Annotated in this window: 102 protein-coding genes (2 of these 102 only partly in view); 51 read left to right on the top strand and 51 right to left on the bottom strand. The window is 46.9% G+C overall.

Going from position 1 to position 115,343, the window contains the following annotated elements; all coding sequences use genetic code 11:
- Positions 1-34 carry the 3' end of a glutathionylspermidine synthase family protein gene (locus tag ACJJIS_RS13245; RefSeq protein WP_475708312.1) on the top strand. It extends 1,133 nt beyond the left edge of the window, so the window shows 34 of its 1,167 coding nt (coding positions 1,134-1,167); its start codon lies off the left edge, out of view; its stop codon occupies positions 32-34.
- Between the two features lie 57 nt (positions 35-91).
- Here ACJJIS_RS13245 and ACJJIS_RS13240 read toward each other — a convergent pair whose 3' ends face one another.
- The gene (locus tag ACJJIS_RS13240) at positions 92-724 is read right to left on the bottom strand and encodes an acyloxyacyl hydrolase (RefSeq protein ID WP_444916116.1); all 633 of its coding nucleotides are present in this window, start codon (positions 722-724) and stop codon (positions 92-94) included.
- 777 nt (positions 725-1,501) lie between these two features.
- Here ACJJIS_RS13240 and ACJJIS_RS13235 point away from each other — a divergent pair.
- The 4 genes from ACJJIS_RS13235 to ACJJIS_RS13220 all read left to right on the top strand — a co-directional run bounded on the left by ACJJIS_RS13235 (position 1,502) and on the right by ACJJIS_RS13220 (position 7,090).
- Positions 1,502-2,977, top strand: a complete 1,476-nt coding sequence (locus ACJJIS_RS13235) for a lytic polysaccharide monooxygenase (RefSeq protein ID WP_444916117.1) — start codon at positions 1,502-1,504, stop codon at positions 2,975-2,977.
- 1,243 nt (positions 2,978-4,220) lie between these two features.
- On the top strand, positions 4,221-4,505 hold the full coding sequence (locus tag ACJJIS_RS13230) for a hypothetical protein (protein WP_475708311.1): 285 nt from the start codon (positions 4,221-4,223) through the stop codon (positions 4,503-4,505).
- 298 nt (positions 4,506-4,803) lie between these two features.
- The gene (locus ACJJIS_RS13225) at positions 4,804-6,426 is read left to right on the top strand and encodes a vanadium-dependent haloperoxidase (RefSeq protein ID WP_444905738.1); all 1,623 of its coding nucleotides are present in this window, start codon (positions 4,804-4,806) and stop codon (positions 6,424-6,426) included.
- Between the two features lie 85 nt (positions 6,427-6,511).
- Positions 6,512-7,090, top strand: a complete 579-nt coding sequence (locus ACJJIS_RS13220) for a hypothetical protein (protein ID WP_444905737.1) — start codon at positions 6,512-6,514, stop codon at positions 7,088-7,090.
- 284 nt (positions 7,091-7,374) lie between these two features.
- On the opposite strand, the gene ACJJIS_RS13215 is transcribed toward ACJJIS_RS13220, so the two are convergent.
- Positions 7,375-9,006 carry a hybrid sensor histidine kinase/response regulator gene (locus ACJJIS_RS13215; RefSeq protein ID WP_475708310.1) on the bottom strand — a complete coding sequence of 544 codons (1,632 nt, stop codon included), beginning with the start codon at positions 9,004-9,006 and terminating at the stop codon, positions 7,375-7,377.
- 312 nt (positions 9,007-9,318) lie between these two features.
- Here ACJJIS_RS13215 and ACJJIS_RS13210 point away from each other — a divergent pair, with 312 nt between their 5' ends.
- The 3 genes from ACJJIS_RS13210 (at position 9,319) to ACJJIS_RS13200 (ending at position 12,570) form a co-directional block, all read left to right on the top strand.
- Positions 9,319-10,731, top strand: a complete 1,413-nt coding sequence (locus ACJJIS_RS13210) for an amidohydrolase (protein WP_444905736.1) — start codon at positions 9,319-9,321, stop codon at positions 10,729-10,731.
- Positions 10,728-12,029: an amidohydrolase family protein gene (locus ACJJIS_RS13205; protein ID WP_444912667.1), complete on the top strand. Its 1,302-nt coding sequence runs from the start codon at positions 10,728-10,730 to the stop codon at positions 12,027-12,029. Before ACJJIS_RS13210 ends, ACJJIS_RS13205 begins: the two co-directional genes overlap by 4 nt.
- A gap of 145 nt (positions 12,030-12,174) precedes the next feature.
- Positions 12,175-12,570: an MAPEG family protein gene (locus tag ACJJIS_RS13200; RefSeq protein WP_444905734.1), complete on the top strand. Its 396-nt coding sequence runs from the start codon at positions 12,175-12,177 to the stop codon at positions 12,568-12,570.
- 84 nt (positions 12,571-12,654) lie between these two features.
- Here ACJJIS_RS13200 and ACJJIS_RS13195 read toward each other — a convergent pair whose 3' ends face one another.
- The 3 genes from ACJJIS_RS13195 to ACJJIS_RS13185 all read right to left on the bottom strand — a co-directional run bounded on the left by ACJJIS_RS13195 (position 12,655) and on the right by ACJJIS_RS13185 (position 14,481).
- The gene (locus tag ACJJIS_RS13195) at positions 12,655-12,954 is read right to left on the bottom strand and encodes a YebG family protein (RefSeq protein ID WP_444905732.1); all 300 of its coding nucleotides are present in this window, start codon (positions 12,952-12,954) and stop codon (positions 12,655-12,657) included.
- A gap of 301 nt (positions 12,955-13,255) precedes the next feature.
- Positions 13,256-13,873: a LysE family translocator gene (locus tag ACJJIS_RS13190; RefSeq protein ID WP_444905731.1), complete on the bottom strand. Its 618-nt coding sequence runs from the start codon at positions 13,871-13,873 to the stop codon at positions 13,256-13,258.
- The gene (locus tag ACJJIS_RS13185) at positions 13,873-14,481 is read right to left on the bottom strand and encodes a DUF924 family protein (protein WP_444905730.1); all 609 of its coding nucleotides are present in this window, start codon (positions 14,479-14,481) and stop codon (positions 13,873-13,875) included. Before ACJJIS_RS13185 ends, ACJJIS_RS13190 begins: the two co-directional genes overlap by 1 nt.
- A 170-nt stretch (positions 14,482-14,651) precedes the next feature.
- Here ACJJIS_RS13185 and ACJJIS_RS13180 point away from each other — a divergent pair, with 170 nt between their 5' ends.
- The 4 genes from ACJJIS_RS13180 to ACJJIS_RS13165 are packed head-to-tail and all read left to right on the top strand — an operon-like array spanning position 14,652 to position 16,729.
- Positions 14,652-14,942, top strand: coding sequence for a hypothetical protein (locus ACJJIS_RS13180; RefSeq protein WP_413665209.1), 291 nt, complete (start codon positions 14,652-14,654; stop codon positions 14,940-14,942).
- 59 nt (positions 14,943-15,001) lie between these two features.
- On the top strand, positions 15,002-15,796 hold the full coding sequence (locus ACJJIS_RS13175) for a DUF6249 domain-containing protein (RefSeq protein ID WP_444905729.1): 795 nt from the start codon (positions 15,002-15,004) through the stop codon (positions 15,794-15,796).
- Positions 15,797-15,807: 11 nt separating this feature from the next.
- Positions 15,808-16,362 carry an RNA polymerase sigma factor gene (locus ACJJIS_RS13170; protein WP_282933383.1) on the top strand — a complete coding sequence of 185 codons (555 nt, stop codon included), beginning with the start codon at positions 15,808-15,810 and terminating at the stop codon, positions 16,360-16,362.
- A complete protein-coding gene (locus ACJJIS_RS13165) occupies positions 16,355-16,729 on the top strand; it encodes a hypothetical protein (RefSeq protein ID WP_444932774.1) in 375 nt (124 codons plus the stop codon). Before ACJJIS_RS13170 ends, ACJJIS_RS13165 begins: the two co-directional genes overlap by 8 nt.
- A gap of 139 nt (positions 16,730-16,868) precedes the next feature.
- Here ACJJIS_RS13165 and ACJJIS_RS13160 read toward each other — a convergent pair whose 3' ends face one another.
- From ACJJIS_RS13160 to ACJJIS_RS13065, 20 genes are all read right to left on the bottom strand, one after another.
- Positions 16,869-17,924 carry an alpha/beta hydrolase gene (locus tag ACJJIS_RS13160; protein ID WP_444932775.1) on the bottom strand — a complete coding sequence of 352 codons (1,056 nt, stop codon included), beginning with the start codon at positions 17,922-17,924 and terminating at the stop codon, positions 16,869-16,871.
- Positions 17,925-18,262: 338 nt separating this feature from the next.
- A complete protein-coding gene (locus tag ACJJIS_RS13155) occupies positions 18,263-19,147 on the bottom strand; it encodes an alpha/beta fold hydrolase (protein ID WP_444905727.1) in 885 nt (294 codons plus the stop codon).
- Between the two features lie 205 nt (positions 19,148-19,352).
- Positions 19,353-20,759, bottom strand: a complete 1,407-nt coding sequence (locus ACJJIS_RS13150; RefSeq protein ID WP_475708309.1) for a hypothetical protein — start codon at positions 20,757-20,759, stop codon at positions 19,353-19,355.
- Positions 20,760-20,960: 201 nt separating this feature from the next.
- Positions 20,961-21,560 carry a glutathione S-transferase N-terminal domain-containing protein gene (locus ACJJIS_RS13145; RefSeq protein WP_475708308.1) on the bottom strand — a complete coding sequence of 200 codons (600 nt, stop codon included), beginning with the start codon at positions 21,558-21,560 and terminating at the stop codon, positions 20,961-20,963.
- A gap of 183 nt (positions 21,561-21,743) precedes the next feature.
- The gene (locus ACJJIS_RS13140) at positions 21,744-22,196 is read right to left on the bottom strand and encodes a hypothetical protein (protein WP_445359926.1); all 453 of its coding nucleotides are present in this window, start codon (positions 22,194-22,196) and stop codon (positions 21,744-21,746) included.
- Positions 22,197-22,738: 542 nt separating this feature from the next.
- Entirely contained in the window at positions 22,739-23,890 is a 1,152-nt protein-coding gene (locus tag ACJJIS_RS13135; RefSeq protein WP_445359925.1) for a serine hydrolase domain-containing protein, read from the bottom strand.
- 563 nt (positions 23,891-24,453) lie between these two features.
- A complete protein-coding gene (locus ACJJIS_RS13130; protein WP_444905723.1) occupies positions 24,454-25,179 on the bottom strand; it encodes a hypothetical protein in 726 nt (241 codons plus the stop codon).
- Positions 25,180-25,992: 813 nt separating this feature from the next.
- The gene (locus ACJJIS_RS13125; RefSeq protein ID WP_444905722.1) at positions 25,993-27,066 is read right to left on the bottom strand and encodes a hypothetical protein; all 1,074 of its coding nucleotides are present in this window, start codon (positions 27,064-27,066) and stop codon (positions 25,993-25,995) included.
- Entirely contained in the window at positions 27,063-27,764 is a 702-nt protein-coding gene (locus ACJJIS_RS13120; RefSeq protein ID WP_413665220.1) for an OmpA/MotB family protein, read from the bottom strand. Before ACJJIS_RS13120 ends, ACJJIS_RS13125 begins: the two co-directional genes overlap by 4 nt.
- A complete protein-coding gene (locus ACJJIS_RS13115) occupies positions 27,757-29,067 on the bottom strand; it encodes a MotA/TolQ/ExbB proton channel family protein (protein WP_444905720.1) in 1,311 nt (436 codons plus the stop codon). The genes ACJJIS_RS13120 and ACJJIS_RS13115 overlap by 8 nt, the downstream gene beginning before the upstream one ends.
- Positions 29,067-30,299 carry a class I SAM-dependent methyltransferase gene (locus tag ACJJIS_RS13110; protein WP_444916133.1) on the bottom strand — a complete coding sequence of 411 codons (1,233 nt, stop codon included), beginning with the start codon at positions 30,297-30,299 and terminating at the stop codon, positions 29,067-29,069. Before ACJJIS_RS13110 ends, ACJJIS_RS13115 begins: the two co-directional genes overlap by 1 nt.
- A 70-nt stretch (positions 30,300-30,369) precedes the next feature.
- Complete coding sequence (locus ACJJIS_RS13105; RefSeq protein WP_413665223.1) at positions 30,370-30,984, bottom strand: bactofilin family protein; 615 nt, start codon at positions 30,982-30,984, stop codon at positions 30,370-30,372.
- Positions 30,985-32,047: 1,063 nt separating this feature from the next.
- Positions 32,048-32,656, bottom strand: coding sequence for a hypothetical protein (locus tag ACJJIS_RS13100; protein WP_475708307.1), 609 nt, complete (start codon positions 32,654-32,656; stop codon positions 32,048-32,050).
- Positions 32,657-33,139: 483 nt separating this feature from the next.
- Positions 33,140-33,925 (bottom strand): PhzF family protein, encoded by a 786-nt coding sequence (locus ACJJIS_RS13095; protein WP_444905716.1) that lies wholly within the window; start codon positions 33,923-33,925, stop codon positions 33,140-33,142.
- 186 nt (positions 33,926-34,111) lie between these two features.
- Positions 34,112-34,729 carry a hypothetical protein gene (locus ACJJIS_RS13090; RefSeq protein WP_444905715.1) on the bottom strand — a complete coding sequence of 206 codons (618 nt, stop codon included), beginning with the start codon at positions 34,727-34,729 and terminating at the stop codon, positions 34,112-34,114.
- 645 nt (positions 34,730-35,374) lie between these two features.
- On the bottom strand, positions 35,375-35,791 hold the full coding sequence (locus ACJJIS_RS13085; protein WP_108732723.1) for a YbaN family protein: 417 nt from the start codon (positions 35,789-35,791) through the stop codon (positions 35,375-35,377).
- A 239-nt stretch (positions 35,792-36,030) separates the two neighbouring features.
- Positions 36,031-36,867 carry an energy transducer TonB gene (locus tag ACJJIS_RS13080; RefSeq protein WP_413665228.1) on the bottom strand — a complete coding sequence of 279 codons (837 nt, stop codon included), beginning with the start codon at positions 36,865-36,867 and terminating at the stop codon, positions 36,031-36,033.
- A complete protein-coding gene (locus ACJJIS_RS13075) occupies positions 36,864-37,298 on the bottom strand; it encodes a biopolymer transporter ExbD (RefSeq protein WP_444905714.1) in 435 nt (144 codons plus the stop codon). The genes ACJJIS_RS13080 and ACJJIS_RS13075 overlap by 4 nt, the downstream gene beginning before the upstream one ends.
- Positions 37,298-38,251 (bottom strand): tonB-system energizer ExbB, encoded by a 954-nt coding sequence (exbB, locus tag ACJJIS_RS13070; RefSeq protein WP_444905713.1) that lies wholly within the window; start codon positions 38,249-38,251, stop codon positions 37,298-37,300. The genes ACJJIS_RS13075 and exbB overlap by 1 nt, the downstream gene beginning before the upstream one ends.
- 31 nt (positions 38,252-38,282) lie before the next feature.
- The gene (locus ACJJIS_RS13065; RefSeq protein WP_444905712.1) at positions 38,283-38,915 is read right to left on the bottom strand and encodes a biliverdin-producing heme oxygenase; all 633 of its coding nucleotides are present in this window, start codon (positions 38,913-38,915) and stop codon (positions 38,283-38,285) included.
- Positions 38,916-39,142: 227 nt separating this feature from the next.
- Here ACJJIS_RS13065 and ACJJIS_RS13060 point away from each other — a divergent pair, with 227 nt between their 5' ends.
- The 4 genes from ACJJIS_RS13060 (at position 39,143) to ACJJIS_RS13045 (ending at position 46,053) form a co-directional block, all read left to right on the top strand.
- Complete coding sequence (locus ACJJIS_RS13060) at positions 39,143-39,658, top strand: sigma-70 family RNA polymerase sigma factor (protein ID WP_282933363.1); 516 nt, start codon at positions 39,143-39,145, stop codon at positions 39,656-39,658.
- Positions 39,659-39,687: 29 nt separating this feature from the next.
- Positions 39,688-40,674, top strand: coding sequence for a FecR domain-containing protein (locus ACJJIS_RS13055; protein ID WP_444905711.1), 987 nt, complete (start codon positions 39,688-39,690; stop codon positions 40,672-40,674).
- A 216-nt stretch (positions 40,675-40,890) separates the two neighbouring features.
- Entirely contained in the window at positions 40,891-43,608 is a 2,718-nt protein-coding gene (locus ACJJIS_RS13050; RefSeq protein ID WP_475708306.1) for a TonB-dependent receptor, read from the top strand.
- Positions 43,609-43,626: 18 nt separating this feature from the next.
- Positions 43,627-46,053: a PKD domain-containing protein gene (locus ACJJIS_RS13045; protein WP_413665234.1), complete on the top strand. Its 2,427-nt coding sequence runs from the start codon at positions 43,627-43,629 to the stop codon at positions 46,051-46,053.
- A 114-nt stretch (positions 46,054-46,167) separates the two neighbouring features.
- Here the strand turns inward: ACJJIS_RS13045 and ACJJIS_RS13040 are convergent, their stop codons facing one another.
- From ACJJIS_RS13040 to ACJJIS_RS13025, 4 genes are all read right to left on the bottom strand, one after another.
- Complete coding sequence (locus tag ACJJIS_RS13040) at positions 46,168-47,649, bottom strand: ricin-type beta-trefoil lectin domain protein (RefSeq protein ID WP_475708305.1); 1,482 nt, start codon at positions 47,647-47,649, stop codon at positions 46,168-46,170.
- Positions 47,650-47,944: 295 nt separating this feature from the next.
- The gene (locus tag ACJJIS_RS13035) at positions 47,945-48,226 is read right to left on the bottom strand and encodes a 2TM domain-containing protein (RefSeq protein ID WP_444957306.1); all 282 of its coding nucleotides are present in this window, start codon (positions 48,224-48,226) and stop codon (positions 47,945-47,947) included.
- A gap of 165 nt (positions 48,227-48,391) precedes the next feature.
- Positions 48,392-49,021, bottom strand: a complete 630-nt coding sequence (gene maiA, locus ACJJIS_RS13030; protein ID WP_444927426.1) for a maleylacetoacetate isomerase — start codon at positions 49,019-49,021, stop codon at positions 48,392-48,394.
- An 81-nt stretch (positions 49,022-49,102) separates the two neighbouring features.
- The gene (locus ACJJIS_RS13025; RefSeq protein ID WP_475708304.1) at positions 49,103-50,233 is read right to left on the bottom strand and encodes a homogentisate 1,2-dioxygenase; all 1,131 of its coding nucleotides are present in this window, start codon (positions 50,231-50,233) and stop codon (positions 49,103-49,105) included.
- Between the two features lie 273 nt (positions 50,234-50,506).
- Between ACJJIS_RS13025 and ACJJIS_RS13020 the strand changes: the two genes are divergently transcribed.
- From ACJJIS_RS13020 to ACJJIS_RS12985, 8 genes are all read left to right on the top strand, one after another.
- Positions 50,507-51,007 carry a MarR family winged helix-turn-helix transcriptional regulator gene (locus ACJJIS_RS13020; RefSeq protein ID WP_444894279.1) on the top strand — a complete coding sequence of 167 codons (501 nt, stop codon included), beginning with the start codon at positions 50,507-50,509 and terminating at the stop codon, positions 51,005-51,007.
- Between the two features lie 26 nt (positions 51,008-51,033).
- On the top strand, positions 51,034-52,224 hold the full coding sequence (locus ACJJIS_RS13015; RefSeq protein ID WP_413665239.1) for an amino acid aminotransferase: 1,191 nt from the start codon (positions 51,034-51,036) through the stop codon (positions 52,222-52,224).
- 69 nt (positions 52,225-52,293) lie between these two features.
- Positions 52,294-53,685, top strand: a complete 1,392-nt coding sequence (locus ACJJIS_RS13010; RefSeq protein WP_444896762.1) for a class II 3-deoxy-7-phosphoheptulonate synthase — start codon at positions 52,294-52,296, stop codon at positions 53,683-53,685.
- 221 nt (positions 53,686-53,906) lie between these two features.
- Positions 53,907-54,515: a hypothetical protein gene (locus ACJJIS_RS13005; RefSeq protein ID WP_475708303.1), complete on the top strand. Its 609-nt coding sequence runs from the start codon at positions 53,907-53,909 to the stop codon at positions 54,513-54,515.
- 87 nt (positions 54,516-54,602) lie between these two features.
- Entirely contained in the window at positions 54,603-54,827 is a 225-nt protein-coding gene (locus ACJJIS_RS13000; protein WP_475708302.1) for a hypothetical protein, read from the top strand.
- A gap of 39 nt (positions 54,828-54,866) precedes the next feature.
- Positions 54,867-55,109, top strand: a complete 243-nt coding sequence (locus ACJJIS_RS12995; RefSeq protein WP_475708301.1) for a hypothetical protein — start codon at positions 54,867-54,869, stop codon at positions 55,107-55,109.
- Between the two features lie 329 nt (positions 55,110-55,438).
- On the top strand, positions 55,439-56,146 hold the full coding sequence (locus ACJJIS_RS12990; protein ID WP_475708300.1) for a hypothetical protein: 708 nt from the start codon (positions 55,439-55,441) through the stop codon (positions 56,144-56,146).
- Between the two features lie 95 nt (positions 56,147-56,241).
- Positions 56,242-57,057 (top strand): DUF817 domain-containing protein, encoded by an 816-nt coding sequence (locus ACJJIS_RS12985; RefSeq protein ID WP_475708299.1) that lies wholly within the window; start codon positions 56,242-56,244, stop codon positions 57,055-57,057.
- Between the two features lie 28 nt (positions 57,058-57,085).
- Here ACJJIS_RS12985 and ACJJIS_RS12980 read toward each other — a convergent pair whose 3' ends face one another.
- Positions 57,086-58,156, bottom strand: a complete 1,071-nt coding sequence (locus ACJJIS_RS12980) for an alkene reductase (RefSeq protein ID WP_413665246.1) — start codon at positions 58,154-58,156, stop codon at positions 57,086-57,088.
- A gap of 95 nt (positions 58,157-58,251) precedes the next feature.
- On the opposite strand from ACJJIS_RS12980, the gene ACJJIS_RS12975 reads away from it, so the two are divergent.
- The 3 genes from ACJJIS_RS12975 to ACJJIS_RS12965 all read left to right on the top strand — a co-directional run bounded on the left by ACJJIS_RS12975 (position 58,252) and on the right by ACJJIS_RS12965 (position 60,136).
- Positions 58,252-59,223 (top strand): LysR family transcriptional regulator, encoded by a 972-nt coding sequence (locus ACJJIS_RS12975; protein WP_475708298.1) that lies wholly within the window; start codon positions 58,252-58,254, stop codon positions 59,221-59,223.
- Between the two features lie 147 nt (positions 59,224-59,370).
- A complete protein-coding gene (locus ACJJIS_RS12970; protein ID WP_475708297.1) occupies positions 59,371-59,721 on the top strand; it encodes a VOC family protein in 351 nt (116 codons plus the stop codon).
- Positions 59,708-60,136 carry a RidA family protein gene (locus ACJJIS_RS12965; RefSeq protein WP_475708296.1) on the top strand — a complete coding sequence of 143 codons (429 nt, stop codon included), beginning with the start codon at positions 59,708-59,710 and terminating at the stop codon, positions 60,134-60,136. Before ACJJIS_RS12970 ends, ACJJIS_RS12965 begins: the two co-directional genes overlap by 14 nt.
- 109 nt (positions 60,137-60,245) lie before the next feature.
- Here ACJJIS_RS12965 and ACJJIS_RS12960 read toward each other — a convergent pair whose 3' ends face one another.
- Both ACJJIS_RS12960 and ACJJIS_RS12955 read right to left on the bottom strand, forming a co-directional pair.
- Positions 60,246-61,202 carry a right-handed parallel beta-helix repeat-containing protein gene (locus ACJJIS_RS12960; RefSeq protein WP_444916151.1) on the bottom strand — a complete coding sequence of 319 codons (957 nt, stop codon included), beginning with the start codon at positions 61,200-61,202 and terminating at the stop codon, positions 60,246-60,248.
- Between the two features lie 626 nt (positions 61,203-61,828).
- Positions 61,829-62,779, bottom strand: coding sequence for a right-handed parallel beta-helix repeat-containing protein (locus ACJJIS_RS12955; RefSeq protein ID WP_444932796.1), 951 nt, complete (start codon positions 62,777-62,779; stop codon positions 61,829-61,831).
- Between the two features lie 892 nt (positions 62,780-63,671).
- Between ACJJIS_RS12955 and ACJJIS_RS12950 the strand changes: the two genes are divergently transcribed.
- The 3 genes from ACJJIS_RS12950 to ACJJIS_RS12940 all read left to right on the top strand — a co-directional run bounded on the left by ACJJIS_RS12950 (position 63,672) and on the right by ACJJIS_RS12940 (position 70,917).
- Positions 63,672-65,888 (top strand): M3 family metallopeptidase, encoded by a 2,217-nt coding sequence (locus tag ACJJIS_RS12950; protein WP_475708295.1) that lies wholly within the window; start codon positions 63,672-63,674, stop codon positions 65,886-65,888.
- A gap of 509 nt (positions 65,889-66,397) precedes the next feature.
- Positions 66,398-68,800, top strand: a complete 2,403-nt coding sequence (locus ACJJIS_RS12945) for a TonB-dependent receptor (RefSeq protein ID WP_475708294.1) — start codon at positions 66,398-66,400, stop codon at positions 68,798-68,800.
- Positions 68,801-68,907: 107 nt separating this feature from the next.
- Entirely contained in the window at positions 68,908-70,917 is a 2,010-nt protein-coding gene (locus ACJJIS_RS12940) for a tetratricopeptide repeat-containing sulfotransferase family protein (protein ID WP_475710359.1), read from the top strand.
- Between the two features lie 510 nt (positions 70,918-71,427).
- On the opposite strand, the gene ACJJIS_RS12935 is transcribed toward ACJJIS_RS12940, so the two are convergent.
- The 3 genes from ACJJIS_RS12935 to ACJJIS_RS12925 all read right to left on the bottom strand — a co-directional run bounded on the left by ACJJIS_RS12935 (position 71,428) and on the right by ACJJIS_RS12925 (position 74,994).
- Entirely contained in the window at positions 71,428-71,901 is a 474-nt protein-coding gene (locus tag ACJJIS_RS12935) for a GNAT family N-acetyltransferase (RefSeq protein ID WP_445364675.1), read from the bottom strand.
- Positions 71,902-72,107: 206 nt separating this feature from the next.
- Positions 72,108-73,760, bottom strand: a complete 1,653-nt coding sequence (locus ACJJIS_RS12930) for an amidohydrolase (protein WP_475708293.1) — start codon at positions 73,758-73,760, stop codon at positions 72,108-72,110.
- Between the two features lie 67 nt (positions 73,761-73,827).
- The gene (locus tag ACJJIS_RS12925) at positions 73,828-74,994 is read right to left on the bottom strand and encodes a PQQ-dependent sugar dehydrogenase (protein ID WP_475708292.1); all 1,167 of its coding nucleotides are present in this window, start codon (positions 74,992-74,994) and stop codon (positions 73,828-73,830) included.
- Positions 74,995-75,116: 122 nt separating this feature from the next.
- Between ACJJIS_RS12925 and ACJJIS_RS12920 the strand changes: the two genes are divergently transcribed.
- Positions 75,117-75,323, top strand: coding sequence for a DUF2905 domain-containing protein (locus ACJJIS_RS12920; protein WP_282933328.1), 207 nt, complete (start codon positions 75,117-75,119; stop codon positions 75,321-75,323).
- Positions 75,324-75,367: 44 nt separating this feature from the next.
- On the opposite strand, the gene ACJJIS_RS12915 is transcribed toward ACJJIS_RS12920, so the two are convergent.
- Both ACJJIS_RS12915 and ACJJIS_RS12910 read right to left on the bottom strand, forming a co-directional pair.
- Complete coding sequence (locus ACJJIS_RS12915; protein ID WP_475708291.1) at positions 75,368-76,474, bottom strand: L-dopachrome tautomerase-related protein; 1,107 nt, start codon at positions 76,472-76,474, stop codon at positions 75,368-75,370.
- A gap of 27 nt (positions 76,475-76,501) precedes the next feature.
- Positions 76,502-77,236, bottom strand: coding sequence for a glycine betaine ABC transporter substrate-binding protein (locus ACJJIS_RS12910; RefSeq protein ID WP_475708290.1), 735 nt, complete (start codon positions 77,234-77,236; stop codon positions 76,502-76,504).
- 123 nt (positions 77,237-77,359) lie between these two features.
- On the opposite strand from ACJJIS_RS12910, the gene ACJJIS_RS12905 reads away from it, so the two are divergent.
- Together ACJJIS_RS12905 and ACJJIS_RS12900 are read left to right on the top strand one after the other, a co-directional pair.
- Positions 77,360-78,271, top strand: a complete 912-nt coding sequence (locus tag ACJJIS_RS12905; protein ID WP_475708289.1) for a LysR family transcriptional regulator — start codon at positions 77,360-77,362, stop codon at positions 78,269-78,271.
- A gap of 152 nt (positions 78,272-78,423) precedes the next feature.
- Positions 78,424-79,011: an SRPBCC family protein gene (locus ACJJIS_RS12900; protein WP_475708288.1), complete on the top strand. Its 588-nt coding sequence runs from the start codon at positions 78,424-78,426 to the stop codon at positions 79,009-79,011.
- Between the two features lie 96 nt (positions 79,012-79,107).
- Here the strand turns inward: ACJJIS_RS12900 and ACJJIS_RS12895 are convergent, their stop codons facing one another.
- Entirely contained in the window at positions 79,108-81,279 is a 2,172-nt protein-coding gene (locus tag ACJJIS_RS12895; RefSeq protein ID WP_475708287.1) for a TonB-dependent hemoglobin/transferrin/lactoferrin family receptor, read from the bottom strand.
- A 229-nt stretch (positions 81,280-81,508) separates the two neighbouring features.
- Here ACJJIS_RS12895 and ACJJIS_RS12890 point away from each other — a divergent pair, with 229 nt between their 5' ends.
- The 6 genes from ACJJIS_RS12890 to ACJJIS_RS12865 all read left to right on the top strand — a co-directional run bounded on the left by ACJJIS_RS12890 (position 81,509) and on the right by ACJJIS_RS12865 (position 89,861).
- Positions 81,509-82,039 (top strand): MotA/TolQ/ExbB proton channel family protein, encoded by a 531-nt coding sequence (locus ACJJIS_RS12890; protein ID WP_108732764.1) that lies wholly within the window; start codon positions 81,509-81,511, stop codon positions 82,037-82,039.
- Positions 82,039-82,392 carry a DUF2149 domain-containing protein gene (locus tag ACJJIS_RS12885; protein WP_413665264.1) on the top strand — a complete coding sequence of 118 codons (354 nt, stop codon included), beginning with the start codon at positions 82,039-82,041 and terminating at the stop codon, positions 82,390-82,392. The genes ACJJIS_RS12890 and ACJJIS_RS12885 overlap by 1 nt, the downstream gene beginning before the upstream one ends.
- 2 nt (positions 82,393-82,394) lie before the next feature.
- Entirely contained in the window at positions 82,395-86,336 is a 3,942-nt protein-coding gene (gene cobN, locus ACJJIS_RS12880; RefSeq protein WP_475708286.1) for a cobaltochelatase subunit CobN, read from the top strand.
- 284 nt (positions 86,337-86,620) lie between these two features.
- Entirely contained in the window at positions 86,621-87,568 is a 948-nt protein-coding gene (locus ACJJIS_RS12875) for a hypothetical protein (RefSeq protein WP_475708285.1), read from the top strand.
- A 612-nt stretch (positions 87,569-88,180) separates the two neighbouring features.
- Positions 88,181-88,858 carry a protease inhibitor BamI-like protein gene (locus ACJJIS_RS12870; RefSeq protein ID WP_444905682.1) on the top strand — a complete coding sequence of 226 codons (678 nt, stop codon included), beginning with the start codon at positions 88,181-88,183 and terminating at the stop codon, positions 88,856-88,858.
- A 232-nt stretch (positions 88,859-89,090) separates the two neighbouring features.
- Positions 89,091-89,861 (top strand): zinc-dependent metalloprotease family protein, encoded by a 771-nt coding sequence (locus ACJJIS_RS12865; protein WP_444905681.1) that lies wholly within the window; start codon positions 89,091-89,093, stop codon positions 89,859-89,861.
- A gap of 105 nt (positions 89,862-89,966) precedes the next feature.
- On the opposite strand, the gene ACJJIS_RS12860 is transcribed toward ACJJIS_RS12865, so the two are convergent.
- The 3 genes from ACJJIS_RS12860 to ACJJIS_RS12850 form a co-directional block, all read right to left on the bottom strand.
- Positions 89,967-90,323 (bottom strand): DUF4870 domain-containing protein, encoded by a 357-nt coding sequence (locus ACJJIS_RS12860; RefSeq protein WP_444905680.1) that lies wholly within the window; start codon positions 90,321-90,323, stop codon positions 89,967-89,969.
- A gap of 46 nt (positions 90,324-90,369) precedes the next feature.
- Positions 90,370-91,116 carry a metallophosphoesterase family protein gene (locus ACJJIS_RS12855; RefSeq protein ID WP_445356129.1) on the bottom strand — a complete coding sequence of 249 codons (747 nt, stop codon included), beginning with the start codon at positions 91,114-91,116 and terminating at the stop codon, positions 90,370-90,372.
- Between the two features lie 87 nt (positions 91,117-91,203).
- Positions 91,204-91,836, bottom strand: coding sequence for a LysE family translocator (locus ACJJIS_RS12850; RefSeq protein WP_444916912.1), 633 nt, complete (start codon positions 91,834-91,836; stop codon positions 91,204-91,206).
- 126 nt (positions 91,837-91,962) lie between these two features.
- On the opposite strand from ACJJIS_RS12850, the gene ACJJIS_RS12845 reads away from it, so the two are divergent.
- A complete protein-coding gene (locus tag ACJJIS_RS12845; RefSeq protein WP_444905677.1) occupies positions 91,963-93,039 on the top strand; it encodes an FAD-dependent oxidoreductase in 1,077 nt (358 codons plus the stop codon).
- An 8-nt stretch (positions 93,040-93,047) separates the two neighbouring features.
- Here the strand turns inward: ACJJIS_RS12845 and ACJJIS_RS12840 are convergent, their stop codons facing one another.
- The 7 genes from ACJJIS_RS12840 to ACJJIS_RS12810 all read right to left on the bottom strand — a co-directional run bounded on the left by ACJJIS_RS12840 (position 93,048) and on the right by ACJJIS_RS12810 (position 100,392).
- The gene (locus ACJJIS_RS12840; RefSeq protein WP_444905676.1) at positions 93,048-94,265 is read right to left on the bottom strand and encodes a phytanoyl-CoA dioxygenase family protein; all 1,218 of its coding nucleotides are present in this window, start codon (positions 94,263-94,265) and stop codon (positions 93,048-93,050) included.
- Positions 94,266-94,535: 270 nt separating this feature from the next.
- On the bottom strand, positions 94,536-94,796 hold the full coding sequence (locus ACJJIS_RS12835) for a hypothetical protein (protein WP_444905675.1): 261 nt from the start codon (positions 94,794-94,796) through the stop codon (positions 94,536-94,538).
- A 178-nt stretch (positions 94,797-94,974) separates the two neighbouring features.
- On the bottom strand, positions 94,975-96,408 hold the full coding sequence (locus tag ACJJIS_RS12830; RefSeq protein WP_475708284.1) for a hypothetical protein: 1,434 nt from the start codon (positions 96,406-96,408) through the stop codon (positions 94,975-94,977).
- A gap of 286 nt (positions 96,409-96,694) precedes the next feature.
- On the bottom strand, positions 96,695-97,039 hold the full coding sequence (locus ACJJIS_RS12825) for an ArsR/SmtB family transcription factor (protein WP_444905674.1): 345 nt from the start codon (positions 97,037-97,039) through the stop codon (positions 96,695-96,697).
- A 268-nt stretch (positions 97,040-97,307) separates the two neighbouring features.
- Entirely contained in the window at positions 97,308-97,757 is a 450-nt protein-coding gene (locus tag ACJJIS_RS12820; protein WP_475710358.1) for a phytanoyl-CoA dioxygenase family protein, read from the bottom strand.
- Positions 97,758-98,428: 671 nt separating this feature from the next.
- Positions 98,429-99,127, bottom strand: coding sequence for a phytanoyl-CoA dioxygenase family protein (locus ACJJIS_RS12815; RefSeq protein ID WP_475710357.1), 699 nt, complete (start codon positions 99,125-99,127; stop codon positions 98,429-98,431).
- 908 nt (positions 99,128-100,035) lie between these two features.
- Entirely contained in the window at positions 100,036-100,392 is a 357-nt protein-coding gene (locus ACJJIS_RS12810) for a hypothetical protein (protein WP_444932811.1), read from the bottom strand.
- A 386-nt stretch (positions 100,393-100,778) separates the two neighbouring features.
- Between ACJJIS_RS12810 and ACJJIS_RS12805 the strand changes: the two genes are divergently transcribed.
- The 6 genes from ACJJIS_RS12805 (at position 100,779) to ACJJIS_RS12780 (ending at position 108,476) form a co-directional block, all read left to right on the top strand.
- The gene (locus tag ACJJIS_RS12805) at positions 100,779-103,061 is read left to right on the top strand and encodes a TonB-dependent receptor (protein WP_475708283.1); all 2,283 of its coding nucleotides are present in this window, start codon (positions 100,779-100,781) and stop codon (positions 103,059-103,061) included.
- 468 nt (positions 103,062-103,529) lie between these two features.
- Positions 103,530-104,141, top strand: coding sequence for a CHAP domain-containing protein (locus ACJJIS_RS12800; RefSeq protein ID WP_475708282.1), 612 nt, complete (start codon positions 103,530-103,532; stop codon positions 104,139-104,141).
- A 505-nt stretch (positions 104,142-104,646) separates the two neighbouring features.
- Positions 104,647-105,570, top strand: a complete 924-nt coding sequence (locus ACJJIS_RS12795; protein ID WP_475708281.1) for a haloalkane dehalogenase — start codon at positions 104,647-104,649, stop codon at positions 105,568-105,570.
- A gap of 187 nt (positions 105,571-105,757) precedes the next feature.
- Complete coding sequence (locus ACJJIS_RS12790) at positions 105,758-106,219, top strand: GFA family protein (protein ID WP_475708280.1); 462 nt, start codon at positions 105,758-105,760, stop codon at positions 106,217-106,219.
- Positions 106,220-106,277: 58 nt separating this feature from the next.
- Complete coding sequence (locus ACJJIS_RS12785) at positions 106,278-107,426, top strand: alpha/beta hydrolase (RefSeq protein ID WP_475708279.1); 1,149 nt, start codon at positions 106,278-106,280, stop codon at positions 107,424-107,426.
- 126 nt (positions 107,427-107,552) lie between these two features.
- On the top strand, positions 107,553-108,476 hold the full coding sequence (locus ACJJIS_RS12780) for a DMT family transporter (RefSeq protein WP_475708278.1): 924 nt from the start codon (positions 107,553-107,555) through the stop codon (positions 108,474-108,476).
- Between the two features lie 130 nt (positions 108,477-108,606).
- Here ACJJIS_RS12780 and ACJJIS_RS12775 read toward each other — a convergent pair whose 3' ends face one another.
- On the bottom strand, positions 108,607-109,530 hold the full coding sequence (locus tag ACJJIS_RS12775; RefSeq protein ID WP_444905667.1) for an alpha/beta fold hydrolase: 924 nt from the start codon (positions 109,528-109,530) through the stop codon (positions 108,607-108,609).
- 182 nt (positions 109,531-109,712) lie between these two features.
- On the opposite strand from ACJJIS_RS12775, the gene ACJJIS_RS12770 reads away from it, so the two are divergent.
- From ACJJIS_RS12770 to ACJJIS_RS12750, 5 genes are all read left to right on the top strand, one after another.
- On the top strand, positions 109,713-110,063 hold the full coding sequence (locus tag ACJJIS_RS12770; protein WP_444905666.1) for a winged helix-turn-helix transcriptional regulator: 351 nt from the start codon (positions 109,713-109,715) through the stop codon (positions 110,061-110,063).
- 271 nt (positions 110,064-110,334) lie between these two features.
- Positions 110,335-111,108, top strand: coding sequence for a class I SAM-dependent methyltransferase (locus ACJJIS_RS12765; RefSeq protein ID WP_475708277.1), 774 nt, complete (start codon positions 110,335-110,337; stop codon positions 111,106-111,108).
- Positions 111,109-111,423: 315 nt separating this feature from the next.
- Positions 111,424-112,230: a right-handed parallel beta-helix repeat-containing protein gene (locus ACJJIS_RS12760; protein ID WP_444905664.1), complete on the top strand. Its 807-nt coding sequence runs from the start codon at positions 111,424-111,426 to the stop codon at positions 112,228-112,230.
- Positions 112,231-112,398: 168 nt separating this feature from the next.
- The gene (locus ACJJIS_RS12755; protein WP_444905663.1) at positions 112,399-112,854 is read left to right on the top strand and encodes a cupin domain-containing protein; all 456 of its coding nucleotides are present in this window, start codon (positions 112,399-112,401) and stop codon (positions 112,852-112,854) included.
- Between the two features lie 513 nt (positions 112,855-113,367).
- Positions 113,368-114,243, top strand: coding sequence for a right-handed parallel beta-helix repeat-containing protein (locus ACJJIS_RS12750; RefSeq protein WP_445358618.1), 876 nt, complete (start codon positions 113,368-113,370; stop codon positions 114,241-114,243).
- 207 nt (positions 114,244-114,450) lie between these two features.
- Here the strand turns inward: ACJJIS_RS12750 and pgmB are convergent, their stop codons facing one another.
- Both pgmB and ACJJIS_RS12740 read right to left on the bottom strand, forming a co-directional pair.
- On the bottom strand, positions 114,451-115,164 hold the full coding sequence (pgmB, locus tag ACJJIS_RS12745) for a beta-phosphoglucomutase (protein WP_475708276.1): 714 nt from the start codon (positions 115,162-115,164) through the stop codon (positions 114,451-114,453).
- Positions 115,164-115,343, bottom strand: the final stretch of a protein-coding gene (locus ACJJIS_RS12740; RefSeq protein ID WP_445358616.1) for a glycoside hydrolase family 65 protein. 2,238 nt of this gene lie beyond the right edge of the window; only the last 180 of its 2,418 coding nucleotides appear in the window; its start codon lies beyond the right edge, outside the window; its stop codon occupies positions 115,164-115,166. Before ACJJIS_RS12740 ends, pgmB begins: the two co-directional genes overlap by 1 nt.

The raw sequence follows: 115,343 nt of genomic DNA, 5'->3' as shown, positions 1-115,343 counted from the left end.
TATGAGCCGTTATCTGCCACATATCATCCTCTAGGGCCCGCCAACGACTGCAGGCGCTGACATCAAGCCGGCGCCTGCTCAATCCTCTTGTTTAAAAGTTATAGTGCAGCCGCAGCTCAAAAAAATTCACTCCGGAATTTTCAGAACAGGTTCCTGCATTTGAGTAGTGCAGTGCGTAAGTTGTGACTCCCCAGCGGCGCTCACTCCCAAAGTCAGAGCCCAATCCAATTCGATCCTCAAATTGGAAATGACATCCCAGAGTTGTGTGATTTGTGTTTTTACTCACAATATTGGACTCAGTAATGTAACTGGCCCCCACGGAAAACTCGAAGTAGGGAAAGATAGGCTTGTCCCACTGGGGTAGGTACTCAAGCCTCCATACCGGACTCACTGACATACCGTGAACTAAATCCTCTCCCCGTTTGGAGACGTCTGGATCGCCATCGTCCAGGCTGGATCGCCATTCAAAGTAACTGGTCTCCAGTCGCGTTTTGAGCGTCCATTTCTCAGCAAGGGACCACTGCCAGGGCAGGTCCTTGGATATGGCAAGGCGATATTGGGTGAGCTCATTGCGACGATTGGAAAATCCCGGGCCGGCTCCTACAATTGCAGCCCACCGTTTATCCGGGTTTGTTGCCGTTTCAGCCAAAGACCAGGCTGGAAGCAAAAGAGAAGAACATAACAGACACAGGCCGAGCCTGCGGATAATCAAGTACAACATCATCCCTGATCCTACCTTTCCTACTACGAATGGTGACTACAAGAAAATGATTGGTTAGGGAAACTCAAAATCATCCGGGTTCTTTTCCAGTGTAGACAGAGGTGAGCGAATATAGGTCTTTTATCCCAGTGGTAATTTACTAATGGGAATAATTTACTAGGCTGCAGTTGTATTTGTTGCCAGGAAAACACTTGCAGTGACAGTTTAAAAAAAGCGGTGACAGTGATAGTTCTCTGATTTGAAAAGAGGTTTTTTTCTCAGGATGAAATACGTGTTCGTAGGTTGGGGTAGCTGCCAATTTCCGCCCTGCTGGCAACTTTTGAGGGTAGGTAATATCGAGAGATTTATGGTTTTAAGGCAGTCAGGCTTATCTATTTTGAATTGTAATAGGGGGTTGTTCGTGAGAGAGGGGTGTCATCTATTGATAATTAATGAGTGTGGGAACTTGTATTAAGTTAAAAATCGTCTGGAAATTTCTCATCCTGTTAAAGGTTTGCCTGTTCTCTATTTTAGGGGTCGTTGTAGTTTTTTCGTCCTATTTTTTAATTGATTATTTTTCCTTGAAAAAAAATACCCTTTAATATTATTTTTAAGGGAAAATGGTGCGCTGGTGATCTTCTGAGGTTTGTAAATTTATATCAATAATTGTCAGGAACCGTGCTGTTAAGTAGCGGTCCATAATTCTGTCGCCAACATTACACATCGAATATGTGTATTCAGGATAAGGACCTGGTTCAGCTGGGGAAGGAGGTTGGACGAAATTGAATAACAGGCATAGATATGATTTTACGAAAAACCAAACTAGCATCTGCAATTAAACTACCCGTATTAAATAGCGCCCTGATGGCAATAGCACTGGCCGGTATGAGTTCAAATGCACTTAGCCACGGCTATGTAGAGGCCGCTGATGGTGGTGTTGCATCCGCTCGTGGAACCTTGTGTAAATATGCTCTCGATACGGGAGAGATGAATGTTGACTGCGGTGCTGTTCAATGGGAACCGCAAAGTATAGAAGGGAATGAAGGTTTCCCTGAAAGTGGTCCTGCTGATGGGCAGATAGCCAGTGCAGGAGATAGCTCCTGGTCAGAATTAAATGAGCAATCCTCAGATCGCTGGGTTAAGAATTATATTAGCTCCGGTTGGCAAACTTTTAAATGGCGCTTCACAGCCAATCATGTAACCCGGGACTGGAAATATTACATTACCAAAGAAGGTTGGAATCCAAATGCGGTTTTGACCCGCGATCAATTTGATTTAGATCCATTCTGTGAGGTTGATGGCAACTATGAGCAGCCTGCGGTAAATACGACACATGAGTGTCAGGTGCCAGAACGTGAAGGCTACCACGTAATTCTTGCAGTTTGGGATGTGGGTGATACGGTTAATGCCTTCTATAATGTTATCGATGTCGAGTTTGATGGTGATAATGTTGTCAATACTGACTGGAGTGTTGCAGGCACTATTAATCCAACTCAAGATTTGAATGTGGGCGATAAAGTTTATACTCGTGTATTTGATAGCTCCGGTGAAAACTCCTCATATTCTACTGTCCTGGAAATTGCTTCAGATGAGCAGGGTATCGCTGAAAACTGGTCTCACGATCTGGCTGAGCTGATTAACCAGGAACAGAGCAGCATCCGCGCCGGTGATTACGATGGAAGCAGTAGTTTTGAGCCTCTATATGGCATCAACAGTATCTACTTGTTAGAAGGTAGCAGTTTAGAGAGTGTTGAAATTGGATACGAGCTTATCCAAGATCAGGATGATGACTCTACCGATGACGACAATAATTCCGGTGACGATAATTCGGATAATAGTGGAGACAATGGCGACTCTGGAAATTCCGGAAACTCTAGCTGTGAAGCGTTTGTGCAGCAGTATGGTGGTGATCCAGGCTACTCGATTGGCGACGTAGTTGTTTATGACAATGTTGCTTATGAATCTACACATGAGCCAAACTGGTGGTCGCCGAGTGCTGCACCGCAATTCTGGAATGAAACTACCTGCGATGGCTCCGATAGTGGTTCAGACGATAGCTCTGATAACGGCTCCGATGATAGCTCTGATAGCAATGGTGGAGATGATAGCTCTGCGGTTTCCTGTCCTGAGTTCCAGCAGCCCTACGCCGGTGATAGTGCTTACCAAGTTGGAGATCGGGTAACTTTCAGTGGTCAGGTCTACATTTCAACCTACGGGCCAAACTGGTGGTCCCCATCGGCCGCACCTCAGTATTGGGAAGAGAGTTCCTGCCAATGATGAGTACACTCTGCCTCCTATCTTTTGGTAGTTGATTGAGCTCAGTCCGACCAAAGGGCGCAGCTCCCTTAGGTCGGACGCATTTGTTAAGCTATCAGGTGTGTTGCTCTTTGTGATACACCAATCTTACTTCCCGTCAGTATTTATTCCTTTAACTTTCCTGTTGATACATTCAAATGTGAAGGGCTTCTGAATACAGCGCAAAGCGTCACCTGACAATGACTTCCTGAATCTTACTGTCAACTCTGTAACTCTAGAAGGGAATTGCTTTCCCCTCTGGGTCAATACTGTCCAGAACAGTGATCAATTCCTAGCTGCCTCTTTGCGGTATCATTCGATCCAGATACGCAAAGTCCACCCTATTGAACAACTTCCTATAGTCAGATATCGCGCTATTCGGCGCCTGTAATATTAACGGGGCCGTTATTTTTTATTTCAAATCGGGTCTAAGCGTGTGTGCAGATTTTATTAGTGAATTAATTTTTTGGCCTGATAAATTTATTTAATTATGAGGGGCGGAAATTGGCAGGTACAGTTAGAAGTAACTGTATCTTGTTTGCTGCTCAGGTAGGGCATAGTGCCTTTGTGTAAAGATATGATGCCATATAGCTCAGCGGGCTCTCGTGTAGTGTTGTATTCGTTTTACGGGTGGTAAAAATGAACCGTTGATTTTGAGGTTTGATTTATTTGAGATACCTTGGGCATTATGGTTGATGTAATCAAAAGGTGCTTATCCGGCAGGTCGTGAAGTTAACGATGTAAATCGACGTTTCAGTTTGATTACGGAGGCGCTGTTATTCTAGTGGTGTCTCTGGGCGAGCCTCACTAGGGTGGGGGAGTATTTTTCCGATCAAAATTGCCTGGGCTGGTGTCAAATTATTTTCCCAGGTCTGAGCATCATTAAAAGGATCTATTTATATGTTGAGCCAATAAGGCAGAATCCCTTTTCCTGTGAAGCTCAGGAATTCCTTATTTCTTTAGTGCCTGTTGGTGATTTGATTGTTTTAAGTGTTTAGAAATTTACCTTATTAGCTGTTTTTTTGTTCTATACATTTTTGGTTGCAGATTTCAGCGATTTTATTTTTTGGGGTTTAAGCTTTGAAGATAATTGTCAGGAACTGTGAAGCCAAGTGGTGGTCTACAACTTTACAATAAATATTATATTTGAGGTTGATCTCGACAGGATAATAACCTGATTAGTCTGGGGGAGGGAGTTGGACAAACTCGAATAATAGGCATAGGTATGATTTCACAAAAAACCAACCTAGTATTTGTATTTAATCAAGTCGCATTAAATCACACGATTATTGCTATTGTCTCAACTAGAGCCAGATCTAGTGCAACTGACCATGTTTACCTAGAGGCTGGTGATGGAGTTATCACATCTGCAAATGAAGCTCTATGTAAATCTGCTCTCGATCCTGGAGGAATCGATGTTGACTGCGATACAGATCATAGAGAGCCAAAAAGTACTGAGGGCTTCCTCGGAATTGAACTTGGGGATGGGAAAATAGCCAGCGCCCGATAAAAGTCTGACTGCTGGAAAAGAAAACCGTTTTAGCATCTACTCATTTTTTGCTATCGACACGAAATGCATTTGGAATTAAGTCGTTGAGGGATTGAAGTGCTAGGGATCACAAGTGTAATAGATGAAGAGACATTCTACTGAAGTCCAGTTTAAGGTCTAGCTGAATCGGTGTATCGACAGGTTGGTACGGCCTCCACAACCCAGTGCGGTCAACAACAGCCAATTTGAAAACAAACTTACGGCCCACTGATAGATTTACTGATTCAGCGCGCCCTTCAATATCAAAGGACGTAATACAATGAACCACATTCTGTTAAAAACATCGGCCTGCTTCCTGGCAGCAGGCTTAATATTGACATCGGGTGCTGTGCAGGCCCAGAAGACAAAGGGTAAGCAGCCCAAGGGACAAACCAGCGCGTATCTAGGAGAAACCAGCCGATCAACTCTCTCCAAAGGTGTACTTGATCGGCTTGAGCGGACTTCGGGGAAGTCTGGCGAGCTTAATAGACCTAGAGATCGGGTTGTATTTTGGTTCAACACGATGCTCGACTCATCGGCTATCGATCATACTCCCGACCCTGATACCGGCGAAGTGGATTTCTACCAAGGCGGCCCTACCCGGTCCAGTCGCGCATTCGCCATCGTACAAACTGCTGTGTTTGACGCTCTGAACGCCTTTGACGGTAAATACCAACCTTATAATGATCTCGGTGTACTCGACACCAGAGATGCATCCAAAGATGCAGCTATCGCTTACGCCGCTTACGATACCTTGCGCGCACTCTACCCCGATCAGTCAGAGCGTTTGCAGGAATTACTGCTATCAGATCTTGACCAGATAAGAGATAGCGCAGATAGAATTGCCAAGGGCCAAGTGATTGGCGAAGCCGCTGCTGCGGCAATGCTTGCAGTGCGCAGCAATGATAAGGCCGACCACTTGGAGCCCGCTTATGGTGAGGGCGGCGCTGTCGCGGATGGGGATGACACCTATCACTCGACATCGGTCAACACGGGTGCTACGGTACCGGGAGAATGGCAGCCTGATCCCGTGGATCCTGTTGGCCACGATTCCGTGGCTCTCGGAGCCTATTGGGGCAGTGTGACACCTTTTTCACTAAGTTCAGGTGATCAATTCCGCAGTCCGATTCCGCCTACAATTACGTCTGAGGAATATGCCGAAGCCTATGAGGAAGTGGCGGCCCTCGGCGGGTCCCCAGCCAATACTATTACCCCATCGACATCCACAGCAGAGACACGATTTATCGGGAATTACTGGGGATATGACGGTGTACCGTTATTGGGCATTCCCCCGAGACTATATAACCTTATCGCCCTGCAGGCAGCACTGGATAACAAAGTCGAGAATGAGCTGGATCTGGCCCGGTATTTTGCTTTGATCAATGTGGGGCTGGCGGATTCTGGTATCGCTGCGTGGGACAGTAAATACTATTACAATTACTGGAGACCGGTTACCGGTATTCGCATCGATGACGACAACCCATCGACCTTGCAGGATGAGCAATGGTTGCCGGTAGGGGTGTCAGTCATCAATACCACCATTGCGATTAGGCCAACACCGCCGTTCCCCTCCTACCCATCGGGTCATGCTACCTTCGGTGCTTCCACCTTCGAGATTATGCGCAGTATGTTTGGAGATCAGCCCTTTACTTTTGTATCGGAAGAATACAATGGGGAAGGCTTCGACCCTTTCACGCCGGACACACCGAGGCCTTTGGTACCTGTCCGTTTTGAATCCTATACCGCCGCTCAACAGGAAAATGGCCTCAGCCGCATTTATAACGGAGTGCACTGGGACTTTGACAATATTGCAGGCCAAGTCATGGGCGAGCAGATCGCGCAGAATTTAATGAACAACGTCGAAGCATTTAGCCTGATTAGTAGATCAAGGACTCGCAGGTAAACTATTTTTACGCTATGAGCTAAATTCTCGCTCTCTATCAGGTGCCGCTCCGCAAGGGGCGGCCAAACCAAAGGTAACTCACCGTATGAATAGCAAACGATATATTGCAGTGGCAGTGTTCGGAATAATCGCTTTTGGGTTTATAGCTACGCACACACTCAAAGAGCCAGTCGAAAACGAGAAGGTCTGGGTAAGTAAACAGGAGTCGGTACCGGATGTTGAAAGCGTTATCCACCCTGCAAAAACACCCGCTTCAGTGGCACTGGCTAGCAACGACATTAAGGCTGCATTCGAGCGGGATACAGTTATCAAGTTGAACAGTATTGTTCGCCGTTCCCTGGCTACTATTCGTAAGTACGATGCTGAGATAAAGGCCGTTCGAGCAGAGAGTCTTGCGGCGACTCAAGACGGAGTGAATGAACAGCAAGTGGCATCTGCCAGGGCAAGTCTCGCCAAGCTGAAGGAGTGGGACCTAGAAGCATCCCGGGCTCTCAAGGATATGAACGCAGCCGTTGAGGAGCTAGAGGCAAGTGAAGAGCACTATAACGCAGCGATTTTAGCGGGCATGGTGCGTTTCGTGGAGACCGTGTCCACAGAAATAGGAGACGAGAACATCAAGCTGACAACATTGGTGGGGAAGGGGGCCGTAGCAGCAAAATTGTGATGTACGACTAAGATAGTATCGGCTTGAAAATTATCGAGATTATACTGAACAGGAAAATGATGACATATCGATTGACTTTGGTTTGGGGGAGTCTGCAAGCACTAAAATAATGGGGAATTCCGCTTGAGCTGCTTTTGTATAGCCTTATCCTGGTTACTTTATCACTTCACTTTTTACAGCCGGTTATCATAGAGGTCATTCCATAAGCCAACCTGTTTGTAGCTGAACTCTGTGACGTAGCTGTCAGCTAGGCCGGCTGCGGCGATTTAGGTAGAATTATTTTGTTACCTGGGTAAAGTTATTTTTCCGCTGGCAATCATCTCTTCGATCTTTTTACTGAGATGCTCAAATGTAAATGGTTTCTGGATGCAATCCAGTACCCCGTCAGAAATTACTTCCTGAACTTTACTATCCACGCTGTAACCGGTGGAGAGAATAGCCTTCACTTCGGGGTTAATCCGTTTTAGAAAAGCGAATAATTCTTGCCCATCCATGCCGGGCATAATCATGTCCAGCAGGACCAAATCTACTTCATCACTATATTTTCGATAGTAAGTTATTGCTTGCTCTGCTGTCGCAAAGGTAACGACGCTATGGCCGTTCATTTCGAACAGGGCTTTAGAGTAGGTGCGGACAATTGCCTCATCGTCGACAACCATAATGCGCAATTTGCGCTCGCGAGCTAGTTTCTTGGCCTGGTAAGTTCTCTTTTTGATTGGGGGCTTAGAAATTGGCAGGTATAGCTTAAAGCTGCTGCCAATTCCCTCACGGCTCTGACACTGTATAGCGCCCTTATGTAAATGAATGGTGCCGTGCACTGCGGCAAGGCCCAGCCCAGCACCACGTCCACTTTCCTTGGTAGTGAAAAATGGTTCAAAAATACGGCGTCGCACTTCGTCAGACATGCCAGTGCCATTATCGGTAATCGTTATTAATAGGTACTGGCCTGGCTGGATCTCAAAATCGGCGATAGAAGCCGATTTTTCTATGGTGATATTAGCTGTGACAAAGCTCAGGGAGCCACCAGAGGGCATAGCATCCTTGGCATTGATTCCGATATTTAGCAAAGCGCTCTTGAGTTGAGCAGGGTCGCCCACAATATGTGGACGATTTGCATCTAATTGCTGATCAATCTCGATTCTTCGATCAATAGTGCGGGTTAGCATTGCACAAACATCGCGAATGATTTCGTGGGTATTGCAGCTCTTAAGTTGATAATTTCCCTTGCGGGCAAAAGTGAGTAGCTGTTTGGTCAGCTCTGCGGCATGGCGGGCAGTAGTCAGTATATGGTTGGTATACTCGTTGATTCTGGCATCGGTGGAAATTTGTCGAATAACTTCAGCATAGCCATTGATTCCATGAATCATATTGTTGAAGTCGTGGGCAATACCGCCGGCAAGCTCACCGATAGCTTGCATTTTTTGAGCTTGTCGAAGCTCTTCCTCCAGCAACCGCTGCTTAGTAATATCCGAACCAATACTGAGAATTCCCGCGGGATCTCCCTTCTCATCTGAGATAATTTTATTGGTCCAGGCGATCCATACTCGCTTCCCGCACTTTGTAATGTTTTCATTAATATTGTAACGGTGTTCCTCTGGGAACTGGCAAATACGGTCTATCAATTGCCGCAGGTCACGGCCGCTCGTTTCGCTGGCGGGAACAATCGTACCAATTAAGTGCCTGCCAATAATCTCGGCTTCGGTATAGCCAAATAATTGTTGAGCGTACTCGTTAAAGGATGTGATACGGCCGTGTTGATCGCATCGCATTATGATCGAGTTTGCATGCTCCACCAGCTCCCGGTAGCGCTCCTCACTTTTGCGTAAGGCCTCATAGACCTGGGTTGAGTCTCTATCCGAGGTGGTAGCTGTAGATGGTGAAAGGGGAAAAATGGGCATATTGCTTTTCTTGATCACCTATTTCTCCTCCTGAGTGCGGCTGCCTGTTTTTCCGCCAGAAATTCCACCATGAAGACGTACAAAAGTATATAGCTGGGGCGGCGTATTTTGACCGTGTAGACATTCTTTGCTGACTGGCTGTTATTTTTAGTTCGTATTGTTATCAAGTGTGCTTTGGTGGTACTGGGGGAACTCTCAGGCTCTGTTATGGCCCCTTGGATTGGGAGATGCATATCTCTAAACAGTCGTTTGTGACAATTTGGATAGTGGCGCTGTCAGCACAAACTGGTAGCATTCACCGCCATATTCAAAACGATTGGATGAATGACTATGCAGCTGCAACCCCGATTTCTCGGGCGCAGTATCGCGGCTCTGTTAAGTGCCTCGCTACTGCTGTCCGCATGCGGTGAGAAGCGTGTTGACAGTGAGCCGAGATCTCTCGACTTCGCTCGTGTGGACGCCTTCCCTTCCACTTATTCTGTAACCCAGTCCCGCCCTGTGTTGATTCAGGGAGCTACCCTGCTAACCGGTACAGGGGAGCAGCAAGAAAATGCGGACCTGTTGTTTGAAAATGGCAAGATCAAGGAGATCGGTAAGGGGTTACTGGCCCCTGAAGGTGCCTTGATTGTCGATGGCAAAGGTAAGTGGGTCACTCCTGGCATTATCGATGTGCATTCTCATCTGGGTGATTATCCAGCTCCGGGGATTGAATCTGCCCAGGATGGCAATGAGATGACCTCGCCAAACACTGCCCAGGTTTGGTCGGAGCACTCTGTCTGGACCCAAGATCCCCAGTTTCCCTTAGCTCTTGCCGGAGGTGTAACAACCCTGCAAATCCTGCCGGGTTCGGCCAACTTGTTTGGCGGCCGCAGTGTCACCCTGAAAAATGTACCCGGCCGCAGTGTTCAGGATATGAAATTCCCCGGTGCTCCCTACGGCTTGAAAATGGCCTGTGGTGAAAACCCCAAGCGGGTTTACGGTGGTAAAGGTAGCTCTCCCTCAACTCGAATGGGTAACGTCGCCGGTTATCGCGATGCTTGGATTAAGGCGAGTGCCTACAAGCAGGAGTGGGAGGATTACGTTGAGAACGGAGGGGATGAGCCCAAGCGCGACCTGCAGATGGAAACTCTGGCGGGCGTACTCAATGGAGATATTCTCGTTCATAACCATTGCTACCGCGGCGAGGAAATGGCGGTAATGATGGACGTTGCCAAGGAGTTTGATTTCAAAATTTCCACTTTCCACCACGCAGTGGAAGCTTACAAGGTTGCTGACCTGCTGGCTGAAAACAATGTTTGTGCGGCAATGTGGGCTGATTGGTGGGGCTTTAAGCATGAGGCCTACGATATGACCGAGGCCAATATCGCCATTGTGGATCAAGCCAAAGCCTGCGCAATGATTCACTCGGACTCCGGTGTTGGCGTACAGCATTTGCACGAGGAGACCGCGAAGGCAATGACTGCAGGACAGCGTGCGGGCTTCGATATTCAGCCAAAGGATGCAGTGGTTTGGATGACCTTGAACCCCGCCAAGGCTCTGGGTATTGCCGATCAAACTGGCAGCCTTGAGAGCGGCAAGATGGCGGATATCGTTGTTTGGTCCGGCAGCCCCTTCAGTGTTTACACCCATGTAGATCAAGTTTTCATCGATGGGGAATTGATGTTCGATCGTGCGGACAAGAAACGTCAGCCACGCACCGATTTCGAGTTGGGTATTCTCGATGCAGAGGGAGAGCGACTGTGAGAAAAGTAGCTGTTTATTGTGCGCTGGCCCTGGGGTTGATGTCAGCCGCTGGCCAGGCAGAGACCATCCTGATCAAGGGTGGCAAGGTACACACCTTGGCGGGACAGGGCAGCCTGGAGTCCGCAGATATTCTGGTTGTGGATGGCAAGGTCCAGCAGGTAGCCCCCTCACTGGAGGTGAATGCAGATCAGGTAATTGATGCGCGCAACAAGGTGGTGACGCCCGGTGTGATAGCGCCCATTTCTGAACTGGGGTTGGTCGAGATCAGTGCGGCCAGCGCCACCAATGATCACCAGGTGACCGGTGACAGTATCGGTAGTGCCTTCAATCCGGTACCTGCTTACAACCCTAAGTCCACCCTGATCCCATTCAACCGGGCGGGTGGAGTCACCAGTGCTGTTGTTTCACCGGGAATCAGCACTTGGGACAGCGGTGCTATCGATGCTCAGCGGATATTTGCAGGGCGCAGTTTTGCCATCAAGTTGAATGGTGAATTTGATAGCGTCGAAGCAAAGAATGTTGCGCAAAAAGCTTATCTGGGAGAGTCCGGTGGCGAGCTGGCCGGTGGTAGCCGTGCCAACGCTTATGCCAAGGTGGAGAGTGCTCTGCGTGAAGCTCAGGAGTATCGTGATAATCGTGCAGCGATCCACCGTGGAGAATGGCGAGAGCTGGATTACGATCTGGCAGATCTGCAAGCTCTGCAGCCGGTGATCGATGGTAAGGAGCCTTTGATGGTAACTGCCAACCGGGCCAGTGATATCCTCGCAGTATTAGAACTGGGTGAAACCTTTAAGGTGAAGCTCATTATAATCGGTGCAGCTGAGGGCTGGATGGTTGCCGATAAACTGGCGCAAGCACAAGTGCCTGTAGTGATCGATGCAATCAACAACATTCCAGCATCATTCTCAAGTTTGGGCGCACGCCTGGATAATGCTGCACTTCTGGCCAAGGCTGGGGTGACGGTAGCTATCAGTGGCCCAGATATGGTGGCTAGCCACAACGTTTACCTCTCGCGCCAATCGGCGGGCAACGCTGTAGCCCATGGTATGCCTTATGAGGAAGCGCTAAAGGCAATCAGTAGCAATGTTGCTGAGATTTTTAACCTTGAGGGCGGTACGTTGGAGAAGGGCGCGGTTGCGGATATTGTGATCTGGAGCGGTGATCCCCTGGAAGTTACCAGCTACGCTGAGCAGATCCTGATTGAGGGTGAGAATCAATCCCTGGTGAATCGCTCAACGCGCCTCAGAGATCGACACCTCAAGCCCGCAAAGGGCCATGAATTTGGTTACAAGCACTAGTATGCAAAGAGCGGGCTTCTAGCCCGCTTTTCTTTTTCTGCTTATTGGTCTGAAAGGTCCATCGGCTTGTGCAGAATTTGTGTGGCGGAATACTTGCTTTCGAGGATATATTCCCTGGCCAGATTGATAAGAACAAGGAAAAAACATGGCGAATATCACAGCACTCTACACCGGCCTTTGTGCGCTTCTGATTATTTACTTGGCATTCAGGGTAGTCGAGTTTCGTCGCACAAAGAAAGTGGGAATTGGAACCGGAGACGATCGTTTCAATGAGATTAGGGTGCGAGTTCACGCTAATGCGATTGAGTACACTCCGATAGCGTTGCTTCTGTTGCTGGCTGCAGAGTTGGGTGGTTTGCCTGCACTGTGGTTACACCTCTTTGGGGCGTTCTTTTTTATCTCACGGGTATTTCATGCCTATGGACTGACCAAGGGCAAAGGCGGGCTGCACTTTGGGCGCTTCTGGGGAACTTTAATCAGCTGGGTCGTTATCGTTGTGTTAGCGGTCATTAACATTGTTAATGCCGTAATTAATCTTTGAAGTTTATTGGTGAGGCTCAGTATGAGCCCCACGCAAAAAAGCCCGGTAGAACCGGGCAGAGTACAGGGATGAATCTATAAGCGTTTACTGATTGGCGGCGAGCGGAGTTACGCGATCATCTTCGCTCTCCTGCACCATGCTTTCGTCTTCTTCGAGTAGTACTTCAGGCTTCCCTTTACAGGCTTTAGCCAGGGCATCGCGGCGTTTGGCCAACAGCAGGCCGATCTCTTCGCCCACTTGCTCATCAATGCTGTCGATGTGGCGCTCAATCAGCGACGTGATATTAGCTGCGAGCTCCAGCATCTTATCGTGTTCTTCAGCGTCTTTTTTGTTGTCGAACATTGCTCCGTCTCTATCGCATTTCCAAACAGCTACTACGGCCATCGTGTGCCTCCCAATCGTCTATTAGACTGTCCACTTAGTTTGTATGTCGCTACCCTAACTGTATAAATATTCAGTGTCAACGATGCGGTGAAGAAAGGGCCCTATGCGGTCAAAAGACCAGCAGGTGCGATGATTGGTCCGCCATTAAGCGTGAACACTGTCATAATGTGCCTACAGCCAGACGCATTCCCCCCGGGGCGACTGGCTGTCTTCACATCATTTAACAGGCCCGCTTGCGGGCCTGTTTTTTATTTGGGTGAGGTGAAACTGAGGTAGTGAAGGTTTCTGCAGGCCTGTGGCTTTAGATGCTAAGGATCAGCCGGGCAGCCAGTCCTATCAGTAAGATCCCGAAAACCTGTTGGATGCGATGGCCAATATGCTTGCTGACCAGCTGGCGTTTACGGCTGGCATGAACCGCCAGGGCAACGATGCAGTACCAAACTGCATCCACTCCTGAAACCAGCGCCGCCATGCCCAGCTTGGTGCTCAGGGCCTGTTGTTCTGACACAAACTGGCTGAATAGGGCGGTGAAAAATACGGCGATCTTGGGGTTGAAGAAGGCAACACCAAAACCTTGAGCGATAGAGCGCTTCAGGCTCTGGTGTGGAGGTTGTGCGGTTGCAGTACTGGTACCCGGTGCGGGCGCACTGAGGGCTTTCCAGCCCAGGTAGACCAGCATTGCTGCACCGGCCCACTGCAGAATATTAAATAGAAGAGGAGAGCTAGTGATCAATACCGCCAAGCCAAATGCGGTAAGAATTGCGTATATAGCGACCCCGGCTCCGTGAGCAATAGCACTGGCCAGGCCTTGCTGTAAGCCTGAGGAGGCGCTGCGTAAGACGATAAGAAGACTTGGTCCCGGAGACATAGCGCCGAGGGCACAGATCCCCGCGAGAGATAACCAACTGAGTAAGTCCATTATTTAAAGCCGCCCCCTTGAGCCAGCCATTCTTTTTCTGCTTGAGTGGAAGTGCGACCCAAAGCCGCATTGCGGTGAGGGAAGCGCCCAAATCGCTCGATGACCTCTTGATGGGCAAGGGCGTATCGATAATGAGTGTCGAGATAGGGCGAGGCAATTTTGTCTTCTGCGAAGGTTTGCTGCAACTGTCGAAAGTAGTCTACCGAGTGTTGCTGGGTCACGAGGTCTTCGCTGTGCTCTAGCGGCATGCCCAAGAATACCTGCTGGTAGAGCCCAAGATTCGGGGCCTCTCCGCGCTGAATCAGTGACATCGTAATTGCCAGAGCCTGGGAGTCTGCAGCGAATGCCTGGCGGGTGCCCCGGTAAATGTTTCTGGATAATTGGTCACAAACCAGTAGCAAGGCGAGTTCGCCTTTCAAAGTTTGCTGCCAACGGTCCAGCTCTCCACGCTGCGCTGACTCGGCAATAGCTCCAAATCTTGCCTTGATGTCGGCGTCCACTTCCGGAGTAGCGGCAAACCATAAACCCTGCTTCTCCGCTGCAATAGAGTTGCCACGAATATCAGTGCTGCCAAACCAAAAAACCAGGACATCATTAGGGGTTGTCATATCGAAGTTCTCATTCCGTTTTGTGTTCCGAGTTTATCCGATCGTTCCAGCCCAGTGATGACCATTAGAAGGTGGTTCCAAGTGTTGGCGTAAAAAAAATTATACAGCTGCATCCAACTGGGCTACCCGAATCGTCATAGTGGCGTACAAGGGAAAATCGGGAGATCACAATGTTTACTGCGAGATCAACTAAAAAGGTACAATTTTGCGTCGCGCTATCTCTGGTAGTTGCGGCTCTGCAAGTGGGTCAGGTTAATGCCTCCGAGCTGACGCTTTCCCAGGATGGGATTCACCGAGAGCTCACCCAGAAAATTGATCAGCAAATACTTAAAAAGCTTGGTGAGTGCACTGATAAGAGTGAGGAAGTTAACCGGCTACCTCCAGTGCGTATTGCTGAGGAAAAAGAGCCCCGAGGAGGAATGGCTTACCCCTACTCCAAGGCTCGAATGATGGTGATGTAGGTCACCCCCCCCAATGACGGTTCACACCACTGATAACGAAAATGATTAGAGAGTAAGTAATGAGAGCGAGAAACAAACAATCATTCCAGGCAGTCATCTGCTGTTGGGTGGCCATTGCGGCATCCAGCATAAGCATGGGCAGCTGGGCCCAGGAGGAGGACTCATTTGTCCCTGAGCCCCCGCCGCCGCCAGGTGTGGAGGCCTCCGAATCTGAAACCCGCGTCCGTATATTGCGTGAAGATGGTGTTCTCACGATCAAATCCGAAGGCGAGAATGGTGAGAAAAGTGAAGTTCGGGTTGACTTGGGGCAGGACTTTGGCGGCCCCCTAAGCCAGGAAATTATCGAACGGCTGAAAAGCAAGGGCATTCTGGATGTAGACGGAAAGGTTACCGAAGATACCCTGAATAGCGTACCGGACAATGTCAGAATCAGGTTATCGGAAAGTCGTGACTACCGGGGTAGGCACTGGGATCACCATGACTCACACCACTCTGGAAGTGACGACTCATCTGTAATCCCAATAGTAGCGCTGCTCTGTGTATTTGGCATGCCAGTGTTTATTGTCTGGTTGGTAACGCGCAGCAGCTATCGCAAGAAACAACTGGTTATGAGTAATATCAACCAGATGGTTGCTGATGGTCGGGATGTGCCCCCGGAGCTAATTGATCTTTTGGATGAGAGAGAGCCAAATAGCTCCAGTGATCGCGGTATCACTCTGATCGCAATAGGCGCTGCAGTATTCATCTCACTCTCAGCCCTTGCGGGTATTGGAGTAGGCAGTCTCGGCTTGATCCCTCTGTTTATCGGTGTGGCTCGCTATGTGAACTGGAAGCTTGATAACAAGCAGGTGTAGGAAAGGCGAGTATGGACCTCAATGACGAGGAATTAATCAGGCGGGCCGTCAAAGACGGGGACCAGCGGGCATACGCCCAGCTGGTTCGTCGCTATCAATCTCAGCTGCGATACTCGCTCCGACAGCTGTGTGATGGTGACCAGGGTCTGGCAGACGATATGGCGCAGGAGGCCTTTATTAAGGCCTATAAGGCGTTGCCGGCGTTCAGGGGGGATGCCCGCTTCAGCACCTGGCTGTACCGTATCGCCTATAATCTCGTCATGAGCCACAAGCGTAAGAATATGCCCGATGTGGATCAAGAGGCAGTGGATAGGGCTCAGGCCGATGAGGCTATTGAAGAATCCCGGCAGTTAGGGATGGCTAGGGACCTCACTGCCGCGATGGATACACTGAGTGGCCCGCAACGGCAAGCAATCCATCTGTGTATGCACAGGGGCTTTTCTCATGAGGAGGCGGCAAGTATTATGAAATTGCCGCTTGGTACGGTAAAATCCCATGTCAACCGTGCTCGGGCCAAGCTGCGTAGCTTGCTACAGCCCTGGCGTGAGGAGGTGGTAAATGGTTAACTTTGAACAGCGCAACACGAAAGGTAACGCCTTGAGTGAAATGGCTTTAGAGGGCAACGACCGGGAGTTTGACGCCTGGCTAAGTGAACAGCTCCAGTTCAATGAGCCCCATTTGGATAACGATGGTTTTTGTGACCGCGTGATGGCCGCGCTCCCTGCGCAGCCTAATCGCTCAAAGCGTCGTTCCAGTTATTCTCAGTACATCGCGGTAGCAGCTGCCTTAGGGATCATTGCCTGGCAGTTCCCTTTCAGTGAGGTAGTTGCCGAGATGGCCAAGCAATCCATTAGCTTGTATAGCTTGGTAGGTGTTGGACTTTTATCTTCTTTAGCGGTAATGACCGCTGGCATTTTCGCCGCACGCCGCTAACGAGAGCCTGCCTTTATAGAAGCCCGCGCCTAAATCATGATAGGGCGGGCAGCTTCCTTTTTTACTTTGCAAGCTTTCCTTAAAGTTTTAGTGGGCTCGCTTCACATTAAGATTGTGTCTGGCCTTCGAGTAGATTTTGTCAGCCTTTGCAGCGAGCGTGCTCTTCAGCCTGGTTGCACATCTCTTTCAATATGGTTTTCCCCGCCTCTTCATAGCCATTGTTCAGCAGGTAGTCTGCTGTTTCGACTGTGGCATCGGCCCCGCCCGAAATTTCTTTAATGGTGTATGCGATATGGAGTTTTAATTCGCTAGCTGCGTTTTCAGAGTCGGAAATGGCATGGTGGGCCATCAAGCGCTGCAGGGTATTGGTGGGAATAACTACTTTGAAGCCAAATTTATCGGATAAATTACGGTAGTGATTAGTCAGTCCATCAAACCCACTTACTTTAAGTTCGTAAGTAGGTTCCCACCCTGTAAAGGTGTGTTGAAGGGAAAATTGCATAGAGTGATGTTTAGTCGTTCTGTGGGATTGCTCTGGGAATTTCTGGAAGGTAAAGGTTGCGCCCGGTACATTTGCGAGAGCTTGGCTCAATTCGTCAAATGGGACTTGCATATGATCCCCCTCGTTAGCGATGGTCACGGTCAGCGGGGAAAGCTCTTTGAGTTGTTTAGGTGCTAAATTGGAAACTCGCCCGGTTATATATTTATCCTCTAATGACGGGCTAAAAGCAAAGTACTGTGAAAATGGTGCTTTGTCGTTTAGCCAGTAGTCCAGTACGAAGCGGCCAGAGTTGGAGTGCCCAGACAAAATACTAAAATCTGCGGCTCGATAGTTTTTATTGACATAGGACACAACTTCGTTCGCTAGGAACTGAGAAAATGCTGTCGATTTACCTTGATCCGGGCGCAACTCCTTGCCCATTCCCTCTACACCAATCACGATAAAATTGGGCACTTGGCCTTCAAGTAAATCGACAGTAGACAAAGTAGAAAGCATGTCCCACTGAGCATGTAATACGTAGAGCACAGGATATTCTTTGTCATTATCCTTATATTGTTCGGGAAGTTTCACCAAGATGGTTCGGTTTTCACCAAGAAAATCTGATTTGATTTCCGTCTTTTGTGCGAGAATAAAATCTGAAGCATTTGCTATCAGCGAACAAACACTTATCAAGGCTAAAAATAGAACTCTCATTTTCCACTCTCCATGTAGGTATTATTTTAGGGTGTAGCACTAAAGTTCGGGTTAAATTAACCAGCTAAAACTGGCTGAAGAAAGCTGATTTTGCCTAATTATCAGGTATTTTCAGTAGAGGGTACTCGTGTCGACGTGCGCCGATGTTTGTGTCGGAAGAAGTTAACAATTTATTGTTATATGACTTAAATCTATTTATTGACCCTTTAGATGTCAAGTGCCTTGACTAGGAGATATGCCTTGTTGAGCGGGGGTAAGTCGAAGAAGTAGGGCCTGCAGACTTAAAGCTTAGGACAGGCTGAAGTCGGTCTGCCCTAAGTTTAACAAAATAGTAAAAGCTACTTAGTTTCTATATTCTCCAGAAATTGATCGACCACTGCATTGAATTCATCGGGTCTCTCCCAAAACATCATATGCTTTCCCATATAAGCGGTAGTGGCGGAAGGGGTATTAGCTTTGATCCATTTTTCAGCCACTTCCTTAACTTCATTTCGCACCACATATAGCATAGGGATCTTCCCTTCAAGGCCGATAAGGTCTTTGCTGTAGTCGAGGTAAAAACCAGTAGCGTTGGTAATTGCGGCGACGCTGCTAGAGGTTTGATTGGCGATATTAGATATCCAGGCAATATTTTCTGTAGTGGGATTCTCAAGCATCCATTTGGCGAACTCTGCAATCACATTTTCGCGGTCCTCAATAACCCCCTCAGTGAATGAGCGCGAGTATCCGTCTGAATCATCATTCAGATACCAGACCCACTCGTCCCGGCTGGCCCCAGAAATATCCGGGCCAGTGTCGATCATAATCATGGCTTTTATCTTGTCAGTGCCGAACTGGTTGAGATAGGCCAGTTGCTCGGTCACTCCGTAGGACCAACCCGCGAGAATCACGCTATTAAGCCCCAGCTTGTCAATCAGTGCAGCTAAGTCTCGAGCGTGTTGCTGATAAGTATGGCCCTCAACAGGCTTGGATGACATGCCCTGGCCGCGGGGATCATAAGCTAGTGCGCGATACTTGGTGGAGTCCTTGAAATGGGCAAGTTGATGCTCGAAAACCTTTGTAGACATCATCCAGCCGGGAATAAAGATGATTGTCGTATCGCCGTTACCCGCTTGTTCGTAGTGGATAGTGAGAGAGTTGTCGATCTTGATTCTCTCTGCTGCCACATAAGTAGAAAAAATAGACAGGATGCTAAATAAAATTACCAGATGAAGAGTCTTCATGACGCAAATTAACCCAATAAAATTTCTATAACGTTATCAGAGGAAGTTCGTAGGCGAAGTGGCTTCGGCTACCAATATTCGCTTAGGTCCACATTGTACCGTGGAATTACTGCTATTAGTTGCTGCTGCAATATTGCCGACCATATAAATTGCACAAACGTCCGTTTTATAGGATTGATTGCTTAAAGCCAAAGTAGGTGGGAGCTTAGGGTAGTTGGTTATGATTTTTCCCATTTGGATTGGTATAAAAATCTATATTGGGTGTGACTGCTCGGTATTTATCCAGAATTATCATAATGAAGAATAAAGGAATAAGTGACAGTACAGAGAAGTGTAGTGCAATGAATTTGGTCTCCTCTTGTATGGGCGCGCTGGAAAATATAATTATTTCGATAATAAGTAAGAAAATAAATAAAAAACACTTATTGAAATCTGACACTGAGTCAAATATTTTGGGACCCAATATCCAATGCTTCCAGGATTTGTGCGCAATAGCATCTAGTAAGTAATAGAGACCGCAGGTAAAGCTAACCAATGTCGTAAGCAGTAGTTCAAATACCCAGGCGGGAGGTTTGCCTGGAGCCGGAGGCCAAGCATTCGTAACTCCAAATTCTGTAAAAGAGAGAATGGCAAAGAGACCGGTCGTCAGCAGTACAACTGGAAATCGAAATACTAAAATCACCATACAAATTGCAGCAAAGGTCTCGAATATTCTCTGGATTGGCATAAAGATCTCGGCGTGGTCCGCTACCCAGGACAAGGCTCCCCGATACCAATACGGTGTATTCCCGTATTCGACATAGGAGTTAATGAGACCTCGGTACCCTTCTACAGTAAACCAATTTAATAGCCCATCCTCAAAAACCTGAAAGACTAACATTACCCCGATGGTGAGGGTAAATAGATCAATCCAGCGCCCTACTATCGGAGTTGAATCCTGCTTGGGGGGAGTATTTCGATACTTGTCTAAATACTTTGAAGCTATTGATAAAACGGCAATGGTAATACTGGATAGGGCGCTTACAGTGAATACGTAATCGCCACCATTGCGTGACATAGCAAAGACCCCAAATAAGAGAGCTGATGCTACAACAATCGAACAACTCCAGGTTAATAGGCTTACTCTCGGTGCTATCACCGCGCCTAAAAGCCGAGAACGAAAATTGTATTGAGATTCTTTATGGAGCTTGTAAATGCTAACTGCCAAGATTAAGGCAAATAGCGCAGGTGACAAAAACTCGAAGTACCAGCTGTTTTCTCCCATGTAAGTCAATCCCCACAGCAAGATAAAACCAAAAAACATGAGTGTCGCGCCCAAAACAATAAAAACACGCAATATCAAGAGGGTTCCAGCAAGCAATAGTGCCAGGTGGAGTGTATAGGTTACAAAAACTGAGTAGGGGATAAGGTAGCTGACCAGTGATTTGACAAGTGAAGGTGTGCCCTTAGTCTGTACAAGCTGATGTAACAAGCTTGCGAAGACATCCGGTGCCATTTGCCCATTAAAAAAGCGCGTGATAACTAACTGAATACAGGCTGCGCCTAAGAAGAGGCTGATAATGGCTAGCCAAGTAGTTTGAGATGTGGCGCTTCTTGCTTGCTCAGTACTCAAGTGCAGGCTGGATATAGGCATGTATCTTATCCGAGGCCCTTTAAGATTGATTTCCTTATTGGTGATTATGGCAAATTAGGTAAATAACTTACAAATTTTCGCCGTGTTGATGCTGTTGTAACTACAAGGCTGGCTACAGCCAACCTTGTAATCGATGAGTTGATAAGAAAGTTCCAAAGCGACATTTGGCGACAGCTTTAATTATGGGTTTCTCCACTCTGCAGCCAGGTCAATTGCTTGCTGTAAGATTGGCCATTCCAACAGACTTTGCTGGTATTTGGTAGCTTTCTCGCTTAATGAGATATTATAAACATATAGTCTATAAGCGAGTATTGCGTAAAATGCGTCTACAGCCCCAGCAGAGCCGAACATGAAGGGCAGTTTTGCTTTCGAGAAAATATCTTCAATCCTTTTTAACTCAGCCTGAATTCCAGGGTTCATATCCGGGGAGGAGTTGCTTTTATCTAGAGTGAAAGGGCAGTTGCTTCTTAAGGCGATGAAACCGGAGTGAAGTTCAGCACATAGGCTTCTTGATTGTGCTCGCTCAATATTTGATGAAGGGTACAAGATGCCTTTGGAGAGCTCATTAAAATACTCAGCGATTGCCAGTGAATCATGAATATAAGTATCTTCAAGCAACAACACAGGTACAAGTCCAGCTTGGGAATATTTAAGTACTTCGTTTTTGTAGTTAGGGCTGGAGAGGTCTATGGCTTTGATCTCAATGTCAAGGCCTGCGATTTGGGCGCATATCCAGACTCTTAAGGACCAGGTGGAATCAGTGCCTGTGATTAATTTCAAAATATGTACTCCTTTTTGGTGTTGCTGTAGAAAGTGGCAGGGTATTCAAGAGTATCTGAGAAGCTATATGTTGCCTCCCCTCGAGATATTTAGAAAAGAGTATACAGAATCTAGTGTTTAAACATTATGCTGAGACTTTCATGCTGACTGAAAATTTAAGGGTGAATTTAGAGGTAGCATTAGTTAGTCAGATAGCTTCTTCAGTAGTTCAATAATGTTAGGTTTTTCATCTGTTTTTCTCATAAAATACCGGGGGTATACCTTGTTTAAGTCTGGACCTCTCAGCAGAAAAACAAACTCTTCGCCTAATGATGACCCTTGGATATTACCGAGTTGATAGTGCCACATTTCCCAAAGTTCTACGTAAAATTCCGGGGGGACATGATCAAGGTTGCTTTTAATTACACCATTTGGCATTAATTTAACATGGAGCCTAATCTTATTCCCTGATAAAGGACTGGTTCTCCCATCTGGATTAAAGGTGATTTCTCCGCTTGAGGTGATCATATCTACCTTTTGAACCAGAACATGTAAAACGTGATCGGTGCTTTCTAGAAGCTGTTCCAGTGTTGCAGGCTCTATAGATGTTCCATTTGCACAGCTAGAAAATAGTAGAAAGAAAATCAGTTTTTTCATGAGTATTATCTATTTTTGTAGGTTATACCAGGCAAAACATTGATTGCCTAGGGTAGAGATTATTAATAGCTGTTTTCGTCAGTAATGATAGTATTTCTGTCTGATTTCGATGGTTTTTCTATTCTAGTCAGAATATGGAGGGTCAATTCACAGGCCGCTACTTACTTGTGCCTTATTACTCAGCGGTAGTTCAATAATGGCCAATCACACCATTGCTTACAAGGAGATATCTCTATATGTTGGTGTTAAATCCTTTTTGAATCGAATTTCGATGTTTGCTAAATTTTAGCTGGCCCACTAGTTGTTAATAGGGTCTTACTATGTGTCCGTATGGGTTGATAATTATTCTGGCTTATTCTATTTAAGGATCTGAGGTGTAGTTTTTTAAAATTAATTTTCAGAAATGTTTATTTTAACATATTTAAAGGTGGGCGATTTTCTTTAATGCGGCTGCTATTTTCCACAAAATGTGGGCGTCTATAGGAGGAGAGAGTGAGAAACTGCTGCGGACCTGAACAATCAAGCCCGCTTGCTCCAGTGAATCACTCAAATGGTTTCAAACGTTTTGTAAGGTGCTTGCGAATATCTTTCATCGACTTTTCTGCAGTCTTGTGCCCCGCATTTATCGCAATTAGAAAGATTATGTCACGCTTGGGCATGATACGCACATCAGTAAACCAATATCCATTACTGCCAGTATGTGCAAGAAGCGATAACTCAGAGTCGTACACTGCGCCCCACCCGAGAGCGTAATTGCCTGTCACCGGTGAATGTAACTTGCGATAGGTTTCAGTCTTTAGCAATTTACCGCGACCATGTACGCCATTGAGCTGATCTTCTACAAAAAGATTCCAATCCTGGAGTGATATATTGATAGTTCCTGCGGGACCCATTACTTGTGGATTATCACTATTTTTGTCGGCAGGGTCTAGCGGGATGAGCTTGCCCAGCCAGGATTTTTTGTGGCCACGAGGTTGATTTAATGTGGTCGAAGAGCCGGGAGCTGCAAAACCTGCATTCTTGATACCAAGTGGAGCAAAGATCTGCTCCTTTATGAGATCTTCCCAAGTCTTGTCTGTTCGAGCTTCGGCGATAGCCCCAGCAATGATAAAGCCGAGATTGGAATATTCAGCTGAGCCAGCCTCGGAGCTGGGAGGTATAGTGAGGTAATGGCGTGCGACTGCCATGCGTTGCGCTCGAATACTGTGTTCCGGCTCGATTACTTTCATTAATGTAGGAAGCTCATACCAGCTGGATAAAGGGGGTAGGCCGGCAGTATGACTGAGCAATTGTGTGATCGTAATATTACGGTAAGCGGGGTCTATATCTTTTGCAAAAGAGGGAAATGAGTCAGCTAGTGTATCCTCAAATTGTAATATGCCCTGCTCGACTAAGCGCGCTACCATTGTTGCTGTAATCGCTTTGGTGTTAGAACCTATGTGCCAGCGGTCATTGATAGTTACTATTTCATTATGGCTCTGTGCGCGAACTCCGTCTACCGCCATAGCAGCGATTTCGCCATCGATTTGAACTAGTACACCGATTGCTGGAAGGTTGTTGCTATCTCGGGCATTAGTAAGTATTTGTTCGAGAAACTCTTGTAACGAATCTTCGGCATGTGCGATAAAGGGTGACGTTAGAAGCGTGACTGCCAGGAGAATCCTTGGTAAAGTTTTATTATATCCTATATGCATTTTAATAAGCCCGAATGAATTTTAAAGGCAAGTGCTGGATCTGTGTTTATACAGATATTTTATGTCGATTGGTATACTCTGAGGCTTCGATGCAATGAAGGGTTTTGGTACATTGTTGCCAAATGATTGTTTTAAATATTGTTCGTAATTATTTTCAGGTAAGTGCTAGAGAAGGGTGTTTTTTGAGGTCTTTCTGCTCGAAGAATTATAGGTTATAACAGCTACCTGATAATCGTATTGATCTGAACATCCTTTGTTTAATTTCAAGTCGACTTTGATATCCCTTAGTAATGATCTTTCCTTACTTTAGGGTGTTGACTGGAATATATGCTAACAGTATTTTTTCGATAATCTTTCTTTTGGAAGTTGATTCTTTAATGTATGCGACCTAGGAAGATTATACTTATAATCTATTAGAAATGGTGTCATTGTGAGAGAAGCCCGTCAGCAATTCGTGTAGGTGGTGATTGCTGACGGAAAATGAAAATTTGGATTATGGCTGAGTTTATCATCTGGGATCAGATGCATGTTAAAAATTACAAAAGCAAGAGCTTTTGGGATTTCTAGATAGCAAGATTTCGAGCTCGAAAAATTCTGTCGCGAGGAACAAACTGAATGTGTAGGTCTCGAGAAACATTCGGTGCACTGATATGGGAATAATCTCCGGTAGCTGTAAATTTATACATTTGTAAGTTCCGTCCGGCAATATACCTTCCCAACCCCCAGTAACCCTGATAGTTAATGGCTTGATCATCGGGGATTTGGTTTGAAAGAGTGCTTATAGTACGAGCAACACGTCGGTCTCCAATCATGTTTCTTCCCATTCTTAACCCTGTGACATGCGCAGAACCTATAGGGATTATTCCTCCTGGACGTCCGCCTATATTAAAGTGGTGAATAATTCTTCTTGCTATTCCCTTTTGACGTTTTTCTGAAGATTTCCACTCTCCATTTCCTCTCCATGAATCCACACAGGCTATATCCCAACTTTTCCGAGAAGCTATATTGATTAGTAGCGCTGATGTTTCAGTGTCAGTTACGCCACCCGCGAAATAGTCTTTTATCCTATTGGGGTAAGCGGAGAGAGTTCCTGCAGCTTTTATTTCATGCGGTGCTTCGACGAACAATGAGTGAGGCTGATCGCTATTATCAGCTATCGCTTCAGCTGCAAAGGAGAAACCGTGAGGTACATCATTATGCGGCTCTTGGACAATCACTAGCCCTCCGGCTTGCAATGTGGCGCGAACACGAGCCTTTGCGTCTTGCAGGGTTATATTGTTTACTGGCATTTTATATCTCCATCTTACTATAGGACGACTGGTTTAGCGTCGAATGTGCTCGGTGTATTTCTCGTCGAGTAGAACCTTTTTATTTGGCTTGGACACAACTGCAAAAGCAGGAGTTATCATATTTCAGTTTTTGTAATGCATGTATTGCTAATCAAGTTACTCTTCATGAAAGTTGGGTTCAAGAAATAAATGCAACACCTTTCCAAATTTTGTCTTAGTTTGTGAGTTATTTCTTTCGGGGTGTTTATTGCTCTGGGGTTTGTATCCTTTGTGAGGTAGGTTCCCTTTTAATATCCTGTAGTGTGGTTTTTATTAATATTGGCAATTTTAGAGATGGTCGTATCGAGTATGATTTCTAGGGTAGATTTTTTGGTCTTTTAAATCGGTTCTTCTGTGATAGATATTTTTGGCTAATTGTGTTTTTTCTGGTTTTCTATTGGTTCTTTTTTATAGGGATAGCTTTTGTGGAAAAAAGTAATCTATAGTAGAAAATCTTCTACATGTGTAAAGAATGAAGGGGCAGTGTGACCAGATTACCTAATACTGCATCCCCTTACGGCACTCCGAGCTAAAAAGTTTAATTTTTTTTGTGACTTATTTGTAACCACACTTTTGGTCAAAAGTCTTGAGATTCTTGGAATGGTTTTGTTGGATCCATAAATTGAGGAGGTGCTAATTCTCGGTGGGGTAGAAGAGAATAGATTTTAATCTGGGTTGATCTAGTGATGTAGAGAGTTACAAGATGAAATAGAGTTGCCAGTTTGGCCGATAAGTAACAAAAATAAGCTGCCCGGAGGCAGCACATTAATATATCTAGTTGCAAAGTCCTAATTCCCGCTCAATCTGAGCCTTTCTCCAAACTGAGTAACTGGCTGGTATCTTTGCCTCTTTGGTGCCATCGGCAAGGATGGCGCGGCCGAGGTTTGGCCAGCATAGTACGGCCAATACCCTGGGCGCGATTACTTGGAAGACTTTGGGTGGCCCCATTAGGGATTTGAGTCTCTGTATTAATGGTAGCCAGGATGCGGGGACTACCTGTTCTGCGATCATCCATGAGGCCTGAGGATCACTACCCAGTTGCTTTGCCAGGGATTCGTAGCGCAATGTAGCGGCTCTTAGTGAGGCTTGGGGTGGTGCGAGTATAACGGCACGGGCCCTTCTCTCTGCACAGAGTAGGCAAATCTCTTTGGGGAGACCGCTACTTTCTGCAAGCTCTTGGTTGAGTGCCCATCCACCGGCTTTGATATCGCATTGGCAGATAGAGCAGTTATATTTCGGGTTTTCAGGGGTGAATACAGAACTAACTTTTTGGGGGCGTTCGCCATTTTTCCAGATGAGAGAGTGTCTTTTAAAAATATTGCTGGCAAAGTATCGGGTATAGGTCAGCCAGTCGATATTGGTTACATTGCCGAAACGGTCTTTGTGTACAACATCGGGAATATTGTGGCTGTAAAGGTGACGTAAGCAGTGAGGGCATGGCTTTAGTTGATCCTGGGGAAATGCCTTTCGCGCTTCGCTATAGTCACTGCTTATCCAAACCGGACCCTTATAGTTATTCACTATTGGGCACTTGGGGTAAATATGAACTTGACCAAAAGAGTCCGGGTTTTGTTCCAGGCCAAATAAAAAAACCGGTATACCCCGGTAGCGCCAAGCCACAGGTACGCTGTCCAGATCGCTTGAATCGAGTTGCATTCCAGTACGGATGGCTTTGGCTAAGCTGTTTCGATCAGGCATTTCAGATAAGCGCTGTGCTAACGGACGTTTGCCGGCTGAGAATGAATCCCCATCGTTAATGACATAAGGTACTGATAGTGCTCGTGTGGCGCTTGGGAATGCTGTGATAGCCTGACGGTTTTGAATGGGTTGAAATTTTGTGAGGTTCACAGAGCTTCCTCAAGGATTTGCAGGATATGGCTCTCAGAGTCTCTAACTACCCTGAATGCTACCCGGCGGGAACGATCTGGATCTTCTACCCCATTCTTATCCAAGACTGGGCGAGCTGAGGAGTAACCGACAGCTGCTACCTTGGCCCGTACCAGGACGGCTTGCTGCGAAGGCAGTAATGAATGGGCATATTGCATTACGGCTCGGGAGCGCTGTTGGGAAAGTCGCAGGTTGTGGAAATAACCAGCTTCCGGTGCGGATTGATCTCCCCATTCAGAACTTGTGTGCCCTTCGATTTGGATTGCGGCAATGGAATCCATATAGGGCGTGAGCGCTTCGATGTAGCGAGGTACAAAGGAGGACATAATCTCGCGGGCATTGTCGCTCAGGGTAAAATCACCGGTTTTAAATAAGGCATCACTGTTATTAAAGGAGATGGCCAGGGTTTGCTTATCCAGAGACGCTCCCCAACGAGTTAAGTCGTGGGCAAATTCCTGTTGCAGAGTTTGATAGATGGCCAACTGGGTGTCCCGGTAAGACTCTGCGAGTTCGCGGATCTTGGCGCGTTCGTCGATAAGAGAGCGCATTACAAAGACGGCAATACAGAGAAATACCATCATCAGGCCAGCCATCATGTCCGATAGGCTAATCCATTGACTATCGCTGGACTCACTACTGGCTTGCGTGCTTTCAAACATGCGCCTCTCCAGTGACTCTCTGAGCTTGCGCATCGACTCTCTTCATTTGCTGGATGAGCTGACGGAAGTCTCTGGAGAATTCACCGCTTAAAGTGCCAAGGGCATCGCCCATCGCTGCCATAACACTCTCTACCTCATCGCGCAGACGTTCATCCAGAAGTTCATATTGACGCTTGATACTGACATCGGCATTACTAAGATCGCGAGTAATCACTTGTGACAATTCGGTAATCATCTGGTTGTGAGTTTTGGCGATCAGCTGAGCTAGCTCGGCCATGGATTCCCGGTGACTGGTAGCCTGCTCGTGAATTGCTTTAGAGAAGTGGTTGGGGTCCATACTGGTAACCACATCGGCCAGGGCTACGACCTTACTGGTTCTTTGGTCGAATACTTCCGCCTGGGTCCTACTCAGGGAGATCAGGTTGGAAACCTGGGCCCCCAGTTGCTGTTGAGCTTGGTCAATTCCTCGGGTGAGCGCTTCAAACTTGGGCGCAATATCGGGGATCGATTGCTGTAGAACTTCAATAGAAGCTTGTTGCTCATTCAGCATGATTGATATCTGCTCTGCGTGATTGCGCTGCTGCTCTACCAGGGTCGGAATCACGTTGAAAATTTCTGGCAGCTCAGTAATACGCTGGTGTAACAGCAGAAGGTTTTCCTGAGCACCATTAATTTCATTGAGAAGAGTTGCAGTTTGGTCGCGGTAAATAGTTGCGAGTTCTGCGTGCTGCTGATGCTGATCTATTAGGGCCTGCAGGGCAGGGGATACGGCCTCTAATTGCTGGGTAAACTGCTGTAGGTTCTCACCCATCTGGGCATTCAGGCCGCTATTAAACTTTTCTACAACCGCAGTGAGTGACTGTAGGACTTCATCACTAATCTGTCGCTGGAATTTTGCCAGATCTTCGCGCTGACCGTTAATAGCCTGCAGTATGTCATCTGCTGTCGCTTTAGGGGCTTGTTCTTTAGTGAATATTTGAAAAATAGTTCGCAATATCAGGGATAGGAAGAGTCCCAAGATACTGGTCATAAAGGCGGTTTCCAGACCTTGCATCAGTTCTGAAATTGAGGTGTCAATATCGTTTAGATCAAATCCATAGATACCGATAATGATACCGATAAAAGTACCTAAAATACCGAGGGCAGTCAGTAGTGACGGCGTTTCCTTTACAAAGCGGGGAAACTTGCCTAAAGGGTAGAGGATTATGGCTATAGCACCAATGGCAAGCATGACCATAAGAAAGGTGTCGGTAACCTGTTCCGCAGACAACTTGGTTAACCAGTGATAGAAAAACTGGGTCATTATTTATCCTTTACAACTTTTTGCATTGTTATTTCGTGATAAAAAGGTCCGTTGGGTATTCGCCCGGTTCCCTGGCTGAGTACTTTCATCTCTGGTAGAGATTTCACAACATCGGTGATAGTGCGGAGCTGGGGCTGCTTACTACCCGAAGCGTGAATATAGGTTCCAACCTGGCCCGACTTTTGAATTTCAAATACACCACAGTTGACGGGAAGCTTGTTTTGTTTGAATAGCAAAAAGTGCATCACGCCACCATCACTGAGATATTGATGCAGGGCTTTAGTGATCAATTGTATTTGCTCGGTGGAAAAGAAATTGAGAAGGTCCCAGAGGAGGATGCAATTGAGATCCTTTGGTAGGGTTGCCTGTCGCAACGCGGCCTGAACGGCTTCTTCAAATGGCACTTTTCTGCTGATTTGCCAAGCGAGCGATGAGTAAAAATCAGAAATAAACAGTTCGCCCACCTCCCTTTGGAGGTGTTCCATATTTCTCCCAGCCTTTTGCCCAATATCCAGAACTTTGCTGACCGGTGAGCGCTTGACGTGAGTCAGGGCGGTGTCGAGAGCGGTTAGCGAAATATTAGTAAGGCGGTTTTTTTGGAAAGCGGATACCGCTGCTGATGATCCACTGGCCATCACTGAAGTTGGCGATTTTACATTGCCATACTCAAACATTAATTCGATAAGGTCTTTACGCATCCCCTCTCTTTGTAGCAGGGAAGAGCGCAGGGAGAAGTTGCCCATAGTCTTCATTAAATTCAGGGATGAGTACCTATAGGTGGGCAGTGGTTCTTCCAGGTGGAGCGGTTCTGTATTGAAGGTAAAGCCAGAAAGGCGTTTAAAATCCGCGGGCCCCTTGGGCATAGTGCCGGTGTACAGCATTGTATGGAAAATGGTACGCGGCTTTAAGTGGGGTCGGATTTCCTCAATGAGCTTGGTAATAAGCTCAGGCTCCATAAAGTTGAATAGATCCCAGCAGAGCACCACATCAAGCTTGATTCGTTGGGGCTTTTTGGTGAGATATTCAGAAAGCTTAACGGCCCTGACTTCTTTATCGAGGGCAGAAGTATCCAATAGCAGACTGCGTAAATCTTCGATAAATGTCTGGCAGGAGCGCTCCAATAAAGGCTGTGTGGTGCCAAACGAAAGGCATCCCAAATCTAAAACTTTACTACCTGGTTGAATGACTTCATCCACCAAAGCAGCAATACCAAATGAATGATGCTGCAACATATTTCCCACACCAAAACTAAAGCCCCGGCATTAGCCGGGGCCCATATTGAGGATTAACTAAGAAGGTTTCCTAGCTTTCCTCAGCTTCTTCTTCGGTCTCTTTAGTGCCGAAGAGGTAGTCGCTGGTGTCGGACAGGCGAGAGGAATCGCTCGTGCTTGTGGTGCTGGAGGAGTAGGTAGAGCTGCCGCGAGTACGGGCTGCGGGCTTCTCTTCTGCTGCGGGCAGGTCTGGGTGTACCAGACGATCAGAGAACTCCTTGTGGCGCTCTTTCATTTCGGAATCGGTATCAACCATATCCATGGAGCCACGGAATTTACCGCCGTCGTCCAGCTTGATTCTCGGTGCAATCAGATTGCCATTAACTTGTGCGGTGTTGCGGATTTCGATCAACTCATCGGCAAGGGCATCGCCATCCAAGGTGCCTTCTACAACAATATTTTTTGCGTGGATATTGGCAGTAACTGCACCGCCAGTTCCAACAGAAAGATTGTGACCAACCATGATCACGGTACCATCAACAGTACCTTCCACGTGCAGATCTTCGGTGCCGATCAGCTCGCCACGAAAGTTAATACCTTCACCCAGCACTGACTTGGAGCCTGAGCCCGAAAGAGATGATTGCTGCTCAACAGCGCTCATGCCTGCTAAAAATGGTGTGGAGTCATTGCTTTTGTCAGTGCTCATAGAAATAAGTCTCTCTGTTTAGAAAAGTCAGCTGTTGCGTCGATTGCACCGATAACCGTGGTTACAGGGTTGTCGATACGTTGGGTTTTTGTCAAATCGGAAAATCAAAATTTTCAAAAGTGATAAGGCACTTTTTAATGGCGGGTACGGATTATTTTGATACTGAATAAAACCTATCAAAACAAACGGCCCTACATTTATGTCAAATTTTTTTCTTTGCTGTGAGTGTTTTACTAAAAAAGAAAATTAGACTATCAGTGCTTTTGGTCACCTAAAATATCCCTGTCTCTGCCTTTTCCCTATTGTGCACATACCTTAAGAACGACTTCCTTTGTCCTTTTACAGTTTTCGTCTCTCTCGTAAAGTTGCAATGCCCGTTTTCTCGTGCTTGCATCAAGGTGAAGAAGAGGCTCTTCTGACCTTAAGCTACGATCGATTTTTGCGATTGCTGTTGATATCGCTATATTCTCGCTATTTACTTCAGGCTCGACCTGTAAGTAAATATTTACTTCCTTTTGTGGAGGGCATACTTCTAATTGTCTGCTGATGGGTATCGAGCCTATTGGCACAAAACAATATATGATTGGAATACTACCTACAGCGAGCTTACCAGCGTTTTCGGTCTGGCAATCAATCAAGCTGACCTCGACTTGAATGCGCTGAATTTAGCACGGATTGCATGCTAAAAGTGTGACTTGTAGCACCTTTTGGTCGTGATGATCGTCGTTTCCTGTTTTTTAATCCGCTAATGATTTGTGGATTAAAATATTGTTGCAATATGCGATGTATTCCTATGTAAAGAATTGTTTATGTTGGCATTTGGATTAATGTCTGAGCCTCGCATTCTTGCGCTTTCAAAATTCTATCCTAAATGTAAGTGTGCACTTATTTGCAATGACTATTGGGTGTCTTCAGGAAGGCTGTTTTCACAGGGTGGAGCTGCAGGCAGTTTTTGCTAGGATATATATCACTCACTGCATACCTCTCAGTCCCACCCACAAAAAGGTAGGCCCAAGAGATATTTTTGGTGGCGTTGGCAGGGGTGCCAGCCTTGCTGGGCTGGCTAAATTTCAGGGGTAATTTGGATTTTAAACGGAGTTCCGTTTGAAGTTTTAAACTCTACCTCTGCAGCTTGGTTGAACCCTGTCACCAGAATGGGACTTGCTATCTGCTTATAACCACTAGAAGCCCCAAATTCATATATTTTTGTCTGCAATCGAATTTGGTTTTCAGAAACTTGTTCGGCAGATACCTCGAACCTAAGTGTGTTTTCAATTTGGATTTCGCTTTCATCTCCTTCGTTATTGAGGAGGCGGACGGAGGTCAGGTTCTCGTTTCTGGTGCTGGCATCTACCTTAAGCATTATTGGAGAAGCTGACGATAAGGAGGTATACAAGAGCAAAGTCGTACCCAGGGCCAATATTGCGGTGAGATATTTTCTACCCTGCTTGGCTATTGATATTTTTGGGTTTTCCTGAAGGATTATATCTATGGGCTTCAGTGAAAATGCTGAAGATATTGCTTTTATTGAATCTTGAGAGGCATTTCCACTTTTTTCTATCCGTTGAATGGTTCTAAGGCTTAATGATGCAACATCGACTAGTTGTTGTTGACTCCAAGCCCTAGTTGTTCTCAGTTTAATAATTTTCTTTGAGTTAACTTTCACTTCCATACTTCTGTCCTCTGAAAATTGAGCTCCATTTTCAGGGGGGCAGTCCTTATTGGTTACGATATTCTTGCGACACCTGTCTGACAGCTATATGACTTTGTCCAAACAATAGGCTGTCTGTGCAAATTGCGGTCAATGGTGGGCGTGTTTGAAGGTTAGGTGATTCACTGATGTACTACAAGGGGCGCACAATCTTTAACTATTGCCCTGAATTCATATTCTGGGTCGGGAAGACATCTATAGGCTCTAAGTTCTCACTTTGAGATAAGTAAAAAGCTAGGGAGTTGAGTCAGGTTGTAACTGGAGGTTCGGATAGTAGCTTTTTGGGGGGGAAGGTTACCACTAAGCAAAGCCAAAGAGCTTTCAATGAGAATATGTAGCAAGATGACTTATGGAGCTTCTGAACAATTCCGTAATATCTCTGTGAGCCAGAAGCATCACGGATTTATTTAGAGGCTCCTTATATAAATTTAACGTTCCAAGCCATTAAATCTTAATACTACCGTGAAGATAATCTATAGCGCCTCCCTTGAGAGAGACTCTGTTACTATGCAGTTCGCAGTGAATTAGTCCAGTCCGCTTGGAGAGTTGCTTAGCTAAAAGTACATCCTTTTTAAATTGTTGGCTCCAATATGGTGCCAGTTGACAGTGCGCTGACCCTGTCACAGGGTCTTCGTTTACCCTTAATTTTGGATAGAAGCATCGGCTAACGAAATCAATATCGTTACTTGCCCCAGGAGCGGTAATGACAACTCCTCGTTTATCCAGCTGGGAGAGTTTTATAAAATTTGGATTTACAGATTTTAGATCGGTTTCGCTACCCAACACAGCTATATAATCATATGCACACAGAACTTCTTGCGGAGTGATGCCGAGGCCATCAATAAGAGCACCAGGTGCTTCTGTGGATACCGGAATGCTAGCCGGAAAGTCCATGCTATAGACAACTCCCGATCTCTGGACTAACAGTGGGCCGCTTTTTGTATCAAACTGGATGGTTTGGCCTGAGTATCTTAAATGAGTAAATAGAACGTGGGCAGCTGCGAGTGTGGCGTGGCCACATAAATCTACTTCTGCCTCAGGAGTAAACCATCTCAGAGAAAAGGAATCTTCATTTTTAACAAAGAATGCGGTTTCAGAGAGATTGTTTTCCTCAGCTATCTTTTGCAGCGTATCATCCGCAAGCCAGTTATCAAGAGGGCATACAGCAGCGGGATTACCTTCAAATACCTCGGAGGCAAAGGCATCTACTTGATAAATTGCTAGTTCCATTAGTTTTTTCCTTGAGTAATAGATGCTATTTTGGGGCAGTATAAAATTATTGTGATAGTTGGCTTGTTTGTGCCAGTTTGTTTTTTGGTATACAAACTATCTAACGGCTGAGGGAAGCCAGGATGCTCATACCATCAGTGCTCCATGGGGCGGGTCTTCAAAGTCTACAGAAATATAGCGAACTATTTACAGGCTCTCTAGCTGCGCAAAGCGACGTTCGTAATAAATCAAGCCGTTGGATATGCGCATAATCTCAAGAAGGTCTCCAGAAGAAAATCCAACAACAATCTTAATAGGTGCTTCGTCACTGTATTGGAGAAGTTGTTCGTTTTTGCAGAGTTCTCGCGCTAAGAGGGATGTATAGCATAAGCTGAAACCAATGTATCCGTCTCTATTTAGGTGTTTCGGCTTGTTAGCTCCTTTACACAAGGCTGCAATATTTCTCAAATATCTCGAGCCCAAATCAGATTTTGAATATATCCAATCCTGTCTGCTTTTAAATAGTTGAGGAAGTAGAGTTAAGCTGATATCTGGGAATTCCCGGCCAATACTATCTCTGAATTCACGTAGCTCGAAATATAGGATTGAAGGAGGAAGCGAGCCCCCAGCAGCTACCAGTTCTGTATCGAACCATGTTTGGGCTAGGTCAAGTTCATCCGTTCCTAGCATAGTGGGCAGCTTTAGCCATGCCAAATTGGGAGTTCGGCCATCAGCCCAAAAAGAAAGGTTTTCAAGGCCGTCTTGGATGGATTCATTTTTTTCTAGTGTATCGAAAATCACTTCATAGTATTCAGCTATAGACAAACCCCGAACTCCTGTCATATCTCATTTTTGCTTAGTATATCGATCAAGCAAGTCAGTGGGGATGTTTTTGGCTTTTCCTTCTGATTCAGCAGTATGTGCGCTGGGGCGCAATCTAAAACAACCATCCCGTTCGAAATGAAATTCCAACAAAAGCAAAGAGAACGGACAGTACTGTAACTGGGATAATATGGTATGCCAGTGCAGTGAGATTTTTTTCAGAAAGATTTGGAATGATTCGCAGCCTTGCGTCAATTGCCAGTAAGAAAGTGCATGCCAAAAGAATCAGTTTGAAGGATACCAGGCGAGAAATTGGATTGGAGAAGTTGAACCACTGCGATAAGTCAGGCAGTAGGGTATATGAGAGATATAGCCCGGAGAGTATTTGAATGAGCAGGGCGGGGATGCCAATCTTTTCGTAGCTGCTTTCAAACCGGGAAAGAAAAGCTACATCCTTATCCCGTAAAACTTTGGGTAGTATTGTGCAGGCAAGTATCAGATGCCCACCGGTCCAAATTGTTGCACCTAGAAGGTGAAAAAAAAGTACTACGTTGTACATCCTGTCCCCCAGACAAATCCTTGTTGGGGGACTATAGCGCTAAAATCTACGGGTGTCTGCTGCCAAATAGGGGTAGAAAGTAGCGCTGTCTACTCCCTGGGTTCCGGCCGGGACCAAATCCAGTAGGCGCCGCAGCTGATGCCGCCAATGGTAAAGCAAAGAAGGTAAATATTACTGATATGAAGGATGGCAAAAGCTAGGGATATAGCCATTGTCAGGCTGGCCAGTAACTTGGTTCTGCGGCTTACATAACCACTGCGCCAAGTCCGCAATAGATGCCCAAAGAGATGGTGTTCTTCGATCCATTGGTGCAGGCGCTGGGAGCTGCGTGATGCGGCCCAGGCACCGAGGACAATAAATACAGCCGACGGCAGGCCGGGAAGAATGGCTCCGATAATGCCAAGGGCGATAAAAAAGCAAGCAGCGGCGCCCCACAGCCAGCGCATCCAGCCCTTTGCCAACGGCGGGGTGTAGGACATTACGCTGTCTTCAGTGGATTCTTTCATTCGGTACCTCTACCTTCTAGCTTATTGCAGTAGTTGTGCATCAAAAGTAACAATATTTGTCCGCTTGGTCTGCTTGCTCATAAGCAGTTTGCCCAGCACCTAGTCAATAGAGTCAGCAGGCCGATAGGTCGCTAGTGCAGGGTAACGGATTATGTGGATGATTTCCTCTGTCCAGGGAGGTGACTTTCTGGTTTATGTGAAGCCAGGCCTCCCAGTTCTGAGAAAGCAATTTATTTTGGTTAACGAATAAAAAATTCGACCGGAACGGCCATTGTCAGAGGATCACCGGGTACCTCTTCTGGTGGTCTAGGCAGTGGTTCTGCCCTGCGCACCAAGGCCACGACTTCTCGGTCGAGAGACGATATGCCACTGGCTCGGTGCAGCTCAACCTTTAGTACTTTGCCTTTTCTGTCCATCGTGAATTGTACCCAGGGAATACCTTGTTGACGCCGTATTTGGGCGCTACGGGGGTAGCGTTTTCTTCGCTCAAGGTGAGCCTGTAATTGGTTCTGCCAGGTTAATCTGGCTTGTGATTCCCTCTGGTTCAAGGCGCCCACTTCCGGTGCCGCAGCTTGCTCTGCTTCTGCTACATCTGCCGCGAGAGGGGCTGATGTTTCTTCAACAACAGTTTCTCCAGTAGCCTCTCCACTGGAGTCTTGTTGCTGTGCGATTTCCTTCTCTTCCACTGGCTCAGGGGTCTCTTCCTTTTCCTCCGTGGGGGGCTCCTCTTCGGGCTTCTCAATGGCAATTTCCGAGGGGGCTTCTGGCAAAATAACAGGCTCTGACTGCGCAGAGGTTTTTTGTGGCTCGTTGCTCTGCTGGTTTGCGGGAGAGGATTCCTGTTGTTGAGGACCTACCGGTAGCGACGTGGGTGGTGCCACTGGAGCGGCTACCATACTGACTTCAAATACCTGTGGTGCTGCAGCAGGCGGAAGTGCCAGTTCGGATTTGGGTTGCCATAAAAAATAGACGGCAATAAGTCCGTGAAGGGCTAGGGCACAGCAAAAGGCGCAGAGCGATAGAAAAAATCGCGGACGCTTCGCAGATTTTACCTTCGGGCCGGCCAAGAGGCTCATTGGTTTACGGTCGCCGGTTTATCCAGACCTACCAGAGCGATTTTCTGGTATCCGGCACTGGCAAGGCGGTTCATCAGGTCCATCAAATCCCCATATTCCACTTTGCTGTCGGCACGCAGCAGGATTTGCTGTTCTGTGCCAATTTCATTTGCCCGGAGTTCAGCAGCTAAGTTCTCCCGCACAATAACTTTGTCCTCACCGAGAGTCAGGGTGAGGTCCTTTTGCAGGGTGAGATATTTCGGATCTTCTGCCTGGGGTTGTTGTGGAGCTGTCGCCGAGGGTAGATTGACGGGCACGCTTACAGTGGCCAACGGAGCCGCAACCATAAAAATAATTAGCAATACCAGCATTACATCGATAAAAGGTGTGACATTGATATCGTGCTGTTCTGGCAGTTCTTCGCTATTGCTGCTGTTGAGATTGAATGCCATTAGTTGACGCCCTGAACCTGCGGTACTGCGCGCTTTTTGTTCGCGCTAACCAGTTCGGCGAGCGGGCGCGCATTTGGATGATGGCGATCCAGGTCCCGACTAATCAGTACCATTAAGGCGGTGACATTATCGGCCAATACCGCACGATAATTGCCGATAGCCCGGGAAAAGTAGTTGTAGATCACTACCGCCGGAATTGCAGCAACCAGGCCGATCGCAGTTGCCAGCAGGGCTTCGGCAATACCTGGAGCCACTACGGCCAGGTTTGTGGTTTGGGTTTTTGCGATACCGATGAAACTGTTCATGATGCCCCAAACAGTTCCAAATAAACCGACAAAGGGGGCGACGGAACCGATGGTTGCCAGAATTCCGGTGCCACGGTTCATGTCGGTAGCGAGAGAAGCTTGGACTCTTTCCAGGCGAGCCAGAACACGTTCTTTTAAGCCGTCATCTGACACTGGGCCACCTGAAGATAAGTCGAGTTCGTGGCGACTCGCTTCTACCAATAACAGGGCACCGCCGGTTTGGCCTGAAAGCTTTGATTCAGCATTGGCGAACGTCTTGCTTTGGATCAGGGTTGCCAATAATTGTTTGGCCTTGCGACGTGTTATTACCAGCTGCAAGGTTTTAAAAAGCCAAATCGCCCAGGTTAAAACCGAGGCCAACAGTAGGCCGATCATTACGCTTTTAACGACGATATCCGCGGCGTGATACATTCCCATGGGAGATAAATCGTGTGCGCTGAAAGCGGTATCTCCAATGTTGGAGGTTGCAGTCGAGGTAGAGTTGTCTTGATTTTCTTGCAACCCCACGGAGGTTTCCACATCTCCCTCGAGAACTATTTCTGTATTGCTTTGTTCGCTTGAGTTGGAATTATTTTCCTGCGCTAAAGCCGGCAATGGGCCCAATGTGCTGCCTAGCAGGCACAATAAAATTACAGTCCAGATTTTCATTACCGACTCCTGGCTTCAGGTGAAAAATAAATTAGGGTGTAGCGGGCGCTAATAATTGTTCGACATTTTGTCGTGCAAAAGCAAAGGCTTGTTTGGCCCCATTGAGGGCTACTTCTTTTTGCTCTTGGTTGAGTTCAAGAGCATCTAACGCAGTTTTGAATTGGCGCCAGTGTAACCCGCGACCGTCTTCATGTCCTGCCAAGTGGCGTGCGCCGAACTCTTCTGATAAATCCAGATGTTTGCGCGCGTACTTGAGAAGGAATGCCGCTCCTAAGTTGGAGCCTTCAACTACGTAGAGCCAGCCCAGTGCAGAGTGGAAATCAGTAATTGTGACTTCTGCTGCGGCTTGTTGATCAGCTTTTAAATCGCTCTCGGGCATTTCGAAATCAGCACAGTCCTGGAGGACTGCTTCAGAGCGGTCTCTCTCTTTCAGGCCGGGCAAAAAATTATTTAATTCGTCACTTTGAAACCAATCAGATACCGCTTGATGCAATCGCGACTGCGTGCGAACAAACAGTGCATATCGCTCGCGATTGGAAAATGGTGACAGGGACATAATGCGTTGATCTAGACTCTCGTGGGTCGTATTAGTGCCTTCTTTCAGCCAAGCGGAAAAGGTGGGCTCTGTTGGTTCAACGGATTGGCATTCTGCTGGGTTGCTCACGGGATTTTTCCAAAACAAATTAAACAATAACCGCCCGGTTATTCCGGTGGCTTTGTAATGGGTGACGGACCAAATTCAAATTAACCCATCCCGTTGATCAATATTTTTTGAAAAATTCACCGGGTTATTCCAAATTGATATAACATTCTCAGCTCAGCTACTTTAAATGAGAATAGATATCATTTACAGTCCCCGCCCTCAAAAGATTACAGCGCAAGGTCTGAGTTTTGGCCCCGGAAACCCCTTCAACCCCAGGATTTGATGAGCTTTACCAAGAGCACCACGAGTGGCTTGTCCGTTGGATTGCGCGCCGAACTTCCGGTGTTGATAATGCCCAGGATTTAGCTCAGGACACTTTTATTCGTCTGCTGGATAGGCCGAGCCTGCCTGCGGGGATTCGAAGCCCGAGGGCCTGGTTAACCAAAGTGGCCGGGAACCTGCTGATCGACCAAGCCCGTCGCCAAGTGCTGGAGAAAAATTATTTAGCGCTGCTGGAAAATTTGCCGGAACCGGAATGTCCCTCCCCGGAAGATAAGTGGGAGCTATTGGGGCTTTTGGAGCAAATTGATCAATTGCTCAGTGGTCTGCGCCCGATAGAGAAAACGGTATTTCTAATGGCGAGACTAGACGGCTTAACATACCGCCAGGTGGCTGAGCAGCAGGGGCTAAGCCTTTCCTCAGTAGAGAAATATATCGCAAAAGCCATGCTCAAGTGCTATGCCGCTGCGTACGATAACGAATAATTTTCTATGGACTTGGAACTTGCTTGCTGATGTCAAACGCCCCAGAAAAAAATAGAGAAAAAATTCCTGAAGCAGTACTGTTGCAAGCCGTTAGCTGGCGCGTTCGCCTGGGTTCCGGCGAGGCGCTTGACTCAGAGCGCGATGCTTGCAGTCAATGGCGTTCGGCGGACCCTCTGCATGAACTGGCGTGGCAGCGTTTTGAGCGGATGGAGTCACCTCTAGATACGGTGGCTCGCCGAGCGCCGCGTTTGGCCCATTCCACCCTCAATCAAACCGATGCAGAAATTCGCCGTTTAAATCGCAGGGCTGCTCTTAAAACCATGGGCGGTGGTGTCCTTGGGGCTTTTGCCGTTGGCCTGGTGGGATATGACACCGGTTTGCTGAAGTATATGTCTGCCGATTATTCCTCTGGTTCTAAGCCGGCCCAATATACTCTGGATGATAAGAGCCAAGTCTGGCTAAACACCGGTAGTGCCATTGAATGGGAATCGGGCACAGCAATCCGTTCCCTTGTTCTGACTAAAGGTGAAATGCACTTGACCAGTGCCGCTGACCCGAGGCCAATGCAGGTATCGGTGCCTCAGGGGCAGCTGATTTCCCGTGACTCGCGCTTTTTTGTCCGCAATGGCGATGACCACACGATTTTGCAGGTTGTGGAAGGTGGGGTGCAGGTTCAGCCGAGTGCGGATATAGAGCCCTTTGCAGTTAAAGCGGGTGAGGCTTATCGTCTTACTGGAGCCGGTTCACTCGCTCTGGACAGCAAGATGTTTGATTACAGCGGATGGATTGACGGGGTGCTTTCAGCTCGGAGCATGCCATTAGGGGCACTGCTTGAAGAGTTGTCTCGCTATCGTGTTGGTTTTTTACGCTGTGATCCGGCATTAAGAGATCATCAGGTTTCCGGGGTTTTCCAGCTTCACGATATCGACACCATCCTAAAAATATTGGCGCGTTCGGCGGGAGCTGAACTGAGCTATACCACGCGCTGGTGGGCAACGATTCAATTGCAGGGCTGACGGTTTTTTCGGAACGGGCAACCTTTAATTCCTGCTCTTATTGCCAGATGACCACAAAAAGTTATCAGAAGGTGTCATTTTTTATTTTTGATGACGCTTTTGATTGCTAGTTTTCCCTCCGAAGCAAAAAAAACAAAATAATTCTCATTTAGATTACGGGTTTTTGATTTTCGTTCGGCTTCCTAGTTATACACCTGAGAATAGGAAGCCGCTTAAATGCAGTCCCGCGCCCCAAAACATATTTTGCCCACCTTGTTGGCACTGTTGTTGGCCGTAGTTCCCGTATCGAGTTTTGCGCAAGCCCAGCAGGGCAATACAGCGTTGATCGAATTCAGTTTGCCTGCGGGTAATCTGGGAGATGTGCTCAACCTCTACTCGCGTCAGGCTGGGGTAACGCTCTCTTTCGACGAGAACCTGGTGGAAACTATTTCTGTTCCAGCACTATTTGGTAGCTACCGTGCAGAAGAAGCTCTGTTGAGCTTGCTGCGGGGCACCAACCTGCAAGCGGTTCCCGTTGGTAGCGGAGCCTGGTTGATCCAGTCCGCTGGCGAGCAGGATCTGATGGTGCTGGACAGCATTCAGGTTGAGACCCGTGATGGCGGTGAAAAAGACCAGGTATTTCGCGAGTCCGGTTCAGTAAATATTCTCACCCAGGAAAATATTGAGCGCTTTCGCGGTACCAGTGTTGGCGATATTTTTCAGGGCACCCCCGGTGTACTTATCAGTGAAAACCGCAATTCCGGTGGTCTGGATGTCAATATTCGCGGTATGCAAGGGCAGGGCAGGGTTCCTGTCTTAATCGATGGCAGTCGCCAGGAAACAACGATTTATCGTGGTTATGCCGGGGTTTCCAGTCGCAGTTATATTGACCCAGATCTGATTGGGTCCTTGCGTATTGATAAGGGGCCGGTAATGGGTGCCGAGGGCACTGGCGCTACCGGTGGCGTTGTCAGTGTAAATACCCTGAGAGCGGAAGATGTCGTAAAACCCGGCGAATTGTCGGGTTTCCGTGTTCGTGTCAGTGGTATTGGAAACAATAGCGAGGCTCCAGAGGCTGGTACTTACGCTGGTTACCACTTGCCGCGCCCTGTTTATCGCTCCGATTGCCGCTTTGCAAGTGATTGCACCGCTGACTATACAATGCCGGACAGCTTTGCGCCGGACCATGGAATGGATAGGCCCAGCCTGTTGGATTTTGAGGGTTACGCGGCGAGCTTTGCGGGCGCCCAGCGTTTTGAGTGGGGTGATCTGGTATTGGCTCACGCCCAGCGCGAACAGGGAAATTACTATGCGGGTACTGATGGCCCCGCGCCGGAAGTGGTTATTGGTGAGCCTCAAGAAATGGCTTGGTATACCGAGACTAAGGTTGAGCTGGAGAGTGAACTGGGAGAAAGCATCCCTTACCGCGCCGGGGAGCGGATTCCGAATACTAGTTTTTCTAGCGATTCCTGGTTGTTAAAAAGCAGTCTCCATTTGCCAAAAGACCAAAGTCTTGAGCTGGGCTATATCCGCTATAACAGTATCTTTGGTGAGATGATGCCCTCGCAAGTTCTTTCAAATTTCGGTCAGGCGCGCGAGTGGCTCGATAGTGAAGTGCTTAACCAAACCTACACTGCACGCTATCGTTGGCAGCCGGTGGAATATGATTGGGCCGACTTGCGTGTCAATTTTTGGCACACCGATGCGGTCACTGATCTGAACACACCGAATATATTCTCTATCGAGGTGGAGGATAATATTGCGCGAAATGACGATTATCAGCGCTTTGGCCTTGATATCACCAATAGTATGCGCTTCTACCCCATGGGTGAATTGCGCTGGGATTATGGTGTTTCTGCACAGTGGGAAGACTTGGATAGCGATACCCAGACCGCTGAAGGTATTTATGCGGGTTCCCGCAGTGGTGGGCGCGATGAGTACAGCTTGTTCACCGGTATTGAATGGCAACCGTGGCCGGAGTGGACGCTGGAGTCTGGAGTTCGTTATACCCATTTCTCTTCAAAAGACAATAATCCCCTCCCGTTGAGCATTGATTCCGATTTTTGTGTAGATAATGGGGAAGGGGGCTGTGAGGACGTTTACTACAGCAATAGTCGCTCCGGTACTGCACCTATTGTGGTTTTGACATGGGAGCCGATCAAGGGTTTGCAATTCTATGCCCGCCATGCGCAGGCTTTGCGTATGCCGAGCCTGTTTGAAGGTACCACTGGTTTCTCATCGAGCCCCGCACTGGATATCACCCTTAAGCCTGAGCATGCAAAAAATAATGAGGTTGGGATTAATTATCTTAACGGCCAGTTATTTGAAACTCATCATCAACTCCGAGCGAAAGTTGCTTACTTCGAAAACCATGTTGACGATTATTTGACTCGCACCGGGGTCAACGCCGATGAAGAAAAGCAAGGTAGCGGTATCTCCGATTTATTCCGTATGCGAAATATCGATAGCCTCGACCTTGAAGGTTTTGAGTTCAACCTTGGATACGATGCCCTCTGGTGGTTAGTTGAGCTGAGTGCTACCAAATACAGCCACATTGAAGTCTGTGATGTTGCCAGCTATGTGCGTACTTACTGCACGGATTGGGGTATAGAAAACAGTTATTTCAATAATATGGTCCCACCTAACTGGCATGCCAGTGCGCATATTGGCTTGCGTTTATTCCAGGAAAAATTGGAATTCGGGCTGCGCGGTACTTTTATGGGGGAGCGAAACCCTGTTCCTTATTACGGCGATCAAGCTGGATTTACTGAGCCGGTGCTGTGGCAGAGCTACGAACTGTTAGATTTTTATACCAGCTTCCAATTTAACGATAGTTTTTCGGTGGATTTCACCGTCGACAACGTAACCGATCAATATTACATCGATGCTTTGAGTCTTGGCTTGGTGCCTGCACCGGGACGTACGGCAAGACTCAGTCTCACTTATCAATATTAAACATTTGGAGTTCCACAGATGAAAAGAGCAGCAGCCCTTATCGGCATGCTATGTTTGTCTCTCGTGCTGGCCGCCTGTGGTGGCGGTGGTTCGGGCGACGGCTCAAATAATAAACCTACCGCCAGTATCAGTTTGTTGTCCCCTGTAGACACAACTTTCTCCTTGGCTGGCGGTGATGTCACTGTTCAATTGAGCGGTACTGACAGTAGCAGCTCGCGAGATGCAAGCCTGACTTATCGTTGGGAGCTGATTGAGTGGCCTGAGCTTAGCCTGGTAGAGTTGGCCAGTGCTGAGGATGCCTACACAGAGTTTACAGCTGATCTTCCAGGCGACTATGTTGTGAGCCTGATCGTGGATGACGGTACTGAAACCAGTGAAGCATCCCGTATAACGTTGACTGCAACCAGCCCGAATCCAGTGGCAATTACTGAGCCGGTGCACAGTGTTATCCTGGGTACTCAGACCCTGGGCCTTGATGGCAGCTTGAGTACTCCGCCAACGGGTGAGACTGGAGATCTGGAATATTTATGGGCCCTGGTTGAAAAGCCTCTCGACAGTGCTGCGTACCTGACTAACAGTGACTCTAGCCAAGCTACATTGCACTTGGATATCGAAGGTGACTACAAGCTTGAATTAGTTGTTACTTATAATGGAGTTGCCAGTGAACCTGCGGAAGTTCTGGTAACAGTTTCCGCCGGTGATGCTCCACCTGTTGCCGTAACAGAAGACCAGACGATTACTCTTGGAGAAGAAGTTGTACTGGATGCGAGCGAGAGTTATGACCCTGAAGGTAACTCTCTGCAATACCGCTGGAAGTGGGCTTATAGTCCAGTGGAAACTGATGGTGTTCCGGTTCCCGAGTTAGAGGGAGAGACAACCTCTACCGTTAAATTTACTCCCATTGCGGCAGATACTTACAATTTAATTTTGTTTGTTTTTGATGGCGCAAGAAAGAGTGAGGAGCGTGAAGTTACTATCGTAGTTGAAGCCGATTCCGAAGCGGAAGTCAATGATGCTCCAATTGGTGAAATCGAAGCGACTGGTTACTACCCGTCCTACAGTATTGGTGAGCAAGAGCTGGGGCTTCGCGCTGAATTTAATTTTGTTGGCTATGACCCTGAGGGTGATGCTCTGCAAATTATTGAAGCGGAGCTAATTGAAAAACCTGAAGGTAGTGTTGCCGAACTGGTTGATATTGGTTCTTGGAAACCGCTGGGTAAGAAAATCCAAGAGCTGGATGTGGTAGGTACCTATCGCGTAAGTATGACCGTATCTGACGGAACCAACCAGATAGACCTAGAAGCCACTATGGAAGCCAAGATTGGCAAGGTAAATGGTTATCCTTCTACCCGTAGTGTCGAAGCTCAGTCCAAGTCTGTGCTCGTTGGCGATGCTTTGGTGTTTGATGCCTCCAGCAGCGACCCTAATAATGATGAAATGACCTTCCACTGGGAGCTGGTTGACCGGCCCGATGGGAGTGATGCAGTGATTGAACCGGTTACCGAACCGGAGAGTGGGGAGCTTCGCCGTGCTCAGGTAGTTACCGATGTACCGGGTTCCTATACCGCTCGCCTGATCGTCAGTGATGATCGTGGTCTATATGCCAAAACCTACTCTGAAGACGATGGTCTTGCCAAAGTTTCCAACACGGCACCAGAAATCCGTTCTGTAGTTTGGGCGCGCAACTGGGGTAGCTTATCCACTGGTGAAGATTATTACCAAATCCTGCCCTGTATGTCCCTGCTGCATCGCCCTGTGGTGGTAGATGCCGACGGTGATGAAGTATTCACTTATGAAGAGCTGATCAGCGCGCCGGAAGGTGGTGAATTTACCAGCTATCCAGATAGTGAAGATTGTGAAAATACAACTGGTACCGTATTTTCGAAAGCGGGCACCTACGTATTCCGCTACTACGCTACAGATTTGATTGATGATGCGCCGGAATACGATTTTGTTGTAGAAGTTGAGCCCATGAGCGAAGCCAAGGGTGTGCGTCTGCGTAATATCAACTCCTGGGAAGAGAGCCTTTGGCTGCCCATGCCGTACGAAAATATTCCAAGCTACGGTACCCCGTCAGATTTACGGTGGGATACATCCCCTACCGAAGATGAATACCTACAATGGTCTCTGACTGCAGTTGATGCCGATTACACCATTGAGAATGTACAGGTGAAGCATATCAATGGCGATTTGGCTAGCCTTACACCATGGTTCGAGGGTGTTGCAGAGGGACAGGTTATTAGCGAGGGAGAGTCTCTGGACTTCAAGACATGGGTACCCTCTGTTCCCTGTATGCGCACAGATGAAAAAATAGAAGGCTTCCATTTCTCATTTAATATTAAAGAAATCCCGGAGTTGACCTTCACCTACGAAACCTGGGTAGCCATAGATGATGGTATCTTTAGCGAGGGCTGGAGACAGTGTGAAGCAGGGGAGTTAAATTAATCTTTCAGAGCTTACTTCTGCAATAACACATATTATTGCTGAGGTTCTATAACATTGTGACCTCTTTGAGAAAGGGCGCCTAATAGGGCGCCCTTTTTTAATCGTAATCAAACCTTAAAAGCTATTTTGTGCCCAATCATTGACTGCTTCTAAAACGAACTGTTGGCTTTTGTCATTCTTATCACACTTGTAAACCTGAAGACGCTCACCCTCTTCGGTTGAGCTACCCGGTGCGTCTATACAGTAGGTCCAGTTCTTATCGCGATTTTGGATGACCCCACTTTCCTGGATTTGCCATTTCTCCGAATTGCCGCCGTCACAATCCCACAGGTGCATTTTATCGCCGTTATCAGCAGAGCCAGTGTTGAAGTCAACACAGTATTTATTATTACCCTTAGGGCGGAGTTGGCCTTCAGCAGTATAAACAAACTGCTGTTCATTGCTGGAGCCACAGTTATTCATATTTAGGTTTGAGCCATTGCTATAGCCCTGGGAGACGGTCATGCACAAGTCAGCATTTGAGGCAGAACGGATTCTCAAATAGCCAGGAAGACTTCTCCTTACTCCGACAAAAGGAATTGCCGTGCCAGTATAATTGGGGGTGGTTGCGACTGTATCAGGATCCATCCCGATTGCAGTGGCACCATGTGCGATTGCTGTAAATATGTAGCCATAGTCGGTATTGCTAAAATCGCCAGAACTATCCCATAGGTGCATCAGCTGTTTGGTTTCAGCGGCTGCGTTGGCTGTTATCTGGTAATGATCGCCAGCCTGGACATTGCCGCAAAATATTCTTTGCGAACTACTGCTGTCTATTGAATCAATGGAGCCGGTAAATTCTTCTGGATCTGCGGTATCTATATCAGGACATAAAAATGCGCTCATCTCGTAGGAGTCTAATGCGGATTCCATTCGATTATTGACGTTGCCTGACTGTCCTCCGGTAAAAATAACGATTACTTTTTTGTCGTTATTTAATAAGTTGCCAACGCTAGGCCATCCCGTACTTGTAAGCGTGGTACGGTAATTTTCTGAGGAAGAAATTTGTTGTAAATATGCAAGCATATCCTGGTAGCTGTATTGGAGGTCGCCAAGCTCTTGTTGGATATACTGGTCAAGCAAATAAATTTCATCTGCATACCAGGCATTAAACCAATCTAAATTGGTTTTCATATCGATATACAGCATTATTGGCGCTTCAATAGTGTTAACGGAGAGCCAGGATTTTATATCGTCCAGACAGTGTTCCAGACGATCATCGTCTCCGTTGCTATTGCACATGTGATTACCGATGTCGTTTTGTCCATGAGCAACATGGGGTCCATGGCTGCTACCTTGCCAGGAACCGTGATCTACGACATCGATTTCCAGTGATCGAAAGCCTTTGTCGAGCCAGTCAGTCAGTGTTTCACCGTCTTCTAGCCGCTCATAGCTGTTATGGGGCTGTAAGTAATAAAGCTCATCAATACGATGCTCACTGGTGGCCGCTTCTGCTTGGTAATCGGGCCAGTGAAAAGTGTCAGCTTTACTGATGCTGGGTATAGATACCCAAAGTGATAGACATAGAGCGCCTGTAGAGACTTTGAGGAAGGACATTGGGGTTCCTGTTATCATTTTAATAGTATATTTATTATTTGTTATATAAAAAGTGTGTTAATACTTTGTTACCAGAACTGGATAATTTAAGCCTGTTAATTAACTGTTTTTTTTCAAACGGCATTGAGATGCGTAGATTTTTATTTAGATTACAGGTAATTGTTCGTAAGTAGGCAAGTGTTTGGAATTTTTGAGTTGACAGTGAGAGGCTAGGAGAAGAGTACTTTGGGAAAGTACTCTAACATCTAAAGCATATGCTTGTATTTGGCGATGGTCCATCGTGCACGTTTTATTGCTATTTACGTCCCATTCTCTTATCTACCTGCTTTCTCTCCCAATCTTCACCAAAGAAATTAAATAAATTGAAGGTGCTAATTGCATGGGAGGCGAGCCCTATACCCCATCCAAATGCCGCCCAGAGTGACCATAAGTATCCGGGAGCGAGTATTAAGTTGGCAATTACTAGCCCCGAGATAACTAATAAGTAGGTGATTAGGTGTTGGTAAAAGCTCTTCAGCTTCTTGACATGCTCAATGACTTTTCTTTCTTTGGCGGAGATCTGGTCTCGGGAGTTCATATTGATGACCTTGGCTGATTAGCTACAGCAGTGGGGAATATTATTATTCGAGTTATTTTCAAGTTTGGATAGAGATATTAACCACAGCCAATGAAATGTGGCAAGTAGTGAAATTTTCAAGTGTATGAAGGATGCCTGATGAGACCAAGCATCCATAAAAGAGTACTACACAATACAGTCTGGTTGTTCTGAAGGGTGGGCTTTAATAAAGGCCGGTAGTTCATTGCATGCGTCTGTGATTTTCTGGATTTTGGGATATTGGGTCATATCCAGGCCAAAGCGCTCCGCACTGTATACTTGCGGGAGTAAGCAACACTCGAACAACCCTGGATTGTCTCCAGCGGCGAAAGGCGAGGGTCTTAATTGCTTCTCCAGTGCGGAGAAGCCCAGGTGTATCCAGTGCTGAATCCATTGAATTTTTTGCTCATCACTGACTTTGAGTTCAGCCTGGAGGTACTGCAGAACCCTGAGGTTCTGTATAGGTTGAATATCGCTGGCAATACTTTGCGCGAGCGCGCGGATATGTGCGCGGGCTTCAGGAGCCTTTGGAAGTAGCGCTGGTTCTGGATGGGTTTCATCCAGCCATTCCAAAATGGCGAGGGATTGGGTGAGACTGGTTTCGCCATCATTCAGGGTTGGCAGTAGCCCGTGTGGATTCAGCGTGCGGTAGTCGTCTCCGTGCTGATCTCCCTTGAGCAGGTTTACCGGGTGATACTCGTATTCCAGGCCTTTCAAGTTGAGCCCGATACGCACTCGGTAGCTGGCGGATGAGCGAAAGTATCCGTAAAGGTCCATTCTCTTTCCTTTCCTTTTCTTTGTTTTGGCGTTTGGCTGTTTGAATGTCAGCCTTCTTGGTGTTGTCTGGATGCGCTGTATTCACTTTGGCTTCCAGGAGTTTACATAATCTGTTAGCTCCACGGCATGGGCATCCGGGAGAATATCCCAGGGGGTGCGGCTGTCGATCATTACAGCAACTTCATCGGTTTCCTTGCGTGCATGCCGGGCTCCGGTAGCAAATGCCTTGGGGTGGGGGCCGTGGGTAAATCCCATGGGGTGGAGGGTAAGCATCCCCGGATGAATATTGTCGCGGCTAAAGAAGTTACCGCGGTGATAGAAGATGAGTTCATCAAAGTCATCATTGTTGTGGAAGAAGGGGACTTTGAGTGCGCCAGGGTCACTCTCAATCGGGCGAGGTACAAAAGTCGCTACAACAAAACCTTGTGCGATAAAGGTGGTATGAGCCGAAGGGGGTAGGTGGTAGCGGTGGCTCATCAGCGGGCGTATATCGCGCCAGTTGATGCGAACGGCCAGGTTGTCCCCAGTCCAACCACAGGTGTCCAGTGGGTTGAAGGGGTAGGTAATGGTCGACAGCTGTTGCCGGGCTTTAACCACAACCCGCCACTCATCATCGCCCTGTTGATCGAGAAAGGCTTTATCTATACGAGGCACATCCAGCATCGCCTGGTCAAAAATTGCATTGGGGCCAAGGAAGCCTTTTTCGGGGAGCTGAAAATGGCTACCTATCGCCTCTACCATCAATAGTTCCAGCGGCTCATCCGCCGTCGGCGTCAGGCGCCATAAGGTGCCGCGGGGCAGCAGGATATAGTCGCCATCTCGAATAGAGAGGTGGCCAAAATCGCAGAACAAGTCGCCGCTCCCATTGTGTATAAACAGGAGTTGGTCGCCGTCAGCGTTTCGCACCAGATGATCCATAGGCTCCCGGCAGGTCCAGAGGGCGACCTGGCTATCCTGGTTTCGCAGGATCGGCTTTTGATCCCAGGGGCTTGTTCCCTTGTGCTTCATTTGCGTGGCATCAAAAGCGTGGGGACGCAGTGGACCTTCGAACTGACTCCAGCCGGTGGGGGGATGACGATGGTAGAAGTGGGTGCAGGGCCCAAAAAAACCCTCTTTGCCCATTTCCCTTTCAAAGCTGTTGGGAGGGAAATCTGCATGGGCTTGGCGGCTTGTATTTCCTTCCGTTCGCGGAAAGCTGATCCACTGTTTCATGGCGTGGCCTCGCTTCTGTGCGGATGGTTCGAAGGTGTGGCGAAAAATTGAGCATCTCAGCGCCACTTACACGCAAATTTCTTGCGCCATAGATCCAATTAGTTCGCAAATATGGCGCAAAAAAACCTATACTGTCCGGCCATTTTTTCGTATGGCCCGGTAACTTTTCCAGAAAGTATTTGTGCCGATAGTGGTTACAATTGAAACCAATGTTAGTTAAATTGAGTATCAGGTACAACCGGGACACCCGAGTAGGCAGGTTTGAGGGCAGCTATGACAATCGAACAAAACACGCGACCCACCGTTGTTGAGAACGACGAGCTGCGCCTCGAAAAGTTCTTACCCTACCGCCTCTCGGTACTTTCCAACCGAGTGAGTAATGCTATTGCGCAAGCTTATGGTGCGCGCTTCCACCTCACCATTCCCGCTTGGCGGGTTATGGCAATTCTGGGTCGTTTTCCCGATTTATCCGCCGCCGAGCTGGTTGAGCAGACGGCGATGGACAAGGTCGCAATCAGTCGGGCCGTCTCTTCCCTGTTAAAGAATGACTACATTACACGCAGTGAAGATCCCGGTGACCGGCGCCGGCAAGTGCTGAACCTGTCGGAGCTGGGGCGTGATATTTATGCTCGCATAGTGCCGCTGGCCCATCAGTACGAGAATGACTTGATGGCATCCCTATCCACTGAGGAGCGGGAACAACTGGATTGCATTATTGATAAGTTAATGGTGCGCGCGAAGGAATGGTCTGAGCGCGGCCTCGTTGATGAATAAATGAGATAACTAAGAGGAGTTTTCAGATGTTTGAGCATTTAAACAGCCTTCCGCCAGATCCGATTTTGGGCCTTTTGGCCAGCTACCGCGCGGATGAAAACCCCAGCAAAATTGATCTCGGTGTGGGCGTCTACAAAGATGAGGCAGGCCATACCGCTGTCTTGCAAGCCGTCAAGGAAGCCGAAACCCGCTTATTACAGGGTGAGGAAACCAAGGCCTATATCGGCCCGGCCGGAACTCCGGGTTTCAACACCGCCATGCAGGAGCTGGTACTGGGTGCCGGGCACCCCGCGTTGGTGGGCGGTCGCGTTCGCTCAGCTCAAACTCCCGGTGGTTGTGGTGCTTTAAGAGTTCTGGCGGAATTGATTAATCGCGCCAAAGCTGGGGCAACCGTGTGGGTGAGTGACCCCACTTGGGCTAACCATGTGCCGCTTCTGGGTAATGCGGGCTTGCAAATCAAGAGCTACCCCTACTACGACCGAGCTACCAGCAGTTTGCAGTTCGACAAAATGGTCGAGACCCTGAAAGATGTGGGTGAGGGCGACGTTGTTCTTTTCCACGCCTGCTGTCATAACCCCTGTGGTGCGGATCTGTCCCGTGAGCAGTGGAAAGTGTTGGCGGAAATGGCGCAAAAGCAGGGCTTCACGCCGTTTATCGATATGGCCTATCAGGGCTTTGGCGAAAGCCTGGAAGATGATGCCTACGGCCTGCGCTTGATGGCTGAATCTGTTCCAGAAATGCTGGTTGCGGCTTCCTGCTCGAAAAATTTTGGCCTCTATCGCGAACGTGTCGGCCTGGCTATGGTGATTTATGCGAATGGTGAAGCCGCCGATAAAGGCCATAGCCAGTTGCTGAGCGCTATTCGTGGCAACTATTCCATGCCACCTTCCCACGGTGCTGCCATTGTAGAATCTATTCTTACTGATGCGGGACTGAAAGCGAACTGGGAAGCTGAGCTGACCGAAATGCGCGAGCGTATTAACGGTTTGCGTGCTGGATTGGTAGAAGGGCTCGCCGCAGCGGGTGCTGCTGGTGAGTTTGGCTTTATCCGCCAGCAGAAAGGGATGTTCTCATTCCTGGGTATCAATCCCGAACAGGTACAACAGCTGCAAAAGGACTATTCCATTTATATGGTGGACTCGAGTCGCATCAGTATTGCCGGCCTGAGTTCCAATAATATGGAATACTTCTGTAAGGCTGTTGCCAGCGTGCTGTAAATTCGGCACATTTGGGGGTGAGCAATATGCTCACCCTTAAGATTTATCCTTTAGAAGTAAGAGTGAAAGATGGAAGTTGAGCTAGGAGTCCCAGTGCCCGAATCCCCCACCCAAATTTGGACCCCCCAGAGCTGGCGAAACTTCACCGCACATCAACAGCCCCAATACACGTCTGCCGAAGATGTTGCCCAGGTGGCTAAACAGCTCTCTGGTCATCCGCCCCTGGTTTTTGCGGCAGAGGCTCGCGAGCTGCGCCGTCAGCTGGCTCAGGTTGCCGAGGGGAAAGCCTTCCTTTTGCAGGGCGGTGATTGTGCTGAATCTTTTGCCGATTTTAATGCAAACCGCATTCGCGATACTTTCAAGGTATTGTTGCAGATGGCTGTCGTGCTCACCTTTGCCGGTAACCTGCCGGTGGTGAAAGTTGCGAGAATGGCCGGCCAATATGCCAAACCCCGTTCAGCAAATACCGAGACGGTGAACGGAGTAGAACTGCCCAGCTACCGTGGCGATATTATCAACGGCATTGATTTTACCGCTGAAGCGCGCATACCTGACCCTCAGCGGATGGTAACTGCTTATAACCAATCGGCAGCCACCCTGAACCTACTGCGAGCTTTCGCCCAGGGGGGATTGGCCGATCTGCATCAGGTGCACAAATGGAATCTCAGCTTCCTGAAAAATAACCCTCAGCGGGAAAAGTATGCCCAGCTGGCGGAACGCCTTCAGGAAGCTTTAGAGTTTATGGCGGTATGTGGTGTTACCTCAGAGAACTCTCCCGCAATTCGTGAGACTTCACTCTATACCTCTCATGAGGCGCTATTACTTGAATACGAGCAAGCGCTGACAAGAACCGATAGCCTTACTGGCAAATGGTATGACTGCTCCGCACATATGCTGTGGATTGGTGAACGCACTCGGCAACTGGATGGCGCTCATGTGGAGTTTCTCTCCGGTGTTTGTAACCCGATTGGGGTGAAAGTTGGTCCAAAGATGCAACCGGATGAGCTGCTGCGTTTGATCGATAAGCTCAACCCCGAGAACGATGCAGGTCGCCTTACACTGATTACCCGTATGGGCGCCGATACTTTGGGAGAAAAATTGCCTGCATTGGTGCGCGCCATTCAAGCGGAGGGGCGCTCGGTGGTATGGAGCACTGATCCCATGCATGGCAATACCGTTAAAGCGGGTAACGGCTATAAAACTCGCGATTTTGAAAAAATCCTGCGGGAAATTCGCGACTTTTTCTCGGTACACTGGGCCGAGGGAAGCCATCCCGGCGGTATCCATCTGGAAATGACCGGGCAGCATGTCACTGAGTGCACCGGTGGAGCTTGGAAAATTTCTGAAGCAGACCTGGCCAGTTGCTACCGCACCCAATGCGATCCGCGACTGAATGCCGATCAGGTGTTAGAGCTGGCGTTTTGTGTTTCTGAATGGTTGCGCGCTGGTCGAATTGCTTAATTGACTGTTCTCTTTAATTAAGAAATTCTGAATGTAAAACCTCTTATCTTGAGCCTTTGGTTCGAATAAGGGGTTTTGCATTTTTCCTATGTTAAATTCCCGCTAAATCTGCCTTTCTTGTATGTCTTCTTTATTGTAAAGAGTCGCACAGTTTGCATTTCAAAGGTTAATGCTGATAATTCCACAGGTTAACTAAGAACGGCAACCTTTGGAGATAATATATGAAGAAGATCAATACATTTATGTTATTAAAAGCGGATAGTATTGTAAGGCAACTACTCTTACCATTCATTATGCTGATGATTGGATGCGCCTCGATAATTTTTGTTGGCGGCTACTTTGAAGTACCTTATTGGGGAGTGTTATTGTGTGTAGTTGGTTTTTGCTTTGCAACTAAACCTCTAGAAAAAACAATTCGACCTTTATTTATCCGTTTAAATCGACTGCCACAAGTTGCAGCTATTGAAGCTGTTGTCAGATATAAGGGAGGGAATATTAAGGGAGCTTTAGTTTCTGCAAGTATAGAGAGTGATAATTTGCTAATGGTGACTGAAGGACATAAAAAATCAGGGAAAATCAATCTGCCAATTAATGAGATTGGAGATAAGTTAGCTTCTTTTCTTGTTGATACTGTTAATGATTTGGAGAAAATAACTTCTCAAAACTTCGATGCTCGGATTAAAGAGGCGGGTGTGGATGTTCATAAGAAAGTTAGTCTTGAAAATGTAAGCCTTCTTCGGGTCGGTAATATGCCTCACTTTTTGACAGTTAAGCTAATTCTGATTCTTGTGGGTATTTCCTTGAATGTATGGATGTTGAGTTTTGTTTAATGCTTTCTAGTATTTAACTAAGTTAGAAAGATTGATAGCTTCACGTAAAATGTTCAATTATTGAGTTGCTAGCTAATTGGGGGGGGAATGATACGAACTATAGAGTTTTTGTTGGGTTTATGTCTTGTTGGCCTTGGTATTTATCGGGGGATCACGGTAGAAATCGATGTTTACGCGATAATGCTAGTCGTATTTGGTATAGGTTTGATGGCACGATGGTTCGGTTCCTCCAGTAGCGATGAGGATAATGGTTGGTACGATAGTGATTCTGGCAGTAGTTCGAGTGGCAGTTCTTGCAGCAGCGATGACTAGTTTTTCTGTCTGACAAACTGTTATTGGAGATTGCTTACATTGGCTAGTTTACTGACTTTGATTCCTTATGCTGGATTAATTGTTGCTATTTACCTGGGAATTAAGGGGCGCGAACTCGCCTGGAAAAATAAGCAATGGGAAAGCCTTGAGCATTTTAATTCTGTCCAGAAAAAGTGGTCTGTTTGGGGTGTTTGTTTGTTGATAATTCCTATTTTGGGTATTCTTGCTGCAGTCGCACTACCTGCATATATGGACTACCAGAGTGCGGTAGGGGCTCAGTAGATCGAGTTCTTTATTGACAAAGGGTTTGGCTTCCCGCCATTCCCTTTCTGGTGAATTCCCTGACTTTTCTCCTCACTATAACTAGTATGACTATATTTTCAATATAATTGAGTCATGTTCAAATTCCGAGAAGGGCGCTACAAGCTTGTTGAAGAGTGTGGTGTTTAAGTTTTGATTGATTATGCCAGGATAGGTTTAGAAATAAGGTGTAATCGATTTCGGTCTTTAAATCTGTATCATGTACCATTTTGCGCTGGCTTGAAGCTTAAGTGACTTGTCAGCAGTGCTAGCTAACCAGCTTGACGCTGGTTGTATAGGGATAAAGCAAAATGACAGATATGGTAAAGGGACATTACTCAGTTAGTCGCAGGAAGTTTTTTGCTGCAAAAATATTGAGCGTATTGTCGGCACTAGTAGCAGTGTTATGGGCACTTACCCAGTATCTATTTCCTGAGCCCATGATTTACCTATACGGCATATGGCGCCCTGAGTATTATGTAGCCTTTATGGCTATTGTGATTGTGTGCACTTCTCTATCTCTTTGTATTTGGAGCTACTTAAAAAATCGCTACCTATTTGGTGTGGTTTTGGTTTTGGCTTATTCGATCTCTTGTTTTTCATTTTTTATTCTGGGGAAGGAGTATCACAGTCCGGATTTTGTTGCGGGTCTTCCAAAAACGACTTCTGAAGGTGGTGCTGTTTACCTGCAAGGGGTCGAGATTCATCACAATAATTGTGTAAGGCAGGGCGGTACAGTGCAGTGCCGTATGACCGTGACTAATCGGAGAAGTCGGCAAAAAGTAAGGCTTTCCTCCTGGCGCCTGATTATGAAAGATGGCGCTGTTTTCAAGGAGTATGAGGCATTTAGGGGTGGGCAGGAAGTGAGGGGAATGGTATATCTGGAGCTTCCCCGCGGTTCTGAGGCCGAGCTGGAAATCGTGTTTTTTGAAGTCCCTGAGAACTATACTGAAATCTTGAATCTCGGCTTTAAGGCCGGGAGTAAAGAGTTTGGATTTAAAAACATAAATGTCAGATAGTTTTTTCTAAAGATAGAAAGGTATTGGAATCGGTAGGCTTGAAGCCACAGAAATTTTCCACTTAGGTGTTGTTTGCAGTGTTATCAAGTGTGGATTTGAAACGATATATTCGTGAGTTCTGGTTGTTTGGCTTGAGGCAGGCTTATGCCTGTATTTTCGGTGGCTTCTTGCTGGGAGTTATGATTGTCACCAACTATTGGTATCCACTGGAATCGATTCACCGGTATGACTTTATCTTTCTGGCTGCTATAGCCTTTCAGGTCTTTCTTCTAGCTACAAAACTGGAAACATTCAGGGAGTCAATAGTTATTGTCGTATTTCATGTCGTTGCGACCGTCATGGAGATATTTAAGACCTCCGATGCTATTGGCTCATGGAGTTACCCGGAAGAGTATTTCTTTGGGATTGGTAATGTGCCACTGTGTACAGGGTTCATGTATAGCGCAGTGGGCAGTTATATTGCTCGAGTGTGGCGAATTTTTGAATTTGAATATTCTCACTATCCATCGAAATTGCTGACAGTTGTTCTGGTTGTGTTTATCTATGTCAACTTCTTTACACATCACTATATCTGGGATTTCCGCTGGGCGTTACTAGCGGGAACAGTGTTATTGTTTTATCGAACCAATATTTACTTTAAGGTCGTTGAAAAGCATCGCTCTATGCCGCTTCTTTTGGGGTGGTTGCTGGTAGCACTGTTTATTTGGTTTGCTGAAAATATTGCTACTTTTGCAAATATATGGATTTACCCTAATCAATCCCATGAATGGCAAATGGTATCTCTGGCGAAGCTCAGTTCATGGTATCTACTGATGCTGCTGAGTTTTGTACTGGTCTCACTGATTAATAACGTGAAGATCCGCTCCGAGACTGCTGGTGCTCCGAGTACGGAAAGCAGGTCGCCCGCTTAAGGCGACCTAGCTGCTTGCTCCTTAAAGGTTAGGGCATTGTGGGGTAATCGGTATATCCGTTTGCGCCACCGGTATAGAAGGTGTTTGGGTCTGCTTCATTTAAGCTCGCATCGGCTTTAAAACGCTTTAGCAGGTCCGGGTTCGCCAGGAATGGAACGCCGAAGGCAACCGCATCTACTTGCTGCTGCCCAATGGCTGTATTGGCCTCATCTCGCCCGTACCCCATATTGCCAATCAGATTGCCCTGATACAGTTCCCTTGCTGGAGTCAATACATCTCCGAGTTGCTCGCCGAGGAAGTCGGCTCGCATCAAGTGCCAGTAGGCCAAATTATATTCATTCAATTTTGATGCAAACCAGCGAGTGTGTCCCTCAGGATCGCTATCGCGCATGCTGTTGAATCCGTTTAGGGGAGAAGTTCGCAATCCAACTTTGCCGGAGCCCCAAACTTCGATAACGGCTTCCAGAACTTCAAACAGCAAGCGTGCACGATTCTCTAAAGACCCACCGTACTCGTCTGTTCTAAGGTTTGAGCCATCCCGCAAAAAACTGTCCAAGAGATAGCCGTTTGCACCATGAACCTCAACTCCATCGAAGCCAGCATCTCTAGCATTGATTGCTCCCTGTTTAAAAGCCGCGATAATTCCTGGGATCTCCACAGTTTCAAGGGGTCTTGGGGTGGTGTAAGGTTTTTTTCCGTCCGGTGTGTGAACCGTATCGTCAATGGCGATTGGGCTGGCTGCAACCGGCGTTGTGCCATTATTCAAATCGGGGTGACTGGCTCGCCCACCGTGCCAAAGTTGCAGGAATATCTTGCCGCCTCTCTCGTGAACGGCGTCAGTCACTTGTCTCCAGCCTTCGATCTGTTCCTGGGAGTAGATACCTGGCTCAGAAATAAAGGCTGAAGTTCCCTCTGCCACCATAGTTGCCTCGGCAATAATCAGGCCGGCGCCAGCCCTCTGTGCATAGTACTCAGCCATTAAAGGGGTAGGTACGTGGTTTTCAGCTCTTGCGCGGGTCAGGGGGGCCATCACCGCACGGTTGGCAAGCTTCACATCACCTAATTGAATACCTGTAAACAGATCCTGTGTCGCAGTCATCTTGTGTGCCTCAATGTTGTCACGAAAAGCAGTTGTCTATCGATGGCGCACAGACTAAGCTCACAGCTTATTGGAAACAATAAGGTGTTTGGAAATTGATTGTTCGCGATTTGGAAACTATAGACTTTCGAACTTTATCGATCTTTGTGACCACTTGCAGACTGCTGAGTCTCACCCAGTGTGCCGAGGAGCTGGGGCTGCCCAAATCTACAGTGAGCAAAGCCATTTCGAAGCTGGAAGAGCAACTGCAAGCCAAGCTGCTGGAGCGCTCTACACGGAAAATTGAGATCACTGATGCGGGTAGGGTTACCCTTCGCCGGGCCTCTTTACTGGTGGAGGAGTTTAAATCCTTGCGCGAGGATGTGCGGGAGATAGAGCAGCAAGTACAGGGGTTGCTGCGTGTATCGGCCCCCCCGGCCATGGGGAGCTACCTGGCCCAGTATATTTTCCCTCCATTTCTCCAGCAGTGGCCGAAAGCCCAAATCTCGCTGGAGCTATCCAACACTTTTGATGACCTGTTTATTCAGGGTATAGACCTGGCAATTCGTGTCGGGCAGATCGCCGATGACCGTTTGGTGGCGAAAGAAATCGGGTATACGACTCAGGTTCTGGTAGCCAGTCCGGACTATTTAAGGGAATACGGAATACCTGAGTCACCCCAGGAGCTCAGGCAGCACAATTGTATTACAGCCGGGACTGCCCCTGAGTCTGCTTTTTGGACTCTGGTATCCGAAAACAAAACGGAATCTATCGAAGTGCGAAGTAACTTCTATTGTGGCAATCCAGAAACGGCAAAAAGGGCTGCTGCTGGCGGGGTGGGAATAGCTCAAATTCCGGTTAACAGCATGATCTGCGAGTTGGAGAAGCAGGAGTTAATACGAATATTTCCCGAATGGCACGCGATATTTATGCCAATTTATGTAGTCTATCGGCCCGGAGTCAATAAGCCCAAGAGAGTCTCGGCACTGTTGGAGTATTTAAATGAAATTAAAGGCCGGTTTGAGTTCGGTCCTGATCACCAGTTGTGCCAATATGAGACTTGCCCGTTGACTACTGGGAATTTGTAGATTTTAGGTAGGGGCAATTATCTGTAGGTGTCGTTCTCACTAAATAGAGACCTGATCACAGATTGAAAACTTTGAAATACAGTAGTTGCTTTAGCAGGTAGACCATAAAATCTTAGATTTTACTTTCCCAATAGGGTGCTTTACGACATGATTTCTCATATAACATTAGGTACAAATAACTTGCCCAGGGCGGGGCTGTTTTATTGCAAGATTTTTGCCCCTATTGCTGCAGAGGAAGTTTATCACTCTGATACAGTTATTTTCTGGCAGTTTAAAGGCTCCTCCACAAAACTTGCTGTTACTGCTCCCTATGATGAAAAGCCGGCGAGTATTGGAAACGGTACAATGTTAGCCCTTAATGTTGGCAGTATTGATAAAGTCGATAAGATTTTTTCTATAGCGCTTGGACTTGGAGGGACATCTGAAGGTGATCCAGGCTATAGGAATTCGGAATCTTTTTATGAGGCCTATTTTAGGGATTTGGATGGAAATAAATAGCCGTATTTACTCGTTAGAAGGAGTTAAAGTGAGAAAATTGATAAGCTCCGGTTCATACCTTGAGAATCCCATAGGGTTTTCAAGAGCCTGTAGGATCGGGGGGCAAATCGCTATATCGGGGACCGCTCCTATATCGGAGGGCAAAACTGCCTTTATCGGTGATGTTTATGGCCAGACCAAACTCTGCTTGGATATTGCTGTCGCTGCTCTTAAGGAGGCTGGTGGACATCTGCCTGACGTTATAAGAACCCGGATTATGTTAGTTGATATAAAGCGCTGGGAAGATGCGGCCAGGGCACATGGGGAACTATTTTCAGATATTCGCCCTGCCTGTACTTTTGTGGAGGTTAAGGGGTTTATTGACTCTAATTGGTTAGTGGAGATTGAGATGGATGCCGTTGTCTCTGAAAGTTAATTTGAAAAGGGGGTAATGCCGACCTGAAATAGTAGCATTGGCAGTAAGGGGGGGCGGGGTTATTGCCTTAGTTTAAAGGCTAATAACCCCGGCAGACGTAACTTAGGGTTTATTCAAGGCAGCTCGGCTCAGCTGATGAGAAGGTGTTGCCTGACCAAAGGTTATTGTTAACGCTACAATCCTCACTCTCAAAAAGATCTTCAAGGTCGAATAAGCCGTTTCCTGTGGCAGTGTTAAAGACAATGTTATTGCCAATGGCGTTAACACCGGTAACTAATATACCGTAAGCTCCATTGTCACTACTGGTATTTTGACTGATGCCATTGTTGGATGCGGAAAATTCTAATGAAATTCCAGAAGATCCATTTTCTGTTGTTGTGTTATTTGAAACGGTGCATGAGCTTCCTTCAATTTCAATACCTGTATTGTCATTGTCTTGTACAATGTTTGAAACAAAGACAGAAAAATCTCCATCTAATTCGACCCCATCACTGTCGGACCCAGTAATAGTATTGCCGATTATTGTATTGGAAGTACCGTCAACTTCCATACCCTCGTCACCGGATAACTCAATAATGTTTTGGGAAATAAAATTAAGGTTACCATTGATATCGATTCCATCATCTGAGTCATTCCCGTCACCAAGTGCATAATTGCCTGTGACGATATTGCTATCACTGCTTACAACAATGGCATCGTCCAGTGGAAGCAATGCATTTATGCCATATACAGTGTGCCCACCCGCCTCTAAGAGTAAAACTGCATCATTGCAACCATTTACTGTTCCGGTGGATAACTCAGCTGATGTGCCTATAAGCACGATTCCATTGCCTGCATCTGATCCTAAGCAAGTCAAGGAATGTCCATTCATATACAGACTTCCAGTTGGCCCCTGAATTGTTAAGGCAGGAGCATCCGTAAACTCACAAACTAGATCCTCGGTTAGGGTGGCGGGTTCGGTAATTACATCTCCGCAATCTACGGCATTGACCGTTAATGATAGGGAGACTCCTAAAGTAAATAGAGTTGTGGAAAGGGTTTTAGGGTATTGGATAGGGTAGAACATGGGTAACTCCTTTTAACAGCTATAAGAAGTGTAGATATTAATACGGTGATGTACTTTAATGGGGTAGTATTAGCTGTCTATATCTTTTATAGCGCTACGGAGTTTTTGGTGGTTTTTGCGTGCATCTGGGGCCTGTGTGTAATTATCAGAAAATTATATAAAGCTCCTCATTTTTCTGGTTTACATAATCAAGACAGTAGGAGTTAGATATTGTGAATATATTGTTTTCTATGATTTGTTTGAAGTGAAAACTGGATTATCTACACTGAAATATAATCCGTTAATACTGCCATTGGTTAGTTGAGCGCCCCTATTATCTCTATTTCTATACCGAGTTCGCTAGTGTTGTACATGGGGTTGTAGACATTAATATATAAATCTTATGCCAGAATAAGATCTGCGGACTCACTATGCTAGAACCTGATCGAAAGTGGTAGGTAGGGTTATCCGTTGTTGTCTGAGTTAATTAACATGTAGAGGATTGCGGTATATTTTCCTAGTTGATATTGTCGTGTGTTTAAGGGTGACCCTCTTTTTGAAATTAAAAGAGGGTCGTTTGTACATTTAAATTCTCAATTAATGATTTTTTTGCTGGCCATATGCTTATATGGTCTTAAATTATCAATTCAATCGAGGCAGCCCGGGTCAGAAGTGGTGAATGTATTGTTTATCCAGGTATTGCTGCTTATGCAAGCAAAGTTTTCTGGATCATATAAGTCGTAGGTATGGCCCTTGGAGAAGTTGCCAGAAATCGTATTGTCGGTGGGCATACTGTCCGCAATATATATCCCATAAGTGCCATTATAAATAACGTTATTATTGGCAATATTATTGAATTCGCCCTGTAGTAGCTGGATTCCCGCAAAATCATTATCTGCAATCTTATTTTGCGCGATAGTGCCGTAGCTACCAGCAACTGAAATACCTTGGTAACCATTGAAGTTGGATGTGTTGTGGGTTACACGTGAAAAAATACCGCCAGCTACAATTCCATCGGTTGCACAAAAATAGACCTCGTTAAAATAAACATGATTGTAGGCTCCTGTAATTTCGATGCCAGGATTGTCAGTATTTCCAACAAAATTGTTGTTGACGAGATTGTTGTTACCCTGGATTAGGATACCTTCATCCACAACCCCACTACCTCCAGTGATTGTCATGTTGCTGACTACATTGAAATTGCTTTTGACATAAACAGCATTATTACCAGAATCAGTGATAGTGACACCTGTAACATAATGGCCACCATCACCTCCAACAGTCACAGCGTCGCCGCAACCGATTACGCTACCCCCGCTAAGCCGCGCACCACTTTCCAGTAAAATAATACCTGTGCCAAATTTATTGGTGGAACAGGTCAAACTGTAATCTCCCATTGAAAGGCTGCCAGATGGCCCTTCAATTGCTATTGCGACAGAAAATTCATCAGCAATAGTGCACACTAAATCACTATCGAGGGTGGTTGGAGTGGTTATTACGTCACCGCAGCTAACCGCCTGAGCTTGTGAGCCTGTGGCGACACCCATTGATAAAACCGCAACAGCTGCACCAAGTGGTAAAATGGATTTCTTTTGCATGAGTCTTTCCCTACTTTTAATCAGTTAAGCGAAAGTATGAATAAAATAAAAAGCTAGGTTTTCTGGGTTGATATTTGTGCCTAAAAAAGAGCGCCTGCTTTTTGTTTAAATATTGCCCAATTTGTCTTGAGTAGATAAATATTGTTTTGAAGTTTTAATAGTGTTTTTTAATGGAGATAATTATGAAAAGTCGCATAAGTTAAGCGCGGTTGCTTGGCGTCTATAGCTTTATTTTCGAAGTGCATTGATACGTATGGCAAATATTCTGATATTTTTACCGGTTGTCGCTCATTACACTTCTCTGCAGGGGAATATTTCCGGTAGTCAAGGGTTTTATATTGAGGTGACTATTTTCAATAGAGAAAAATTTATCTAATTATAAATGGGAGCAGGTTTCCCTAAATATATTTAAATGTGTTTGTTTGTGTTTAGTTTGGGGGCGGTTTTATTGGTCGCTAATTGTCTTAAATGAAACTTGGTTTCCTGCTGGGGGCTCCTCTGATTTAAAGCATCAGTTTTAGGTGCGAGGTAATACTCTTTAGTTTTTAAAAAGGCAAACAAGGATGTGGAGCTGCAATAGCTTGTTGCCGAAGGCTTTGTTTGTGTTGGGGTTTAAGTGAGCTGCTGATGGTGATGGAAGTAAACTGACTATGACCGAGTAGGCGATATGGGCCGAATTTTTTGATTTGGTTCCTTCAGAAGGGACCATTGAATAGGAGAGGTGTGGGCAGCCTAGACCGTATGGTCAAAGTCGAAGGAGGTCGTCGTGTATTTCTTTCACTCTGCCGCAGCCTTGGCTGAGAATGGCGGTAGTATTGGCGGGCAGAGGCCAACTGGGGTTAAACTCCCGCTCTTAAAACTATTACAAAGCTCTATCCTAGAGGAGATACCGATGCGTCAAACAATGATCGCACTATCCGTGGCCGCAGCTCTTGCGGTAGTGGGCGGTTGTGGTGAAAAGACACAACAGGCTGAGGTGGTCAAAGATACCGTGAATGCCGAGAAGTCCATGGCTGTAAGTCCTGAGCACGCCAGCAACATGCTATTGGCGGAGTGGACAGGTCCTTTTGGTGGTGTTCCTGCGTTTGACAAGATGAATCTTGAAGATCTCAAGCCCGCAATTGAGAAGGGTATTGAGATGAATTTGGCGGAGCTGGACGCCATCGCCGCCGATCCTGCCAAGCCTACCTTCGCCAATACTTTTGTTCCGATGGAGCGCAGTGGTGCGGAGTTGGGGCGTGCATCTTCTTATTATGGAATCTGGGCCGGCAATATGTCCTCCCCGGAATTCCGTAAGGTCCAGCGTGAACTGGCACCTCTGTGGGCTGACTACGAGTCCAAAATTTACCAGAACAAGGCCCTCTTTAAGCGCATCAAGTCTATCTATGATCAGCGTGAATCGATGGATCTGGACGCTGAGCAGAAGCGCGTAGTTGAGTTGGTATACACCCAGTTTGCAACCAATGGCGCCACCCTGGAAGGGGAAAAGAAAGAGCGCTATGCAGAAATCAACAAGCGCTTGGCGGAGCTCTATACAAAGTTCTCCAACAATGTACTGGCTGATGAGGAAGGTTACGATATCTTCCTGACAAAAGATCAGCTGGGCGGCCTACCGGATTCCTTTGTCGCCGCAGCGGCAGCAATGGCGGAAGAGAAGGGCGAAAAAGGTAAGTACGCGATTACCAATACCCGTTCCTCCATGGATCCCTTCCTGACTTACTCTGACAATCGCGAGTTGCGTAAACAGATTTGGACCAATTACTACAGCCGTGGTGATAATGGTGATGAGCGCGATAACAACGCCATTATCGCTGAAATCCTGAAGCTGCGCGATGAGCGTGTCGGCCTGCAAGGCTTTGACAACTACGCTCAGTGGCGCTTGCGTGATCGTATGGCCAAATCACCTGAGCGTGCCATGGAGCTGATGGAAGCGGTATGGCCGGCTGCAGTTGGTCGCGTGAAAGAAGAAGTGGCTGATATGCAGGCTGTGGCTGATGCCGAGAAAGCCAATATCACTATTGAGCCCTGGGACTACCGCTACTACGCAGAAAAAGTTCGCAAGGCCAAGTACGACCTGAACTCCGATGAAGTTAAACAGTACTTGCAGCTGGATAACCTGCGTGAAGCTATGTTCTATGTGGCTGGAGAGCTGTTCAATTTTGAGTTCACTCCAGTGAAGGAAGGCTCAGTACCGGTATTCCATGAAGATGTTAAGGTCTGGGAAGTTACCGATAAGACGAGCGGCGACCATATCGGCCTCTGGTACCTGGACCCATTTGCTCGCGCGGGTAAGCGTTCTGGAGCCTGGGCAACCATGTACCGCGACCACTCCACTTTCGATGGTAAGAAGAACGTTCTCTCTTCCAACAACTCCAACTTTATCAAGGGCGCTCCCGGTGAGCCTGTACTGGTAAGCTGGGATGATGCAGAGACTTTCTTCCACGAGTTTGGCCATGCGCTGCACTTCCTTGCGTCCAACGTCACTTACCCGACCTTAAATGGCGGTGTGCGTGACTACACTGAGTTCCAGTCTCAGCTGCTGGAGCGCTGGTTGTCTACCGATGCGGTAATCGATAACTATCTGGTGCACTACAAAACTGGTGAGCCGATCCCTGCGGATCTGGTGAAAAAGATCAAGAAAGCAGCCAAGTTCAACTCAGGCTTTAGCACTACTGAGTACCTGGCATCTGCATTGGTGGATATGAAGTTCCACACTGCTGACCCTGAAGGTATCGATCCAGACAAGTTTGAGCGTGAAACTTTGAAGAAGCTGGGTATGCCGGATGAACTGGTGATGCGTCACCGCTCTCCTCATTTTGGTCATATCTTCTCCGGTGAAGGCTACGCGGCCAGCTACTACGGCTACATGTGGGCCGACGTACTGACCTCCGATGCCTCTGAGGCTTTCGCCGAGTCCAAAGGCGGCTTCTACGATAAGGAAGTGGCGGCGAGACTGGTTAAATACTTGTTCGCTCCTCGCAATGCGTTGGACCCGGCAGACGCTTACCGCTCTTTCCGCGGTCGCGATGCCAATATCGAAGCGTTAATGCGCGATCGTGGCTTCCCGATCCCTGAAAAGAAAAAGACTACTGTTGCTGTTAAAGACTAACAGGGAGTCCTTAACAGTAGCCCCAAAAAGGCCGCATCAATTGATGCGGCCTTTTTTGTTTCTCTCCCCGGCAACCTCTCCAGTATTTGCATTGATCCCCTTCGCCTATGCGGTTATGCCTGCTTAGCTCGCCATCCAGGCAACAGGTTTATTAATTCTTTGTAGCCTAATTTTTTGATCTCAAAATATTACATCCCTAAAAAATACCAAAAAGTCACCAATTTCTCACAGAAAAATAACCATATTTCCGGGTGAAAATTGTACAAACTTTCACTTTTGAAGAATTTTGTATAGAATTCCGCCCAAAATTTGTACCGGCGGCCTTATTTTTCTGCATTTTTGCCTTTCTACATTAGTTAGATCAGTTCATTTTGGCGCTGAATCAGCGCTGTATCTTCTGGCAAATTATTACAGTACTAAGCAAATGTACGGCTGGAGCAGGGGCATCGAGCCCCTGGCCTTGGGGTATTGGGCGGAACAAAAATCAAAATGAACGCAAGGAGAAGTCTGTGTTTGAGAAAAGCAAATTGCACTGCGCCATACTGGCGACAGGCGCAGCAGTATTGAGCAGCCAGTCGACACTCGCTGAGCCGAGACAAATCGAGGAGGTGACGGTTACTGCGACCAAGCGAGCCGAAAGCGCACAGGATATTCCGGTGACGGTTCAAGCTTTGGGGGAGGAGAGCCTGGACAATCTGAACGTCTCCAACTTTGATGATTACATCCGTTTTATGCCCAATGTCACTGCCGGTGGTCGTGGTCCCGGGCAGTCTTCCATTTACATTCGTGGTATGGCCACTGAGACCATCGCCACCCAGCTGTCCCAAGCTAATGGCACCGCGCCCAATGTCGCTCTCTATCTGGATGAGTCACCGGTGAGTATTGGTGGCAGAAACCTGGATGTTTACGTGACCGATATTGAACGGGTCGAAGTCTTGAAAGGTCCCCAGGGCACTCTATTTGGCGCCAGTTCCCAGGCCGGCACTGTACGCTTGATTACCAATAAGCCGCAGCTGGATGAATTCGATCTCAGCATCGAAGCAGGATTGGCAACCACCAAAGGTGGCGAGTTGTCCGATAGCTTGGAAACCATGATCAACCTGCCCTTGATTGAGGACAGGCTGGCCCTGCGCATGGCAGCCTATCAGTCCAATGAGGGGGGGTATATTGATAATGTGGCCGGCACCTACACCCCGGATGCCTCTATAAATCCGGCCTGGGAGGGACTGCCGGTTGCCAGTGCCAACAACGAAGATTTGGTAGAGGAAGATTTTAACGATTCCAGCTACAAAGGTGTTCGCGTTGGCGTAAATTATGTGATCAACGATGATTGGTCACTACTGGTGCAGCACACGCACCAGGACCTGGAAGCCGACGGTGTTTTCGATCACGATCCGGAAGAGGTAGGTGATCTGGAAGTGCGCCGTTATTTCGAAGATTCCCTGGAAGACAGCTTCGACCTGACAAGCTGGACGCTGGAAGGCCGCATTGCCGCTTTGGATGTGGTTTATACCGGTGCCTACCTCGATCGCGAGGTGGAGCAGTCTATGGACTACACCGGTTACAACGATGTGGGCAACTACGTGGCCTACTACACCTGTAACTACGTGGATACTTGCTATGACCCCACCAAAGGCTACGTTGGCACTGTGGAAAATACACGCAGCAGCCACGAGCTGCGTTTCTCCACACCGCAGGATAATCCGCTGCGCCTGACCATTGGTGCCTTCTACGAGGATATTGAAATCCTTGATCAGGGTAACTTTGTCTACTCCTCAATCATCGATCTCGGCTTCCCAGAAAACTATCCGCGTGGCTGGTCGCCTGATACTACCGACCCGGTGCAGTCCACCGCGATCGATACTAGTGCGCGGCCGGCGGGCGTGGCGTTTTTCAATGATATTACCCGTCAGGAAGAGCAGTTGGCCTTTTTTGGTGAGCTGACATATGACATCAATGATCAGCTCAGCGCTACAGTTGGCCTGCGCCACTACGATATTGATGTGAAGCTGCTGGGCTCCGCCAATTCCTCATTTGGCAATGCCGGTGGGGTCGACGTGGATATGTATGGCGATAACCTCGATTCCAAGTGGGATGAGATGGGGATTGATGTGCCAATGAATGAGAGCGGTGTTATCAGTAAATTCACCCTCAGTTACACACCTACTGACGACATGCTGCTGTATGCCACTTATTCAGAAGGCTTCCGTCCTCCCGCTTACAATCGTGGTGGAGGTAATGGCAACGAAACCACAACCGTTCCCTACACCATTACTACCGATACCGTCGACAACTACGAAGCGGGCTGGAAAACGACACTGCTGGATCACAGCTTGCAGTTTAATGGCAGTATCTACTATGTAGAGTGGAGTGATATCCAGACAGCGGTATTTGATCCAGATGTCTATTTCCTGTTCTATCTGGATAATGCCCTGGATGCAGAGATTCGCGGTATCGAGGCAGATGTAACCTGGTTGCCCACGGATAACCTGCAACTTATCGGTGCTGTTTCTTACAACGATACCGAGATTACCCATGTGCCGGAAAGCGCAGCTAATGTGGCCCCAGAAGGTAGTGAACTGGCTCTTTCACCTCCTCTGCAATTTAATCTGCGGGCTCGCTACGAGTGGGAGCTTGCCGGGTTTGATGCCTACTGGCAGGCCGGAGTTGCCTATAGCGATGAAGCCTGGAGTTCTATAGTGATCGACCCGAATGATCGCTATAAGCAGGACGCCTACACAACTGCGGATGCATCCTTCGGTCTACGTGAATCCCACTGGGGTACGGAGCTCTATGTCGAGAATCTCACTGATGAGCGCGCAGAGTTGTTTATTAATACTCTGGATAATTCCAAGCGAATTACCACCAACCGCCCTCGTACAGTGGGCTTGCGTGTATCTTACGATTTCTAACTGGCAGCCCCTCTGGTAATTCAATGTTGAGGGGCGTAGTTTGAGTGGGGTGTGCCCAGTGCGCGCCCCCTATGTAATTACAAACTAATGAGATATTGCCCTTGTCAGTGCAGTCCCACAACTCCCAATCTGATGCCCTCCAGGCTGAACTCACCCAAAAAATCCGAGTCGCGCTGAAGGGGCGGAGTTTTTCCAGCGCTGCTGAACAGGCTCAACAGCTGGTGGACAAGTTTCCGGGTGACCCGGAAAGCTATTATTTATTGGCGGTGAGCCTGAGATATTTGGGGAGTACTGATCGGGCCCAGGCGGTAATTGACATGTTGCTGAAACTGGATAGCTCACATGCCCGTGCCTATCAGGAACAGGGGCATAACTTTGCCAAGTTGGGCGGGCTTTCGGAGCAGGTGGAGGCGTATCGGCAGGCGCTGGAATTGAATCCGGCCCTACATGCCAGTTGGAAGGGGCTCGCTGTGGGGTTGCGGGCACAAGGCAAAGAGCCCGATGCCCTAAAGGCCCTGCGCCAATTCCAGCATCTGCAAAGCCTGCCTCCAGCACTACTGAGTGCCACCAGCCTATTGTATGAGAAGAAACTATATAAGGCGGAGCAACTTTGCCGCAGTTTTCTGCAAAAGAATAAGCATCATCCAGAAGCAATGCGCTTGCTGGCATTAATTGGCGCCGAGCTGGGGGTGCTCGATGATGCAGCTTTCCTGCTGGAAAGCTGTCTCGAAATGAACCCCCACTTCCATCAGGCGCGTTTCGATTATATCGGTGTATTGCGCAAGAGGCAGAAGTTTGCCGCCGCCTTGGCGCAGGCCCGCATGTTGCGGGATGGCCAGGGTGGGCAGCAGAGTGACATTCTTTTCGCCACGCAGTGCGCCATGGTTGGAGATTATCAGACTGCATTGCAGATCTATGATCAGGTCCTGGCTGAATCTCCCCGATTGCATGGCGTCCTACTGCAGCGGGGGCACGCTCTTAAAACGATAGGCGAAGCTGACCAGGCCATTAATGCCTATCGGGCTTCTTACGAGTCCAGGCCGGATTTTGGTGATGCCTATTGGAGCCTGGCGAATATGAAAACTTACCGCTTTGATGATGCTGAAATTGAGCAGATGCAAGAGTTACAAGGGGGGCCAGCCACTGAGCGGGAAGATCGTTACCACCTTTGCTTCTCTTTGGGTAAGGCTCTGGAGGATCGCGGACAATATACAGAATCTTTTTCCTGGTATGAGCTGGGGAATGGGCTAAAGCAGCAAGAGTGCCAGTACAGCATTGAACAAAACCGCAGGGATACAGATTTACAAATTGCTCACTGCACGCCGGAACTGTTTAGCAAAAACCTGAATTCCGGCTTTAATTCGCCAGACCCGATTTTTATAGTGGGATTGCCTCGCGCCGGTTCTACCCTGCTGGAGCAGATTCTCGCTTCCCACCCGCAAGTGGATGGTACTTTTGAGTTGCACAATATTCTGGCTTCCGCCCGCCGCTTGGATGGCCGTCGACGGACCAGTGACGAACCCCGTTATCCGGGGGTGCTGCAAGCGCTGAGTGCCGACCAGCTCGCACAGATCGGCCAGCGCTATATCGAAGAAACTGCAATACATCGTGGTAAGGCTGCCTTCTTTATCGATAAGATGCCGAATAATTTTCGCCATATCGGTTTAATTCAATTGGCGCTCCCCAATGCAAAAATTATCGATGCCCGCCGCCATCCTATGGCTTGTTGCTTTAGTGGATTTAAGCAGTTGTTTGCGGAGGGGCAGGAGTTTACCTATGGTCTGGAGCAGATTGGTGAATATTATCACGACTATGTTCGTTTGATGGATCACTGGGACCAAGTGCTACCGGGTAAAGTCCTGCGAGTGCATTATGAAAACGTGGTGAATGACCTGGAAGGGCAGGTGCGTCGTTTACTGGACTACTGCGGCCTGCCATTTGCTGAAGAATGCCTGGAGTTCCACCGTACCGAACGCGCCGTGCGTACACCTAGTGCAGAGCAGGTTCGCCAGCCCATATACCGAAGCGGTACGGATCAGTGGAAGCATTTTGAATCTGAGCTGGAGCCTTTAAAGGAAATATTGTCTGAGGAGTTAGAGGCATATCTGGCGTCCTGACTGGAATGTGACCTAGCGGCAGTTAGTTCTTTAGTTCCATTCAGGAAGATGATGCATTGGGTCGATAAGGCAAAGATTGATGCCTACTCGCCTTCAAATTTCAGCTTAGCCTCCTCAACAAGTCTTTCATGCTAAGGCCGAGTCATGTCTGAGCGCGATTTGCGTACTTTAGTTGTATTCAATTTCATCCAATAGTCACACTCAATGGCGGCTAAAATGTATCCAGGCTTTCCTTCTATAAACAAACCCTGGTGAATTTTTTTGAGCGAATTTTTTCTGTGAATTTTCATTTGGTCGGAGCGGATTTACAAGGTGTTGGCAAGTTAGCAGTTTTACACTGCTATAAATTAACTTCTTAATTATTTACTGACATCTATGATGATATTAGCTTATCTGGGGGTTTCAATATGAGAAGGTCAATCTTGTTCGGGGTGTGCCGAAAATATCTTGTGGCAAGTAAGGCTGTACAAATTTGTTTGATAAATCTAATCTGAAAGAAATGTTAGTTTTTTAGCTTGGTTGTTTGCTAATATTTTTGGTTAGTTCTAATAGTAATCTTAAGGCATCTTTATGCCGGACTCCATCCTCAACAATGGGTTGATCATAGTTGTGTAAGAAATAATCTTTAACAACAGATTCAACCCTGAATCCATGGCGTTGATAAAAGGTCAGCTGGTAACCAAATGTACCGGTGTTCAATTCAACTCTATGAACTCTCCTGGTGATGAGCTCTGATATGGAGAACTTTAACAGCTTTGATCCAATCCCTTGCTGTCGCATTTCAGGAGAAACTGAGATATTGAAAATCTCAGCGATTGCGGTATCAATTTCTTTTACTACGCATATACCCTCCACAGCGCCAGCATCAATTGCTGCGAAACACCAGGATTCAGGTAAATAGCTGTCTATTTTCTTCTTAGAGGGATCTGCTTCGAGCAGAAGATACAAAGGTGCATCGCTTACGGGTATTTGGATGTATTTCATAGCGCGGTCTATTTGGTTTCTATTTGAGGCGTTAACCTATATGCGCTTTATCAATAAAGTTTTCTCGTATCCACAAAAAGTAGTATAGCAATAGCGCAATACAAGGCTCTTAGTGAATTATGGGGCAGTCGTTGTTTCTGCGAATACCGACTTTCGCCGGTATTCGCAGATTTGAAGTGCGGGAAAAAATGAAGGTCAGTGATTGGCTACAGGGGTTTACGGTATACCTGTTCTCCTTCAACCCAGGTCTCCAGAACTTGTACTTTCCAGATCTCCTGGGGAGCTATGGTAAAAATATCCTTATCCAGCAAAATAAAATCGGCGAACTTCCCGGTTTCAAGGTTGCCGATGACTTTCTCTTGATGGCTGGCATAGGCTGCATCCAGGGTAAAGGCGCGCAGGGCTTGCTCCAGAGTCATAGCTTCTTCAGTGCGCCAGCCTTTACTGGGGTCTCCCTGGCGGTCGCGGCGGGTAACTGCGGCGTGTAGACCGAAAAGCGGGTTTGCAGGTTCTACAGGGAAGTCGGAACCTGCGGCGATGGGAGTGCCTTGCTCCAGCAGTGTCTGCCATGCGTAGGCGCCGATCAGACGCTCATTCCCCAGGCGGTCGCCGGCCATGTTCTTATCGCTGGTAGCGTGAGTGGGCTGCATAGAGGCAATCAGGTTGAGCCGGGCGAAGCGCGGAATATCTTCCACCTCAATAACCTGGGCGTGCTCCACGCGATGACGATAGCTAGCTTGGCTCTCTGCCTTGTTTAGGGTTTCCAAATGGTTCAGTACGATATGGTTAGCCCTGTCGCCGATCGCATGTACGTTAACCTGGAAGTTATTGTCGGTAGCCAGCTTGAGCAAAGCCAACATTTTGTCTTCCGGGTAGAGCAGTAGCCCCTTTTCCTGAGGACGGTCGTGGTAGGGCTCCAGCAGGGCAGCGCCTCGGCTTCCCAAGGCGCCATCGGCGGAAAGTTTGATGCTGCGCATATACAGCCGGTCCGATGGCTCTCCAATATGCCCCGCTTGAAGTAACTGGGTATAGTTGTGGCTATCTACTGAAAGCATGGGGTAAATACGCAACGGGATGGCTTTCTTATTTGCCAGGTCTTGGTAGGCGTTCAGGGTCTGTTCGCTGATACCCGCATCATGCACACTGGTTAATCCCAGGGAGAGAGCGGTGGTAAATGCATTTTGTAGATTCTTTTTCTCCTGGGCTAAAGTAGGTGCGGGTATCGCCGTGTACATCAGGCTCATAGCGTTATCGATCAGGATGCCTGTCGGGTTGCCGTTTTCATCCCGTAGAATCTCACCGCCATCGGGTGATTGGGTTTCCTTGTCGATCCCCGCTAACTCCAGGGCCCTGGAATTGGCCCAACCTGCGTGGCCATCGACCCGGCGCAACCAAATTGGCTGCTTGATTTCCAATTTATCCAGTTGTTTACGGGTTGGAAAAGCTTTGTTGGGCCAGGTAACCTGGTTCCAGCCACGGCCCGATAGCCATTCGTCGGGCCCCAGATCCCGGGCGTACTTCTTGATGGCTGAGAGTGCTTGTGCAAGGGAGTGATCGCGTAAGTCCAATTCCCCGGTGAGTTCCCCCAGGCCCAGCATATGGCCGTGGGCATCAATTAGGCCTGGGAGTAGGGTTTTACCTTGCGCGTCAATTCTGTCGGCTGTAGGGAACTGCTTTTCCAGCTGTTGATAGCTTCCAGTTGCCAGTACCTTACCTTGATCAAAGGCTAAAGCATCGAACGTGAGTAGTTGATCATCAGTAGTTTGGTAGCCGGAAACATTGTGAATCAGCGTGGCGGACTGAACACACAGTGAGGTGGCCATAAGTAGAGTGGCGGTAAGGGGGCGGAAAAAACGCATAGATAGCTTGCCTTATAGGGCGACTTTTGAACCTCGCCCCAACTAGTCGAATATCTTAAAATTCGAGTTATTGTTTTGCTGGATCTATGCGCAGTAAACGGCCTTTGGGGCCATCGGTCAATATGTAAAGACTGCCATCCTGGCCAACTTCTGCGTCGCGTACGCGCTCCCCAATAGGTATCCTTAGCTCGCCAATGGCAGCGCCATCTTTTATCTGAATGATCCTTAAATCTTCGCTAACTAATCCGGCGGAAATAAGCCGTCCTTTCCATTCGGGGAAGGCATTGCCGGTGTAGAAGGCCAGTCCTCCAGGGGCATGGGTATCGAGCCAGGCCAGTGCGGGCGAGGTAAATTCTGGATCCTCGATTTTAAAGGCTATATTGGAACCATCCCGGTAGTCCCGACCAAAAGTGACCCTTGGCCAGCCATAGTTACTGCCAGCTTTGAGGCGGTTCAATTCATCGCCTCCAGCGGGGCCGTGTTCGGAGGACCAGATCTCTCCACTTTGTTGATCGATCACCAATCCTTGGGGGTTGCGGTGGCCAAAGCTCCAGGTTTGCGGCAGGGCATCTGCTTGGTTTTTGAAAGGGTTGTCGTCGGGAATAGAACCGTCCCCATTAATACGAATAATAGAGCCGAAGTGGGTTTGTAGGTTTTGCGCCTGTTCCCTGGCAAAAATATCGAGGAATTCTTGTGGGGGATTACCGCCATCGCCAATGGTAGCCAGCAACGTTTTATCGGGTAGGAAGGCGAGCCGGGAACCGAAGTGTGCGCCGTTATTTTTACCCTGCGCGGACTTGAATATCTCTTCAAAGTTTTCCAACTTGCCGTTATTCCATTTAGCCCGACCAATGGCAAGTCGGTTGTTGTCCATATTGCCAATGGCATAGCTGAAGTAGAGCATCTGGTCTTGAGGGAAGGTGGGGCTCACAGCGATATCCAGTAGGCCCCCTTGGCCAAGAAACAAGATTTCTGCTGGAAACCCGATAGGTTCTGCCAATAATTTTCCATCTTTTACAATTCTGAGTTGTCCGCTGCGCTGGGTGATAAGAAAGCTTCCATCGGGCAGGTTGGTTATACCCCAAGGGTATTCAAGTGGGCCGGCGACTGAAGTAAGGGTAACCTCTTCGGCGAGCGGGATAGTGCCTCGGGAAATCAAAGGATTACCCTGGCTATTGGCAGCAGTGCTAAAAAAGATGCAGGTTGTGACAACTACACTAAGGAGGTATTTCACCACATGGCCTCTATCGATTTGTCTCGGGATTGAGCATAGATAGAGTAGTCACTGGGGAATGTCCAGGCAGTACGCCAGGGTAATTGTCAGGGTGTTAAATCATTCTGTAGGGAGGTGAATAGATGTCCCGCTGGTTGATTATCGCAGGAATAATTTTAGTGTTGGTTGGGGTGCTATTGCACTTTTCCCCAGGGTTATTCAGCTGGTTCGGGCGCTTGCCGGGAGATATTCGTGTGGAGTCGGGGCGCACCCGTTTTTACTTTCCAATTGTATCGATGATTATCGTTAGTTTGGTATTGAGTTTACTGGTGAATTTATTTCGACGTTAATAAAAAACCGCCAGGGTAACTATCTCCTGGCGGTGAGAGGGAGTTTATGGAGTGTAGCGGAAGCGCATCAGCTTGTAGGGTGGCTTGGCATTACCAAGGCCAGAACTGAAAGCAGGATGCTGGTGAAGCTGATCCTGGGTGATATATACCCAGCCATTGCTAATAGCGAGGCTGTCAGGCCAAGAGAGTTGTTTGTCCTGTAGCAGGATTTGGTAATTGCCCTGGGTGGTCAGTCCAATGGCGTTATTCTGCAGGTCGGTAACCAGCACGCCACCTTCCGGTGCCATTGCAATGCCATCACTGGGGTTTTTGGGGCCAAACTCTTCAATTTGTGCGGTTAGTTTACTCTCGGAAATATCGGCGTCCGCCAACTGCGCAGCAGGAAGGCGGAAGATTTTATCGCCGCTGAGGCTGCCAAAGTAGAGCCATTCAGACTTGTCGTCCAGGGCAATGGGATTGAGACCAAAGTGCAGGCTTTTATTCGTATCACCTTCAGTTTTAGCCGCTAGCAAAACTCCACCGATGATGAGATCCTGCTTTGGCGGCATAAATTCATTAGCGCTTTCCAGTACACGCCGAGAGCGTCCGGTTTTCAGGTCGACGACAATAATTGCCGGTTTGGTCGCGCCGTTAAAATTACCGAAGGACATATCGGCGATGTAGATTTTTTGGCGCTTTTCATCCAGGGCAAAATCCTGCGGAAATGAATTTTCTACTAATGCTGACTTGGAAATTTCAATCTGTTGGTGCAGTTTATTATTGACGCTGTCCCAGGCGACAAGTTGGACGGGTGTATTTTCAGCGCCCATATCCAAGATCCAGACGATGCCTTTGCTGTCAGAGTGAATGCCAATTACTGATCCAAAGCCCACTTCACCCTGTTCAGGCCCATCCGCCCAATCTCGATTGGGAAAGGGTTGCTTGGAGCCGTTGGCCATTACCTCGAGTACTTTTAGTTTTGGCGCATCCAGTGGGTGCATGCTGACCAGTACCCGGCCATTGGGGGTGATAGTGACACCGGCAGCGCGGGATTCGCTGAATTCAGTGACTGTTTGCAGGGACTCCGCTTCAGCTGCGTGAGTGACACTGGTGGCTAAGCTGCCAACACCTGCAAGAGCCAGAGCGGCAAATAGTATTTTTGGGGACTTCATTGCGACTTCCTTAAATTTTACTGTGTCTCAGTTTTTGGCTTGTTTGCGCAGCGCATCTTCCAAGGCGCTGAGCTTTTTGTTGCCGATATAAAGCTGGGACAGGGCAGCCAGGGCGGCGCTGCCAATTTTCTGTTTGGCATCTTTGCGCACGATGAGCGTTGCTTCATCTTGAGTGCCGAGAAGCCCTTTGGGCTCTTTTAGTGCGCGGATGGTGTAGCGGTTGTGGAGAAATTGCGGGTGCCACGAGGGAATCACTACCCAGCGCTCCTGCGCTACGGCGTCTTCAAAACGGTTGAAGCAGTCTGCTTCTGTTCCCGGTCGGAATTCGTAACCTGCCTTATCAAGACCATAGGCATGAATCATTTCAGTGGAAAAGCGGCTAATACCGGCACCGGGATTAATTCCCTGGATCAGGCGATCCATACGGGTGAGAGCAGGTTCGCTGAGTAGGTCATCAACACTGGCAATTGCTTTTTCGGGCACATAATCCGGCACACCCCAGATACAGTAGGGCTCATACAGCACGGTCACTTTTTCGACCTGGTCCAGCAGGGGATTCAGGTAGACCTCGTGGCTGGAGGGCAGCCAGGCCGAAGTTAAAAGGTCGATTTCCCCGTTTTTTAACAGCTCGAAGGCCGCCTCATGGGGGGCGGACTTGAAGCTGGTTTGGTGGCCGTGAGCCTCAAGAACCTTGGCGACTTCCCGGGCGCTGGCCTCGTGGAAAGAGAGCGCAATGTGTCCGATGCGAATACTGTTATCCATACCGAAACTCCCTGGTGTAAGTTTGTGACTGTGCAGTAGTGGCTGCGATAGGGGTATTGTGGTTGCTTTGATTTACCGGATAAACTGCAATTAATAGAAGTTAATATTCGATATTTCCGATCAATGCTGATAGATAATCTCAAGTTGTTCCTGCAAATTGTTGATAAAGGTAGTCTGGTCGCCGCAGCGCGGGACTCGGGCCTATCTTCCAGCAGGGTTTCCGAGCGCCTTGCGGCATTGGAGTCGCACTTCGGTGTGGTGTTATTGAATCGAACAACCCGGGCAATTAGCCTGACAGAGGAAGGGCGTACCCTGATTGAGGGTGCTAAACAGATTCTGGGTGAAGTGGATGACCTTGAAAGCCGTATTCGATTAGGAGCACAGACCCTGTCCGGTGGTATTCGCGTAAGTGCCCCCTGCGACTTGGGGCGTGCGATTGTGGCCCCGGAAATTGACCGCTTCTTACTGGATCACCCGACTATTTCTATTGAATTGCTGTTATCGGATGGTTATGTGGACATTGTCGGTCAGGGTATTGATATTGCCTTGCGTTTCGGCGCAATCACCGACAGTTCACTTCGGGTCAGGACCTTGAGCCAAAAGCAGCGCATCCTCTGCGCTTCTCCCAGATATTTACAAGAGCGAGGTACTCCACAAAAGCCCGGGGACCTGAAGGGTCACAACTGTCTGGTAATGCGTTTCGGTGAAAATCTGGATAACCACTGGCGCTTTCTCGGCGGCTGCGATGGATCGGGAAGTGAGCAAACTGTGGTGGTGCGCGGTGACCGGGTGACCAATGACGGGGAACTGGCTCGTCAGTGGTGCCTGAAGGGAAGTGGCATTATTTTAAAATCGGAACTGGATGTAGGGCCGGATATTCAGGCGGGCAGGCTGGTTCGCCTGTTAGAAAAGTACACTCCACCGCCAGTACCACTTCAAATGTTGTTCCCCCCAAGCCGGGCCCAGCCGCGCCGGGTGACGGTATTTGCAGACCGATTGGCCATGAAGTTTATGTCCAATTCTGCGAGGATTTAATCGCCCCTCTCAAGTTGATTGTTATCTTTATTTATTTTGAATTCAGGCCGTAAAGCTATGGCATTTTTTTATTCTTCTATAATTAGGCTTGTGACTTTCTAGTTCATTTATATCAGTGCCGGTATTAAGTTTTTTAGTGGTGGAGGCAGTTGATGATACTAGACATCATGTATGCGGTAATTATTCTGTATGTGTTGATTTGCCTGGTGCTGTATTTTAAAGACAAGTCCTACTTCTACAAAAATGCGGCCATTATACAATCTCCACCCGAAGCCTTGTTTGATTATGTGGTAGACCTGCGAAATTGGGAAAGCAAATATCCGAACACTTTATTTGCGGAATACAATCTGGGGGGCGATAAGTCCACTTTAGGTAGCGTGGCGATCGAAAAATATTGGGGGATTACTGGCTACCACGTAATGAAACATCAATTAATAAATTATGAGCGGCCCAATAAAATTTCCTGGGAGGGGAAGACGATTTACGGTGGTGCGCTGGTTCTATTATTTTTACCAATTACTAAACACATCACGGGCCATTTCAGTTACACCATTACCGAAATGAAGGGTGGGGCAAGTCACTGGGAGAGACAGTGTTATTTCAAAATGCACTCTGCGAACCCAATTTATCAGCTAGTGTACTTGCTTTATATGCCGCTGTTCAGGCTTGAGCTGTTAAAGGCGTTGCGGCTATACCAGGCGGAAGTGAAAGAAATGATGGAGAAGATTTACACGGATTAATTGTATTTTTTGATGCTGCAAAATAAAAAAAGGCCGCATGGGAGTACGGCCATCAAGGGACTTATTTGCGAGATAGGAGAGTGTAAAACTCGTTAATTAAAAATCGTATCTGATTGACGCAGAGAAAGTACGCCCCGGCGCCGCATTGACAGAAAGATCGCTATCTTCATCCCAGCCTGCAACATTCAGGTAGGGAACGTAGTATTTATCCATCAGGTTGTTAATCGCCAAGTTCACAGACATGGAGTCCATTAACTGATAACCCAGGGTCCAGTCTACAGTGCCATAACCGGCAGTTTCAGTAGCGCCGTCGTTCACTTTTTCCATACGGTCTGCCCAGCGAACCAGTACCTGGCTGGAGAGTTTGGCTCCGCTGTAGCTTGCACCGACCACGCCAGAAAGTGGGCTGATGCTGGTAAGGTATTCACCGGTGGTGTCGTTTTCGCCGCGCTGGTAGCTGGCATTTGCAAACAACTCGATTGTTGGAGATAGGTACCAGCTGGCGCTCGCCTCTATACCTTTGATGGTGACAGATTCGATGTTCTGGTACTGGTACTGTTCAAATACATGGGAGAAACTGCCGTCATCACCATTTACAAATTCTTGGTGAATTAAAGTGGTTTCCAGGAAATCATCGTATTCGGTATAAAACGCTGCAGTACTGAAAGCTACCGGGCCCAGGTGCCCGCGCAGGCCGAGTTCGAAGGTGTCACTGGTTTCTGGTGACAGATCGTCGGCGGGCAGAACCTCGTAGATGTAACTGGAGGTCGGCTGCAGGTAGTGCTCGATATAGGCTAAATCGTAGGCCGGCACTTTAAAGCCCTGTCCGTATTGGGCAAAGGCGGACAGTTTCGGATTGATTCGGTACAGCGCGCCCAGGTTGAAGGAAACATTGCTTTCTTCAATGGTGGCAAATGGAGTGTCATCAGACTTCAATGCACCGTTGGGGTCCATTTCGTACCAGTCGTAGCGCAGGCCCGGGGTAACGGTCAGCTGGCCATTGGCGAATGACATTTCGTCATTGATAAACAGGCCGGCGCGAGCCACTTCATTTTCTGGGAATTTCTCGGTGGTGGAGTCCAGGGTGGAGCTACCTGCAACTTCACGGTATTGGTGAACGGTACGCTCGCTCTCAGTTTGCTCCAGGTCCAGACCGTAACCCAGGGTGTGGGTCTCATTCAGGGTTTTGCTGGCGTTGGACAGCAGGCCGATAGTGTCCTGGCGGTAGAGGCCGGTTTCCCACATATCGCGGATTTCGATCACACCGAACATGGGGGCGTTGATGTCCAGTTGGCCGTATTGCTCGTCTTCCTGTTCAGACTTGTTGTTGTACAAGCTGATATTTACCTGATCGTAAATCGCAGTTGGGGTCTCGCTGTGGTAGCGGAGTTGGTATGCAGTGGTCTCTTTGTCGGAAACAGATTGTTCAGCGACGATGTTGTAGCCGTAGTCGGCCAGTCCGCGGAAGTAATACAGCAGGCCATCGGCACTGTCACCGACAGTTTCCTGGTTCCAGTGGTCGATGCTGAAGCTGATGAAGTCTTCGCCACCCAGGTTGTATTTACCTTTGTACAGGATGCTCTTCGATTCAATCTCGAAGGGGTCCTGGGTTTCGTCGTAGTTCTGTTGTTCTTCACCATCGCGGAAGGTGGTGTGCAGCAGTTGCTCAAAATTGCCGGTGCGCAGGGCAAGGGTAGGGGAAACATTGTGCTGGCTGGTGATGCCGTTGTAGCCTGTCTTGATAGATCCGCCAAACTGCTCGCCATCTTCCAGGTAGTCGGAAGCATCTTTGGTGGTGAATACTACGATACCGGCAAGGGCGTCTGAACCGTACAGGGAGGAGGCTGCGCCTTTGGCAACTTCAACCTGCTTTAGGGTGTCCACTTCAATAAAGCCGCGACCAATAATGTCGTTTTGGCCATTGGCGCCATAACCCTCGTTCACCCGCATACCGTCTTTGATAATCAGTACACGGTCACCGCCCATGCCGCGCACCAGAATATTCTGCGCGCCGCCAGCCTCACCGGTTACTTCAACACCGGGCTCGTATTGGAACAACTGGTTCATGTCATTGAGCTGAAGCTGCTCAATTTCTTCATTGGTCACCACGGAAACGCTGCCCGCAACGTCTTTCAGGGGTTTTTCTGCGCGCCCGCTGACGACGATCAGCTCGAGTTCATTACTGGACGGAGAGGTCGGGGTCTCTGCGTACAGGTTTGAGGCGGAGGCTAAGCCCAAAATGGCCGCTGCTAGTGGGCGACGTTTCATGGTGAATTCCTTGATGTCGTTGATTCGGTCTGCTCGTAAGGGTCTCTGTGGTGCCCTTTCGCTTGGTCTTGTCGACCAGTTCGGAGCGAGATTATATGGATACTTATAAAAATGTAAAGCTAAATGCGAATCAATATCAATTAGATTAAATTTGACCTTAAAAGTTTCTTTGGGTACTTTCCGCTCAAATTTGTGAACGGCATCAATAGCGGGGCTTGGGAGGATTACAGTGAATATTCAATCAGTTGAGACCTTAATGGCGGATGTGGCCGACCTGTTTATGGCCCCAGTATTACTGGCGATCCTGGTACTTTTTATCTACTCGCTTTATGCCGCAGGGCGCTTTATTTCACTGTGGATGCTTCGCCGCAAAAATGCCGGAGCCTATCGGTTGGCATTGAAGCAAGGTCGGGTTGAGCGCCTGCCGGGCTACCAAGTACACAACTTTTACGTGAACAACCCTTTGGCATGTGACGACGAATTGGAAGTTTTTGCGTTGAGAAAACTGGAACTGTTGCGCATGGCTACCCGGATCGCGCCCATGTTGGGTTTGATTGCCACCATGATTCCCATGGGGCCGGCACTTCGCGCCCTGGCCGATGGCAATATCCAGGGAATCAGTGAAAACCTGATTATTGCTTTCGCCGCTGTGATCTGGGGCTTGGTGATCTCCACGATTACCTTCTGGCCTGCCTCAGTGAAAAAACGCTGGTTCGCCTCTGAGCTGATCAATATCCGCAAGCTGAAGGAGGCCGACTGATGCGCTTCCTCGACGAAGATGAAGAACTGAATCCTATTCTGAGCGCGGTGAACCTGATCGATGTGTTTCTGGTCATTATCGCCGCGCTGCTGATTGCCATTGCGCAAAATCCGTTGAACGTTTTTTCCAATGAAAAGGTCACGGTGATTAAAAATGCCGGCGAACCCAATATGGAAGTGATCGTCAAGGACGGTAAGGAAATCAAACAATACAAATCCACCGGGGAAATTGGCTCAGGGGAGGGCACCCGTGCGGGAGTGGCTTACCAGATGGCCGATGGCAGCCTGGTTTATGTACCGGAAGGGGAAGGTAAAGATGCTCCCGCCGGTGAAAAAGCTTCGGGGGGGAATTAGTGGTGCGTAATAAACTATGGACACGTTTTGTGTGTCTGTTGATGAGCTTGGCTTTTGCAACCTTTGCCCAGGCCAGCGATAAACCCAAAGTACTCTTGATGATGTCGAGCCACACGGCCAAGGCAAAAGGTACATTGCTGACTGATCTCTCTGCAGACCAACCCTTTGAGCTGGAGATCTTTAACAGCAAAGGTAAGAGCGATGAGGAAATCGATCTAGCTTGGTCTTCCGCTGAACTGATAATGCTGGATGGCATCAATCCAGCGCTTTCTGCCTTTATGTTTGGCAAGTTCCAGCCAATGCTGGCCAAGCATCCGCAAGTTCCGGTGATTTCCCTGGGGGATGCAGATAATAAGTCCATGAACCAGGGGTTGGCAGAGTCCGAGCATCGGGCGATAGCCGCTTATTTTAATAATGCGGGCCGCAATAACTACCGGCATATGATGCAGTTTTTGTCGGCAGAGGTATTTGACCTTTCCAGTGGCTCAGTACCGGCACCGATAATCGTACCCAAGGTGGGTTTTTATCATCCCCGCCTGGAGCAGCTTGTCACCGACAAAGAGGAATTTTTCTTTGACTGGTTAAAGCCCGCTGAGCAGCAGCCAGTGATTGCCGTGGCTATCCATCGCTCCGTGGTGGATTACGAGCAGCAGCAGGTTGTCGACACCCTGTTGAATGGTCTTGAGGCTAAAGGTGCCAAGGCTTTCGCCTTCTTCTTTGAAGGCGAAGACTTGCCGCTTTCCTATCCAGACTTATTGCAAACCGAAAGCGGCAATACCCGTGTTGATTTGATGATTAATTACCGCTCCCTGCACTATGTCAGCAAGCGCCGCGCTGAATTTGAGAAGTTGGGAGTGCCGGTTATTCACGCGCTCAATTACACCGAGGGCAGTGAAGAAGAATATTTTGCTGATAATAGCGGTGTATCTCCATCCCTGACTCCATTCTTCCTGGTAATGCCTGAAGATACTGGCAGCATCGATCCGGTGATTATCGCTGCTAATAAAGACGGCAATAAAGTAGTGCTGGATGTACAGATGCAGGCCTTGATAGAGCGCGCCTGGAATCACGCCTCCCTCGCTTATCAAAGCAACACCAATAAAAAGGTGGCAACGTTTATTTGGAACTACCCGCCCGGGGAAAAAAATATCGGTGCGGCTTTCCTGGATGTACCCAGCTCGATTGAATCGATTGCCCAGGCAATGCGCGAAAGAGGTTATGAGGTACATATCAGGGATTCAAAAACCCTTATCGATTGGGCCGGGCAGTTGTTGCGCCCCTATTATCGTCGCGAAGACAGCGTAGCCTTGATCGATAAAGGGTTGGCTGATTGGATGCCGCTGTCCACCTATCAAGCCTGGTTTGACCAACTGCCTACAACTGTGCGGGACCCTATAGTAGAGCGTTGGGGTAAGCCGGAAGACAATGCCATGTTGGCCGAACATAACGGCGAGCCTGCATTTGTTATTCCCCGGATGACCCTCGGCAATTTGATTGTGTTGCCGCAAGGCGTTCGCGCGGACAATGCCAAGGATCACTCTTCCCTCTACCACGATATGAAAACCCCGGTGAACCACGCCTACCTGGCGGTTTACCTCTATGCGCGGGAAACCTTTGGTGCCGATGCCTATATTCATCTGGGAACCCATGGCTCCCAGGAGTGGCTCAGTGGCAAAGAGCGGGGTCTGTCGGTTTACGATGCACCCAGCTTGGCCCTGGGAAATATCCCGGTGTTCTACCCCTATATTATCGATAATGTGGGAGAGGCCATGCAGGCCAAGCGCCGTGGCCGTGCCACCATGATCAGCCACTTAACCCCAGGCTTTGCGAAAGCGGGCTTGTATGCGGAAGTGGCTGAGTTGTCCGAGTTAATTGGCAATTACCTGGTATTGTCTGAGGGGCAGACCCGGGCCAATACACAAGAGCGTATTATCGGTCTGGCCGAAGAGCTCAATATGCTCAAGGATCTGGAAATCAGTGCTGAAGCCTTAAGTGCGGATTTTGATGGCCAACTGAGCCGCTTACAGGATCATTTGGGTCAATTGGCAGAGATGAGCCAGCCGCTGGGCATCCATCGTTTTGGTCAGCTGCCCAAAACCGAACACCTTACCAGCACCATGCTGCAAATGTTGGGTGAAGGGTTTATCACCGCAGCGGATGAATTTGAGGCGGAGCACGGGTTGCGTTTGCCGGAAGAGCAAACCCGGGACGAGCGCAATGTTGTGGCTTTGGAAGCGCAGGCGGGGTTCCAGTTACTGGATACCTTCCTGGAGGGCGGTGAGCTGGAGCAGGTTCCTGAGCCGTTGCAGGCCCAGTTGGATCAGGCTCGGGAATACTCCGATAACTTTGCCAAAATTGCCGAGCTGGAAAACCTGATGTCGGCACTCGATGGTAACTACATTCCTGTAAGCCATGGGGGTGACCCGATTCGCAACCCACAGGCGGTGCCCACCGGCCGTAACCTGATTGGCTTTAACCCGGCTAAGGTGCCGTCGAAGGAAGCCTATGAAGCTGGTGTACAGCTGATGGACCAGACCATTGCTGACTACCATGCAAAGCACGGCCGCTTCCCGGACAAGTTGGCATTCTCCCTGTGGTCCCTTGAAACCATGCGCCACCAGGGTGCCCTGGAAGCCCAGATCCTGCACGCCCTGGGCCTAAAACCAAAGTGGAACCAGCAGGGCAATGTTACCGGTACAGAAGTTATTCCCTATTCGGAATTAAAGCGCCCGCGTATTGATGTCGTAATCTCTGCGACAGGCCTTTATCGGGATGCTTTCCCCAACGTGATGCTGTGGTTGGCAGAAGCCATTGATAAAGTGGCGCAGATGAAAGAAGACAATAACTTTGTCTACCGCCACAGCCAGGCATTGCAACAGCAGCTGCTGGAAGGCGGCAACAGTGAAGAGGATGCTCGCTATTTGTCATCGGTGCGTATCTTCTCCAATGAAAGCGGCAACTATGGAACGGGCCTTGCCGCCGCCAGCCTGGCCTCTGACAGTTGGGAGGGAGATGACAAGCTCGCTGACCTCTATATGCGCCGTATGGGCTTTGCCTATGGCAAAGATGAATCCCGCTGGAGCGAGGATCAGCGCAGTGTTGAGCTGTACGGTAAGGTGTTGTCTGGCACTGATGGGGTGATTTTCTCCCGCTCCACCAACCTCTACGCCATGATGACCAATGATGATCCCTTCCAATACTTTGGCGGTATCGGTCTGGCGGTTCGCAATCTGGATGGCGCAACGCCGGAAATGTATGTGTCCAATTTGCGTCGCAAAGATAACGTAAAAGCGCAAACCCTTGCGGAGTTCGTCAACCAGGAAATGCGCAGCCGTTACTTCCACCCCCGCTGGATTGAGGCGATGCAGTATTCCGGCTACGCAGGCGCTACCGCTATCCTGGATCGCGTCAACAATATGTGGGGCTGGGAAGTAATGACCCCGGAAACCATTCGCGACGACCAATGGCAGGAAATGTTTGAAGTCTACGTGGATGACAAATATGAAATGGACATGCGCGAATTCTTCGAAGAGCACAATGCCGAGGCCCTGGCCCAGATGTTGGAGCGAATGCTGGAAGCGGTGCGCAAGGGATATTGGGATGCGAAGCCTGAAACCCTGGAGAAAATGGTAGAGACCTACACCGAGCTGGCAAATCAGTTTGATGTGGCTACCGACAATGACAAGTTCAAGGAATTCGTCAATCAGCAGGCACTAGGGTTCGGCCTTGCGGCCCTGGCCAATGCCCAGGTATTGGATAACCCTCAGGTTAGCAGCGCCAATGCTGCGCAACAGGTCAGTGGCCAGAAGCTGGAGCAGGTTGCAGAGCCGACTCCCAGTGATAAGCCGGAAAAGCTGATATGGCTACTGTTGATGGCTATAGTGTTGGCTGGCTTTGTCAGCGGTTTCTTTGATCATAAGTGGGTGCGAACCAAGCCCGCTTAATGCCCTTCTTTAACGGCACCCGATCTGCTTAAGGCCGGGTGCCGTTAACCCCCCTCTGTTTTACCCCTTTCGTGTAAATAATCTTAAAGCTGCCTCGGCTACTGGGTTAAGAATTGTTGACCCCGGCAACTATTACTCTCTTACTGTGTTAGCTTTCTATATAGAAGGTGAAAAGTGCATTTTGATTACTTTGTAAATCATTAAGCTTGCAGCTTGTCAGATTAATAGGGCTACAGCTTGGTGAGCTTCTGACTAAAGCTGTCTCTTGAAAGGAGGTTGGAACGATGGGAAAACGATATCAGGCGGCCTTCCTGGGCCTTATATCGATTACGGCAAATGCCTGGTCTCTGGAAAACCCTTACTCGAGCAATGGGGCGGTGGCTGGGGGTTCTGCCAAAGTAGAAACGGAGAACCTGTTTTCCTGTGCTTCCGGTCGCTCCCGGTTGTCGCCAATGGGGGTGAAGCAGGTAGAGGGCAAAGCCTTTACCGTTCCGGCTGAAGTGAATTACAGCAAGCGGTACTTTGCTGGGGATCTCTATAACCAGTGCTCTGGGGTCACTCCATCCTCATTGGATGATATTGATCTTACAAAGGTACCGGTGGTCGATATCGACAAAGAAGGTGAGGTGGTTACCGGTTATATCTTTGCCGACAATTATTTTGAGCTATATATCAATGGCAAGTTAGTTGCTGTTGATCCGGTTCCATTTACGCCGTTTAACTCCAGTGTGGTTAAGTTCAGGGTGAAGAGACCCTACGATATCGCTGTAAAAGCGGTTGACTGGGAGGAGAACTTAGGGGAAGGCACAGAGAGTAACAGAGGTGTCCGCACCCATGCCGGTGACGGTGGCTTTATTGCAAGCTTTTCAGATGGTACCAAGACGAATTCAAAGTGGCATGCACAAACTTTTTATACAGCACCTATTTATGATTTGGGGTGCTTGAAAGAGCGGGGAGAAGAGCGAACCTCCTCGGACTGTGCTGAGAGGCCCCCAAAACCAGGTGCACAAGTCTATTCTCTGCACTGGGATATTCCGAAAAATTGGAAAGTCGACGATCGCTATCTTTCTTGGCCTTATGCGACAGAGTGCTCGGAGCAGCAGATAGGTGTGGACAATAAAAACGCGTATATGAATTTTCGGGAACAGTTTTATGGCAGTGGAGCTAAATTTATCTGGTCAAAAAACATAGTCCTGGATAATTTGGTGTTGTTGCGCTATCGAGTTGAGTAACAGTGTCGTCATTGGCCAATTAATTGCTGTGCGTTGAAGTCACTGCGCACAGCTTTATCTCTACCCAGCCAAGAATAAATAGATTGTCTGAATTGCCTGCCTAGTTACGATTTTCCAGTTTGTCCTTATATTCACTTTTTCTCACAGAAAATTCCATTCCAAAATGGAATAGAAATTTGAGCTTCAACTTTTTTCTTCTATTGCCTTTCGTACACTGAAATTATTAATTCTGCTTAAAAATCTACCAAATTTGTTTCTTGTGAAACTTATTTTTTGGTTTTTTGTAGGTGACTCCTGATCGTATTTGGGGGAATCTCGCCACTGGTATTTGACTTGAACTAATTTGGTGTAAAAAGGGTTTTCGTGAAATATGTCTGCTTTAATTCCGACGTTCCCCACAGTTTTGAAAAATAATTTAGATTCTGTTCAATTTTTATGAAAATTATGTGAAAAATTTCCCAAAAAAAAGCTGCGTGATAATTAGGATCGATCGTCTCAACTAAATATCGAATGTTAAGAATCGTAAAGATGCCAACATGAGGTAGGGCTGGTTAAGCTGTCGATAGGACGTGCTTTGCCGTTGCACGTAGCATTATTTTGAGAGAAAAGCTTGTGAGAAAAATAATTCCTCTCGTCGCCATTGCAGTGGCAGCAGGGTATTTCGTTTGGGCCAAAAGCCAATCTGAAGGTCAAAAACCAGTCGCTGAGCTAGAAAAGCCCAAGCCAGCTATCAGTAAATCTGCTCAAAAAGCAGAGCCGCTTAAACCTGAGGAGGTTCAGGTGGGTGAAGAGGAGCTCCTCGAAAGTGATGAAGAAAAAGCACTTTGGGTTGAGTCAGAGCTGGCCAGGGAAGCTCTTCATGAAAATGGTCGCCTACCCGTAGATCTCAATGGTGAAACCTATCTCGAGCTGGATATTGATATGCTCCGGAATCTCACTGTTGGTGATTACGTCGACATTGACTTGCCAGGTATTGAAGGTGATTACGATGCTCAGGTTGGCAGTATCGAAGAGCATGCCAGCGGCAACAAAAGCCTACAATTAAATTTTCCGGGGATGACTCGCCTGCATGGCGCAACTTTTACGCTCGGAGCAAATTCTGTTTATGCACAACTAAACTTACCTTCCGGATCATATACTATGGAAGCTCAGGGTAGTTATGCGTGGATAGCGCCTAATGGTGCATTAATTAAAAACCACGTAGAGAAACACGATAAGGATATGTCCTCGGAAGCACCTCGTGAAAAGACCTGGTCGGATGACGATGTTCCGCTAAACGACTTCAAATAAGAAGAAATTGATTCAAGGTAATTATGCTTTGAGTTAATAGTCAGGCAAAGGAAGGCCCAAGAAAATCCTGCAGATACCGGGGGCTCGTCTCCTCAGGCGGTTAAAAGGCTAGGGATAGCTTTTTGATCGAGTCAGGGTATTAAAAGCGTATTGTTACTCCTTTGGGCAGCAATTTTATTTAATTGCTGGGGGAGGAGTGTGCACTACTTATTATAATAAAAGGAGTCTTATAATGAACCTGAAGAAAAGCCTGGCTGCTGCTATTGCAGCACTGACCGTTTCTGGCGCTGCGAGTGCCGATACTGTCGATATCGCTATTATGTACACTGCACCAGCTGCGGAGTATACCGGTGATATCTCAGCCAAAATCGATAACTATATCAGCTATGCCAACAATTCCTTTTCAAGGAATGGTGTTGATATCCAGTTGAACCTGGTAGACACCTGGCAAGCTTCCAGTTCAGATTTTCGTGTAAACGAAGAGACCCTGGACCTGATTACCTTCCACAACACTGTGAATAACTGGCGATCCTCTGAAAAGGCGGATATGGTGGTTTTCCTGGGTAAAGCTGAAGAAACCGTAATCGACGGCAATACTTACATTACCTGTGGTATTGCCTGGGTTGGACAGGGTAGCAATGGCACCATGTACTCCAGCGCAAAAGAGCGTGCTTACAGCGTAACTGGCGTTGACTGTGGTTATAACACCTTCGTTCACGAGCTGGGCCACAATATGGGTCTGGTTCACTCAACCAAGCAGGGTGATACCTCTGGTGGCGTTTACTCTTACGGTATGGGTCACGGTGTAGACAACAAGTTCTCTACCATCATGGCTTACCCTTGGAGATACGGCGAAAACGTTACCCAGTACGATTGGTTCTCTGATCCTGACTGGTACGAGTGTGGTGGCTTGGCCTGTGGTGAGCGCTCAAACGGCGTAGACGTTTCAAACGCTTACCGTGCTCTCGGTCCTATCACTGATGATCTCTCTGGTTACTACTAATCGGCACTAATTTGCTGAAAGTAATTGTAGAGATTACTGGCTTATAGCCAAGGGAAATCGGGAGGTGCTCTCCCGATTTTCCATCTGAAAAGAACGGTTAATTAATTAACCAAAAAACCGAATACTGAGTGGGTAGCGCCAGAATAGGCCTTCATTGGCCCGGATTGCACCAATCACAATAAATATAACATTGATTATTGCTAATGCAATCAGCCCCAAAATACCGATAACAAAAAATATCATTATGACGGAAATTATAGAATAGATAAGCAGGCTTAACATCCAGTTAAATATCATCTTGCCGTGTTTATCGATTTCTTGAGAGCGGTCCCTTGTTGTTGCCCACATAATAATGGGTAAAACAAAACCAGCACCAGGAATTACGATCCAAGCCAATTGACTTAGATGAAGCAGCATTATGAAGGTATTTAGTTCCATATCCCAAGGGCGATAATCTTCCATTTAGCGACTTTCCTTTTGATCCAATGTCCTGTGTAAGCTGACTTACCTAGCTGGCTCTTCCGGTTGACAGATAAAAACCCCAGTCATCTCTCCCTTGCGCAATAGCAGCTCGGGCAGCTTTATCTGTGTCATAACTTACCTTAAAAAATTCTGCGCTCCAGGCTCCATTTTTGCTTCTCTCTATCAGGGCGTAACTCGCATGGGGGCTAAAGGTTTCCATAATATGGGGTTGCGGTTCACTGTCAGTATAAGCAGGTAGCCCAGCGCTGCCTGGATTTAAGACCAGCTGGCCACTACTGACAGAGATACAGCGTGGTTGATGTGTATGCCCACATAGAATGACTTTTGAGGGAATCTTTCCAAGGAGGTTGAGGATTTCATGGTTGGAACGTATCTGGGGGCGGCCGCTGCTGGTATCTTCTAGCAGATATATGAGGTCACTACTGGGTGTTCCATGGCAAAGAAAGACTTCATCGGTGATTTGTAAGCTGGGTGGTAACTGCTTCATCCATAATAGTGGTTCAACACCAAGGTCTTTCAGAATAAATTGCAGGGTTGGGTTGCTTTCTATTTCGGTAGGTGTGGCTTCATATATTTGCCGGTCCTGATTACCGCGAATAGTCGTGTAACCTTGCTCCATTAAGCGTTCATAGGTGAGTCGTGGCGCAATAGGGCCATATAAAATATCACCCAGGTTCACCGTTAGATCGGCGCCTCTCTTTTTTAGATCAGCAACAATGGCATCGAGGGCATAAATATTGCTATGGATGTCAGACAGGACCGCTATTCGCATTGAGCTCTCCGCTGGACTGCTGAAAGTACTTTGACTGCCGCTATATTTTCACAGAAAGCTTCCTGTCGTCCATAAAACTATAAAAAATCAGCGGTCAAAAGCCAGGCGAGAGGCCAAGCCGAGGAAAATAACTCCAAGAAAACCATCCAGGTGCCGCTGAATATTGGCCTGTGTAGCAAGAGATTTTCCCAGCTTGCTAAACGATAGAGATACCAGGGTGTTAAAAGCCAGCGCTGTAATGCTTAAGAGTACGCCCAATACAAGGATTTGGGTCGTGATTGCTTGGGATGGCACGGTAAATTGAGGCAGGAAAAGGCTAAAGAAAAGTAGGGCTTTGGGGTTCATTAGGTTGTTGAGTAAGCCCCGGGCGATCAGCTGTGTTGCCGACAGAACCACGGTATCTGGTTGGTTATTTTTTGTCACTTTATTTGAACGCCAATTGCGAAGGAGTGACAATCCAAGCCAAGCTAAATATACGGCGCCTACCAGTTTTACTACCAGTGCTACCAGAGGCATCGTCTGCATAATATGTCCGAGTCCGAGAGCAACTAGCGCCGTTTGCACCATCCCGGCAGTAAAAATGCCCAATGAGATCATTGCTCCTGCAGTAAATCCGCGAGCCGAAGAGTAAGCAGATATTAACAGTAGGTCAGGACCAGGGGAGGCCGCTAGAACAATCGCTGCGATCAAGAAGGCGGGTAAAATACTGAGGTCGATCATATGAGGGGTGCCCTGAAATTGCGATTTTATCACAGCAGGTGAGCTTACTTCTATGATGGCCGTGCCTTGCTTTTTCCCTGGCTTCTACAATAGAAGTGAGTTCTACGACAGGGTGCAATGGTACCAGTGAGCCATATAGACCGGGTGTTAGTGGTTGGTGCGGGTCCAACGGGGTTGGCGGCAGCTTGTGCTTTGTCTTTCTATGGAATCAAATGCCGAATAGTTGAACGCCGTAGCAAGCCCAGTGAACTCTCTCGGGCAGTCGGTATTTTTCCCTGCACCATCAGGCGCCTTCTTAAGGTTGGTGTTTCAGATAATTTGGTCTCTGAGGCGATGCGACTCTGCAAAGTTCAATATCTTCAAGCGGGTAGGCCGCTGTTATTTTTGGACAACCGGGGCGATGCATATAAAGAGTATGTGGGCTTTGGGTTACCGCAAAATCGCACTGAGGAGATCTTGAAGGACGCTCTGCTCACGCAGGGTGTTGTAGTTGAATACGGTATTGCCGCTACTGAGGTGGGCTCTAGTGAGCACAGAGTGGAAGTCACCCTGTCTGACGGCAGTGTCGAATGCTTTGACTGGTTAATTGCTGCTGACGGAGTTCATTCAACAATTCGTGAAAAGCTGGGCATTCCCTTTCCGGGTATAGATTTGCCACAACCCTGGGGGGTTGCTGATGTGGACACAGAGGAGAAGTGTGACCCTGACTTGATTAGTGTAGATATTCAGAAGCCCGGCAATCAATTTACGATTGTTTTGCCCATGGGGAAGCAGCGATTAAGAGTAGTTGCTACCCAGCCAGATGCATTAGCAGCCTTACATCAACCGTTAAACATCAGTAATATCCGCCGTTCCGGTAGTTTTCAAATTTCCATTCGCCAGGCGAAAAGTTATCGCTCCCAGCGCGTACTTTTAGTGGGAGATGCCGCTCACTGCCATTCTCCGGTAGGTGGTAAAGGTATGAACCTGGGTATTGCCGATGCGATAGCTGCGGTTGATGCCATTATAAACGGCACAGTAGATAGTTATTCTGATGAGAGGCATAAAATAGGCGCGGCGACTATCCGGAAGACAGAAATTATTAGACGAATTATTAGTTCAAATGCCTGGGTGAATATAGAGTTGGTTCGTATTCTGGCAAAGCTTATTGTAACTTTCCCTGTAGTGCGACATGCCTATATCCAAAACCTGACAAAGCTCTAAGAGGTTGGTTATTCCTTAAGGATTTTGTTGTAGCCATAGGTATCATTGCCGTAGACCTGGAAAGTGCTGACGTCGGGAATATCATATTCAATTAAACCCTCGTCAGTTGAATACATGTCCTTGCCATAAGGGGCTACTTTTACGTGGTTAGCAGTGCATCTTGCTACAAAGGAAAATCGCCCTTGAGTCTTACTGCTGTTTGGGTATGAGGCATGCATGTTTAATGATGAGAAAATCAAGCACTCTCCAGCCTTCATCTTAATATCCTTTACTTCGAACTGGTCAAAGAAATCTTCTCCAATCAACTTGAGAGCAGTAAATAGGACAAGAGCACTTTTGTTAAACGTCCTTCCATAAAAAGCGACCTTTACTGCGTGGTATAGATAAACTGGCGACAGGGGTAGTAAGGATAAGTAGAATATCTTGTTATTGGGCGTAAAATTATAAAGATAGTCGATCCTGGCGTCGGTAAAGGAGCCTGCCAGTATCCGCAAACATCCATTTTCGGGGGTGGAATCTGTGAGAGCAACCCAAGCATTTAGTTGGATTATTGCTGGAGAAGTTTCTTGAGTAGGTTGTAACTTCGCATATTTCCCGGCCTCTCTAAAAGTTGCATTTTGGTGCCAAGGGGTTTCGTCGGTTCCTGGTAATTTATGAAAGAACTGGCTGCGCCAACACAAAACTTCATGTCCGAGAAGGCTGGCGAGACGTTGGGATATTTGGGGCTTTCGGATCAACTCCCGAAATGGCTTAAGTCGCAGTGCTTGGTACAATCCCGCATAGTCTATTGACCAGCGTCCATGTTTCTTCTCTATTTGGGGAATATGCTGCCCCAAATAACAAGTACCCTGGAAATCACTGTCGTACTCCTCTAGGGCCAGTACCTTCAGTTGTTCGGCCCCCTTTTTGTCAATTGCTTGGAAAGGGGGGAGATATCCATTCTGCTCAAAAAACGAGAGGTCTCCATCGCTGAGAAAAAAGTTGTCATCTCCCCCTGCATTTGACCATTTTCTTGGTAGGTTTATCTTTAAGTCTTTTAGCTGATCAAGTGTTTCTAATAGCTTTTGTTTTTTAGTTTTCTGCCAGGGTAGGATGAATACTCGATAAAGTAGTATTGTTGTGACTCCAGCTAATATTTTGAGGTGCTGAATATTTGAGATTGGAAAATTAGCAGTGTCCGCCAGGTTGCTCATTCCTCTGAACATTTTTTTTAGTGTATCGCTCACCGATTTATTCCTGCGATTAAGAGGTTGTCAGGCAAAATTTGGGGTCAATATTGAATCTGTCATGAACCTGTTTTAGGTGTCATTATTCGTTCATTAATACTAGGCAATTACTGAACCGCCTGTTGGCGCAATAGTTTGGAGTGTATCCTAGGTCGAGGAAGACGACATGATCTATGGGAGAAAGGGGGGTATTATTGGCCCAGGTCTTGGTAATCAATTGCTAGGATTATTGATTGCCAAATTTAGGACCTGTTGGGGCATTCTGTGTTACTAGCAGCAGTTTGATGCTGCTGATTCTTTAGCGCAAACACGGTTTTCATTTTTCTGGCAGATACTGGTGTCATCCCCAAGAAAATTCAACTCCAGCCTGCGAGCAGCTTGATAATTTCCTGCCAGCTCATCTGCAATAGAGCGAACCTGCTCATATCCCGTCAGCATTAGGAAAGTAGGTGCCCGACCATAGGATTTAATACCAGCAATATAAAATCCCTTATTATGATGGGATAGTTCCTCAGCGCCATGTGCTTTCATCGAGCTACATGAGTGGTGGTTTGGTTCTATCATTGGAGCAAGGACCTTAGGCGCCTCTACAATATGATCTATATCATGTAACGAATAGCCATAATAGGTTTTGTTAATGTATTTTCATCCGCTTTGAAGTGTGATTTATGGTGCCAAGAGATCCTTTTACGGAATGCTTGTGATGTTGTCATGCGATATTGAATATCAGTGAATCTAAAACGCCCTTGCCACTATGCACGCCACCCTCCATTTCCTGAGAGGATTTACTTCGAACTAAGTAGCCGGCAAAACCTTGTTCTGAAGTAGCTGGTTGACCATTGAAATGAACCGTAAACATACCTATTTCACTGATTAAATCGCCTACTAAATATAATTCAGAGTCTCTGACTACCAGGGCGGGGTTGCTTCTAGGGGGCGGGCTCAAGCGTGGCATTAGTGCCCAGGCAGGGTATTCGTCTACTGAGAGCTGTTTGAGTTTCAGCTTGATATCCTGGCCAAAGACACAGTGCCCGCCGCCTTCTCCCTGATTTTTGAGCACCCACTTAGAGGCGTTCTGCTGACCGAACCATTCTATCGTTTCTGATGAAATTGGTTGCATGTCGCCAAGTAATGACTTGATTAAAACCGCTTCATCCTGGGATACATTGAATCCGGTTAGCATTTCTACTGACATGGACGAAAGGATCATTTGTACACGCTTGCTGGTAGCCAGTTGTTGGCTTACGGTTGCATTAATTGCGATCCGATGGCTCTCAAGCAAAATTCGCGATTGCATCAGTGTTTCACAGCAGCGCTCGCTATCCAGGTCTTTGGCGACATAATCACAGTAGTTGTAGCCGGCTCGTAAATACACGCAATCTACAGGGCCTACTCCTTGCAGCAAGAGCCTATTGTTGGGGCCTGTTACCAGGCCCGCTTTGAGTTCACAAAAGGTCTTTCGTACCGTACGAATGCCTTTTTCAGCTAAGGCATATTCAAGAAGGTGTTGGTCGAAGACATTGTCTTCATGCTCCTGTATCACCATTAGAAATGTTGGGCTGCCACCATCTCCAAACTCGCTTTTGATGGCTCTTGTCGCATCGGCAAGGCCTTGGGAGAGTCGCTCAATTGCTGGGTTCTCTATAGGTTGGCCGTTCGAAGTATTGGGCCAATCGGAATAGGTCTCAGGACTTTGCGAGCGGATGAATTGGTGCAACTCGTAAATACGCTGCCCAAAGGGCCCCATTCCTGCTGCGATTCCATTGAACTCAATGAGCTTTGGTCCCTGGCTTTCATCGTCCATAAAGTCACTTCTCATAATCAGGAGGGGGAGGCGGGGCGCATTTTTTATTTGACCATGCATGGCGAGTAAGGCACCGAAAAACGGGTCTCCATGTGCAACAGGCCTGATAGCTTCGTGAAGAAATTGGTGATCTTCTGAGACTTGATGGATCAGCTTTCCCAATAGGGGTACTGCTTTCTTTAACGTCTCAAACCGTTCCAGGGCGATAGTACTTGGGGTAAGGCTAAAAGGAACATGGCTCGCTGAGCCACGACTAGATTTGAAAGCCAGGCCATGGGCAAGCCCCCACTCTACCGCTTCATTGGCTGCCTGAATGGCGTTTGGATGGCTCTTTTTCATGGTTTCCACTGGCCTTTGTATGCTGGGGGGCACAACTCAGATTATATGATATTTCTAGAATAATGGAAATATAAATGTTAAGTAAAGGTGTGTGTTCGAGTTATTTCCGAGGTATCCAAGAAAGGTATCAAGGGAAGGGAGCCAACTAAAGCTGGCTATTTCTGTAAATGGTCATTCTAGCGGTGCTTGAAGCAGAATTTAGGGCCTAAATGTATCCATCGGGGTGAAGAGAAGAAAGTTCGGACGCTCCATCGATAGGGGGCGCCCGAAGCAAGAGCGACATTGTTCAGTGCTGATCCGGTACCGCACACTTGATATCAGGACACTTTATCGGTGTATTGAAATCATCGTGGCAGCATTCATCTTGTAAAAACTGAATAACCTCAGTCAAGTGCTGATATTCGGCTACGCAGTAGAGGGTGCGGCTCTCGCGTCGCTGGAAAATTAATCCTGCCGAAATCAGACTGGAAATATGGTGGGAGAGGGTTGATCCGGGGATATCTAATTGCTCCTGGATGTTGCCTACAGGAATACCCGGTAGTCCGGCTTTGACTACTTTTTTGTAGATCAACAAGCGGGTTGGGTGTCCCAGCTCTTTGAGCGATTTGGCTACTTCTTCGATTTCCATCATGATTTGGTCATAAGTTCTATATTTGTCGAAATATATACAGTTTAGTGCTAAAGATAAAGTGTCGTGTGGACGACTGCTCAAGCTAGTGCTGCTACTAGTTGTTTAGGGTATTGAGAGGAAGCTGCATTACTTATATTTCTTTAAACTATATTACCAAACTTACCGAAATAACGCTTTTACTGCTAATTGCCCACACCAGGAGGGGGGTAATATCTATTCTGAAGTAGACGCATCATCATCCCGGATTTCATTGTAGCCATAAGAATCTTTACCAAACACCTGAAAATTGCAATGTGAATTCCAGCAGGCCCTCAATGGTTGAAATGTTGTCTTTGCCATAAGGAGCAACTTTTACGTGATTAGCTGTATACCTCATGGCAAACGAAAATCGAGATTTATCTTTTGATGTGTTTGCAAAGGATGTGTGCATAATTAGGGGTGAGAAAATAAGGCATTCGCCGGCTTTCACTTCCAGGTCTTTTACTTCCAGGTCGCCAAAGAGATCTTCTTCAATAATTTCCCTTGTACTGAGCAAAAGGAATAGCTTGGCAAGTCTGTATAAGGAGCGGGGTGATGCAGGGACTAGTGATAAGTATATTAATTTGTTGTCTTGTATATAATTATAGAGGTAGCTAGTTCTTGTATCGGTGTGTGACTTTGGAAGCATGCTAAGCCAACTGGTATCTTTCGTACTTTCGGTGAGCACAACCCAAACGATGTGTTGAATTAGGGTGGGAGAAGTTTATATGGTCGGTCGTAATTTTGTATATTTACCGACCTCTCGAAAGGTTGCATTCTGATACCAAGACATCCCCTCAATGTCGGGGCTTTTATCAAAAAATTGACTGCGCCAGCATATAACTTCATATCCTAGTAGAGTTGCCAATCGCTCTGAAATTTTTGGGGGTCGTAGGAGGTTCCTAAAGGGTTTTATCCGCAATGCCTGGTATAATTCAGCGTATCCAATTGTCCAGCGTTCCTCTCTTTTACCAATCGCCTTCACCTTGTCGCCAAGGTGCCTCACTACAATTGGAAATTGTTTTTAAAATCATCCAGTGCTATTCCCTTAAGCTTTTCGCCAGTTCAGAAGAGATACACGGAAGGTAGGAAGGAGTTCATTTTTTTAAAGAGTGGCCCGATCATCTTCGTTTAATTTTCAAATAATGGTGGTAGTTGTGCGCCAGATAGATGCTGAGCTTTCCAAGCCGATCTAGATTAGAAAATAATTTTTATTTTTTGCTCTTCTGTCATGGGGGTATTATGAATTTGTATGCAATTATTGTCATAACTAAGTCTGCGGCCTTTAGGTGCTTTCCTAAGGGTAGGGAGGTTACCTAAGTTTTTTTTTCGTCACTACCAGAGAGTATATTGATCATGACGGATTGTGGATTACTCTTCTGTTTTGTCCTCATCGTCTAATATTCCATTGTAGCCATAGGTGTCTTTGCCATAAATCTGAAAGCTGATAACCTTTGGGAGTGTATATTCTATTAGTCCGCCTAAAGTTGAGTAATTATCCTTTCCGTAAGGGGCAACCTTTACGTGATTGGCTGTGCAGCGACCTACAAATGAAAATCGAGTTTTGTCTTTTGATGTGTTTGGGTAGGAGGCGTGGATGTTCAGGGATGAGAATATTAGGCACTCTCCGGCTTTCATTTCTAGATCTTTGATGTCAAAGCCGTCAAAAATATGATCACCTAGCAATTTTGCGGCACTAAAAAATACTACTGCACCTTTGTGAAAAATCCTTCCATACATAAAAGATTTGCATAAATGGTATAGGTACAGTGGGGAAGCTGGTAGAAGCGATAAGTAAAACATCCTGTTGTCTTGTAGAAATTCGTAAAGGTAATTTACTCTCGCGTCAGCATAAGATCCGGGTAGAATTCTAAGGCACCCGGTTTCTTTTGTGGTGTCAGTTAAGGCAACCCACGCATTTACTTGAATGAGCGCAGGTGGTGTTTCTCTTGTGGGCTGGAGCTTTGCATATTTCCCCATTTCCCTGAAAGTTGCATTTTGGTGCCAGGGTGTCCCATCGGAGCCTGGTTTTTTTTTCAAAAAACTGATTGCGCCAGCAAATAACCTCATCACCTAAAATGCTTGCAATCTTTTCCGAAATTTCAGGCTTTCTCATTAAGTCCCTGAAAGGCTTTAACTCTAGCGCTTGATATAGACTGGCATATTCGATATTCCAGCGGCCCTCTTTCTTAGCAATTTCTTTAATTTTATCTCCCATATAGGAAACGCCGTTAAAGTCATTGTCATACTCCTCCTGTACTAGAGTCATTAAGCCCTGTGCTTCTTCCGCGGATAGAACTCTATAGGGAGGCAGATAACCATTTTCTTCAAAGAAGTGGCGATCTTTGTCACTTAAAAAACAACTTCCTGTGGCGGCACTTTGGGGAGGATTGGGTAATTTTGCTGTCAGGTTTTTAAGCTTGTCGAGTTCGGAAAACAAATGATGACGCCTATTCCTTTGCCAGGGGAGAATAAACACCTTATAAGCTGTTATTAAGATTACAGTCCCAATAACTTTACACTTTTGGCTAAATGAAATATCGAAGTCAGCCAGACTACGTTCATTGTCTGCGCCTGAAAACATTTTAGAGAGCGTACTGCCACCTTGATTTTTCATGTCATGCATAAGTTACTTCGGGGTAAAGTTAGCTTTTATTAAGACTAGCTTCAGCTCGCACAAAGGTGTTCTGAACAGTACCCATGGCAATACTTCACGGCATGTGACGGGAATTTTTTCGGGGTGGCTAATGAAGGAAGTAGAGCGGTGCCAGGCCAGAATATAACCTGGAGTATCGAGCTTTATTGAACTGACGCCCATTGGCTGCAGGGGTCGGTTGGAGAGTACCCTTGAGGGGAGCCTGGCATGTTTCTTGAATTTCTCAGCTCTATGGGCACCCCTATCCCTTTTAAGTGCCTTAGGCCGATACAGTTCGACATTTCCCAAATCAGCAACAGCCAATCAAGTAAAGTGGAAAGTTTTAGTTACCTTTCACCAAGTCGACAGATCCGTGATCATCACAGTGATCACCATGAACATGGTGAAGTCGCCCGTTAACCAGATAGTCAACATGATCTCCGTGGGGAACCTGCTCATGGCCACAGTTTTTGCCGTGGATATGGGAGCTGTCATAGCCCCCTGTAACAGGGTGGCAACCCTCCGGGTTTTGGGTGCTTACTTCCAAGACGTGCTCGTCGTAGTGGTCTTTGTGGGGATGGTGTAGGTGGCCATCATGGAGGTAGCAGATATGGTCCCCATGGCGAATGGCTGTGTGGCCACAGTGGCTATTATGGGTATGTGAATGATGCTCCGCCTGTTGGCACTTGCCTTTTTCCATGATAACTCTCCTGGCCGCTTGGCACTTACATGGAACCACTCGTCGTCGAATGCTTCTAGAGTCAATAATTTGGCGCCACATTTGGACAGCCCTACATACTAAATCTAAGAACATCCGGGTGTAGTTTCCAAATATGAACTTCTACCAATGGCAGAAAACCTGCCCCTACCCCTCAAATCTTGATCTGCGAAGGTCTAACGGATGACTAGTCACTCAAATCTAGCCATTAATTCAATTTGCAATCGATTGCATTTGCGCATTATAGTTAAAGCACGGTGCATCAAGTAGCGTTTAGCAACTCTTTATGCAATCGATTGCATAAAGCTTTATAAAAATAGCACCGAAGTATCAGAACAGATAAGAATGACGACGAGAGGGAAGAGTTGATGAGCAAGAAACCATTGGCGCAGGCCGTATCCATGGCCGCGCTCTCCGTTGGTCTTTGCGGCTATGCCGCAGCCCAAGAAATTAGCCCTGAAAACGATATGGTGATGGAGGAAGTCATCACAACGGGCACCCCAGGCGGTGCGGGCATGCGTAAGCTGGATGCCAGCTTTTCTATCACAACTTTAAGTGATGATGAGATTAGCAAAGCCTCTCCTTCAAGTACTGCAGACCTGTTGAAGTCCGTTCCTGGCCTGTGGGTTGAGAGCTCTGGCGGTGTTTCTGGGGCAAATATCGATGTTCGCGGTTTCCCCGGCGGTAGTGATGCACCCTTTGTCACGGTATCCATGAATGGATTACCTCTGTATCCAGCGCCAACACTCTCATTTTTAGAAAACTCTTCTCTATTTCGTGTCGATGAAACTATTCAGCGAGTGGAAGCTCTGCGCGGTGGACCCAATCCAGTTTTCTCCAATGGCCAGCCAGGTCTGACTACCAACTTTATCTTAAAAGAAGGTACTGAAGAGACTGAGGGGCGCTTTAAGTACACTTTATCTGACTATGATCTGCAGCGAACAGATGCCCTAATGACTGGTAAGCTCGCAGATGATGTTTATTACATGATCGGGGGCTACGTATCTTCCTCCCCGGGTATTCGCGATGCGGGTTTTGATGCGGAAGAAGGGCATCAATTTACCCTGCACATCACCAAAGAGATGGATAACGGCAAAGCGGGTTTTTACATCCGGGATACAAAAGATACTGGTACCTGGTATTTGCCCAATGCTGCATTCCTGGAAACAGATTACACCCAGGTAGGCCCCAGTAATCGCAAGGTTTCTGTACCTATCACTCAGGCTGACGGTAATGGCGGCTCAGAAACTACCTGGGAAACTTTCGATATGGGCGAAGGGCGCGGGTGGAATGGTAATGTAGCCGGTGCTTATCTGGAGCTAGACCTAGGCGATGGCTGGAGTCTCACCGAACGCTTTGGACTTACCGCAGGTAACGCTGATACTTTGGGTTTTGTTCCTAATGGTGCGCCCGTATCGCTAAATTCTCTTACTGACCAAGCAGTAGTAACCGCCTCTGGAAACGAACTTAGTGGCGATACTGTGGTACAACAGTTTGGTGCCTGGGTAGTACGCAAAGATATCGAGGCTACGACAAATGACATTAGCCTGGCAAAAGAGTGGGATAACTTTAAGGTAACTGCCGGTTATTACACCTCTAGCTGGGAAGTTGATGAATGGTGGTCCCTGGGTAACCAGAAATACTATGTATTGGGTCAAGATGGGGAGCTGATCACAGGAGCTGCAGATGGCTCTGAGCTCACAGGAGACCTTGCCTGTAATACATCCGCCGATATCTCAACTTGTGACTGGAAATATGATGTGGATGCTGTGGGTGATGCCCGTGAAAACGCGCTTTACCTTGCCGGCGAGTTTTACTTAGGAGATTTCACTTTCGATCTGGGAGTGCGTTCCGCAAACCGGAAAACCAATTACTCCGTGGATCATGGCGAACGTGACGGTAATTTTACCACCTATAAAGCAGACGAAAATGGTACTGCCTACACTGCGGCAGTGGACTGGGCATTTGCCGAAAATATGGGCACATTCTTCCGTATAAACTCCGGTTATAAATTCGCAGACTTTGACAACTATCGAGAGTTTGGTGACAGCTTCATTGCTGGGTCTGATCTTGTGATCGACATTGAGCAATACGAACTGGGTTATAAATTACAGGAGCAAGATTACTCCCTCTTTGCGACGCTGTTCTACAACGAAACCCAGGGTATGCCTGACTGTATCATCGGCAGCAGTACCTGTACTCGTTTGGAGACAGAGGCGCTTGGTCTCGAATTGGACGGTAAAGTTCACTGGGGAGATTTCACCTTTGGGTTAAATACTACCCTGCAAAAGCCAGAAATCACGAGTGGTGAATATGAAGGCAACCAGGTTATGCGTCAGCCTGAATACCAGGTGCGCCTGAGCCAGAATTATGATTTCACACTGAATGACATTGATATGGCTGTGTATACCGATATCAGTCGGGTGGGTGATCGCTTTAATGGAAGCAACAATGAAGTAACTTTGCCAGCCTATACAAAAGTTGACCTGGGTGCGGTGGCTTATATCAATGATATTACTGTCCAGTTGGCTGTGGACAACTTAACTGATGAAGATGGTATCACCGAAGGTGATCCCCGCGATCCGCTAGCGTCTAATGTCCGCTATATCTTACCGCGCAATATCAAGCTTAGCTTCGCGTACGATTTTTAACCTCATGCCTCTCCCATAGGCTTCCAAGCTTTGCCGCACACTTCTCCAGTGTGCGGCTTTTTTATTGCCTGAAAAATTTAACTACAATCTATTTTCAAATCCATACAAATAATGGAGCTTCGATCTTTGTGGTCTAACCCAAATCCTTCCGGAGGCTCCCCAATAAAGTATGTGGTTAAACTGCTTTCATGAAGCGAAATTAGAGTCGAGGTTGAGAGCCCTAAGGTCATTGCAGGTGTGAAACCTTAATGTTCATATACAAATTTAATTTGGCAGTGGGAGATAGTTCTATTAAGTTATGAGCAGTTACCCCAATTCCTATTGCTAGCTGTATGTTGACGTTCTGACTAAAAAGTGGCATTAAGGTGGCGTAAGGGTTTGTTAGCTGTACTCTTTTCCCCCACCTATTATTAGTTTAGTAATGTTTCATATGTATTAGTGATTTTGGGTTGGTACATTTTTGGTAATATGAAAAAATTTATTGGCTTTCTTGTTGTTGTTTTGGCAATACCACTGCTCGTCTATTTTTCTACCTATAAGGGGGAAAGAAGTTTTACCAATCATCATGGCCTTCCAAATGTTAATCTGGTTGTCGATAATGCGTATTCTCTTTGGTTTACGCCTTATGATCCACTGATGGGGATGTATAATAATATAGGAGGGAAACTTGGATTTATTGTCTGTAGTGATGTACCTAATATCGCTTACGGAATGGCTGGATATTCATTTCAGGTCTTATTGAGAGATAGTTTTGTAAAAAATCCAAATTTTTATGATGCTCGAAATGGTAATAATCCAGAGAATCCATTTTTCCATCGCCGAGCAAGAAATCTATATTCCTATTTCCAGTCAATTCAATCTTTGAAACCAGCATCTTATAAGCCGCAGTTGGGGGATTTGGTTTTTTATAGAAAGATTGAAAAAGGATATATTGCCCATGTTGCTATAGTTACTTATGTTGATAATAGGGGGTTTAAAATCATGGAGTCAGCACCCAAAACCCTGTTCGCCAGGGAAGTAGAAATGGATTCTCCAGTGAAAAGGGGCTGGATCTTGGCGGGCTTTGGTAAAGTGTATTGAGGTGTTGTCCATGATTCGTAGTCATGAGAGATATTGTTCTTACAGTGATATATGCATCCCAGTGATTTTTGTAGCCTAATTTCTCCTAGGCTCAATTCCTGTTCACTGATAATTGAGATATATTGCTGGTAGACAGCTTACATCCAGATGGGTATTTCAATACATCTAACATGTTTTTAATGGTAAGAGGTTTGATTAATCGGCTTTGACAGGGTCGGTTGTACTTAGCCCAATGGTTTCAGACTTGCCAAATTGGCATTATGAGGTAATTTAAGTGATCTGGCGCCTAATAAGGTTTCTAAATGTAAAAATTAGAGATCATGCCATGTTTTAGGAGCATATTTATCCTTATTATCTAGTAGGATAATAGGTATTTTTCTACAGTTACCTTTTCAGATTTGAAGCACCGATAAAAGCGCCACAATGGATGATCTCTGGATTCCCACTGATCTAGCTTTTCAGAAGCAAGGCGTTAACTTAACTTTCAACTAAAAGAGGGTTGCCGATGTCTATTGAACGATTGAGAACTCCTGAGGAGCGCTTTTCTTTACTACCGGGTTTTCCGTATACTCCCCACTATATTGATAGCCTGGAAGGCTATGATTCTATGCGTATGGCATATATCGATGAGGGGGAGCAGGACTCGGATACCACCTTTCTTTGTCTCCATGGGGAGCCCAGTTGGGGTTACTTATATCGAAAAATGATCCCAGTTTTTGTTGAGGCAGGACACCGGGTAATTGCTCCAGATTTGTTTGGGTTTGGTCGCTCAGATAAGCCCGTCAATGAAGATGTGTACACTTTTAACTTCCATCGTAACAGCCTGATGCGTTTGATTGAGCATTTGGACCTTAAGAATATTACGCTGGTTTGTCAGGATTGGGGTGGACTTCTGGGATTGACACTTCCAATGGATATGCCGGATAGATTTACCCGATTACTGGTAATGAATACGGCTATCGCAGCAGGGGATGGTGCATCTGAGGGGTTCTACCACTGGCGGAACTTCTCTGTCAATGTACCTGAAATCCCTGTGGGAGGACTCATTGCCAATGATGCTCAATCTGAGGTCAATTTATTCGATATAGTAGCCTATGATGCGCCTTTTCCAGACAATCGCTATAAGGCTGGCGTTCGTCGATTCCCGTCAATTGTACCGGTTGATCCTGATATGGAGGGAGCAGAGCTAGGGGTAAGGGCTCGAGAATTCTGGTCTAGGAGCTGGGGTGGTGAGAGCTTTATGGCGATTGGAATGAGGGACTTTGTGCTTGGTGAGAAAGTGATGGAGTTGCTGAGGGGAACCATCAAAAACTGCCCCGAGCCTCTCAAACTAGCGGAGGCGGGCCACTTTGTGCAGGAATATGGTAAAGAAATTGCTGAAAAGGCTCTCAACCACTTCAAGCTTTCCTCTACAGTAACTGAAAATTAAGAGCGTACTAGTGCCGGGATAAGTTAGATCCCGGCGCTTTACTCCTGTGCAGCCTAAGAGGTTTAGGTTGCTCTCATCTTTCATAGCTAATTTACTACTGGGGCTCTGTTTACCGTAGTCTTGTTATCAAACTTCAGTGTGCTCAAAATGGGGCTTTTATCGATAACTATTACCTTTTATAAGGTTAATGGTAATCTGCACAGCTCGAATAGATACCTTAAGCCATTATTTTGAGTTGGGGTTTAATATGATCAATGGTAGTTGCCACTGTAAAAGTGTTCAATTTGTAGTTAATGAGAAATCACTGGATGTTCGCAAGTGTTATTGTGAAACATGTAGAAAGCTAAGTGGGGCTGATTATTCAGTGGTAGCATTGGTGAATAAGAGTCAGTTTAAGATTATTAGTTCTCCCCAGAAGCTTTTGCAATATATTTCTAAACCAGGAAAAACTCGGCACTATTGTCCCACTTGTTTTGCCCCGGTTTTTGTTGAGGTAGAATCCCAATCTAATCTTTGCCGGATTCGTCTGGGATTACTTGATGATAATCCTGAAGTTAATATATCTGGTCACATGTGGGTTAGTGAGATGCCCTCTTGGTGTAGTATTAGCGATAATCTTCCGGTATTCACTCACGATTACTCTGAATGATAAGACAGAGTTAGAAACTGTGGGCCGGTAAGTTGAGTTGTAATGAAAGGGTATTTGAATGAGAAGTATATTTGTTTTATTTTTGTTCTTTTCGGTTAATGTCCTAGGGGAGGTAGCACATTTCCGTATAGATTCAGAGATCCTGGGAGAGGAGGTTACAGCTCGGGTATCTTTACCGGATACCTATCACCATTCTAAGAGTTTTTCTTATCCTCTACTAGTGATATTGGATGGCTCAACGCAATTTAATCATATGGCGTCTAGTGTTCATTTTTATAGTACCTATGCCGTTATACCTGAAATGATAGTGGTCGGTATCAGCACTCAGGATCGGCTCGCATATTTTACTCCCACTGAGCCCGAAGCCTACGCGGGGCGCTCAGGCAAGGCTGACAAACTAACAAAATTCTTGGAAGACGAATTCTCAGGAATCTTGAGTAAGAAATATCGAATTTCTCCATATTCTATTATCTCAGGTCACTCACTTTCTGGGCTATATACTAGTTACTTGGCAATTAATAATGAATCTATGTTTGATGCAGCAATTTCAATTAGTCCCAGTTTATGGTGGGACGATTCATCTCTTATAGATGAGTATAAGGGTAGCCATGCAAGAAAGGAGAATAAGCCTTTTAGATGGTTTCTGAGCATGGCAAATGAGCCAAATGAAATGCCAGCGGCTTTTGACGGTATGCTTCAAGCATTAAACGATATGCCAAGATCAGGATTGCATTTCTCTTATGCGCGATTCCCCAATGAAACACATGACAGTACACCCTTAGTAGGCAATGCAAAAGGGTTGCAAGCAGTTTTCTCCGATTGGAATGCTGTGCCTGAAATTGATGTTATGTCTTTAAATGAATTAAAAGAGTTTTATAGTTCTAAAGTTGATGAGTATGGCTATTTATTTCAACTTTCTGCACATCAATATAATGTCTATGGGCTTAAAGCGGCCTATGAAGGTAAGACTGATTGGGGGATTGAGATCCTAGAGCAGGGAGCTAGGGAATTCCCCGATTCTGAGATTTTGTGGGATAGTTTGGCAACTGCCTATAAGTTGGGCGGAAAACTAAAGAGTGCAATGGGGGCTTCAGATCGAGCCGTTAAGTTAGCAGAAGAGACCAACTCAGTCTTTCTCAGCGAAATGAATACTCAAAATACTCAGCTTAGAGCTGTGCAGGTAGAAGGTTCTTTGGGGGATATATAAGAGGGAGGGGGTAATAGGGTAGTACCAGCATAAAATTACAGTAGGGTATTGGGACGATAAACTTGGTATGCATATTAGAAATGTCACACTTCAATAGAATCTGTAGTCTTTATTAGAGAGTTTAAAGTGAAGTTTAAAGACAGTCGTGGAATTATTCTGACTATTTTGGCAATGCTCTGTTTGGCTGGTATGGATGCAACAGGTAAGCTACTCATCCAGAACTATTCTATTGTTCAAATAATGGCGATTCGTTTCGCGATATTTTTCTTCATCGTTATAAGCTTGGCAAGACTCAAAGGGAGCTTGGATATAGTACGAAGTGAAATATTTGGCACTCAATTAGCTCGCTCTATTGTTCTCGCTCTTGAGGTGTCAGTATTTATTTTTGCTTTTAGTATGATGTCTTTGGCTGATGTGCATGCTATAGCTGCGACCGCTCCATTATTCGCAATATTAATGGCTGGATGGTTTTTAGGGGAGAGGATAGATACAAGGAGCTGGGTAAGTGTTGCGGCTGGATTTATAGGTGCCCTTATTATCATTAGGCCTGGAATGGGAATGATGGGTTGGCAAACCTTGATCCCCATCTTGGGAGCTATCCTATGGGCCGCATATCAAGTGCTTTCACGCCGTGTTTCACACTTTGATAGTGCCGATACAACCGTTTTCTATACCGCGACCATGGGTCTTATTATTTTTGGAAGCTTAGCACCATTTTATTGGGTAGAGCCGACAGTATCAGGGTGGCAATTGTTGATTTTAAATGGGCTCTTAGGTGCAATGGGCCACTATTTACTGATTAAGGCACTGGCACTTACTCCAGCTTCTATTTTGCAGCCCTTTAGTTACGCTTTACTATTTTGGGCTATTGTTATTGGCTTTGTAATCTTCGGAGATCTGCCTGATGGAAATACATTATTTGGCGCCTTCGTAATATTGGCTGCGGGATTTTATGCTTCAGACCTAGGCCGCGCATTGATTGGTGATTCACAGATTAAGGCCAAAAAGGGGAAGGATGATGCTGAATCAGAGTCAAAGTTAATGAGTTAAAAAACCAATTTGATAAAGGGCGCTCTAATGATGGTAGTTGAGCCCCATTAATATATCGGTGGCGAAATTGTTTAACGCCACCTTGAATTCAGTTAGTGATTAGGTATCTGTTCTTAGAATATTTAAAAACTCATGCGTCACGATGCTCAAGGAAGCCGCCATCTACCCAATTGATTATCAAGTCAACATACTCTTGTCCAGCATCTTCCGATGAGAAGTGAGATGCGTTATCAAATATAACTAGCTTACTATTGGGGATATGCTTGGATAAGGCAGTCGCATTATCCACTAAAACAAATGGATCTCTCTTGCCCCAAGTGATCAATGTCGGAACATTAATACCATTTAGTTTTCTCTCAATCCATGGAAGCTCTTTCGAATAGCTTCCAAAGAAACTGATGGCGCACTTGTGACTGTCATTATCAAAGGCTATGTCATAGTACTCTTGGATAGCTCGTTTGCTGGGTTTGTAGTTGTGATAGCCGTCTTTGACGGCAGTCAGGAAGTTGGTTTTCATTACTGACTTCTTGTTTAAGCCTTTTGCTATCCAGCGAACCATTCGGGATCTGACAACGGCCATAAGAATAGGAGAGAGTTTTGGAGGGAAGGTGCCTGGGCCGTCAAAGATATTGAGACTCAAGAATCGTTGAGGGTGGTTAATAACGGCCGCTAAAGCAATAGGCACACCCACATCCGGCCCTACCAGGTGGGCCTGCTTGATGCCAAAATGGTTCATTATTTGAACAAGGGCTTCGCTCAGGCTGCTCGGAGACATATCTCCTTCCTCCGCTTTTGATAAGCCAAATCCTGGGATATCAAAGGCTAGCACATCAAACTTTTCACTAAATGCTTCAATGGATGACTCCCACATGCGAATACTTTGGGGTAGACCATTCAGCAGTAGTAGGCTGGGAGCCTGAGGTTTTTCCTTGCGTAGAAAGCGAATGTTAAATTTCCCTACAGAGACAAACTGCGGTGTAAATATATCGTCAGCGGTTGAGGGTCTATTGGAGGCGTATTGGGTTAGGGCCTTGTCTAAGAGAGCTTGGGTCATAACAGGGTATATATCTATATGGGTCTATAGGTGATTTCGGGTTAAGTTACTTATTTATACTAGGTTACTCACTTGAGAGTTGGTTGCCAATAAGGCACTATTAAGTGGTTAAGTTACTTTTTGATAACCTATGGAGTGGAAGGGTGGGGACGCAGAATAAAAATAGTGAGAGGCGCGTGTTTGTGAATGATGATGAATGTCCCGTTCGTAATGTAGTAGCTCAAATTGGTGACAAGTGGTCCATCCTGATATTGTTTGCCCTTGTTGATGGTCCAGATCGCTTCAACTCCCTAAAGTCGCGTATTGAAGGGATTTCACAGCGAATGTTGACGCAAACCCTGCGTGACTTAGAGCGCGATGGTTTTGTACTCCGTTCTGTCTTTGCGCAGGTTCCAGTTAAAGTGGAGTATGAATTAACTGACCTGGGAAGGGGGTTATCTGCAGCTGTGTGGAAGTTAGTCTCTTGGGCAGATGAACATCATCCCGAGATTCGTAAAGCGCGCCTAAGATATGATGAGGATAATCAATCGTAGATTAAGGATTCTACCTTCTATTGTCCCCATTTAGGGCTTCTCTCAAAAATTATCAGTCTGCTTTGTAGTAAAGCATGATCTGTACTTGCAATTGAGTTCAATAGAGCCTTTTGTAGCTGAAGCATTACTGTAAATATATAGTTAGAATGATTGGCAATCTTAGTTTTCTTGAACTTGAGGCATAACGGAATAGGACTTACAAGTAAATTTAAATTTCTTACCCTTGATAATTAAATAGAATCGATAAATATAAGTAATTAGAAGGTGAGCCATGGATTTTTTTGAAATTAACCGACACTCCTGGGATAGCCGCACCCGTATTCATGTGAAGTCTGAATTTTATAATATTGATGGATTTCTAAGCGGAAAATCTACTTTAAATGAATTTGAGCTTTCAGATATAGGTAATGTGTCTGGAAAAAGTTTACTTCACTTACAGTGTCACTTTGGCTTGGATACCTTATCTTGGGCTCGATTGGGGGCGAAGGTGACGGGAGTTGATATTTCTTCTGTAGCCATTACTGAAGCACAGGCTCTTTCTGACCGTTCAGGTTTACATGGAGAGTTTATCTGCAATGATATCTACAGTTTTGGAGAGTCAAATAATAAAGAATTTGATATCGTCTTTACTTCCTACGGTGCACTCTGTTGGTTGCCGGATATCGAGCGGTGGGCATCAGTTGTTGCTCAATGCTTAAAGCCGGGGGGGACTTTCTACATCGCAGAATTTCATCCATTTTATGATATTTTCTCTGGTTACACATACTTTCATCGAGCCGATCCAGATATTGAAGAGCAGGGTACCTATACAGAGAATGATCGGGGTGGCAAGTCTACCCTAGCCACCTGGTCACATCCGATTAGCGATGTTGTGAGTGCATTATTAAAATATGGTATTCAAATCACTCAACTAAAAGAATACCCGTATAGCCCTTACAACTGTTTTGATGGCATGGAGGAGCGTGAGAAGGGGAAATACTACCTGTTTTTTAAAGGACATGAGATTCCGCTAATTTATACTATTAAAGGTGTCAAAGTTACTTGAGATAAAGAGCAATAACAGTAATCAGGCTAGCGGTAGATTTGTGCAGAGCCTTTTTTAAGGGAGGGAAAAGGAGGGTAATGAGTACCGCCCCCTTAAACTTCCCATGTAAAGGCCCACTGGCTTCATATCCAACACTGCTTTCTTGCGTTTTGTCTAATTGGCGTAGATAGCCACTATTTACCATTCACAGATGTTTAGATTCCGTACTTAGTTGCCATTTCTTTAAGAGAAATTTCTTATAGCCCTTTTAGCAAGCTGGATCACACTCTGTTCAGGAGAAGGTCATTATTAACTGATTTTATAGAGGGTAGTAAGATGGCTATATGGCAATTACAAGGTATGAAGTGTGCTTTATCTATATTTGCAGGTGCTTTTTGCTTGCTGATATCCGGGCTTGCATCGGCGGTTGATTGTGGTGATACCATTAACACCCGAGAAGTTTTGGATGATGATTTGGTATGTACAGATAATATCGCGATAACCATTGTTGGCCCAACTGGTGGCCTGGATATGAATGGTCATACCATTACTTGTGACAATAATTCTGCAATAGGCATAGATGTTGTCGGTCTTGTGGGGTATTTGGAGGGCGCAGGTACTATATCATTCTGCCAGACGGGCGTTAGATTGGCTGGTGATGGATTTCATAATGTAACCAATATTTCTGCTAACAATAATGACTTTGTAGGGTTGGCGGTATCGAGCGACTTCAATCTAATTACTAATTCAAGTGCTAATGGTAATGGTAATACTGGCATATTAGTTACGGGGCTAAGAAATACCTTGATCTCAAATATTATCGAAAGTAACTTACTAGATGGGATTCAGTTGGATGGTGATGCTCCAAGTTTAGCCCAAAATTATATATATGATAATAATCGATATGGGATCTATATTGCTGATTCCAACTTTGGGAATTATAGCCAGAACACCTCTGAGATGAATGGTTCAGTGGGTATCTATATGGAAGCAGCTAATCAGTTTTTTAACTTTATTCTCAACAACACATCCAAGGGAAATACTGATTTTGACTTGGAGGATCTAAATGCAAATGCATGTAGTAATATTAATGTCTGGCGTGGAAACACTTTTACTACTGCTAATCCCAGTTGTTTAAATTAAGGCTTTTTGCAAGGCTCACCTTAAAGTAAACTGGGTGAGCCTGTGTTCAATTCGTATCCGCTCAACTATTTGCTTGTTGTCTATAAGGATTAAATTTCACTGATACATTATGTGGTAATGTAGTATCAGACATGTTTCTAACTCTGATTACAAGGTGCTGATTAATCCATGAAGCCTGATAACTTAATTGATCATCCTGAAGGCGGGAAATTTCTTCAGGTGTTTAAGTCGAGCTCAATAGTAACAAGGGAGGATGGGCAGAAGCGAAGCGCATTGACGCATATTTACTTTTCCTTACAGAAAGATGAAGTATCTAGGTTTCACCGGGTCGAATCTGATGAGGTTTGGAATTTATATAGGGGGGAAGGCTTATATCTCTATATTTGGACTGAGGGGGATAGCTGTTTGCAAAGGACTGAGATTTCCGCAAAGAATAATATATTTTGTCATGTTGTTCCTGCTGGTGCCTGGCAGGCTGCTGAGCCAATTGGGAGTTCTGTTTTGGTCGGATGTTCGGTAGGCCCGGGGTTTGAATTTTCGGATTTCAATTTAATCAAGGTTGATGATCCTGTAGCAAAACAACTGTGTGAGATAGATAGTTGTTTGAGTCGCTTCATTCGTTAAGCCTAAAGTTTAAGCTGTAGTTACGCTTTACTATTGATGGATATTTTGGCGTAAATTTTATGGAGTCTATTTTAAGCTTTTCACTTCACGTCTATGCACGAGTTTTGATTATTTTACTTGCCCAAGCTTCTCTATGCCATTACCTTTTACATGCCAGAGCTATTGAGAATATTTTCCTATGGATATTTCACTCTTTGGGCTCAAAATGTATCCCAATATTCTTTTTTCTGATTTCAAGGATTTTTATTACCTGGGCATAATGGTTATGACTAAAAATTGTTATTGGGTTTACTTCAGCTCTTTCGCATAATGTAAATGCCGATGATGTGTACGCTGATACCATTGCGAGTACAGAAATAATAAGTAAGGATCTCAATTGTAATTTGATTGGGTTAACAGTTGCTGGGCTGACCGGTAGCTCGGATTTAAGTGGCAATTGGCTGTGGTGGTGAGTAGTAATCAATAGCTAAACAGTTTTATTAGGGGGGTACAATACTATTTTAGGAGTTCATTATGAATATTTGGCAGGAAGGAACGCAGTCTAAACTATATTCTTATCTATTTTTCGGTAGTGCGTTAGTAATCTCTGGAAGTGTAAATGCAGATATAGTGTGTGGCGGTAATATTACAACTCCAGAGGTGTTAACTGAGAACTTTTCTTGTAATTCCGGTGTAATAGTAACTGGCCCTACAGGAAGCCTGAACTTGAATGGATTTACGTTTGATTGTGAAGGAGGGGCAGGTGTCATTCTTGAAGGTACAGGAGCTGTATTATCTGGAGGTGCATCAGGAGGTACATTGGATGAATGTGGTACAGGAGTCATTGCAGCAGGTTCCGGTAGCCACACAATTACGGGTATAACATTTAGTGAGGTTTTTGGAGAAGGGGTTTTCCTCGACTCGGACAACAATACGCTGTCTGGTTCGATTATTGATGTACCAATTGGTGGTGAAGGTGTGTTTATTAGAGGCAGTAACTCAACGGTGATAAATAACGAGATTGTTAGTTCAGATGGATTCGGGGAAAGTGGTATCTTTTTTGATCTCGGGGCAGATAATTCGACCGTAATATCTAATAAGATAACCGGTTTTAGTGATTATGGTATGGAAATATGTAGCAATGGTAATTTCATTGCTCAAAATACGGTTGAACTCACTGGTTTTACAGATCCTATTCCCGGCACTGCGGTAGGTATATCGTTGGCTAAGTTCGCCATTCCCATCTGCTTTTTTTTTGATCCGGATAGCCAATTCGGAAATGTAATTATTGGCAATATAGCAACTGATAACAACTCTACCGATCTTGAGGATACTAATCCCTTCCCCTGCCTTAATACCTGGTTTGGCAATACGGCTGATAATATAGAAGGGGCCTGTATTGATCAATGAGCCGTAAAATTATTCCCTAGAAGGCCAGCGAAATCTTATTCTTTTGACTGATGTTTGGTGAAAGGGTGCGCGGATATTAATATAAGCCTTGGCCGATTGCTAAAATATCACACCGGGATTATCCGGTGTGATATAGACGTGATTAGCTCATTTAGAGGTTCGTTATATATTGGAGTCTTGCTGCTTGCATGGTAGAGCCATAGGGTTCTAATCTATTTTTTCGTTGGGTCGTTTATCGATATTCATATTTTGACGAATGCCGGACTCTGCTAGTACAGATAAGAAAAAGTCATTTGGTGTAAATTCCAATAGGGTTGCCAGGGTGTAGTCAGCATCTTTAAGGACATCTGGGCTGCCTATGCCTACAGCCGTCATACCATCAGCGGACTTAATTGCACTGACTCCTGCGAGCGCATCCTCAAAAGCAATGCAAAACTCTGGATCAATTCCTAGACCTTTGGCGGCGGCTAGGAATATATCTGGTGCAGGTTTAGGTGCAGATTTTTCTGGGTCTGCAATAACAGAAAAGTAACGGGATATTCCCAGGGCTTCCAATACCGCCGGCGCGTTTTTACTCGCTGAGGCGAGGCCAACCGGAATATGCTGAGAATTTAACCATGCGAGCAGTTTACCGGCGCCCGGTAACAAGTCTGCGGGAGAGAGGCTGCGAATTAATTCCTGGTAGCGGCTGTTTTTTCTAGCAGCCAGTGCGATTTTTGCTTCTTCAGTGTAATTGCTGCTTTTTTCCCCGAGAATCACCTCAAGAGAAGCCATTCTTTCCAGGCCCTTTAAGCGCTCTTCAGTATCCGCTGTCCAGGGAAGGTTGAGCCCTTCAGCCAGCTGTTGCCATGCGATCAGGTGGAGACGTGCGGTGTCTGCAATAACGCCGTCGAGATCAAAAATTGCTGCACGATAGATCATCAGGATACCTCCTCCATCGGTGCTATTTGAATGGTTTCTGTTTGCCCTGGTGTCTCCAGGAATAGAATTTGCTTGCCGTGATGAAGACTGAGCGCTTCACCTTTCACCAAGGTGTACCTGGCGCTGTAAGAATCGACATCGACTGCGATCGTGCGGCCACGGAATTGCAACCGGAAACG

Source organism: Microbulbifer maximicatervae (SeqCode), from assembly GCF_056231245.1.
Note: the sequence above shows the minus strand (reverse complement) of the source record. Positions and strands in the feature narration are given on the sequence as shown.

What these genes read in the sequence shown, in the direction of transcription:
- ACJJIS_RS13240 (WP_444916116.1), bottom strand. Translation starts at nt 724, where the DNA reads ATGATGTTGTACTTGATTATCCGCAGGCTCGGCCTGTGTCTGTTATGT.
- ACJJIS_RS13235 (WP_444916117.1), top strand. Translation starts at nt 1,502, where the DNA reads ATGATTTTACGAAAAACCAAACTAGCATCTGCAATTAAACTACCCGTA.
- ACJJIS_RS13230 (WP_475708311.1), top strand. Translation starts at nt 4,221, where the DNA reads ATGATTTCACAAAAAACCAACCTAGTATTTGTATTTAATCAAGTCGCA.
- ACJJIS_RS13225 (WP_444905738.1), top strand. Translation starts at nt 4,804, where the DNA reads ATGAACCACATTCTGTTAAAAACATCGGCCTGCTTCCTGGCAGCAGGC.
- ACJJIS_RS13220 (WP_444905737.1), top strand. Translation starts at nt 6,512, where the DNA reads ATGAATAGCAAACGATATATTGCAGTGGCAGTGTTCGGAATAATCGCT.
- ACJJIS_RS13210 (WP_444905736.1), top strand. Translation starts at nt 9,319, where the DNA reads ATGCAGCTGCAACCCCGATTTCTCGGGCGCAGTATCGCGGCTCTGTTA.
- ACJJIS_RS13200 (WP_444905734.1), top strand. Translation starts at nt 12,175, where the DNA reads ATGGCGAATATCACAGCACTCTACACCGGCCTTTGTGCGCTTCTGATT.
- ACJJIS_RS13195 (WP_444905732.1), bottom strand. Translation starts at nt 12,954, where the DNA reads ATGGCCGTAGTAGCTGTTTGGAAATGCGATAGAGACGGAGCAATGTTC.
- ACJJIS_RS13190 (WP_444905731.1), bottom strand. Translation starts at nt 13,873, where the DNA reads ATGGACTTACTCAGTTGGTTATCTCTCGCGGGGATCTGTGCCCTCGGC.
- ACJJIS_RS13185 (WP_444905730.1), bottom strand. Translation starts at nt 14,481, where the DNA reads ATGACAACCCCTAATGATGTCCTGGTTTTTTGGTTTGGCAGCACTGAT.
- ACJJIS_RS13180 (WP_413665209.1), top strand. Translation starts at nt 14,652, where the DNA reads ATGTTTACTGCGAGATCAACTAAAAAGGTACAATTTTGCGTCGCGCTA.
- ACJJIS_RS13175 (WP_444905729.1), top strand. Translation starts at nt 15,002, where the DNA reads ATGAGAGCGAGAAACAAACAATCATTCCAGGCAGTCATCTGCTGTTGG.
- ACJJIS_RS13170 (WP_282933383.1), top strand. Translation starts at nt 15,808, where the DNA reads ATGGACCTCAATGACGAGGAATTAATCAGGCGGGCCGTCAAAGACGGG.
- ACJJIS_RS13165 (WP_444932774.1), top strand. Translation starts at nt 16,355, where the DNA reads ATGGTTAACTTTGAACAGCGCAACACGAAAGGTAACGCCTTGAGTGAA.
- ACJJIS_RS13160 (WP_444932775.1), bottom strand. Translation starts at nt 17,924, where the DNA reads ATGAGAGTTCTATTTTTAGCCTTGATAAGTGTTTGTTCGCTGATAGCA.
- ACJJIS_RS13155 (WP_444905727.1), bottom strand. Translation starts at nt 19,147, where the DNA reads ATGAAGACTCTTCATCTGGTAATTTTATTTAGCATCCTGTCTATTTTT.
- ACJJIS_RS13140 (WP_445359926.1), bottom strand. Translation starts at nt 22,196, where the DNA reads ATGAAAAAACTGATTTTCTTTCTACTATTTTCTAGCTGTGCAAATGGA.
- ACJJIS_RS13135 (WP_445359925.1), bottom strand. Translation starts at nt 23,890, where the DNA reads ATGCATATAGGATATAATAAAACTTTACCAAGGATTCTCCTGGCAGTC.
- ACJJIS_RS13130 (WP_444905723.1), bottom strand. Translation starts at nt 25,179, where the DNA reads ATGCCAGTAAACAATATAACCCTGCAAGACGCAAAGGCTCGTGTTCGC.
- ACJJIS_RS13120 (WP_413665220.1), bottom strand. Translation starts at nt 27,764, where the DNA reads ATGTTTGAAAGCACGCAAGCCAGTAGTGAGTCCAGCGATAGTCAATGG.
- ACJJIS_RS13115 (WP_444905720.1), bottom strand. Translation starts at nt 29,067, where the DNA reads ATGACCCAGTTTTTCTATCACTGGTTAACCAAGTTGTCTGCGGAACAG.
- ACJJIS_RS13110 (WP_444916133.1), bottom strand. Translation starts at nt 30,299, where the DNA reads ATGTTGCAGCATCATTCATTTGGTATTGCTGCTTTGGTGGATGAAGTC.
- ACJJIS_RS13105 (WP_413665223.1), bottom strand. Translation starts at nt 30,984, where the DNA reads ATGAGCACTGACAAAAGCAATGACTCCACACCATTTTTAGCAGGCATG.
- ACJJIS_RS13100 (WP_475708307.1), bottom strand. Translation starts at nt 32,656, where the DNA reads ATGGAAGTGAAAGTTAACTCAAAGAAAATTATTAAACTGAGAACAACT.
- ACJJIS_RS13095 (WP_444905716.1), bottom strand. Translation starts at nt 33,925, where the DNA reads ATGGAACTAGCAATTTATCAAGTAGATGCCTTTGCCTCCGAGGTATTT.
- ACJJIS_RS13085 (WP_108732723.1), bottom strand. Translation starts at nt 35,791, where the DNA reads ATGAAAGAATCCACTGAAGACAGCGTAATGTCCTACACCCCGCCGTTG.
- ACJJIS_RS13080 (WP_413665228.1), bottom strand. Translation starts at nt 36,867, where the DNA reads ATGAGCCTCTTGGCCGGCCCGAAGGTAAAATCTGCGAAGCGTCCGCGA.
- ACJJIS_RS13075 (WP_444905714.1), bottom strand. Translation starts at nt 37,298, where the DNA reads ATGGCATTCAATCTCAACAGCAGCAATAGCGAAGAACTGCCAGAACAG.
- exbB (WP_444905713.1), bottom strand. Translation starts at nt 38,251, where the DNA reads ATGAAAATCTGGACTGTAATTTTATTGTGCCTGCTAGGCAGCACATTG.
- ACJJIS_RS13055 (WP_444905711.1), top strand. Translation starts at nt 39,688, where the DNA reads ATGTCAAACGCCCCAGAAAAAAATAGAGAAAAAATTCCTGAAGCAGTA.
- ACJJIS_RS13050 (WP_475708306.1), top strand. Translation starts at nt 40,891, where the DNA reads ATGCAGTCCCGCGCCCCAAAACATATTTTGCCCACCTTGTTGGCACTG.
- ACJJIS_RS13045 (WP_413665234.1), top strand. Translation starts at nt 43,627, where the DNA reads ATGAAAAGAGCAGCAGCCCTTATCGGCATGCTATGTTTGTCTCTCGTG.
- ACJJIS_RS13040 (WP_475708305.1), bottom strand. Translation starts at nt 47,649, where the DNA reads ATGTCCTTCCTCAAAGTCTCTACAGGCGCTCTATGTCTATCACTTTGG.
- ACJJIS_RS13035 (WP_444957306.1), bottom strand. Translation starts at nt 48,226, where the DNA reads ATGAACTCCCGAGACCAGATCTCCGCCAAAGAAAGAAAAGTCATTGAG.
- maiA (WP_444927426.1), bottom strand. Translation starts at nt 49,021, where the DNA reads ATGGACCTTTACGGATACTTTCGCTCATCCGCCAGCTACCGAGTGCGT.
- ACJJIS_RS13025 (WP_475708304.1), bottom strand. Translation starts at nt 50,233, where the DNA reads ATGAAACAGTGGATCAGCTTTCCGCGAACGGAAGGAAATACAAGCCGC.
- ACJJIS_RS13020 (WP_444894279.1), top strand. Translation starts at nt 50,507, where the DNA reads ATGACAATCGAACAAAACACGCGACCCACCGTTGTTGAGAACGACGAG.
- ACJJIS_RS13015 (WP_413665239.1), top strand. Translation starts at nt 51,034, where the DNA reads ATGTTTGAGCATTTAAACAGCCTTCCGCCAGATCCGATTTTGGGCCTT.
- ACJJIS_RS13010 (WP_444896762.1), top strand. Translation starts at nt 52,294, where the DNA reads ATGGAAGTTGAGCTAGGAGTCCCAGTGCCCGAATCCCCCACCCAAATT.
- ACJJIS_RS13005 (WP_475708303.1), top strand. Translation starts at nt 53,907, where the DNA reads ATGAAGAAGATCAATACATTTATGTTATTAAAAGCGGATAGTATTGTA.
- ACJJIS_RS13000 (WP_475708302.1), top strand. Translation starts at nt 54,603, where the DNA reads ATGATACGAACTATAGAGTTTTTGTTGGGTTTATGTCTTGTTGGCCTT.
- ACJJIS_RS12990 (WP_475708300.1), top strand. Translation starts at nt 55,439, where the DNA reads ATGACAGATATGGTAAAGGGACATTACTCAGTTAGTCGCAGGAAGTTT.
- ACJJIS_RS12980 (WP_413665246.1), bottom strand. Translation starts at nt 58,156, where the DNA reads ATGACTGCGACACAGGATCTGTTTACAGGTATTCAATTAGGTGATGTG.
- ACJJIS_RS12970 (WP_475708297.1), top strand. Translation starts at nt 59,371, where the DNA reads ATGATTTCTCATATAACATTAGGTACAAATAACTTGCCCAGGGCGGGG.
- ACJJIS_RS12965 (WP_475708296.1), top strand. Translation starts at nt 59,708, where the DNA reads ATGGAAATAAATAGCCGTATTTACTCGTTAGAAGGAGTTAAAGTGAGA.
- ACJJIS_RS12960 (WP_444916151.1), bottom strand. Translation starts at nt 61,202, where the DNA reads ATGTTCTACCCTATCCAATACCCTAAAACCCTTTCCACAACTCTATTT.
- ACJJIS_RS12955 (WP_444932796.1), bottom strand. Translation starts at nt 62,779, where the DNA reads ATGCAAAAGAAATCCATTTTACCACTTGGTGCAGCTGTTGCGGTTTTA.
- ACJJIS_RS12950 (WP_475708295.1), top strand. Translation starts at nt 63,672, where the DNA reads ATGCGTCAAACAATGATCGCACTATCCGTGGCCGCAGCTCTTGCGGTA.
- ACJJIS_RS12935 (WP_445364675.1), bottom strand. Translation starts at nt 71,901, where the DNA reads ATGAAATACATCCAAATACCCGTAAGCGATGCACCTTTGTATCTTCTG.
- ACJJIS_RS12930 (WP_475708293.1), bottom strand. Translation starts at nt 73,760, where the DNA reads ATGCGTTTTTTCCGCCCCCTTACCGCCACTCTACTTATGGCCACCTCA.
- ACJJIS_RS12920 (WP_282933328.1), top strand. Translation starts at nt 75,117, where the DNA reads ATGTCCCGCTGGTTGATTATCGCAGGAATAATTTTAGTGTTGGTTGGG.
- ACJJIS_RS12915 (WP_475708291.1), bottom strand. Translation starts at nt 76,474, where the DNA reads ATGAAGTCCCCAAAAATACTATTTGCCGCTCTGGCTCTTGCAGGTGTT.
- ACJJIS_RS12910 (WP_475708290.1), bottom strand. Translation starts at nt 77,236, where the DNA reads ATGGATAACAGTATTCGCATCGGACACATTGCGCTCTCTTTCCACGAG.
- ACJJIS_RS12905 (WP_475708289.1), top strand. Translation starts at nt 77,360, where the DNA reads ATGCTGATAGATAATCTCAAGTTGTTCCTGCAAATTGTTGATAAAGGT.
- ACJJIS_RS12900 (WP_475708288.1), top strand. Translation starts at nt 78,424, where the DNA reads ATGATACTAGACATCATGTATGCGGTAATTATTCTGTATGTGTTGATT.
- ACJJIS_RS12895 (WP_475708287.1), bottom strand. Translation starts at nt 81,279, where the DNA reads ATGAAACGTCGCCCACTAGCAGCGGCCATTTTGGGCTTAGCCTCCGCC.
- ACJJIS_RS12885 (WP_413665264.1), top strand. Translation starts at nt 82,039, where the DNA reads ATGCGCTTCCTCGACGAAGATGAAGAACTGAATCCTATTCTGAGCGCG.
- ACJJIS_RS12875 (WP_475708285.1), top strand. Translation starts at nt 86,621, where the DNA reads ATGGGAAAACGATATCAGGCGGCCTTCCTGGGCCTTATATCGATTACG.
- ACJJIS_RS12865 (WP_444905681.1), top strand. Translation starts at nt 89,091, where the DNA reads ATGAACCTGAAGAAAAGCCTGGCTGCTGCTATTGCAGCACTGACCGTT.
- ACJJIS_RS12860 (WP_444905680.1), bottom strand. Translation starts at nt 90,323, where the DNA reads ATGGAAGATTATCGCCCTTGGGATATGGAACTAAATACCTTCATAATG.
- ACJJIS_RS12855 (WP_445356129.1), bottom strand. Translation starts at nt 91,116, where the DNA reads ATGCGAATAGCGGTCCTGTCTGACATCCATAGCAATATTTATGCCCTC.
- ACJJIS_RS12850 (WP_444916912.1), bottom strand. Translation starts at nt 91,836, where the DNA reads ATGATCGACCTCAGTATTTTACCCGCCTTCTTGATCGCAGCGATTGTT.
- ACJJIS_RS12835 (WP_444905675.1), bottom strand. Translation starts at nt 94,796, where the DNA reads ATGAAAGCACATGGCGCTGAGGAACTATCCCATCATAATAAGGGATTT.
- ACJJIS_RS12830 (WP_475708284.1), bottom strand. Translation starts at nt 96,408, where the DNA reads ATGAAAAAGAGCCATCCAAACGCCATTCAGGCAGCCAATGAAGCGGTA.
- ACJJIS_RS12825 (WP_444905674.1), bottom strand. Translation starts at nt 97,039, where the DNA reads ATGATGGAAATCGAAGAAGTAGCCAAATCGCTCAAAGAGCTGGGACAC.
- ACJJIS_RS12815 (WP_475710357.1), bottom strand. Translation starts at nt 99,127, where the DNA reads ATGAGGTTATTTGCTGGCGCAATCAGTTTTTTGAAAAAAAAACCAGGC.
- ACJJIS_RS12810 (WP_444932811.1), bottom strand. Translation starts at nt 100,392, where the DNA reads ATGGAAAAAGGCAAGTGCCAACAGGCGGAGCATCATTCACATACCCAT.
- ACJJIS_RS12805 (WP_475708283.1), top strand. Translation starts at nt 100,779, where the DNA reads ATGAGCAAGAAACCATTGGCGCAGGCCGTATCCATGGCCGCGCTCTCC.
- ACJJIS_RS12800 (WP_475708282.1), top strand. Translation starts at nt 103,530, where the DNA reads ATGAAAAAATTTATTGGCTTTCTTGTTGTTGTTTTGGCAATACCACTG.
- ACJJIS_RS12795 (WP_475708281.1), top strand. Translation starts at nt 104,647, where the DNA reads ATGTCTATTGAACGATTGAGAACTCCTGAGGAGCGCTTTTCTTTACTA.
- ACJJIS_RS12790 (WP_475708280.1), top strand. Translation starts at nt 105,758, where the DNA reads ATGGTAATCTGCACAGCTCGAATAGATACCTTAAGCCATTATTTTGAG.
- ACJJIS_RS12785 (WP_475708279.1), top strand. Translation starts at nt 106,278, where the DNA reads ATGAGAAGTATATTTGTTTTATTTTTGTTCTTTTCGGTTAATGTCCTA.
- ACJJIS_RS12775 (WP_444905667.1), bottom strand. Translation starts at nt 109,530, where the DNA reads ATGACCCAAGCTCTCTTAGACAAGGCCCTAACCCAATACGCCTCCAAT.
- ACJJIS_RS12765 (WP_475708277.1), top strand. Translation starts at nt 110,335, where the DNA reads ATGGATTTTTTTGAAATTAACCGACACTCCTGGGATAGCCGCACCCGT.
- ACJJIS_RS12760 (WP_444905664.1), top strand. Translation starts at nt 111,424, where the DNA reads ATGGCTATATGGCAATTACAAGGTATGAAGTGTGCTTTATCTATATTT.
- ACJJIS_RS12755 (WP_444905663.1), top strand. Translation starts at nt 112,399, where the DNA reads ATGAAGCCTGATAACTTAATTGATCATCCTGAAGGCGGGAAATTTCTT.
- ACJJIS_RS12750 (WP_445358618.1), top strand. Translation starts at nt 113,368, where the DNA reads ATGAATATTTGGCAGGAAGGAACGCAGTCTAAACTATATTCTTATCTA.
- pgmB (WP_475708276.1), bottom strand. Translation starts at nt 115,164, where the DNA reads ATGATCTATCGTGCAGCAATTTTTGATCTCGACGGCGTTATTGCAGAC.